This is a genomic window from Thermoclostridium stercorarium subsp. stercorarium DSM 8532 (assembly GCF_000331995.1).
Taxonomy (GTDB): Bacteria; Bacillota; Clostridia; order DSM-8532; family DSM-8532; genus Thermoclostridium; species Thermoclostridium stercorarium.
Genome location: NC_020134.1, coordinates 978,549 through 1,093,891, shown reverse-complemented (window position 1 = coordinate 1,093,891; position 115,343 = coordinate 978,549). Strand labels below are relative to the sequence as shown.

97 protein-coding genes (1 of these 97 only partly in view) are annotated in these 115,343 nt (G+C 43.1%); 26 read left to right on the top strand and 71 right to left on the bottom strand.

Going from position 1 to position 115,343, the window contains the following annotated elements:
- Positions 1–67: 67 nt before the first annotated feature.
- A complete protein-coding gene (locus CST_RS04785; RefSeq protein WP_015358705.1) occupies positions 68–310 on the bottom strand; it encodes a CD3324 family protein in 243 nt (80 codons plus the stop codon).
- Between the two features lie 567 nt (positions 311–877).
- Here CST_RS04785 and CST_RS04780 point away from each other — a divergent pair.
- Positions 878–2,020 (top strand): aldo/keto reductase, encoded by a 1,143-nt coding sequence (locus CST_RS04780; protein WP_015358704.1) that lies wholly within the window; start codon positions 878–880, stop codon positions 2,018–2,020.
- A gap of 93 nt (positions 2,021–2,113) precedes the next feature.
- Here the strand turns inward: CST_RS04780 and zupT are convergent, their stop codons facing one another.
- Complete coding sequence (gene zupT, locus CST_RS04775; RefSeq protein ID WP_015358703.1) at positions 2,114–2,923, bottom strand: zinc transporter ZupT; 810 nt, start codon at positions 2,921–2,923, stop codon at positions 2,114–2,116.
- Positions 2,924–3,181: 258 nt separating this feature from the next.
- On the opposite strand from zupT, the gene CST_RS04770 reads away from it, so the two are divergent.
- Positions 3,182–5,449 (top strand): helix-turn-helix domain-containing protein, encoded by a 2,268-nt coding sequence (locus CST_RS04770; protein ID WP_015358702.1) that lies wholly within the window; start codon positions 3,182–3,184, stop codon positions 5,447–5,449.
- Positions 5,450–5,496: 47 nt separating this feature from the next.
- On the opposite strand, the gene CST_RS04765 is transcribed toward CST_RS04770, so the two are convergent.
- The 5 genes from CST_RS04765 to CST_RS04745 form a co-directional block, all read right to left on the bottom strand.
- The gene (locus CST_RS04765) at positions 5,497–7,239 is read right to left on the bottom strand and encodes an extracellular solute-binding protein (RefSeq protein ID WP_015358701.1); all 1,743 of its coding nucleotides are present in this window, start codon (positions 7,237–7,239) and stop codon (positions 5,497–5,499) included.
- Positions 7,240–7,317: 78 nt separating this feature from the next.
- Entirely contained in the window at positions 7,318–8,241 is a 924-nt protein-coding gene (locus tag CST_RS04760; RefSeq protein ID WP_015358700.1) for a carbohydrate ABC transporter permease, read from the bottom strand.
- A gap of 14 nt (positions 8,242–8,255) precedes the next feature.
- Entirely contained in the window at positions 8,256–9,236 is a 981-nt protein-coding gene (locus tag CST_RS04755; protein ID WP_015358699.1) for an ABC transporter permease, read from the bottom strand.
- 398 nt (positions 9,237–9,634) lie between these two features.
- The gene (locus tag CST_RS04750; protein ID WP_015358698.1) at positions 9,635–11,446 is read right to left on the bottom strand and encodes a phosphoenolpyruvate carboxykinase (GTP); all 1,812 of its coding nucleotides are present in this window, start codon (positions 11,444–11,446) and stop codon (positions 9,635–9,637) included.
- Positions 11,447–11,642: 196 nt separating this feature from the next.
- A complete protein-coding gene (locus tag CST_RS04745) occupies positions 11,643–12,527 on the bottom strand; it encodes a LysR family transcriptional regulator (protein WP_015358697.1) in 885 nt (294 codons plus the stop codon).
- Positions 12,528–12,667: 140 nt separating this feature from the next.
- Between CST_RS04745 and CST_RS04740 the strand changes: the two genes are divergently transcribed.
- Both CST_RS04740 and CST_RS04735 read left to right on the top strand, forming a co-directional pair.
- On the top strand, positions 12,668–13,858 hold the full coding sequence (locus CST_RS04740; protein WP_015358696.1) for a coenzyme F420-0:L-glutamate ligase: 1,191 nt from the start codon (positions 12,668–12,670) through the stop codon (positions 13,856–13,858).
- A gap of 213 nt (positions 13,859–14,071) precedes the next feature.
- Positions 14,072–15,637: an FAD-dependent oxidoreductase gene (locus CST_RS04735; RefSeq protein ID WP_015358694.1), complete on the top strand. Its 1,566-nt coding sequence runs from the start codon at positions 14,072–14,074 to the stop codon at positions 15,635–15,637.
- 7 nt (positions 15,638–15,644) lie between these two features.
- On the opposite strand, the gene CST_RS04730 is transcribed toward CST_RS04735, so the two are convergent.
- Positions 15,645–16,457: a TIGR00266 family protein gene (locus CST_RS04730; RefSeq protein ID WP_015358693.1), complete on the bottom strand. Its 813-nt coding sequence runs from the start codon at positions 16,455–16,457 to the stop codon at positions 15,645–15,647.
- Positions 16,458–16,664: 207 nt separating this feature from the next.
- Between CST_RS04730 and CST_RS04725 the strand changes: the two genes are divergently transcribed.
- From CST_RS04725 to CST_RS04695, 7 genes are all read left to right on the top strand, one after another.
- Positions 16,665–18,731, top strand: a complete 2,067-nt coding sequence (locus tag CST_RS04725; protein WP_015358692.1) for a sodium-translocating pyrophosphatase — start codon at positions 16,665–16,667, stop codon at positions 18,729–18,731.
- A 223-nt stretch (positions 18,732–18,954) separates the two neighbouring features.
- Positions 18,955–20,109 carry an ABC transporter substrate-binding protein gene (locus CST_RS04720; protein WP_015358691.1) on the top strand — a complete coding sequence of 385 codons (1,155 nt, stop codon included), beginning with the start codon at positions 18,955–18,957 and terminating at the stop codon, positions 20,107–20,109.
- Positions 20,110–20,328: 219 nt separating this feature from the next.
- Entirely contained in the window at positions 20,329–21,213 is an 885-nt protein-coding gene (locus CST_RS04715; protein WP_015358690.1) for a branched-chain amino acid ABC transporter permease, read from the top strand.
- 3 nt (positions 21,214–21,216) lie between these two features.
- The gene (locus tag CST_RS04710; RefSeq protein ID WP_015358689.1) at positions 21,217–22,218 is read left to right on the top strand and encodes a branched-chain amino acid ABC transporter permease; all 1,002 of its coding nucleotides are present in this window, start codon (positions 21,217–21,219) and stop codon (positions 22,216–22,218) included.
- The gene (locus tag CST_RS04705; RefSeq protein WP_015358688.1) at positions 22,218–23,003 is read left to right on the top strand and encodes an ABC transporter ATP-binding protein; all 786 of its coding nucleotides are present in this window, start codon (positions 22,218–22,220) and stop codon (positions 23,001–23,003) included. The genes CST_RS04710 and CST_RS04705 overlap by 1 nt, the downstream gene beginning before the upstream one ends.
- On the top strand, positions 22,996–23,700 hold the full coding sequence (locus CST_RS04700; protein ID WP_015358687.1) for an ABC transporter ATP-binding protein: 705 nt from the start codon (positions 22,996–22,998) through the stop codon (positions 23,698–23,700). Before CST_RS04705 ends, CST_RS04700 begins: the two co-directional genes overlap by 8 nt.
- A gap of 5 nt (positions 23,701–23,705) precedes the next feature.
- The gene (locus CST_RS04695) at positions 23,706–24,347 is read left to right on the top strand and encodes a CBS and ACT domain-containing protein (protein WP_015358686.1); all 642 of its coding nucleotides are present in this window, start codon (positions 23,706–23,708) and stop codon (positions 24,345–24,347) included.
- 42 nt (positions 24,348–24,389) lie between these two features.
- Here the strand turns inward: CST_RS04695 and CST_RS04690 are convergent, their stop codons facing one another.
- The 4 genes from CST_RS04690 to CST_RS04675 all read right to left on the bottom strand — a co-directional run bounded on the left by CST_RS04690 (position 24,390) and on the right by CST_RS04675 (position 28,319).
- Positions 24,390–25,151 carry an amino acid ABC transporter ATP-binding protein gene (locus CST_RS04690; protein ID WP_015358685.1) on the bottom strand — a complete coding sequence of 254 codons (762 nt, stop codon included), beginning with the start codon at positions 25,149–25,151 and terminating at the stop codon, positions 24,390–24,392.
- 29 nt (positions 25,152–25,180) lie between these two features.
- A complete protein-coding gene (locus CST_RS04685) occupies positions 25,181–25,834 on the bottom strand; it encodes an amino acid ABC transporter permease (protein WP_015358684.1) in 654 nt (217 codons plus the stop codon).
- Between the two features lie 181 nt (positions 25,835–26,015).
- The gene (locus CST_RS04680; protein WP_015358683.1) at positions 26,016–26,795 is read right to left on the bottom strand and encodes an amino acid ABC transporter substrate-binding protein; all 780 of its coding nucleotides are present in this window, start codon (positions 26,793–26,795) and stop codon (positions 26,016–26,018) included.
- A gap of 141 nt (positions 26,796–26,936) precedes the next feature.
- Positions 26,937–28,319 carry a uracil-xanthine permease family protein gene (locus tag CST_RS04675; protein ID WP_015358682.1) on the bottom strand — a complete coding sequence of 461 codons (1,383 nt, stop codon included), beginning with the start codon at positions 28,317–28,319 and terminating at the stop codon, positions 26,937–26,939.
- Between the two features lie 260 nt (positions 28,320–28,579).
- On the opposite strand from CST_RS04675, the gene CST_RS04670 reads away from it, so the two are divergent.
- On the top strand, positions 28,580–28,999 hold the full coding sequence (locus CST_RS04670) for an Hsp20/alpha crystallin family protein (RefSeq protein WP_015358681.1): 420 nt from the start codon (positions 28,580–28,582) through the stop codon (positions 28,997–28,999).
- Between the two features lie 237 nt (positions 29,000–29,236).
- On the opposite strand, the gene CST_RS04665 is transcribed toward CST_RS04670, so the two are convergent.
- Together CST_RS04665 and CST_RS04660 are read right to left on the bottom strand one after the other, a co-directional pair.
- A complete protein-coding gene (locus CST_RS04665) occupies positions 29,237–30,505 on the bottom strand; it encodes a Glu/Leu/Phe/Val family dehydrogenase (RefSeq protein WP_015358680.1) in 1,269 nt (422 codons plus the stop codon).
- A gap of 333 nt (positions 30,506–30,838) precedes the next feature.
- Positions 30,839–31,219 carry a hypothetical protein gene (locus CST_RS04660; RefSeq protein WP_015358679.1) on the bottom strand — a complete coding sequence of 127 codons (381 nt, stop codon included), beginning with the start codon at positions 31,217–31,219 and terminating at the stop codon, positions 30,839–30,841.
- A 270-nt stretch (positions 31,220–31,489) separates the two neighbouring features.
- Between CST_RS04660 and CST_RS04655 the strand changes: the two genes are divergently transcribed.
- The 3 genes from CST_RS04655 to wsfD all read left to right on the top strand — a co-directional run bounded on the left by CST_RS04655 (position 31,490) and on the right by wsfD (position 34,944).
- A complete protein-coding gene (locus CST_RS04655; RefSeq protein WP_015358678.1) occupies positions 31,490–31,840 on the top strand; it encodes a demethoxyubiquinone hydroxylase family protein in 351 nt (116 codons plus the stop codon).
- A 54-nt stretch (positions 31,841–31,894) separates the two neighbouring features.
- The gene (locus CST_RS04650) at positions 31,895–32,707 is read left to right on the top strand and encodes a family 1 encapsulin nanocompartment shell protein (protein ID WP_015358677.1); all 813 of its coding nucleotides are present in this window, start codon (positions 31,895–31,897) and stop codon (positions 32,705–32,707) included.
- A gap of 116 nt (positions 32,708–32,823) precedes the next feature.
- Positions 32,824–34,944 carry a glycan biosynthesis hexose transferase WsfD gene (gene wsfD, locus CST_RS04645; RefSeq protein WP_015358676.1) on the top strand — a complete coding sequence of 707 codons (2,121 nt, stop codon included), beginning with the start codon at positions 32,824–32,826 and terminating at the stop codon, positions 34,942–34,944.
- 3 nt (positions 34,945–34,947) lie between these two features.
- On the opposite strand, the gene gcvPB is transcribed toward wsfD, so the two are convergent.
- From gcvPB to CST_RS04620, 5 genes are all read right to left on the bottom strand, one after another.
- Positions 34,948–36,411: an aminomethyl-transferring glycine dehydrogenase subunit GcvPB gene (gene gcvPB / locus CST_RS04640; RefSeq protein ID WP_335743710.1), complete on the bottom strand. Its 1,464-nt coding sequence runs from the start codon at positions 36,409–36,411 to the stop codon at positions 34,948–34,950.
- Positions 36,408–37,748 carry an aminomethyl-transferring glycine dehydrogenase subunit GcvPA gene (gcvPA, locus tag CST_RS04635; protein ID WP_015358674.1) on the bottom strand — a complete coding sequence of 447 codons (1,341 nt, stop codon included), beginning with the start codon at positions 37,746–37,748 and terminating at the stop codon, positions 36,408–36,410. The genes gcvPB and gcvPA overlap by 4 nt, the downstream gene beginning before the upstream one ends.
- A gap of 1 nt (position 37,749) precedes the next feature.
- Entirely contained in the window at positions 37,750–38,133 is a 384-nt protein-coding gene (gene gcvH / locus CST_RS04630) for a glycine cleavage system protein GcvH (RefSeq protein ID WP_015358673.1), read from the bottom strand.
- 54 nt (positions 38,134–38,187) lie between these two features.
- Positions 38,188–39,285 carry a glycine cleavage system aminomethyltransferase GcvT gene (gcvT, locus tag CST_RS04625; RefSeq protein WP_015358672.1) on the bottom strand — a complete coding sequence of 366 codons (1,098 nt, stop codon included), beginning with the start codon at positions 39,283–39,285 and terminating at the stop codon, positions 38,188–38,190.
- A gap of 80 nt (positions 39,286–39,365) precedes the next feature.
- On the bottom strand, positions 39,366–42,815 hold the full coding sequence (locus tag CST_RS04620; RefSeq protein WP_237266374.1) for a glycoside hydrolase family 2 TIM barrel-domain containing protein: 3,450 nt from the start codon (positions 42,813–42,815) through the stop codon (positions 39,366–39,368).
- Positions 42,816–43,061: 246 nt separating this feature from the next.
- On the opposite strand from CST_RS04620, the gene CST_RS04615 reads away from it, so the two are divergent.
- The gene (locus CST_RS04615; RefSeq protein ID WP_015358670.1) at positions 43,062–43,400 is read left to right on the top strand and encodes a cupin domain-containing protein; all 339 of its coding nucleotides are present in this window, start codon (positions 43,062–43,064) and stop codon (positions 43,398–43,400) included.
- Positions 43,401–43,538: 138 nt separating this feature from the next.
- Here the strand turns inward: CST_RS04615 and CST_RS04610 are convergent, their stop codons facing one another.
- The 7 genes from CST_RS04610 to CST_RS04580 all read right to left on the bottom strand — a co-directional run bounded on the left by CST_RS04610 (position 43,539) and on the right by CST_RS04580 (position 53,794).
- Positions 43,539–44,294 carry an acyl-[acyl-carrier-protein] thioesterase gene (locus CST_RS04610; protein ID WP_015358669.1) on the bottom strand — a complete coding sequence of 252 codons (756 nt, stop codon included), beginning with the start codon at positions 44,292–44,294 and terminating at the stop codon, positions 43,539–43,541.
- A gap of 137 nt (positions 44,295–44,431) precedes the next feature.
- Complete coding sequence (locus tag CST_RS04605; protein WP_015358668.1) at positions 44,432–46,339, bottom strand: alpha amylase N-terminal ig-like domain-containing protein; 1,908 nt, start codon at positions 46,337–46,339, stop codon at positions 44,432–44,434.
- Positions 46,340–46,386: 47 nt separating this feature from the next.
- Positions 46,387–48,021: an alpha-glucan family phosphorylase gene (gene glgP, locus CST_RS04600; RefSeq protein WP_015358667.1), complete on the bottom strand. Its 1,635-nt coding sequence runs from the start codon at positions 48,019–48,021 to the stop codon at positions 46,387–46,389.
- A gap of 17 nt (positions 48,022–48,038) precedes the next feature.
- Positions 48,039–50,048, bottom strand: coding sequence for an alpha-amylase family glycosyl hydrolase (locus CST_RS04595; RefSeq protein ID WP_015358666.1), 2,010 nt, complete (start codon positions 50,046–50,048; stop codon positions 48,039–48,041).
- Between the two features lie 163 nt (positions 50,049–50,211).
- Positions 50,212–51,054, bottom strand: a complete 843-nt coding sequence (locus CST_RS04590) for a sugar ABC transporter permease (RefSeq protein ID WP_015358665.1) — start codon at positions 51,052–51,054, stop codon at positions 50,212–50,214.
- Entirely contained in the window at positions 51,051–52,355 is a 1,305-nt protein-coding gene (locus CST_RS04585) for an ABC transporter permease subunit (RefSeq protein ID WP_015358664.1), read from the bottom strand. The genes CST_RS04590 and CST_RS04585 overlap by 4 nt, the downstream gene beginning before the upstream one ends.
- Positions 52,356–52,453: 98 nt before the next feature.
- The gene (locus tag CST_RS04580; protein WP_015358663.1) at positions 52,454–53,794 is read right to left on the bottom strand and encodes a sugar ABC transporter substrate-binding protein; all 1,341 of its coding nucleotides are present in this window, start codon (positions 53,792–53,794) and stop codon (positions 52,454–52,456) included.
- Between the two features lie 437 nt (positions 53,795–54,231).
- Between CST_RS04580 and CST_RS04575 the strand changes: the two genes are divergently transcribed.
- Positions 54,232–55,302 carry an IS30-like element ISCth3 family transposase gene (locus CST_RS04575; RefSeq protein WP_003511744.1) on the top strand — a complete coding sequence of 357 codons (1,071 nt, stop codon included), beginning with the start codon at positions 54,232–54,234 and terminating at the stop codon, positions 55,300–55,302.
- A 224-nt stretch (positions 55,303–55,526) separates the two neighbouring features.
- On the opposite strand, the gene CST_RS04570 is transcribed toward CST_RS04575, so the two are convergent.
- From CST_RS04570 to CST_RS04515, 11 genes are all read right to left on the bottom strand, one after another.
- Complete coding sequence (locus tag CST_RS04570) at positions 55,527–56,549, bottom strand: LacI family DNA-binding transcriptional regulator (protein WP_015358662.1); 1,023 nt, start codon at positions 56,547–56,549, stop codon at positions 55,527–55,529.
- 168 nt (positions 56,550–56,717) lie between these two features.
- A complete protein-coding gene (locus CST_RS04565) occupies positions 56,718–58,640 on the bottom strand; it encodes a sensor histidine kinase (RefSeq protein WP_015358661.1) in 1,923 nt (640 codons plus the stop codon).
- Complete coding sequence (locus tag CST_RS04560; protein WP_015358660.1) at positions 58,637–59,335, bottom strand: response regulator transcription factor; 699 nt, start codon at positions 59,333–59,335, stop codon at positions 58,637–58,639. The genes CST_RS04565 and CST_RS04560 overlap by 4 nt, the downstream gene beginning before the upstream one ends.
- 29 nt (positions 59,336–59,364) lie before the next feature.
- Positions 59,365–60,435 carry a lysylphosphatidylglycerol synthase transmembrane domain-containing protein gene (locus tag CST_RS04555; RefSeq protein WP_015358659.1) on the bottom strand — a complete coding sequence of 357 codons (1,071 nt, stop codon included), beginning with the start codon at positions 60,433–60,435 and terminating at the stop codon, positions 59,365–59,367.
- A gap of 281 nt (positions 60,436–60,716) precedes the next feature.
- Entirely contained in the window at positions 60,717–62,777 is a 2,061-nt protein-coding gene (locus CST_RS04550) for a glycosyl hydrolase 115 family protein (protein WP_015358658.1), read from the bottom strand.
- Between the two features lie 213 nt (positions 62,778–62,990).
- On the bottom strand, positions 62,991–63,932 hold the full coding sequence (fba, locus tag CST_RS04545) for a class II fructose-1,6-bisphosphate aldolase (RefSeq protein ID WP_015358657.1): 942 nt from the start codon (positions 63,930–63,932) through the stop codon (positions 62,991–62,993).
- 441 nt (positions 63,933–64,373) lie between these two features.
- Positions 64,374–64,955: a lytic transglycosylase domain-containing protein gene (locus tag CST_RS04535; RefSeq protein WP_015358655.1), complete on the bottom strand. Its 582-nt coding sequence runs from the start codon at positions 64,953–64,955 to the stop codon at positions 64,374–64,376.
- Positions 64,936–65,535 carry a dephospho-CoA kinase gene (gene coaE / locus CST_RS04530; protein ID WP_015358654.1) on the bottom strand — a complete coding sequence of 200 codons (600 nt, stop codon included), beginning with the start codon at positions 65,533–65,535 and terminating at the stop codon, positions 64,936–64,938. Before coaE ends, CST_RS04535 begins: the two co-directional genes overlap by 20 nt.
- Positions 65,536–65,582: 47 nt before the next feature.
- Positions 65,583–68,279, bottom strand: a complete 2,697-nt coding sequence (gene polA, locus CST_RS04525) for a DNA polymerase I (protein ID WP_015358653.1) — start codon at positions 68,277–68,279, stop codon at positions 65,583–65,585.
- Positions 68,280–68,397: 118 nt separating this feature from the next.
- Entirely contained in the window at positions 68,398–69,345 is a 948-nt protein-coding gene (locus tag CST_RS04520) for an anti-sigma factor family protein (RefSeq protein WP_015358652.1), read from the bottom strand.
- Positions 69,342–69,962 (bottom strand): RNA polymerase sigma factor, encoded by a 621-nt coding sequence (locus CST_RS04515; protein WP_015358651.1) that lies wholly within the window; start codon positions 69,960–69,962, stop codon positions 69,342–69,344. Before CST_RS04515 ends, CST_RS04520 begins: the two co-directional genes overlap by 4 nt.
- Before the next feature lie 318 nt (positions 69,963–70,280).
- Here CST_RS04515 and CST_RS04510 point away from each other — a divergent pair, with 318 nt between their 5' ends.
- On the top strand, positions 70,281–71,684 hold the full coding sequence (locus CST_RS04510; protein WP_479694034.1) for a MurT ligase domain-containing protein: 1,404 nt from the start codon (positions 70,281–70,283) through the stop codon (positions 71,682–71,684).
- 13 nt (positions 71,685–71,697) lie between these two features.
- On the top strand, positions 71,698–72,444 hold the full coding sequence (locus CST_RS04505) for a type 1 glutamine amidotransferase (protein ID WP_015358649.1): 747 nt from the start codon (positions 71,698–71,700) through the stop codon (positions 72,442–72,444).
- A 34-nt stretch (positions 72,445–72,478) separates the two neighbouring features.
- Here CST_RS04505 and CST_RS04500 read toward each other — a convergent pair whose 3' ends face one another.
- The 5 genes from CST_RS04500 to pdxR all read right to left on the bottom strand — a co-directional run bounded on the left by CST_RS04500 (position 72,479) and on the right by pdxR (position 78,929).
- Entirely contained in the window at positions 72,479–73,714 is a 1,236-nt protein-coding gene (locus CST_RS04500; RefSeq protein ID WP_015358648.1) for an LL-diaminopimelate aminotransferase, read from the bottom strand.
- A 64-nt stretch (positions 73,715–73,778) separates the two neighbouring features.
- The gene (gene dapF / locus CST_RS04495) at positions 73,779–74,615 is read right to left on the bottom strand and encodes a diaminopimelate epimerase (protein ID WP_015358647.1); all 837 of its coding nucleotides are present in this window, start codon (positions 74,613–74,615) and stop codon (positions 73,779–73,781) included.
- Between the two features lie 17 nt (positions 74,616–74,632).
- Complete coding sequence (gene asnS, locus CST_RS04490) at positions 74,633–76,024, bottom strand: asparagine--tRNA ligase (RefSeq protein WP_015358646.1); 1,392 nt, start codon at positions 76,022–76,024, stop codon at positions 74,633–74,635.
- A gap of 112 nt (positions 76,025–76,136) precedes the next feature.
- Positions 76,137–77,366, bottom strand: coding sequence for a KamA family radical SAM protein (locus CST_RS04485; RefSeq protein ID WP_015358645.1), 1,230 nt, complete (start codon positions 77,364–77,366; stop codon positions 76,137–76,139).
- A 228-nt stretch (positions 77,367–77,594) separates the two neighbouring features.
- Positions 77,595–78,929, bottom strand: coding sequence for a MocR-like pyridoxine biosynthesis transcription factor PdxR (gene pdxR, locus CST_RS04480; RefSeq protein WP_015358644.1), 1,335 nt, complete (start codon positions 78,927–78,929; stop codon positions 77,595–77,597).
- Between the two features lie 105 nt (positions 78,930–79,034).
- Between pdxR and CST_RS04475 the strand changes: the two genes are divergently transcribed.
- Complete coding sequence (locus tag CST_RS04475; protein ID WP_242823593.1) at positions 79,035–79,859, top strand: ECF transporter S component; 825 nt, start codon at positions 79,035–79,037, stop codon at positions 79,857–79,859.
- Here the strand turns inward: CST_RS04475 and CST_RS04470 are convergent.
- The 7 genes from CST_RS04470 to CST_RS04440 all read right to left on the bottom strand — a co-directional run bounded on the left by CST_RS04470 (position 79,828) and on the right by CST_RS04440 (position 89,040).
- Positions 79,828–80,748, bottom strand: a complete 921-nt coding sequence (locus tag CST_RS04470) for an AEC family transporter (protein ID WP_015358642.1) — start codon at positions 80,746–80,748, stop codon at positions 79,828–79,830. The two genes, CST_RS04475 and CST_RS04470, sit on opposite strands and share 32 nt — an antisense overlap.
- A 266-nt stretch (positions 80,749–81,014) precedes the next feature.
- Entirely contained in the window at positions 81,015–81,224 is a 210-nt protein-coding gene (locus tag CST_RS04465) for a heavy-metal-associated domain-containing protein (RefSeq protein ID WP_015358640.1), read from the bottom strand.
- A 67-nt stretch (positions 81,225–81,291) separates the two neighbouring features.
- A complete protein-coding gene (locus tag CST_RS04460) occupies positions 81,292–83,790 on the bottom strand; it encodes a heavy metal translocating P-type ATPase (protein ID WP_015358639.1) in 2,499 nt (832 codons plus the stop codon).
- 363 nt (positions 83,791–84,153) lie between these two features.
- Positions 84,154–85,446, bottom strand: coding sequence for a glycoside hydrolase family 28 protein (locus CST_RS04455; RefSeq protein ID WP_015358638.1), 1,293 nt, complete (start codon positions 85,444–85,446; stop codon positions 84,154–84,156).
- Positions 85,447–85,491: 45 nt separating this feature from the next.
- The gene (locus tag CST_RS04450; RefSeq protein WP_015358637.1) at positions 85,492–86,586 is read right to left on the bottom strand and encodes a glycoside hydrolase family 88/105 protein; all 1,095 of its coding nucleotides are present in this window, start codon (positions 86,584–86,586) and stop codon (positions 85,492–85,494) included.
- A gap of 22 nt (positions 86,587–86,608) precedes the next feature.
- On the bottom strand, positions 86,609–88,186 hold the full coding sequence (locus tag CST_RS04445) for a glycoside hydrolase family 43 protein (RefSeq protein ID WP_015358636.1): 1,578 nt from the start codon (positions 88,184–88,186) through the stop codon (positions 86,609–86,611).
- A 23-nt stretch (positions 88,187–88,209) separates the two neighbouring features.
- Complete coding sequence (locus CST_RS04440) at positions 88,210–89,040, bottom strand: sugar phosphate isomerase/epimerase family protein (protein ID WP_015358635.1); 831 nt, start codon at positions 89,038–89,040, stop codon at positions 88,210–88,212.
- A gap of 232 nt (positions 89,041–89,272) precedes the next feature.
- On the opposite strand from CST_RS04440, the gene CST_RS04435 reads away from it, so the two are divergent.
- Positions 89,273–89,914, top strand: a complete 642-nt coding sequence (locus CST_RS04435) for a 50S ribosomal protein L25 (RefSeq protein WP_015358634.1) — start codon at positions 89,273–89,275, stop codon at positions 89,912–89,914.
- 118 nt (positions 89,915–90,032) lie between these two features.
- Here the strand turns inward: CST_RS04435 and CST_RS04430 are convergent, their stop codons facing one another.
- The 10 genes from CST_RS04430 to CST_RS04385 all read right to left on the bottom strand — a co-directional run bounded on the left by CST_RS04430 (position 90,033) and on the right by CST_RS04385 (position 100,870).
- Entirely contained in the window at positions 90,033–91,796 is a 1,764-nt protein-coding gene (locus CST_RS04430) for an NADH-dependent [FeFe] hydrogenase, group A6 (RefSeq protein WP_015358633.1), read from the bottom strand.
- Positions 91,797–91,814: 18 nt separating this feature from the next.
- Positions 91,815–93,608 (bottom strand): NADH-quinone oxidoreductase subunit NuoF, encoded by a 1,794-nt coding sequence (gene nuoF / locus CST_RS04425; protein ID WP_015358632.1) that lies wholly within the window; start codon positions 93,606–93,608, stop codon positions 91,815–91,817.
- Positions 93,609–93,654: 46 nt separating this feature from the next.
- Entirely contained in the window at positions 93,655–94,020 is a 366-nt protein-coding gene (locus CST_RS04420; RefSeq protein ID WP_015358631.1) for a (2Fe-2S) ferredoxin domain-containing protein, read from the bottom strand.
- On the bottom strand, positions 94,004–94,564 hold the full coding sequence (locus CST_RS04415; RefSeq protein WP_015358630.1) for a sensor histidine kinase: 561 nt from the start codon (positions 94,562–94,564) through the stop codon (positions 94,004–94,006). Before CST_RS04415 ends, CST_RS04420 begins: the two co-directional genes overlap by 17 nt.
- A complete protein-coding gene (locus CST_RS04410) occupies positions 94,561–95,058 on the bottom strand; it encodes an NADH-quinone oxidoreductase subunit NuoE family protein (protein WP_015358629.1) in 498 nt (165 codons plus the stop codon). The genes CST_RS04415 and CST_RS04410 overlap by 4 nt, the downstream gene beginning before the upstream one ends.
- A 254-nt stretch (positions 95,059–95,312) precedes the next feature.
- The gene (locus tag CST_RS04405; RefSeq protein WP_015358628.1) at positions 95,313–96,815 is read right to left on the bottom strand and encodes a DUF4340 domain-containing protein; all 1,503 of its coding nucleotides are present in this window, start codon (positions 96,813–96,815) and stop codon (positions 95,313–95,315) included.
- A complete protein-coding gene (locus tag CST_RS04400) occupies positions 96,812–98,287 on the bottom strand; it encodes a GldG family protein (RefSeq protein WP_015358627.1) in 1,476 nt (491 codons plus the stop codon). The genes CST_RS04405 and CST_RS04400 overlap by 4 nt, the downstream gene beginning before the upstream one ends.
- 6 nt (positions 98,288–98,293) lie before the next feature.
- The gene (locus tag CST_RS04395) at positions 98,294–99,004 is read right to left on the bottom strand and encodes an ABC transporter permease (protein WP_015358626.1); all 711 of its coding nucleotides are present in this window, start codon (positions 99,002–99,004) and stop codon (positions 98,294–98,296) included.
- 1 nt (position 99,005) lies between these two features.
- Positions 99,006–99,953: an ABC transporter ATP-binding protein gene (locus CST_RS04390; RefSeq protein ID WP_015358625.1), complete on the bottom strand. Its 948-nt coding sequence runs from the start codon at positions 99,951–99,953 to the stop codon at positions 99,006–99,008.
- A gap of 149 nt (positions 99,954–100,102) precedes the next feature.
- Positions 100,103–100,870 (bottom strand): enoyl-ACP reductase FabI, encoded by a 768-nt coding sequence (locus tag CST_RS04385; RefSeq protein ID WP_015358624.1) that lies wholly within the window; start codon positions 100,868–100,870, stop codon positions 100,103–100,105.
- Between the two features lie 350 nt (positions 100,871–101,220).
- Here CST_RS04385 and CST_RS13215 point away from each other — a divergent pair, with 350 nt between their 5' ends.
- On the top strand, positions 101,221–101,364 hold the full coding sequence (locus tag CST_RS13215) for a Spo0E family sporulation regulatory protein-aspartic acid phosphatase (RefSeq protein WP_015484939.1): 144 nt from the start codon (positions 101,221–101,223) through the stop codon (positions 101,362–101,364).
- A 66-nt stretch (positions 101,365–101,430) separates the two neighbouring features.
- Here CST_RS13215 and CST_RS04380 read toward each other — a convergent pair whose 3' ends face one another.
- The 3 genes from CST_RS04380 to CST_RS04370 are packed head-to-tail and all read right to left on the bottom strand — an operon-like array spanning position 101,431 to position 103,643.
- A complete protein-coding gene (locus CST_RS04380; RefSeq protein WP_015358621.1) occupies positions 101,431–102,597 on the bottom strand; it encodes a pyridoxal phosphate-dependent aminotransferase in 1,167 nt (388 codons plus the stop codon).
- Complete coding sequence (locus CST_RS04375) at positions 102,594–103,076, bottom strand: Lrp/AsnC family transcriptional regulator (protein ID WP_015358620.1); 483 nt, start codon at positions 103,074–103,076, stop codon at positions 102,594–102,596. The genes CST_RS04380 and CST_RS04375 overlap by 4 nt, the downstream gene beginning before the upstream one ends.
- Before the next feature lie 21 nt (positions 103,077–103,097).
- Positions 103,098–103,643 carry a DivIVA domain-containing protein gene (locus CST_RS04370; protein ID WP_015358619.1) on the bottom strand — a complete coding sequence of 182 codons (546 nt, stop codon included), beginning with the start codon at positions 103,641–103,643 and terminating at the stop codon, positions 103,098–103,100.
- A 244-nt stretch (positions 103,644–103,887) separates the two neighbouring features.
- On the opposite strand from CST_RS04370, the gene glgP (CST_RS04365) reads away from it, so the two are divergent.
- The gene (glgP, locus tag CST_RS04365) at positions 103,888–106,452 is read left to right on the top strand and encodes an alpha-glucan family phosphorylase (protein ID WP_015358617.1); all 2,565 of its coding nucleotides are present in this window, start codon (positions 103,888–103,890) and stop codon (positions 106,450–106,452) included.
- 72 nt (positions 106,453–106,524) lie between these two features.
- On the opposite strand, the gene CST_RS04360 is transcribed toward glgP (CST_RS04365), so the two are convergent.
- Together CST_RS04360 and CST_RS04355 are read right to left on the bottom strand one after the other, a co-directional pair.
- Positions 106,525–106,962 carry a GNAT family N-acetyltransferase gene (locus CST_RS04360; protein ID WP_422821871.1) on the bottom strand — a complete coding sequence of 146 codons (438 nt, stop codon included), beginning with the start codon at positions 106,960–106,962 and terminating at the stop codon, positions 106,525–106,527.
- Positions 106,940–107,611 carry a cyclase family protein gene (locus CST_RS04355; RefSeq protein WP_015358615.1) on the bottom strand — a complete coding sequence of 224 codons (672 nt, stop codon included), beginning with the start codon at positions 107,609–107,611 and terminating at the stop codon, positions 106,940–106,942. Before CST_RS04355 ends, CST_RS04360 begins: the two co-directional genes overlap by 23 nt.
- A gap of 181 nt (positions 107,612–107,792) precedes the next feature.
- Between CST_RS04355 and CST_RS04350 the strand changes: the two genes are divergently transcribed.
- Both CST_RS04350 and CST_RS04345 read left to right on the top strand, forming a co-directional pair.
- A complete protein-coding gene (locus CST_RS04350; RefSeq protein WP_015358614.1) occupies positions 107,793–108,236 on the top strand; it encodes a cell wall hydrolase in 444 nt (147 codons plus the stop codon).
- 42 nt (positions 108,237–108,278) lie between these two features.
- On the top strand, positions 108,279–108,782 hold the full coding sequence (locus tag CST_RS04345; RefSeq protein ID WP_015358613.1) for a hypothetical protein: 504 nt from the start codon (positions 108,279–108,281) through the stop codon (positions 108,780–108,782).
- Positions 108,783–108,866: 84 nt separating this feature from the next.
- On the opposite strand, the gene deoC is transcribed toward CST_RS04345, so the two are convergent.
- Positions 108,867–109,538: a deoxyribose-phosphate aldolase gene (gene deoC, locus CST_RS04340; protein ID WP_015484937.1), complete on the bottom strand. Its 672-nt coding sequence runs from the start codon at positions 109,536–109,538 to the stop codon at positions 108,867–108,869.
- An 89-nt stretch (positions 109,539–109,627) separates the two neighbouring features.
- Complete coding sequence (locus tag CST_RS13805; RefSeq protein ID WP_015358611.1) at positions 109,628–109,759, bottom strand: hypothetical protein; 132 nt, start codon at positions 109,757–109,759, stop codon at positions 109,628–109,630.
- A gap of 80 nt (positions 109,760–109,839) precedes the next feature.
- On the opposite strand from CST_RS13805, the gene sigK reads away from it, so the two are divergent.
- Positions 109,840–110,544 (top strand): RNA polymerase sporulation sigma factor SigK, encoded by a 705-nt coding sequence (gene sigK, locus CST_RS04335; RefSeq protein ID WP_015358610.1) that lies wholly within the window; start codon positions 109,840–109,842, stop codon positions 110,542–110,544.
- 17 nt (positions 110,545–110,561) lie between these two features.
- On the opposite strand, the gene ytvI is transcribed toward sigK, so the two are convergent.
- The 5 genes from ytvI to nifS all read right to left on the bottom strand — a co-directional run.
- Positions 110,562–111,722 (bottom strand): sporulation integral membrane protein YtvI, encoded by a 1,161-nt coding sequence (ytvI, locus tag CST_RS04330; protein WP_015358609.1) that lies wholly within the window; start codon positions 111,720–111,722, stop codon positions 110,562–110,564.
- Between the two features lie 421 nt (positions 111,723–112,143).
- A complete protein-coding gene (mnmA, locus tag CST_RS04325; RefSeq protein WP_015358607.1) occupies positions 112,144–113,232 on the bottom strand; it encodes a tRNA 2-thiouridine(34) synthase MnmA in 1,089 nt (362 codons plus the stop codon).
- A 13-nt stretch (positions 113,233–113,245) separates the two neighbouring features.
- Positions 113,246–113,797 (bottom strand): RNA 2',3'-cyclic phosphodiesterase, encoded by a 552-nt coding sequence (gene thpR / locus CST_RS04320; protein ID WP_015358606.1) that lies wholly within the window; start codon positions 113,795–113,797, stop codon positions 113,246–113,248.
- A gap of 136 nt (positions 113,798–113,933) precedes the next feature.
- A complete protein-coding gene (nifU, locus tag CST_RS04315; RefSeq protein ID WP_015358605.1) occupies positions 113,934–114,377 on the bottom strand; it encodes a Fe-S cluster assembly scaffold protein NifU in 444 nt (147 codons plus the stop codon).
- A 47-nt stretch (positions 114,378–114,424) separates the two neighbouring features.
- On the bottom strand, positions 114,425–115,343 hold the 3' portion of the coding sequence (gene nifS, locus CST_RS04310) for a cysteine desulfurase NifS (protein ID WP_015358604.1). 272 nt of this gene lie beyond the right edge of the window; 919 of the gene's 1,191 nt are visible here — the last part of the coding sequence; the start codon falls outside the window, past its right edge; its stop codon occupies positions 114,425–114,427.

Sequence of the window (115,343 nt, the reverse complement as noted above, 5' to 3'; positions counted from 1 at the left end):
TAATATTCGGAAAGTTGCTATGTTCAGCTTTTTTTATATAACTTTCTTCATATTGTTCAAAATCTTTTTAATACTGTATTCCGAAAGGCAGTACTGTTTCGATAAGTCCGATATACCGGTACCGTTCCTGTATTTTTTTTATTATTTCCATATTTCTCTTCATGTAAAATTTCCGTGTTCCGTTTGCTTCTCCCCATTTCAGCCTGACCGATTCTTTTTTTGGAATGTATAAAACTTCGCCCTGTACGTATACCTGTATCTGCTGTAATAACCATTCGGGCAACAGGTCTCTGGCATTGTTGTATTTCATTTTGCCACACTCCTTCTGAATTTTAACCCTTAACCTAAACTTATGCTAAACCTGAAAGATTAAATATTTCAGATTATAAAAAATCCGCAGAAAATAACCTTCTCTGCGGACATAAAAAAAGCACGATAACCATTTACCGCGCCTGATTTTACAATTCAACTATTCCGTTCCCGGACCGACTGTGTTCATTCAGCAAATACGGCAAAAGACACAGACTCGCCACCGTCCGTTCAGTGCAGGTGTAAGGGTTATTTTCCAAAACCAGAAGGCCGTCACACCTTCTGCATATATTAAGTTTTATACCTTAATCACCTCGGAAATAATAATGTTTATTGCTCTAAATCTAATTTTAATCATTATTTACACCCCTTTCCTGTTTTTTCAGTACGCCACTTCCATTATATTGTAATTTTAAAAAATTATCAATATAAAAACTGATTATAAAAATTTTTTCTCTGAATTTAAAATGAAAATTACACTAATGCCACGGCGTACCATTCCTATTAATCCAAAATCATGATATACTTGAATATATATAAATAAATATTTGAACCTCAGGAGGTAAAAATGGAATACCGTAAATTCAGTAAGTTTGAAAAACCTGTGTCTCTTTTCGGAATCGGATGCATGAGGTTACCAACGGTCACTAAGGAAAACAAAACCGTTATCGATGAAGATGAAGCCATCAGAATGATCAGATACGGTATAGACCAGGGCGTAAACTATATTGACACGGCCTACGGGTATCATGACGGTCAGAGTGAAATTGTGGTGGGTAAAGCCCTGGCGGATGGCTACAGGGAAAAGGTTTATCTTGCTACCAAACTGCCTGTCTGGCTTGCTAAGGAATATAGCGATTTTGAACGACTGTTAAACGAACAGCTCAAGAAATTGAATACAGACCATGTGGATTTTTATCTACTGCATGCATTGAACAAGGACAGATGGGAAACGGTTAATAAGCTTAACGTGTTTGATTTTCTTGAAAAAGCACGGGCTTCGGGCAAAATCAGGTATATATGCTTTTCATTCCATGACGACTACAATACCTTCCGTAAAATAATTGACGCCTATGACTGGGATATGTGCCAAATTCAGCTTAATATCATGGACATGCATGAACAGGCCACTGTCGAAGGCTTGAAATATGCAGGTTCTAAAGGTATACCCGTAGTTATCATGGAACCGCTTAAAGGCGGCAAGCTTGCTTCCAGTGTCACTCCGGATATCGAAGCAGTATGGAACAAGTCAACGGTTAAAAGGACACCGGTGGAATGGGCGTTCCGCTGGCTTTATAATTTCCCCGAAATAGCCGTAATCTTAAGCGGTGTCAGCAACATGGAACAGTTGAAGGATAATCTGCGCATCTTTTCCGACGCAAAAGCAAACAGCATGACTGAAGAAGAACTGGCACTTGTGGAAGAGGTCAGAAACCTTTATCTCAGTAAAACAAAAGTGCCATGCACCAACTGCAAATACTGCATGCCCTGTCCTCAAGGGGTATCAATCCCGCGCATTTTTAATATCGTTAACAACGCCGCAATGTATAATGAATGGAACGAAGGCCGCGGCGGCTACAGGGAGTTAATCGAAAAGAAAAACGATGCCACTCAGTGCATTGAATGCGGTCAGTGCGAATCAGCATGCCCGCAGAGTATTCCGGTTATTCAGAAACTTAAGGAAGCCCACCAGCTCCTTGTTAATGTATGAAATAATATTACTGACATTGGAAATCATAAAAAGCCGGATAGCAGACGCTGCTACCCGGCTTTGGGCCAGATTATTTCATTTCAAAACCAAACGCTAAATAAACAGGAGCAGACTTATTGCCATAACCATCATACCGGAGATAAGACCGTAAATTGACAAATGGGCCTCGCCATATTCCCTTGCCGACGGCAAAAGCTCATCCAGTGATATAAACATCATTATTCCCGCCACGGCGGCAAAAAGAATACCAAAAACAATGTCATTCATGAACGGCAGAAGAATTAAATAACCGATAACCGCACCGAGGGGTTCGGATAAACCCGACAGGAAGGACAGCCTGAAGGCCCTTCTTTTACTTCCGGTGGCATAGTAAACGGGTATTGAGACCGCTATTCCTTCGGGAATGTTGTGTATTGCAATTGCCACCGTAATGGCGATACCAAGGTTTGGATCCTTTAAAGCCGCAGTAAAGGTGGCTATACCCTCCGGGAAATTATGAATTGTAATTGCAAGCGCAGTTAAAAGGCCCATTCTCATTAAATTTGTCGAAATATTTGATTTTTCTTCGCCAACACTTTCAACCTTTTTAAAGTCATGGGGGTTTTCACCTGAAGGAATAACCTTGTCAATCAGGGCAATTATCAGCATTCCGCCAAAAAACGACGCAACGGTAACCCACGCGCCGTTTCTTTCCCCCAGAGCAGATGCCAGGGTTTCCTGTGCCGTTGCAAATATATCAACCATTGATACGTAAATCATCACACCTGCGGAAAATCCCAGCGCTACCGAAAGAAAACGTGTATTTGTCTTTTTGGCGAAAAACGCAATTAAGCTGCCGATGCCCGTGGACAACCCGGCAATGAGTGTTAAGAGAAGGGCGGTTAAAACCTGGTCGGTTCGCATATGTACCTCCAAGAATTTAAATATATTTGTCAATAATTAATTTTACCACACTGTTAATTGTGCTAACAACCAACGGCGAACCATAATATTTACCGTTGTGGCAAGCCTTTTGGGGAAATTTACCGACTTATTTCAATATTGAAAAAAAACATTAAACCCGCTAAACTAATATTACAGCAAGCGCATCAATATTATCCGGATTACCTTCAGTAACGGTAGACCGGCTATTTATTTTTTTTGTTTGGGGGATTATATTAAATGCTGAAAAAACGGAAGGGGTCTGAGGTTTTTAAAAATTTCATAGTCTCCTATATCGTCATACTGATGCTTCCCATGTTTATTATGTCATTCATAGTGCTTTTTCATTTTGTAAACGTACTTAAGGAAGAAGTGGAGATTAATTTAAGAACTCCTTTCATAAAAAGCGTTGATAATTTTGAAGCCCAGATTAACCAGCTTACAAGGACAACTCTCCAGCTTGAGCTTAACGATATTATTAGAAACGTCAATATTCAAAAAATGCCTTATGAGGCAATGAAAGTAAAAAACGAACTTATTAAGTACAGTACAAATTCTTTTGTTGATGATATTTTCTTTTACAATTACAGTGACGATTACGTATCTTCATTTAATTTTCTGTGTTCTGTCGAAACATTTAATAATTTCGTACTTGACAGGAATTTGACCGATTTTGACCTGATTGCCTTTAAGGAATCCGACAAACAGTCGGATATGTATTTCTTCCCTGCCAACTCGGTTTTTTCTGCAAATAACCAGAAACATCTTATGTATTTAAACAAAATCCCGATAAACAGCAAAAAAAAATGCGGGATAATAATGTTTATGATACCGGAAGATTCGTTGAGAAATATTCTGGCTCCGGCATTAAGCGAAAACAACTATATATTTATTGTGGATCCTGAAACAAGGGAAATATTGTTCGCCTTTTCCGAAAAACCCGATGATGAACTTACCGAATTTTTCAGAAAAGAAATAAAAAAACATGCCTCCGTTGAAGAAATAAAAGAGATTAAAGTAAGAAACGAAAGGTTTTCAGCCTATGTTAAAGAAGCCTTCGGTCCTTTCCTTTTTGTTCAGCTTATGCCCAATAATTTGCTGTCGTCAAGGATAAATGACATAAGAATTATTTACCTTATAAGCATGGCAGTTATTTTCGTCATCGGCGGTTTCCTGATTGCCGTTTTGATGCGAATTAACTATCACCCCATAAAGAAACTCAACAAACTGATTGAAGAAAGCGTTATTTCCCGCAGTACGCCGAATGATAAACTTAATGAACTGGAACTGCTTGAATACGCCCTTATGCAGTTCAACAGGGAAAACATAAATCTGAAGGAGTTTGCCGCTGCAAACAAAAATGTTATCAGAAACTATTTAATTGACTGCTTTCTCGCCGGCCAGGCAAAAGAAATTGATAACATTCTTAAAACCTGCAGAAGCGTTGAATTGGAATTCCGCATGAAATATTACTGCGTAATTTTAATTAAAGGAAACAATATTCAAAACATTCCCGATACAGACATAACCGAAATATTTTCTTTGACCAATACTGGTATAAATTACCAGATAATTATTCATCGCGACATACATTTAAATAACGTGGTTGTTATTTACGGCAGCCCCGCAAATAACGAACAGCGCAGCCTGATAATAGCCCGGGAAATACAGAAACACCTCAATGAAAAATACAACGGCGATATAAGAATCGGAATAGGTAATTTCTATGACAGTATATTCAGCATAAACACATCATATGAAGAAGCTCTAAGAGCACTGGAATACAACAGCCTCTTCTCAAAATCAAACATAATATCCTTTAATGAAATTATGCAGAAAAGCGATCAGACCGTGAACTATCCGTTTTCTTTGCTGGAAAAGCTGGAAGAATCGGTTCGAAGCGGTGACATATTCGGTATCCGTGATACCATAGATCAACTGGTTGATCATATGAAAACCGAAAACCTAAGCCTTTTCTGGATTAAAAATATTTGCTATGACACCGTAAACACAATATCAAAGGAATTACTGAGAAAATTCAAACATTTCCCGTTACTTAACAAACCATACATGGAAAAAATTTACGGATCGGATATTAATACCTTTGAAGACATAGTCAGTATTATGAAAGAAATATCCGAAGATGTTACCAATTACTTAAGTGTTGACAGGGAATCATATGAACTGAGACTGTTGCAGAAAATAATCCGTTACATACGCGAAAATTACCAGGATCCTGATTTCAGCCTGCAAAGCATTGCAGACTCACTGCAGATGTCCCCTGCGTATTTAAGCCAGTATTTTAAAAAGAACACTGAACAAACCATTTCGGAATATGTAACCAGACTGAGAATGGAAAAGGCAAAGGAATTGTTATTAACTACCGATATGGGCGTCAATGAAATTGCCTATGAAGTCGGGTATTACAGCGTACCCAGCTTTATAAGAAAATTTCGTGAAAAGGAAAAGGTTACACCCGGCCAGTTCAAGAAAATACACTCATGCTAAAACATTAAAAAGCCGTCCCTTTTGCGGGACGGCTTTCTGATTTCGGCTTATTTTTTTTCAACTCTTTCAAAGGCGGCCCTGTACAGTTCCACATATCTGTCAAGTCCCAGATTTTTCAGATGAGCGACATACGCATCCCATTCATTTTCAATACCGCCCTGGGTTATCCATCTGCTGTGTGTCTGAATTACATACTGAACTATGTCGGTCTGCAGCAGCGTCAGCTCTTCAAGTTCTTCTGGGCTGAACTTGAACGCGTAGTTATACGGCCATTTTGAAAGATACGGTCTGTAAACGGCGCAAGCCTCGGATTTTGCAACGCTGGAAGCTTTCTCCGCAACATATTTTTCCATTGTTTCTCTCGTAAGTAATGTACATCCCTGTGCTATCGGAGCAGACATTGGCCATTCTGTCGGATCCACATCTGCCGGGCGTAAATCGCTGTTAACTTCATACTTACCGGGCTCTGCCGAGGAAGGAACAAGCGCTTCGGACTGATTCCATCCTTCAGGCTTAAACATTCCGAATGCCATCTGTACGGAGTTTTCCTCACTGTTGCAGTAATCTATAAACCTGATAAGTACTTCAGGGTTTTTCGCGTTTTTCGTTATACCGAACGCACCTTCAGAGAAAGACTGAGCTCTTGCCCAAATCTGTTTGCCAGAGGGGGATTTAAGTGCAGGCATGAAAGTATATTTGCCCTGATCCTCTTCAAGTAACATTGACAGGTCTTTCCTGTAATCAAAATAAACCCCGACGTTTTTCTGACTTCTTAACTTATTTGTTAGTAATGTTCTGTCCATTGTGAACACTTCAGGGTCAATTAATCCTTCCTGATAAAGTTTTGCCATGTAAGCGGTAGCCTGCTTCCACTCTTCGGTGGTGGCAGTGAATACAACCTCATCGTTATCGTTAATCCAGATATAGAAAGGAGTGTCTACAACACCGAACGCATAATAAATGGGCCTGAAATCACGCTTAACTTCCCTGTTAAGATCATTACCTTCCTGATAAAGGAAGCTCATTGGGATTTCATCCTGCTTACCGTTACGGTTCGGGTCCTTCTCCTTAAAAGCTTTAAGTACGGTGTATAATTCATCGGTGGTAGTAGGAATTTCAAGTCCAAGGTTATCAAGCCATTCCTTGTTGATTATTGAGGAAATATGGCTGTCAAATCCTTCGTCAGTAAAACTTGCCAGCTGATAAATCTTTCCGTCCATGCTTCTTATGAAGCCGTCATACAGAGGATATTCCTCTCTTATCTTTTTAATATTCGGAGCATACTTGTCAAGCAGCGGTTCAAGATCAATCAGAATACCGTCCGCTCCCAATTTCTGCACTTCGTCTTGGGACAGGCTCTTGGGACCGTAGAAGAAATCGGGATACTCACCGCTGGCTATTTTCAGGTTCTTTGTTTCTGTCCACGATGCTTGCGGAATTAAATCCCATTCAATATACACGTTGGTTTCTTCCATAATCTTCTTGAACAATTCGGTCTCATCCAGGTTACCGGGTCTGGTATTGTTCATCTGCAGACCCATGGCATAATACTGAACCGGCTCTTTTACAATAGGTAGACCGGTTACATACATGTTACCGATCATTTCACGCCCGCTTTCATCCGTCGTCGTTTCCGCGCCGGCGCCCTGTCCATTGTCTGCCGACGTTGCAGGCGTGTTTGCCGGTTTGTTTCCGGAATCAGCTGTCTTTCCACACCCGGCAAGCGCCAGAACAAGCACGCAGCAAAGCAGTATTGAAACAAATTTTGCAGTCCTTCCTTTTCCCTGCATTGAAATACCTCCTTTAATTATTTATCCTGACCCTTATAAGGGGGATAACAGACTGTTATTATTTTCTCAAAATCTTTATCAGCCTTTTACTGAACCCATTGTAATACCCTGTACGAAATAATTCTGCATTATAAGATATATAATCATCATCGGGAGAGTGGCAATAACAATAACCCCGTATTTAATCTGTTCAGAAGCCCTCAGCATCTCGTTCAGAGCTTCCTGGTTTTCCATTAAATCATATATCGCTGATGAAACCTGGGATGATGCCAGCAGGTCCTTTAAAACAATCTGCAATGGCTGATAATCGGGTTTGTCAAGATAGATCATCGCCCTGAAGAAATCATTCCACTGCCATACTCCATAGAACAAAAGCATTGTTATGACTATCGGTTTTGAAATCGGCAAAAGTATTTTGAAAAAATATCCGAAGTGGGAACAACCGTCTATTTCCGCCGCCTCACTCAGGCTATCAATACGGTTTGTTCTGAAATATGAGCTGGTAACCAGCAAGTTCCACACCTGAATTCCGTTAACTATAAGCAGCACATAGGGTGTATTGCGGAGCCCAAGTTTGTTAACCACAATGTAGAGAGGTATCATTCCGCCCTGGAAAAACATTGTGATCAGCAGAAATATCGTAAACGGTTTACGCCCCGAAAAATCATCTTTTGACAGCGGATAAGCGGCAAACAGGGTTAATGTCGCGCTTAGCGTCCCGCCCACTATAGCATAGAAAAATGAATTCTTATATCCATTGATGAGATTTTCAAACTTGATAATTTTTCTGTATCCCGAAAAAGTAACATCCCTCGGGAAAAGCCACAGTTTCCCCGCCAGCACATAATCAGGATTGCTTATAGATGCAATAACTATAAAGTAAAGCGGATACAGTACTATCAGGCACGCCAGTACCAGTACTATCCTTGTCACTATTTCAAAAATCACGTCTTCCCTGGAATTTTTTATTTTTCTGCTTTGATTCTGAATGGCCGACTTCATAATAATCCCACCCTTTACCACAAGCTTTCGTCGGTAAGTTTCCTGCTTATCTGGTTCGTAACAATCAGCAAGGTAAGGTTTATAAGCGTTTTAAACAGATCTATCGCCGTCGAATAACTGAACTGAGTGTTAATTAACCCCACCTTGTATACGTAAGTACCGAAAATTTCCGATGTTACCAGATTTGTAGGCGCTTGCATAAGCAGCGTTCTCTGAGTATCGACATTCAGTATTTTCCCGACAGCCAGAAGCAGCATTGTAACAACAGTCGGAGTAATTGACGGCAAGTCAATATACCAGATTTTCTGTAATCTCGTGGCACCGTCAATTGTAGCAGCTTCATATAATTCGGGATCAACAGAAGTTAATGCAGCAAAATATATAATAGCCTGATATCCGGTTCTCTGCCATACATTTGAGAACACGTAAACATGCCTGAACCACTGAGGCTCTGCCATAAAATATACTGGTTCTATGCCAAATGCTCCAAGCATTTTATTTACCAGTCCGGTGGTTGGTGAAAGAAAAAGATTCAGCATTCCGACCAAAACAACCATCGATATAAAATACGGAGCAAAAGTTACTGTCTGCGTAAATTTTACAAGCTTTTTGCTCTGTGTCTGGTTAAGGACAACTGCAAATATCACCGGGAAAGGAAAACCGATAAACAAATCATAAAAACTTAATATAAGAGTATTTCTAAACAACTGCGGAAACATCGGAGAATTCAAAAATCGCTCGAAATACTGAAAACCAACCCACTTTGCCGCCGAAAGGGGCTTTGTAATGCTGTAATTACGGAAAGCAATCTGTATTCCGTACATAGGTATGTAATGGAATATAATAAAATATATCACCGTAGGTAAAATCAGCAGATACAACTGCCACTCGCCTCTGGTAACAAGCCTGCGTCTGAGTCTCTGAAGAAAAGTGGGCTGCGTTTTTGATTTTTCAATATTCGTATTTGCTGCGACAACGGATTCTTTTGACTGCAAAAAGGTTCCCCCCTAATCGATGTTAAAAATTTCAGATTTGATGGGTAAACAATAATTACGATAATTTAACCGCCAGTACCATCGGTCGTACGGCAATTCTATTTTATGCCCCGCTGTCCGCAGTGTAAATATTTCATAATTTAAACGCCCGGTAACCTTATTTATCCCGGGCATTTAACACATAAATTATCCGGAATTAACAATCGCGGACAGGTATTTTTCTTTGTTTTGAAAACAGTTTTTTGGAAATATTCAGAATATAATATCCCGAAATGCCTTCTATTACTGCATTTGAAGTAAAAATAATCAATTTTTAATCTGTTTTATCCGGTTTCTGGTTTATGAAAAAAACCGGTTACAATCTGAATAATTGTAACCGGTTTTTATTTGTCACTGAATTAATAATTCCTTAAACGTTCTTCAAGGGCCTGCAACTGATTTTTCAGTTCCTGCGGAAGCTTGGGTTCGTATTTCTTATAATGCTCTTTAATTGATTCAACTTCCTTCAGCCATTCTTCCTTATCAACTTTCAGCAATTCCTTCATAGCATCTTCACTGATATTCAGCCCTTCTGTATCTATTGCATCCACAGTGGGCATATAGCCGATTGGTGTCTTCACAGCTTTACCCGTACCTGTGACTCTTTCGAAAATCCATTTCAGCACGCGGCTGTTTTCGCCAAATCCGGGCCACAGGAACTTTCCGTCCTTATCCTTACGGAACCAGTTAACATAGAAAATCTTCGGCAGTTTGTCAGGATCGGTCATTTTTCCTATATCAAGCCAGTGCTGCAGATAATCGCCGACATGGTATCCCATAAAGGGCAGCATAGCGAACGGGTCACGGCGTACCTGACCAATCTTGTCTGAAATTGCTGCGGCGGTAATTTCCGATCCCATTATAGAACCAAGGAATACACCATGGTTCCAGTCAAAACTTTCATGAACAAGAGGTACCGTAGTAGGACGACGTCCGCCGACAAGTATTGCCGAAATGGGCACTCCGTTTGGATCCTCCCATTCAGGCGCGATAGACGGGCATTGTCTTGCCGGGGCTGTAAAGCGTGCATTAGGATGTGCGGCAGGTGTATTTGAATCGGGTGTCCAGTCCTGACCTCTCCAGTCAATTAAATGATTGGGGGTTTCCTTGCCAATTCCTTCCCACCATACGTCTCCGTCATCGGTTAATGCAACGTTGGTAAAAATGGTATTTTTACTGATGGTTTTCATCGCATTCGGGTTGGACTGCATTGACGTACCCGGAGCAACGCCAAAGAAACCGGCTTCAGGATTAATAGCGTAGAGGCGTCCGTCCTTTCCGAATTTCATCCATGCAATATCGTCGCCGATTGTTTCAACCTTCCATCCGGGAATTGTGGGAACAAGCATAGCAAGATTTGTTTTTCCGCAAGCGCTTGGGAAAGCACCTGTAATATAAATGGATTTGCCTTCAGGATTTGTGATCTTCAGGATTAACATGTGCTCGGCCATCCAGCCTTCATCCCTTGCCATAACCGAAGCGATACGCAGGGACAGGCATTTCTTACCCAACAGAGCATTTCCGCCGTAACCCGAACCATATGACCATATGGCTCTTTCTTCAGGGAAATGGCTTATATACTTTTTCTCCATCGGGGCACACGGCCATGATGTGTCTTTTTCGCCTTCCTTAAGCGGCTTGCCTACAGAATGCAGACATGGTATGAACTCTCCGTCTTCGCCGAGGGCTTCAAGAACTTCCTTGCCCATTCTTGTCATAATTCTCATGTTTACAACAACATATGCGCTGTCCGTTATTTCAACGCCAATCTTGGAAATCGGCGAACCTATCGGCCCCATTGAAAAGGGTATGACATACATTGTTCTGCCCTTCATGCACCCTGTGTATAACTCGGTCATTGTCTTCTTCAGTTCAACGGGGTCAATCCAGTTGTTTGTAGGACCTGCATCTTCCTGTTTCTTGGACGCGATAAAAGTACGATCCTCAACGCGGGCCACGTCGGACGGATCACTGCGGAAAAGATAGCATCCGGGGAGTTTTTCCTGATTTAGCTTGATTCCAAGACCGGATTCTACCAGCTCATTCAACAAGCGCTGATTCTCTTCCTCAGAGCCGTCGCATATATAGATGTCATCCGGCTGGCACATCTTGGCAACTTCTTCAATCCATGCCTGCAATTTTTTGTGTTTTAAATTCAGGTTATAATTCATGCCATAATCTCCTCCCACTAATTTATTGTCAATACTTGCTTAAAGTATATATTAACAAAAAGCCTCAAGTCAAAACAAAAATAAGCGACTGAATATTTTTTTGTTAATTTTTTCACTTTTATCTTAACACAAAGGTATCTTTTATTCAATAAAATAAATGAAGTTTCATATTCTAAATCCTGCATAAATTATATTTCTATCTTTCCAGCGTTATACTGACAAATTTACGCGCAGCGGCGGACAGCGACACGCTCTTTAAAAAGCAAAACCCGATGGCCCGTGCCGGTATTTCTTCAAGCAGCCTTATTTTATATACCGACCTGTTGCTTAGGTATTCCTGTGCAAACTCTTCAATAACGCAGGAAATTCCGAAATTAAATTTCGCAAACTCCAGGAGAAGATCATGGGACCCAAGTTCAATTTCAGGCTGAATTTTTATTCCCTTTGCAAGAAAATATTTCTCCACGTACTGTCTTGAATTAGATTTGCTTTCAAGGAATATAACCGGAAACTGCAGAATCTCTTCAATGCTTCTGGGTTTTATGGCCAGGTACCTGTATTTTTCCCCGCATACGAATACATCGTGAATATCAATGCATTTAAGCACCTCAATTGCCGGATCCTTTACAGGGAGATTGCACACCGCTATATCTATTTCCCCTGACTTGAGCATTGCGCACAGTTCCAGTGTGGTACGGTTTATAATCTTTAACTTGACATTTGGAAAATCACTGTGGAATTTCTCAAGATAAGGCAGCAGATAATATTTTGAAATAGTGTCCCCCACTCCCAGTTTCATTTCTCCGACCATCAGATTTTTGGATTCCGAAATTTTTCTTTCGCCCATTTCAATCAGGTTCAACGCGGAGCTTATGTACTCGTAAAGAAGCTGTCCGTCATTTGTCAGCACTACGCCTTTTGAAGTTCTTGTAAAAAGCCTTGTCCCCAGTTCCTCCTCCAGATTCATTATTGTCTGGCTTACTGCGGGCTGAGTCATATACAAAGCCTTTGCGGCCCTTGAAAAGCTTTTCTGTTTTGCCACCTCATTAAATACGCGGTAAGCGTCAAGTTTGGATGTCATAATTTCACCTTATATCTATTATTTAATGTATTTATTTTACTTATATCATTTTATACTGTATAATACAACCGTAAAATAAAAAACGCGTTTAAAGGGAATAATTATGTGCTATTCAAAATTTCATTAAGAGGAGATAAATTATGGAAAAGATTGTGGGAGTTATAGCAAGAGGCTTGAGGGCGCCAATCATCAAGGAAGGCGACAACATCAGGGACATAGTGATAGAAACTGTTCTGAAAGCCTCCCAGGCTGAAGGTTTTAAAATTCAGGACAGGGATATAATCGGAATAACCGAATCGGTTGTCGCCCGCGCCCAGGGGAATTACGCCGATATCAATGCCATTGCCGAGGATGTCAGAAACAAGTTCGGAGGCGGCACAATAGGAGTAATATTTCCGATATTAAGCAGGAACCGTTTTGCAATCTGTCTGAAGGGAATTGCCAGAGGTGCCGACAAAATCGTTCTAATGCTTAACTACCCTTCCGACGAGGTCGGAAACCATCTGATAGATATTGACCTGCTCGATGAGAAGGGCATAAACCCCTATACCGACGTCCTTACCGAAGAACAGTTCAGAAACTGTTTTGGTTATCACAAACACACTTTTACCGGTGTTGATTATATCGAATATTACAAGTCAATCGTCAATGAAGCCGGAATACCGTGTGAAATTATCTTTTCCAACAATCCCAAAACCATCCTCCGTTATACTGAAAACGTGCTCGCATGTGACATTCATACCCGGAACAGGACAAAGAGAATCCTCAAGGAAAACGGAGCAAAAAAGGTTTTCGGCCTTGATGACATTCTCACTTCGCCTGTGAACGGTAGTGGCTATAATGAAAAATACGGTCTTTTGGGTTCGAACAAGGCCTCCGAAACCGTCGTGAAACTCTTTCCCAGAAACTGTCAGGAACTTGTTGAAAGCATACAGAAGGAACTGAAGGAAAAAACGGGCAAAACCGTTGAAGTGATGGTCTATGGTGACGGAGCATTCAAGGATCCGGTGGGAAAAATATGGGAACTGGCTGATCCTGTTGTATCACCGGGTTATACAAAAGGGCTCGAAGGCACTCCCCATGAAGTCAAATTAAAATACCTGGCGGATAATGAATTTTCCGGTTTAAAAGGTGATGAACTGAAAAAGGCAATAACCGATTATATCAGGAACAAGCACTCAAAACCCGCTGACGATATGGTTTCCCAGGGCACAACGCCAAGACGGCTTACCGATTTGATTGGATCGCTCTGTGATCTGACATCTGGAAGCGGTGATAAGGGAACGCCTATTATTTATATTCAGAATTATTTCAACAGTTATGCCGAATAAGTTATTCTCTTTCAGTGTAGAAGAAACCGGAAGCAGAGGGCGAAAACCTCCGCTTCCGGTTTTTGTTTTCGTTAATACATTGTTAAATCCGGATTTTTATGTAACAGCTAATGATTTTCCGGATATTTTGGCCGATTTTTGCAGAAATTAATTAATGTCCGGAAATCAATTATAATTTTCATTCTGCGGTAACATTATGCTGGAGGAGTGCAAATGAATAACGTATTATATAAAACTTTTGAGAAACCGCCCCAGTCATACTGGCTCGCTTCTACAACTTCTACCGGCTATCCCTCGCTTGACGGGAATGTATCGGTGGATATTGCGATAGTAGGTGCGGGTATAACGGGAATACTGTGTGCCTACCTTCTTCATAAAGAAAACTTGAGCATAGCCGTAATTGACGCCGGAAAAATTTTAAACGGCACAACCGGTCATACTACGGCAAAAATAACATCCCAGCACGGGCTTATATATGACAAGCTGAAAAATCAGATGGGGGCCGAACTGGCGAAACAATATGCCGACGCAAACGAAGAAGCGATAAAACAGATAAAGGATATAATAGACCTTCATAAAATCGATTGCGATTATTCCCCTCAACCGGCGTATATTTATACCGAAAACGAAGAAACAGTTCAAAAAATCGAAGACGAACTTAGAACCGCATCCGGGCTTGGCATCAAGGCATCATACACCGAAGAAATCCCGTTTCCGCTGAAAATAAAAGCCGGCATAAAGTTTGACGGTCAGGCACAGTTTCATCCACGCAGGTTTCTTTTGCCTGTTGCAGAGATTATAAGCAATGCGGGTGTAAAGATTTACGAAAATACCAGAATAGTGGATTTGGAAGAAGGTAAAAGGATAACCCTTACAACCTTGCAGGGACAAAAAATAACCGCCGAAAAGGTTATAATAGCCTCCCATTATCCTTTCTACAATAAGCCCGGCATGTATTTTTCACGGCTTTATACCGAAAGGGCTTATATCATTGCCGTCCGTGCAAAGGAAAAATATCCAGGCGGGATGTATATAAACGCTGAAGAGCCCTCAAGATCATTAAGAGGGCTTGATACCGGGGAAGGAAATTTAATCCTTGTAGCAGGTGAAAACCACAAAACCGGTCAGGGTACCGATATGGCCAGACATTATTACAAGCTCGCAGATTTCGCAGCAAAACTGTTTACCGTCGAAGACATCCCATATCGCTGGTCAACCCAGGACTGCATGACACTGGACGGTATTCCCTATGTGGGATATTACAAGCAGGATTCCCGGAATATCCTTGTAGCCACGGGTTTTCAGAAATGGGGCATGACCAACGGCATGGCTGCTGCGAATATTCTCAGGGATTTGATTGTGAAAGGTTCAAGCCCATGGCAGGATGTATACAGCCCGCTGCGCAAAAACATACTGGGTTCGGCAAAAACCTTCGTGGTTGAAAACCTGGACGTGGCCAAACACCTGATATCCGGCAAAATCTCCCCCGTCCCCGAAAACGTGGAAATCAAACGCGGTGAGGCAAAGGTTTTTGAACATAACGGTGAGAGGGTTGGCGCATACCGCGATGAGAACGGAAAGCTTTTCGTCGTCAATACCACATGCACTCATATGGGATGCGAACTGAACTGGAATTCAGCTGAAAAATCGTGGGACTGCCCCTGCCATGGATCAAGATTCAGTTATACCGGCGACATAATTGACGGTCCCGCCGTAATGCCGTTATCCCCGGAAAATGACGTCAATACCATTGAAAAAATCATAAAAGATGAATTTTGAAAAATCGTCACCGGGATGTGGGCAGATACGGAATAATGCTTTTTGCAAACTCGGGCATGCTCATTGTCTGAAGCCATACCTTTCCGGGTCCCGTTAACGTTGTCAGGAACAGGCCCTCTCCCCCGAACAGTATGTTTTTAAAACCTTTAACCATTTCGGCCTGGTACTGCACCGTTTCCTCAAAAGCGGCGACGTTCCCGGTATCCACCTTAATGGTTTCTCCCGGTGCGAGGGTACGTTCAACAAGGCTTCCGTCTATTTCAATAAAAGCAATCCCGCTGCCCGACAGTCGCTGCAGGACAAAGCCCTCACCGCCGAAAAGACCCGCTTTTAGCCCTCTTGCCACGTAAATGCTCAGATTGACGGTGGTCTGTGCGCATAAGAAAGCGCTTTTCTGGGCTATAATCGGACAGCGTCCCACATCGATATCCAGAATACACCCCGGGAAACTGCTTGCTATAACAATCTCCTGATTTGGAGCATGGGATGTGTACGTCACCATAAACAGCGACTCGCCCGACAGCATACGCCCAAAACCTTTCATTAACCCGCCCTGCATATTCGTTTCCATTGTTATGCCTGCATCCATCCACGTCATTCCGCCGGCCTGGGTATAAATACTCTCATTGGTATTTAACCGGATGGAAACTGCAGGAAAACTGCCGCCAAAGATTTTGTAGTTAAGCTTTCCCGGATTGGCCGACGTGCTTTGCGAAAAATCCCGGCCGCCTGTGTTTACATTCGCGCCAACCGGGCTTCCGCAGTATCTGCAGAAATTGCTTCCTTCATTTATTTCCGCATTGCAATTTTGGCATATCATACAACTTCCCTCCTTTTTTTGAATTATATCAAGTATTTTTTTCCATATCAATCTCAGGCTGGAAATTCGCTGAAAGTTTTATCAGCCGGCTGAAAACCGAAACAAGCCATATTTCCGATAAGTAAGCGCTTACATATTGAATTCAATATTATAACATGATATTATTGATTTGTTCGCCTAATTTTTTGTAGGAGAAGAGGTGTTTTTATGAATCAGACGACTTTTGAGCTCTTTTCGGTCGTCATCGCGGTCGCAGCCTTTGCATTTGCGGCATGGCTGTATCAATGGGTAAAGAAACAGCCGTCTTCAAACAAGAAGATTGCAGAGGTTGGCGGCTTAATCCGCAGCGGAGCTGCAACATTCCTGAAAAAGGAATATACCGTTCTTGCTCGTTTCGCCTGTGTTGTTGCAATTCTAATCCTTCTGTTCCTTCCACACCCAATCTGGCAGGGCAATGCCGCTGAAAACATAACAATGGCGGTTGCATATCTTGCAGGTACGGCACTTTCGGCTCTTGCAGGAAAAATCGGCATAGAAGTTGCCACAATAGCCAATGTTAAATCTGCCGAAGCTGCCAAAAAAGGCATAAAACCTGCATTCCTGACCGGTTTCCGCGGAGGCGCGGTTATGGGTATGGCAGTTGTAGGTGCCAGCCTTTTAGGCGTTTCACTGGTAATGCTTATAACGGGCAATGCATCGGCGGTTTTAGGCTTCAGCTTTGGCGCAAGCTCGTTGGCCCTGTTTGCCAAAGCCGGTGGCGGAATATTTACCAAAACCGCAGATATAAGCGCCGATCTGGTTGGCAAGGTTGAACTTGGAATTCCCGAAGACGACCCGAGAAACCCTGCCGTTATTGCAGACAATGTGGGCGATAATGTCGGTGACGTAGCAGGAATGGGCGCTGACCTTTTTGACTCCCATGTTGCTTCATTGGCCGCAGCACTTGTTATGGCAGCCTCTCTCGGCGGATCGAACGTAAACATGGTTCTGTGTTATGCTGCGTTAGGACTTTTGGCGTCAATTATAGGTGTGGCAATGGCCAGAATGGGTAAAAACGGAGATCCGTCCGGAGCTTTGAATAACAGTACTTACACCACCACTTTTGTATATATAATCCTTACCGCAATTGCAACGGCGGTATTCAACTTTGTGTGGAGAATTTGGTTCGCATGCATAGTTGGACTCCTTGTCGGAGTTATTATAGGTATCGCTACTGACTATTTCACCAATGACACGAAGAATCCGGTTCGTTTTGTTGCTAAGGCTTCGAAATCGGGCCCGGCTTTTACAATTCTGTCAGGCATGTCCTATGGTATGTTAAGTATTTTTCCTGCGATGGTGGGTATCGCGGTTGCATCGCTTTTGGCATATAAGATTTCCGAACCTTTGGGTCCCGGTTATGCAATGTTCGGCATTTCAATGTCCGCAGTCGGAATGCTTTCAATAGTGGGAATGATTATTTCAAATGACGCATACGGCCCCATCGTTGACAATGCAAGGGGTCTTGCCGAAATGGGAGAACTGGGCGACGACGTTCTTTCCATAACGGACGATCTTGACAGCGCAGGAAACACCGTAAAAGCAATTACAAAAGGATTCTCAATAGCCGCTGCAGGTCTTACCGTAATAGCATTGCTGGGAGCATTCATGAGTGAAGTCAATTCCGCTGCAGCCGAACTCGGAAAAACCGGTATTGAAGGTTTCGATATAATCAATCCTCTTGTATTCTTTGGTCTGATAATTGGTGCTGCAATTCCTGCCATTTTCTCGGCAATGCTTATGCTGGGCGTGGACAGGAACGCTCAGAGGATGGTAGCCGAGATCCACAGGCAGTTTAATGAGATTGAAGGGTTAAAGGAAGGAAAACCCGGCGTTAAACCCGAATATGACAAATGTATAGAAATAGCTACGACAGGCGCTATCAGAGAGCTTATCCCTGCAGGTCTGATGGCCATACTGGCAACGATAGCCGTCGGAATTATCGGCGGAGTTAAGGCAATCGGCGGTTTCCTCGGCGGAAATATCATCAGCGGACTTATTTTCGCATTGTTCATGTCCAATTCAGGCGGCCTGTGGGATAATGCAAAGAAATACGTTGAAGCCGGAAATGAGGGAGGAAAAGGTTCTGACGCCCACAAAGCCGCAGTAGTAGGCGACACCGTAGGTGACCCGTTCAAGGATACGGCAGGTCCTTCGATTAATACACAGATTACCGTCGTATCACTGGTTGCCTCCCTTATGTCTGCTTTGTTCCTCACCATTTCCATTTTCTGATACGCAAAACAGTAATAAACGACAACGGTCCGGAGATTTTTACATAAATTTCCGGACCGTTTTTTCATAAAACCTTTTTTAATAAAAAATATTTTTATACATTTTAACAAAATGTAAAATCGCCGCTAAACTTAGCTATAATAAGCACTTGACATGATTATATAAAAATAATACAATAACCTAAATTATATTTATGCATGGAATAAACAAGGAGGGATAAATAATGAAAAAAGTATTGGTATGCTTACTTGTATGTGTTATGGCATTAACGCTGTTTACCGCCTGCTCCGCCGGTTCATCATCGGACGTAATCAAGATAGGAATAAATTATGAATTGTCCGGCGGTAGTGCTACATACGGCCAGTCTTCGGTAGAAGGAATTGAAATGGCCATCGACGAGATTAATCAGGCCGGCGGAATAAACGGCAAAAAAATAGTAACAGTGAAGTATGATAACGAATCCAAGGAATCCGAAGCTGCAACACTTGCCAATAAGCTGGTTTCCCAGGACAAGGTTGTGGCTATATTGGGTCCTGCCACAACAGGTTGCTTCACGTCCCAAATACCTGTGGCAAACAAAAACAAAGTCCCCATCATTACAGGTTCTGCTACCGGCGACAATTTAACACTGGCTGCCGACGGCTCGGTACATGAATATGTGTTCCGAATCTGCTTCAACGACTCTTTCCAGGGAAGAGTAATGGCAAATTTTGCAGTCAATAATCTTTCTGCGAAAAAAGCCGTTATAATCATGGACAGCTCCAGTGATTACAGCAAGGGACTTGCAAACAACTTCAAGGATACCTTTACTGCGGCAGGCGGTACAATTGTTGCTGAGGAAGCTTATGTTGAAGGCGATACCGACTTTAACGCCATTATAACAAAGATAAAAGGGTTGGACTTTGACATCATTTACTTACCCGGTTACTATAATGAAGCAGGCCTTATTATAAAACAGGCACGCACTCAGGGAATTGACAAGCCAATCCTCGGCGGAGATGGTTTTGACTCCCCCGTTCTGCTTGAACTTGCAGGAGCCGAAGCGCTGAATAACGTATATTTCACAAACCATTATTCTGAAATTGACGAAGATCCTACCGTTTTGAAGTTCATATCCGATTTTGAGGCAAGATACGGTAAAAAACCCAACGCTTTCAACGCTCTTGGCTATGACCTGGCGAAATTTGTTGCAGACGCAATCAGCCGTGCCGAAAATCTCAGCGGTGAAGCTATAAAGAATGCCCTTGCAGACACCGAAAACTTTGCAGGTGTAACCGGTACATTAAGCGTTGACGAAAAACACAACCCTGTAAAATCCATATTCGTCATCGAATTAAAAGACGGGGTACAGCATTCCAGTGTAAAAGTCAACCCGTAATATGACATTCCGACATGAGGGCGAAAAACTGCCCTCATGTTTTTTAGGTACTGCCATGGCGAAGATAAAATAATATTAACGTTTTTGTAAAAATCGCAGCACGTTTTGTTTCACTTAGGCTGCGATATGCTGTTTTTATGATATAATATTTCTATATATCAATTGGGGTTTTAACAAAATGTAGAAATAACACACTGCAATATGAAAGAGGGGGACAAATTGGAACGGTTTTTACAGCAGTTAATAAACGGTATATCGTTAGGCAGCATCTACGCACTTATTGCCCTCGGTTATACCATGGTATACGGCATCATCAATCTTATTAATTTCGCCCATGGCGATGTGTATATGATAGGAGCCTATGTGGGTTATTTCTGTATGACCACCCTTAAACTTGGCTTCTTCCCTTCCCTGTTAATTTCAATGCTTGTCTGTGCCGTACTGGGTGTAACCATTGAGAAAATAGCCTATAAGCCATTGCGTGATGCCACAAGAATTGCAGTATTAATTACTGCGATAGGAGTTTCACTGTTTATTGAATATGCAACAATGTTTTTTGTTAAGCCTGATTCCCGGTCATATCCGCCTTTGACAGGCTTTCTGACCAAAAACTATTACATAGGCAATCTGTTTTTCTCGGCCAAACAGATTCTGATTATATGCATTACGGTTGTTTTAATGGCACTTTTGCAGTTCATAGTAAAAAAGACCCGTATTGGAAAAGCAATGAGGGCTGTTTCTCTTGACAGGGATGCAGCGCAGTTAATGGGAATCAGTGTGGACAGAACAATATCCTTCACTTTTCTTATAGGTTCAGCCCTTGCCGGAGCTGCAGGAATCCTGGTAGGTATATACTACAATTCAATAAACCCTCTTATGGGCGTTATGCCCGGTTTAAAAGCATTTGTAGCTGCCGTTTTCGGAGGGATTGGAACCATACCGGGTGCAATGATCGGCGGCTATTTTATCGGGCTCGTCGAGGTAATGGTATCGGGGTACCTGGATTCAATGTACAGAGATGCCGTGGTTTTCGCGATATTGATTATAATTCTGATCGTCAAGCCATCGGGTTTACTGGGCAAAGAGATGAGAGAGAAGGTGTAGCCGATGAAGAAGCTGTCTCAAGATGCATCAAAAAACAATAAGTGGATAATAACGGTCAGGAAATGGATAATACTGGTTCTGTTTTATGCTATAGTTCAGATTCTGATCATGACCAATGTCATAAACGACTATATTTTTTCAACCCTCGTCACCGTCTGTATAAATGTCATTCTTGCCGTGAGCCTTAATCTGATAACCGGATTTACCGGGCAGTTTTCGCTTGGGCATGCGGGGTTTATGTCAATAGGCGCATATACGTGCGCATTAATTACATTAAGATACCCCACTGTCTGGGGTTTTCTCGGAGGCCTCCTTTTAGGCGCGGTTTTGGCCGCAATTGTGGGAATTTTCGTCGGATTGCCAACTCTGAGGCTTAAAGGCGACTATCTTGCAATCGCCACCCTTGGCATGGCGGAAATAATAAAAATATTTTTCAGGAACGTGCTGGAAGATCTTACAAACGGAGCCGCGGGCTTAAGCGGAATTCCGCAGTTCGTGAACTGGACATGGCTTTTTGTGTTTACGGCGGGTACTGTGGCATTAATCAGCAATTTTATCAATTCTTCCCACGGAAGAGCCTGCATTTCGGTCCGGGAGGATGAAATCGCCGCAGAGGCGATGGGGATAAATTCCACGAAGTATAAAGTAATCGCATTTGTTACAGGTGCATTTTTCGCAGGTATTGCCGGGGCAATTTACTCTTCGTATTTTTATTTCATAAGCCCTGATATGTTTGACTTCCAGAAATCCATTGATATCCTTGTAGTAGTCGTTTTAGGCGGTATGGGAAGCATATCGGGTTCGGTAATCGCATCGATAGTTCTGGCTCTGATATCGACATTGCTTCAGTCATTTTCCGAAGTCAGAATGGTAATATACGGAGTGCTGCTGATTGTAATAATGCTGTTCAGACCACAGGGAATCATGGGGTCGAAGGAACTGTCCTTTTCAGTTGTAAAAAAATGGGCTCAGGGACTCAGGCAAAAGAATGGGGGTATAGCATAATGCCCATACTGACAGTAAACAAGCTTACAAAGTCGTTCGGCGGTCTTATGGCCGTTACAAACGTAAGCATGGAACTTGAACAAGGCGAACTCGTAGGCCTGATTGGACCTAACGGTGCAGGGAAAACAACGGTATTTAACCTGTTAACCGGTATATATGCTCCTACATCCGGTACAATCACCCTTTACCGTAATAACAAAAAAGAACAGATACAGGGTTTTAAACCATATGTTATCTGCAAAAAAGGCATTGCCAGAACATTTCAAAACATCAGGCTTTTTAAGGATTTAACCGTTCTGGACAATGTCCGTATTGCCATGCGCAAGGATATAAATTACGGGCTTTTTTCGGGATTTTTTCATACGAAATCTTATTTCAGTAGCGAAAAGGAAGTTCTTGAAAAAAGTATTGAGCTTTTGAGAATTCTGAAACTTGATCATAAAAAGGACGAACTTGCCAAAAACCTCCCATATGGTGAGCAGCGGCAACTGGAAATAGTAAGGGCTCTTGCAACCGATCCGTGCATTCTTCTCCTTGACGAACCGGCGGCAGGCATGAATCCAGCAGAAACCGCGCAGCTGACCGAAATGATCGGATGGATACGAGAAAACTTCAACCTTACCATATTGCTTATAGAGCATGATATGTCCCTCGTAATGAAGATTTGTGAAAGAATATACGTTTTGGATTACGGGATGATTATTGCAGAAGGCACCCCTGATGAAATAAAATCAAATCAACGTGTAATTGAAGCATATTTGGGGGAGGAAATGGGAAATGCTTGAAATTAAGAATCTGCATGTACATTTTGGCGTTATCCATGCGATAAAAGGAATATCCCTTACCGTTAATGACGGTGAAATAGTTACACTTATAGGAGCCAACGGCGCCGGAAAAACCACCACTCTCAGGACAATATCGGGGCTGAAAAAACCCACCGAAGGTGCTATTATTTTTGACGGAAAAGACATTACAAACCTAACCGCTCAGGAAAGGGTGGCATTAGGCATTTCCCATGTTCCGGAAGGCCGAAGGGTTTTCAGCTCAATGACAGTTCTTGAAAACCTTGAGCTGGGGGCATATCTCAGAAAAGACAAGGATGGAATAGCCCGGGATTTGGAAATGGTATTTGAACGCTTTCCCATTCTTGCGAAGAGAAAAAAACAGGCTGCCGGTACGTTATCGGGCGGAGAACAGCAGATGCTCGCAATGGGCAGAGCTCTTATGAGCCGTCCCAAACTTCTGTGCCTTGACGAACCGTCAATGGGGCTTGCTCCCTTACTTGTTCAGGAGATTTTTGATATAATAAAAGATATAAACGAAAAAGGCACAACGGTGCTTCTTGTGGAACAAAACGCTAATATGGCTCTTCAGATAGCTCACCGGGCTTACGTCATGGAAACAGGCAAAATAACCCTTTCAGGGACCGGTAAGGAATTATTGCAGAGCGACGAAGTCAAAAAAGCATATCTGGGAGGTTAAATTTTATGTTTGTTAAAGACAAAATGACAACCAACATTATCACTATTTCCCCCGATGCAACCATTCCCGACGCCCATGAAATCATGACCAAAAATAATATCCGTAGGCTTCCCGTGGTAAAGGACGGGAAACTGGTGGGCGTTGTTTCAAACCTTGACATAACCCGCGCAACACCGTCACCGGCAACAAGCCTTAGCATAAATGAACTTACCTATATTCTTGCGAAAACAAAAATCAGCAAAGTTATGACGAAAAACCCCATTACCATTTCGCCTAACGCTTTGCTGGAAGAAGCCGCGATTTTAATGCGCGACAACGGTGTCAGCTTTCTCCCCGTTGTTGACAGCGGAAAGCTTGTCGGAATTATCACCGAAAGCGATATTTTTGATTCCTTTATCGAACTTTTGGGATTCAGGGAGAAAGGCACGAGGCTTACAATAGAAGTAAATGATGAACCGGGAATTATGTCCCATCTGGCCGGAATATTCGCCATTCATGGGGCAAACATAACCAACGTGGCCGTTTACCGCGGCTCTGAAGGGAAAAGCGCCATTGTAATCGGCATAAGCAGTTATGATACCGAAAAAATTGAAAAGGAAATTGAATCCCATGGCTATAAAATTATATATAAACTTCAGAACAGGTAATTAAGACGGAGGTTTTCCCTCCGTCTTTTTTAGTGTTACGTTTTATCCTGCGAGTTTTCCAAGGAACTGTTTTAAACGTTCATTTTTCGGGTTGTCCATTATTTCAGCGGGAGTCCCTTCCTCAGCTATTGCTCCGCCGTCCATAAAAATTATACGATCGGCCACATCTCTTGCAAAACTCATCTCATGAGTTACTATTACCATTGTCATATGCTCTTTGGCCAGTTCCCTCAACACTTTCAGAATCTCTCCCGTAAGCTCGGGATCAAGGGCCGATGTAGGTTCGTCGAAAAACAGGATTTTGGGATTTAAAGCCAGCGCGCGGGCAATTGACACCCTTTGCTGCTGACCTCCGGACAATTGATACGGATATGCGTCTTCCTTTCCTTCAAGCCCCATTTTCCGGAGCAGCGAACGGCCGATTTCATAAGCCTCTTCCCTTCTCATTTTTTTTACCGAAATGAGGGGATCGGTTATGTTTTTGATCACCGAAAAATGCGGGAACAGATTAAAATTCTGAAAAACAAGACCGAAATAGCTTTGTATCCTTTTAAGGGTGTTTTGTGGGGCATAAACTGTCCTGCCGTTTTCATCGGTTTTTGCAGCATACTCTCCGAGGTAGATTATATCGCCCCGGTCAATCCTTTCAAGCATTGTGGCACACCTGAGCAACGTGGATTTTCCCGAACCCGACGGCCCGATTATTGCAACCACCTGTCCCTGCTCCACACTCAATGAAATACTTTTTATTACTTCAGCGTTATTGAAACATTTCTTCAGGTTTCTTATTTCAAACAGTTTCATTTTCATCTCTCCGGAATAATTTTAAACTTTTAAATCCTGTAATAACTCAATTTTTTCTCTATCCAGCCCATTATGCGTTCCACCAGAAAGTTAAATACATAATAGAATACTCCCGCGGCAATGAAGGGTACCACTGACGCCTGGGCCGAAGCAAACGCCTTGGCCGTCGTAAACATTTCCTGAACCGAAATGGCAAACGCCAGCGAAGTATCCTTTATAAGAGTTATGGCCTCGTTTGTTACAGGAGGCAGAATACGCTTAATAACCTGCGGCAAAATTATTCTGAAAAAAGTCTGATATTTGCTGTACCCCAATACCTTTGCCGCTTCATACTGCCCTATGGGGATTGATTCGATACCGCTTCTGTAAATTTCTGCGAAATAAGCCGCGTAGTTCAGCACAAACCCTATGATAACGGCTGTAAACCTGTAATTTCTCGGCATCTGAATTCCCAGTATAAAAAACGGCCCGAAATATACAACCATCAATTGCAAAATAAGCGGAGTTCCTCTTAATATCGATATGTAAACCTTAAAAAACAGACTTACAAGTTTATTCTTCGACATCCGTCCCAAAGCGACCAAAAGCCCGAGCGGAAGGGAAAATAACAACGTAAGAGTAAAAATGGCCATAGAAGTCAGCATTCCGCCGGTTAATTCAATTATCAATACTTTTAAATTCAAGCCCTGCCTTCCCCCATTCCGGTAAAAACACCCGCCCACTTACGCGGTTAATACTGATAAACTTTTTATCCTTTATTAAAATTGCTTTTGGAATTCCCGGTATGACGCCGTTCCCGGCAAACCGCCCCGTAAAATTCCCTTGCCTCTTTCTCCTCGAATAGCTATAAAATCATTGTCAAATTTATTTTCCTATTATCGTAACATCCTTTCCAAACCACTTAACCGAAATTTCGGACAATGTGCCGTCCGCTGCCATTTCTTCGAGTACCTTTTGTACCGTATCCCTCAGTTCTTCATTTCCCAGACGGAAACCCACGCCGTACATTTCCTCAGCCAATGTTTCTTCGAGGATGGAAAATTTCAAGCCCCTTTTTTCTATCTGATACATAGCAACTGTTTCATCCATTGCCACTGCATCCACGGCTCCTGCTTCCAAATCCATCATAGCCGTATTGTAATCTGCGGTCTTTATGTATTCGCCGAAACTTTCAAGCAGATCGGGCCTGTCATTCAGCGCAGCCTCGGCACTGGAATCCAACTGCACAGCCACCGTTTTCCCCTTCAAATCGTCAAGGGTTTTAATACCTGAATCGGCTCTTACGACAAAAACCTGTCTGTTGGCCATATAAGGATCGGTCCACGTATAATCGTCCTCACGGCCGTTTATTGTAAACCCGTTCCATATACAGTCAATATTGCCCGCCGAAAGTTCCATGTCTTTGGCTTCCCAGGATATCGGCTGGAGCTTCAGTTCCCAACCCAGCCTTTTTGCCACCTCTGCGGCCACTTCCAGGTCAAAACCGGTGTAGTTGCCGTTTTCGTCTACAAAACCGAAGGGTGGGAAATCCTTATCAAAACCTACGGTAAATGTTCTTTTACCGGTGTCGGCGCTGTCTTTGCACGCCGTTACTGCAAGCATCGTTATACAGGCAAGCATAAGTATCGCTATTTTTCTTCTCATTCAAATTCCTCCTGACGAACTTTCAAATGTAATTACCAATTCATCGCATTATTATTTTATTACATTATCGTACTAAAGTAAATAAAAATATGGAGTGAAATTTGTACGAAAATCCACTCCATATTACAGGCGTATTTGGCGTTATTTATTCTCTTTTCTGCCGCCAATGCTGAGAATAATGTTCAGTAAAATTCCGAATATGGCAGCACCTGCAACACAGGGAACCTCAATTCCGAAGAACGGTATATTTCCGCCGTAAGCATACTGGCCGCCGAGGCCTATTATCATAATCGTCGCAATTAATGCTATGTTTTTTGAACTGAAAAGGTCAACCTTCTTTTCAACCATAATTGCGATACCCTGAGCCGCTATTGCACCGAACAGGTAAATTTCCAGACCGCCTATAACCGCAGCCGGTATGGAATATATAAGATTAATCAGCGGTGTAAAGCAGGATATAACCATGGCTATTACCGAAGCGGCAATCAGTACCGGGACCGAGAAAACCTTAGTAATCGCCATTGCGCTGATATTTTCGCCGTAGTTCGTTCCCGCAGGACCTCCTATTAATCCTGCCACAATATCCCCTATGCCGTCTCCGATCAGATTAAGGCCGAGTTTATCAGCAATATTGTATTTTTTGCCTACTCCCTTTTTCTTCGCCAGATCATTGACATATATGTCCAGCTGATACACGTGGGCGGTCGATTCAGGAATTGTTGCAATGGCTATCGGCATTATGGCCGCGACAGCCATCCATGTGGGCTTCGGTAACGTAAAAATCGGCAGCGCAAACAATTTGTCGCTTGCGGTTTCGGGCAGTACCTTAAACAGGTTAATTCCAGTAGCAGCCTTGATAATGTAAGCCGTAATACATCCAACCGCCGGGCCGAGAATCAACGGCAACTGCCCCATAAATCCTTTTAAATATACCGAAAACAGTATGGTTGAGATCAACGTCACAAGAGAAATAACCCATGCCATGTTTTTTGCAAGTTCAGCCTGGTCGGGTGTAACGGATACGGTGCCGTAGTTGTCAATCACAATTGAAGAGGCGTCACTTAAAGCCGTGCCGGCAAGAGTAAGCCCGATTACCATTGCAATCGGGCCCGTAATAGAAGCTGGAAGAACTTTTTCAATTGACTCCTGACCAAACCGGTTGACAATTAATCCTGCTATGATTGAAACAAAACCCGACATAACAATTCCAAACTGCGCAACCGCAATTTTTTCATTCAACGAATACGAAGCCAGTGCATCAGAAGCCATTAAACTGCCTATTGCAGCAATGTATGAAAAACTTGAACCATAATATAATGGTATTTGTCCTTTTGTGACGAGAATGAAACAGAGAGTGGCGAACCCGCTTGCAAAAATTGTAGTTGAAATGTGGAACCCTGTGATTAGTGCGACGGCTACAGTCGCCGGAAACATTACGATTACCTGCTGGATAGCATAGAGAAGAAGTTTCCATATTGGCGGTCGCTCGTCCGGCAGGTATCCGATTGATGAATTAATGCCCATAAAAAAACATCCTCCTTGGGTTTTTAAATATTTTATTATACTTCCTCAAAAAACACCTGTTATATTGTAACCATAGGATCGATAATTGTCAAAACTAATTTTTATATTTTATAAAATTTTTTTATTGGGTTTATATTTATCAGACTGAAGAAAAAAAACACGGTACAAAAAACGGAATTACAGGAAAAAAGAATAAATTTACAACGACAGGAAAATATAAATCGTGAAATTAAAAATTCCGCTGTCGAGGAGGGTAAATAATGAGGCTGGTTTCCTGGAATCCTTTCAGGGATATTGATCGTGATGTGGCCAGATTTTTCGAGAACGCGCCGTTAAGTTTTTTCGGGAAAAACATATCTCCGAGGGTGGATGTATACGACACTGAAGACAAAATTGTTGTCAAAGCCGAAATTCCGGGCGTTTCAAAAGAAGATCTGAATATTTATGTGGATGAAAATACCGTAAGGATTTCGGGGCAGACAAAAAGAGAAAACGAATTTAACGACGAAAATTTATATCACTCCGAAAGGTATTACGGAAGTTTCTCAAGGACCATTCCGTTACCGGTACAGGTTAAATCCGATGAAGCCGAAGCGTCATACAGGGACGGGCTCCTTTCAATAACCCTGCCAAAAGCCGAACCTGCAAAAAACAGAGGCAGGAAAATAGAAATTCAGTAAAACGGCAGCCTCCCGCCTCAATGACTTCAGACACGGGTTTAAACAAAAGGTTTGTGACAATACGTATACCGGAGCAGGAGAACCTCTCCCCTGCTTCCTTTTTTACATTTATTTCCCTGCGACGCCCGCTTTCAGAAAGGAAATACGGTAAACCGCGGTCACGATACAGCAAAAACGGGTAACTGCAAATACATAATAAAAAGGGACAGGTGTATACCCTGTCCCCCGACAAAACTTTTATACCCAACCGCGTCTTTTTACCGCATCGGCCACCCGTTTTATTGCTATAACATATGCAGCGTCTCGCATGTACAGCTTTCTTTCCTGTGAGAGTTCATACACGGCATTAAAAGCCGAAGTCATTTTATAATCAAGTTTCGTCAGAACTTCGTCTTTATCCCAGTAATAGTTCATATTGCTCTGTATCTGCTCAAAGTAGCTGCATGTTACACCGCCTGCATTTGCAAGGAAATCAGGGATCATGAAAATACCCCTCTTTTCGATAACGGCATCGGCGTCAGGAGTTGTGGGGCCATTGGCGCCTTCAACTATAACCTTTACCTGATTGCTGATTTTATGTACATTCTCGCCTGTTATCTGATTTTCTATTGCTGCGGGCACCAGTATATCCACATCCTGCTCAAGCCATGCCTCCCTCGGCAGAACTTCACATCCGTAATCCCTTGCCTTTTCCTTGTCCAGCTCTCCTTTTTCATCCACTATTGCGGCCAGTGTTTTTTCATCAAATCCGTCCTTCTTGCGCAGCGTAAAGCTTGACCTTGAAATTGCTATTACCTTTCCTCCCAGTTTCTGATACAATTCCACCGCATAGCGGGAAACATTGCCATATCCCTGGAAACTTGCAGTGGTGTTTTTAATGTCAATTCCAAGCCGTTTCAAGGCTTCACGCAAAACATAAACCACACCGTATCCCGTTGCTTCCGTTCTTCCGAGGGAACCGCCCATTCCCACCGGTTTTCCGGTAATAAACCCGGGATACCTTCCACCCACAATGGTCTCATATTCATCCAGCATCCAGAGCATATGCTTGGAATTGGTCATTACGTCCGGTGCCGGTACATCGGTGAACGGGCCGACATTCTTGGCCAGCTGCCTTACATAACCGCGGCACAGGCGCTCCTGTTCACCTTCCGAAAGGGTTCTCGGATCACAGACGACACCGCCTTTTCCTCCGCCTAACGGAATATCCACAACTGCTGTCTTCCATGTCATCCACATTGCCAGCGCACGGACGGTATCAATGGTTTCCTCGGGATGGAAACGTATACCGCCCTTTGCAGGCCCTCTTGCATCGTTGTGCTGAACGCGGAAGCCTTTAAAAACCTTAACACTGCCGTCATCCATGCGAACGGGAATTAAGAAATGGTATTCCCGCAAAGGCTGACGCAGAAGCTCGCGGGTAGAACCGTCAAGCCCAATCATATCCGCGACTTTGTCAAACTGCTGCTGTGCGACTTCAAAAGGATTATAAGATGCAGAACTCATTTACCAGACCTCCAATAACTCAAAATATGTTCAAACAGGTTTACCCCCTATTTGATTGCCGCCATTTCTGAAAGATAGATTATCAGAACTTGCATTTAAAAAATTATTTTTTTGGTTCAGAACTTTGTCCTGCTAAATTCGACATTACTTGAAATATACCCCATTATACCAATTAATTCTGTTAGTTGTCAACGACAGAATATCTTAGGTTTTTTTGGTTGAAAATGAAATTTAAATTTACGAAAATGTCATTTCAGTATAAAACAACCCATTGTAATAAAAAACGGATACCTTTCTGGTATCCGCCGCATATAAGAAACCGCTTATTGAAAATTACATGGCGTAATGAACGGCGTATATAACAATTCCGGCAAAAGAAGCTATAAGCGAGATTATAAAAGATTTGCGAATGTAATCGGTTCTTCTTTTCAGTCTCCTTGTGTTAAGTATAAGGGAAATAAGGCTGAAAACAAAAAGGAACACGAGGAGACAAAATGCGATATTTAACAATGAATAGTCCATCGTTTTTCTGACTTCCACTCCAAATAACCGATCAAAAAAGTTCTCCTCCCTTGGCCGGGCAAAATGCACCAGTGCAAGAACCGATAATATCAAAAGCCATACGACAGCCACAGCGGCATCAAGGAAACGGCATATTATATCAGGCTTTTTTCGGCGTTCCGGTATGTACTTAATTGGTTCATTGCTGTACATATAGTTCATTCCTCGGAAATGACGAAAAATTTAATTAAATTCTACAATTTTTCCAATTTTAATTTACCACAGTTGTTTAAAATGTCAATCCAAACAGTAAAATTTTATTTTTCACCAACATATGGAACATTAAATACTCTTTGGCGCAAAAATATGATAAAATATGATTACAGAGTACATTAGAGGGTAAAATTTATTCAGTTAATTATTTTACCCTGATATGTTTGATTTCATGAACAATAAATAACCGAATGAAGGGAGTTGTGTATCATGGCTGTTTTTGGGAATCCGTTTACTGCAAATGTTGAACGCAAATTAACAAAAGAGGAACTTATTCAGGCAATACGTCTTGACATTGCAGGGGAGCTGGAAGCAATTTATCTCTATGATGCCCACATTCAGGCAACCGATGACGAATTTACAAAAAAAGTCCTCGCAGATATCAGAGACGAAGAAAGAGCGCATGTCGGTGAACTTATGACTCTTCTAAGGCACCTGGATCCGACGGAAGCAGCACATTTCGAAGAAGGCGTACAGGAAGTCAAGGAAATGATGGAAGAAGCAGGCATTAAAAGCAACTCAGCAAACTCTCAGTCAACGGTGGGCAGCCTGCTGAAATAATTCAAGACCTCTTGTGCAAACACCTGAAAAGGTCAATACAAAGGAGGGAAAAGCATGAATTTTCTCGCACGCGATACCGTATCCTTTTCGGATGATTTCTGGGCTAATATAGATAATACGGTGGTAAATACCGTAAGAACCCATATAATCGGGCGCCGCTTCTTATCCTTATACGGCCCTCTTGGAGCCGGAGTCAGAAGCATAAACATAGACAGCGTAAATACTGCTGAAGAAGCCGAAAATGGCTTTGTAAAAACGACGGGAAGAAAATTTGTTGAACTTCCCCAAATTTATGAAGACTTTACCCTTAACTGGAGAGATATCGAACACAGTGATTCCACAGGCATTCCTCTGGATTTGTCAAAGGTAAGGCAGGCCGCTCAGAACATTGCCCTGAAGGAAGATTCCCTTATTTTCTTCGGAAATGAATTTCTGGGAATGGAGGGATTATTGACGGCAGAAGGCGCTGCTAAAATACAAAAGAGCGATTGGACTGTCGGCGATAATGCCTTCAGGGATGTGGCAGCGGGCTTGGCACAGTTCCGCAGCAAATTCCTGATTGGCCGGTACGCTCTCGTATTAAGCCCTGACCTGTATGTACAGCTGCAGCGTTTGAATCCCGGTATGGGTATCATGGAAGAGGAAAGAATCAGCAAAATGCTGAACGGTCATCTCTACAACGCACCTGTCCTTGGCAGCAATAAAGCGGTATTGGTATGTGCCGAACCCCAATACATGGATCTCGCCGTGGGCAAGGATATAGAAACTGCGTATCTGGAGTCGAAGGATCTCAATCATGTATTCAGAATAGTTGAAACAGTTGCACTTCGCATTAAGAACAAGGAAGCAATTATTATATTTGAATAATAATTGACTTTATGTTATAATTTTCTATGACAGTTATTAAAAGGGTAAAATTACCCCGGAGACTTTGCCGGGGTAATTTTGTACCGAAAAATAAAAGGCGGAATTTTTTTCCGGGGATGATAAACTTGAGTCCGCGGCACAGATATATTATACTGGCTGTTATTCTCTTTTTTGCTGGCGTAATATTATTATACGTTCCTAACGTCGTGGGGATTGCAGACAATACCGACTTTATAAGAATAAGCCGTCCGTCCGGATTTCTTCTGGACAATAATCTTAAGTTTTTTTATTTCCAGCGCAGATTTGAATATATCAAGTCCTTTGACAACCTGTATGATTTTGCAGGGTTTGTATTGAATCCCGAAACTAAAGATGAAATCGGATTAAAATCGACCATGTTTTTGTTCGTGAAAGCTGCCCAACTGGCGGACGGTACCGTGTCGTATTTGAGATATGGGAAAATAGAGCATTTCGATATTGCGGCCCTTTCGACGGTATTTCTTTTGCTGCACGCCGTTTCGGTCACTCTTATTTATAAAGCGCTTAAGACCGGTAAAACAGCATATGATCTGTTTATTTTGCTTTTTCTGCTGACAGTTTTTTATAACATGGGCTATATCCTTTATTACAATTCTCTTTTCGGGGAATCGGCGACTTTAGCAGGCTTTCTGATGTGGTTTTCGGTTTTGCTTAATATGGTTCACAATAATGAAGTAAAGTACCCGGCTCTTATTCTGTATTTTACAAGCGGCATAATTTTTGCTGGTGCGAAAGTGGCCAATATTCCGTTAGGCTTTCTTATCGCCGTTTTCTCAATATATTTCCTTTTCATTGCAAAAACTCCCGGAAAGAGAATCTTTGTTCTTCTGGGCATTTGCCTTACCGTTTCAGCCTCGGCCAGCTTTTACCGGGAAATCCCCGAATGGATGGCAAAGCCAAACAATTACCATTCGATATTTTACGGAATTCTGAAAGGTTCAGACACCCCGGAAGAAGAGCTGCAAAAGCTTGGAATAGATACAAAATACGCTGTTCTCGCCAACACGACTGTTTATGACGATCTTGACGGCTTTGACGTCTTCGGCGAAGAGTTTCAGAAGGAGGTCCATGACAAAGTCGGGCCACTGGAGGTTTCGCTGTATTATCTGAGAAATCCCGGAAGAATGTTTGAAAAGCTTAAACTGAGCGCTGAATCAAGCGTTTTTATCCGGCCCCCGTACCTTGGAAATTACAGCATTGAAGACGATACCGAGATTGTAAAGTTTGTAAAACGCAATTCCATATGGGAGTGGATACGTAAGCAGTTCAACGGATATGCCTTTGGCGCTGTGACCTCAGTATTTTTACTGTATTTTTCGGTTACGCTTTACCAGTTTTATTTGTTAAAAAAGAAAAAAGTTAACAGGTCTGCCGGTTTTATTCTGATGAAATTCACGCTTATGATTTTCGCGGGAAGCCAGTGGATATTTCCGGTTATAGGTAACGGGGAAGCCGACCTTATCAAGCACATGTTTTTATTCAACCTGCTTTTGGACACAATGATTGTCCTGCTTGTAGGCGATATTCTCAAACTTATGACGGAAAATATGCTGAACAGGCAGATTGTCTTGTCTTTCCTGGCTTTTTTCGTGGTTTTCTTTGTTCTGATATCCGCAGACGGCAGAATATCGGGAAACAAAGTACTGTTATTCGGAAGATACAAGGGACAGCCCCTTGAATGGGAAGTACTGGAAGAAACCGACGGGTATTATTTCGTCGTGGCGAAAAACATCGTGGAATTTCGGCCGTTTTCCGGCAATACCAATTATTGGCCGGAATCGGACATTAAAGCGTGGCTTAACGACGATTCCGAAAAAGGTTTTCTGTACGAATTTTCCGAGAATGAAAAAAACAGAATTCTGCCGATGAAAAGAAGAACGGTAATCCCGCCTGCTTTCGCTGACAGAAAGGAATATGGTTCCCGTCCCCTCTACTGGTTTTGTATTCCCGGTTACGCGTCGCAGAATTATGACAGCGCATACCAGGTTGAAAATACCGAAAAAGTTTTCCTGCTAAGCATAAAGGAATGGGAAAACCATGATTTTAAAAAAATTAAAGGTGTTCCGTACTGGCTCAGAACACCTTATACAATAGGCACAACGGTAAGAATTGTAGGCGAAGACGGCTATGTTTACCACAAAAAAGCCGACACTGAAAACATCGGTGTGCTTCCGGCGATGATAATTAAAAAACAATAATTGTCATTCTGTTTTTCTTTCATACTTCAAAACCGGTTTACGTGCCGCCGTCGCCTCGTCAAGCCTCTGAACGGGGGTATTCACCGGCGCATTTCTTAACTTTTCGGGTTCGTCCTTTGCTTCATTGGCTATTTCAATCATCGCATTTATAAACTCGTCAAGGGTTTCCTTGCTTTCTGTCTCGGTAGGTTCGATCATTAAAGCCTCCCTTACAATAAGGGGAAAATAAATGGTCGGTGGATGATACCCGTAATCCAGAAGTCTCTTGGCAATATCAAGCGTCGAAACACCGTACTGCTTCTGCCACTGCCCTGAGAAAACCACTTCGTGCATGCAGGTGCGGTCATATGGCAGATGGTAATACTTTTTAAGTTTTTCCTTTATATAATTTGCATTCAGTACAGCGGCTTCGGATACTTTCCGCAGGCCCTCAGCGCCAAGGGCCCGGATATAGGCGTAAGCCTTAACGACCACAAGGAAATTCCCGTAAAAAGACTTAATTTTGCCTATGGAAAGCGGCCGGTCATAGTCCAGATGATATTTTCCGCCACTGTATTCCACCACTGGCTTTGGAAGGAAAGGCGCCAGTTCCTTTTTTACACCTACAGGGCCTGAACCGGGGCCGCCTCCGCCATGCGGCGTACCAAAGGTTTTATGCAGGTTCAGGTGTACAACGTCAAACCCCATATCCCCGGGCCTTGAAACACCAATAATCGCATTTGCATTTGCGCCGTCGTAATACAATAATCCTCCTGCGTTATGGACAATTTCGGCAATCAAATCAATATTTTCATCAAAAAGCCCGAGGGTGTTCGGGTTGGTAAGCATGAGCCCCGCAACTTCATCACTCATCAGTTCTCTCAAGGCATCAATGTCAATTCCGCCCCGGTCGTTGGATTTTACTTCAACAACGTCAAAACCCACGGCTGCTGCCGAAGCAGGATTGGTACCATGGGCCGAATCAGGAACTATAATCTTTGTGCGTTTATAATCGCCGTTTTTTTGATGAAAAGCTTTGATTATCATAAGCCCGGTCATCTCGCCGTGGGCTCCTGCAGCCGGTTGCAGAGAAAACCTGTCCATACCCGTAATTTCGGAAAGAAAACGCTCGGTCTGATATAAAAGTTGCAGACACCCCTGCACCGTTTCCTCAGGCTGATAAGGGTGAACTTTCATAAACCCCGGGAGTTTCGAAACTTCTTCGTTTATTTTCGGGTTATACTTCATCGTACATGAACCCAAAGGATAGAATCCCGAGTCCACGCCGTAATTTTTCTGTGACAGGTGGGTAAAATGCCTTACCACGTCCACTTCATTCACTTCAGGGAGATCAATCTCTTCATTACGTAAATATTCCTCGGGGATAAGATTTTTGATCTCAACTTTCTCTACGTCACATTCGGGCAACAGGTTTGTGCCTTTTCCCGGCACGCTAAGTTCAAATATTAGTTTTTCCTCCTTTTTCAGCATGCCGAAACCACCTCCGATACAAACCTGTCAATGTCGTCCTTTGTTCTTTTTTCGGTAACTGCAACAAGATATCCGCCTTTAAACTCGGGGTAAAATCTTTCCACGGCAAATCCGCCTATTATCCTTTTTTCAAGCAGACAATTATTCAATCTTTCCACATCCCCGCTGTAAATGAGCATAAATTCCTTAAAGAAAGGCCCGTTGAATGCAGGTGCAAAGAGACCTGTCTCAATCAGTTTCCTGTACGCATAATGGGCCTTCTGAAGGCAAAGTTCCGCCACTTTTCTGAGGCCCTTTTTTCCCATAACCGAAAGGTATATTGTCGCGGCAAGGGCATTAAGAGCCTGATTGGAACAGATATTTGACGTTGCCTTTTCCCTTCGTATATGCTGTTCTCGGGTCTGCAGCGTTAAAACGTAACCTCTTCTGCCAATCCTGTCAACCGTCTCCCCGACAATTCTGCCGGGCATTCTCCTTGTGAATTCCCTTCTGGCGGCAATGAAACCCAAATACGGTCCTCCGAAAGCAAGCTGGTTTCCCAGCGCCTGTCCTTCACCTACAACAATATCAGCTCCCAAATCCCCGGGAGCCTTCAGAAGCGCAAGGGATATCGGATCACAGCTCACCACAAGCAGGGATTTATTGGCGTGTGTCATTTCTGCAATTTCTTTTATATTCTCTATAACTCCAAAAAAATTAGGGCTTTGGACCAGCACCGCAGCGGTATTTTCATTAAGCAGCTCCTCCAGTTGCCGTAAATCGGTCGTCCCGTCCTTTATCCCACATTCGGTTAGAGCCATCCCTTTAAATTTTGTGTATGTGTCCAAGACCTCCCTGCTTTCAGGATGTACGCTCCTTGTTATTATTATCTCGTTTCTCCTGGTTATATCGCAGGCCATTGAAGCAGCTTCTGCGAGAGCAGTTGCGCCGTCATACAGGGATGCGTTTGAAACGTCCATCCCTGTAAGACTGCATATCATTGTCTGGTATTCAAATATCGCCTGCAGCGTTCCCTGGCTTATCTCGGGCTGATACGGAGTATAAGCGGTATAAAATTCCTGTCTCGACAAAAGGTTTGTAACAACACTCGGAATGTAGTGATCATAAGCTCCCGCGCCAAGAAAACACGTATATTCATCGACGTTTATATTCATCCCGGCCAGCTTCCGCATATGGGCTTCCAGCTCAAGCTCAGACATGGCTTCGGGAATGTTAAGCCTGTTTTTTAATTTAACGCTTTCAGGTATATCGGAGAACAACTCATCAATGCTTTTTACTCCTATTTCCTCAAGCATTTTCTGCTGTTGTTCATCCGTAGTCGGAATATATGACATACTATTCCTCCTCTTTGCAGAACCGTTCATAATCGTCCGGTTCCATAAGAGTATCTATTTCGGACGGATTGCTTATTTCAATAGCCGCAATCCAGCAACCATAAGGGTCTTCGTTTATTTTTTCCGGGCTGTCGCCAAGGGATTGGTTTACTTCCACTATTTTCCCCGACACGGGAGTATACACGTCCGATGCAGCCTTTACCGACTCCACAACGCTTAATACGTCTCCGCTGTTAAGCTGTTTTCCCACCTCGGGAATTTCCACAAAAACTATGTCTCCCAGTGAATGCTGAGCATAATCGGTAATCCCGATATAAGCTTTGTTTCCTTCAATTTTAACCCATTCATGATCCTTTGAATATTTTAATCCCTGCATTACTTTCATTTGTGATAACCTCCAGTACTTTTCAGTATTTAATAATAAATATTATATCGAAGCTTATCCTTTTACATATCTTTTAGAATAAAAGGGCAGCACCACAATCCTTGCCTTTAATTCTTTGTTTCTTATAACTACGCTCACTTCCTGGCCGACTTCGGAATAAGCTGAATCAACCAGCGCCATACCAAGATTCTTCCCGAGTGTGGGCGAAAAATTCCCTGAAGTGACATATCCTATTTTAACACCGTCGGCCGTAACATCATAGCCCGTTCTCGGAATTCCTCTGTCCACCATTTCCAAACCCGCTATTCTCCGCTTCACTCCCGTGGATTTTTGTTTCAAAAGCGCGGCCTTTCCTATGAAATCATCCTTATCCAGTTTGACAAAACGGCCAAGCCCAGCTTCAAGCGGAGTAATCTCCTCTGACAGTTCCTGTCCGTATAACGGGAGAGCTGCTTCAAACCTAAGCGTGTCTCTTGCCCCGAGCCCCGCGGGTACAAGCCCGCAGTCTTTTCCGGCGTCCAGCAGACTGTCCCATATTACCGGTGCGAATTCACTCTTTACATATATCTCAAATCCGTCTTCGCCCGTATACCCGGTTCTTGAAATGATTGCCTTACGACCGCATATTTCGGCCTCAGGCACGAAGTTATAAAATTTCAGCTCTTCCAGCCTGATATTCACAAGCTTCTGAAGTATTTTCCCGGCTTCGGGTCCCTGAACGGCAATTTGGGCATATTCTTCCGACAGATTTTTCACCTCAACCCTTCCCCGAAAGTTTTCCATGATCCACTGATAATCCTTATCGGTATTCGACGCATTTACAACAAGAAGATAAAAATCGGACGAAAATTTGTACACAAGGATATCATCCACAACCCCTCCGTCAGGATTGCACATTGGCGAATAAACAATGCGGAAATCCTTTGTCCTGCTTATATCGTTGGTTATAATTCTCTGGACAAACTCGGTGGCATCAGGACCTTCAACGGCTATCTCGCCCATATGGGAAACATCAAAGAGACCTGCGGCATTTCTCACCTTTCTGTGCTCTTCAATAATCCCGGAATACTGTAACGGTAAAGCCCAACCGTGAAAATCCACTATTTTTGCGCCCAGTTCACAATGTCTGTCATATAGCGGTGTTCTCTTCATAAATTCCTCCTGAAAATCCGTACACCGTAATTTTCCGGTGCTACGGGCTGTTATTTTATTTTATCATATACAATTCTTCTTCATTTCTCAAACTTAAACCATCCGAAATCAAAATTGGAGCCGGGTAAAAACAGGAAAGTCACCTTTTGTCTGCCCGAAACTTTTTCCAGCTCGAATACCTTTACGGTATATTCATCTGATTTTTTGAATTCAACCAGCCGGCTGTCTTGCCCCTGTTCGTTTTCAAACCTTATATGTATTGTATTATCAATGGGTGCCCTTCCTGAAATTATGACTTTTGATACACCCTCCTCACCGAAATCCATATTGTCGAATTCTAGTGACACGTTGTTTCCTATTCTTTCAACAAAATCACCCCTGATTTCATAATTATCACCGTAAATTTTGTCACACCACGCGGCCATATTCCTTTCATAAGCCCTGTTCTTTCTTTCAAATACAAATCCTTTCATATGTACCTTTCGGTTGAAGACAAAATATACTGAGGTAATGCCGCGTAGAGTTTTCGAAAGCTTATATATTTCTTCCTGATACACATTATATATGCTTTCTTTCTGATAAACCGCATCAGCAAGCAGCGTGCTTCCCTCTTTGTAAGGCACCCCTTCCCATATCTGGAAATAGTGTGGTTCGCTTGTCAGTGCAAAAATAGGTATTGTAACGGTATCTGAACCATCCGGTCCAAAATCAAGATTTTCAAAACCTACCTGGGATTCTCCTTCCCTTCCCGTTGCTATACCCTTTTCGTTGCCACTGGAAATCTCGCCTTTGCTGTAATCATAAAGGCCTGCATACACGAATTCATACGGGTTTTTGTAAACAACACCAAGTCCTTCGGCTTTAAATTCCAGCTGGGAAATAAGCCTGGTTTTGTCCGTTCCGTTCCTGCTGGTGCAGCGAATCCTGAATTCACCGTCGCCAAGAGCGGTTATTTTGGCTTTCAGCCCCATAGGTTCAACCTTGACAATATTTGATTTTATTCCCGCATCATTAACCGCACTCCACTCAACCTCACGGTATGAAGCGTTTTCGGGGTATAGTTTCGCTTCAATGATTATTTCCCGGTTTGAAGGATTGAGCATCCTGTCCGCAGGCGCAACAAGCTCTATTTTCCGAACGGGTATTTCGTCGAAGTTGCCTGTAACGCACGGCAATTCACTGTTCCGCATATTGGCGGAAACCCCTTCGATTACGCCTCCTTCAGGCGGAATTGACTGGAGCTCCAGTCTGCATCCCTCCAATCCCTTCGACGTTACCTCGACGGTAATACTTCCCGGTTCCAGGGTTGCTGCAACTATCGCCATTAATTTGCCGTTAAAGAGTCTCCTGCTTAATCCCTTATACTGGTCAAAATCAGTACTGTCACCGTTATCAAGCCCCACCAGCCTTCCCGCTCCTGTTACGTTAACAAAAACGCGATTGCTGGCATTCTCCACCTCGATCCCGTTTTCATCAACAACGGTGATTTCCACGAATATCAAATCCCTGCCGTCGGCAACAAGCACTTCCCTGTCAGGTTTGAGACAAATCCTTCTGGCGTCCTTGAAGGATCTTTTTACATCGGTGGCAATAACATTTCCGTTTTCGTCATAAGCTATTGCTTTAAGTTCTCCTTCCCGGTACGGTATTTTCCACCAGCCCACAAGCTGTTTTCCGTGTTTGAAGTCAATATCATGGGTTCCGATGGTAACTCCGTTCAGCTGGAGTTCTATACGGGGAGCATTTGAACATACCCTTACATCAATAATCTGCCCTTCATTGAAATCCCAGTACGGGAAAATATGCACCATCGGATTTGTTTTGTAATCGGTCCAGGCAGCCTGAAAAATATAAAAAGAATCCTTCTTAAACGTTGCTGTATCCAGCTGACCGAAATATGAATTCTTTGTATGGTAAGGCGTGGGTTCGCCTATATAGTCAAACCCTGTCCAGATGAACTGTCCGAGGGAAAAAGGCGTATCCCGCTCGGCTATGATACATGCTTCGACTGATTTTGCCCCCCAGCTTACCGTACTGTTTCCAAGAGCCGAACACTGCTCGTCTTCATCTGAAAGAATGGCCTGCTCGAACGGGAAATGATAAACTCCCCTGCTTTGCACCACCGATGATGTTTCACTGCCGAATATTACCCAGTCGGGATGCTCTTTATGATGCTTATAGTATAAATGTTCAGCATAATTATAACCGGCAATTTTCAGTATGTCCGCGCATTTCTGGGCGTTCTCCCAGGCCATGTAATTTGAAGCTATCGTAATTTGTGCATTGCCTTTCGGATCAAACTCCCGTACGTAATTCATAAGCATCCGGGTTATTTCCTGTCCTCTTTCGTCGGCATGGGTGTCGTAAATCTCGTTGCCTATGCTCCACATAAGCAGGCTGGGGTGATTTCTGTCCCTTTTAACCCAGCTTTTAACGTCCCTATACGCCCATTCGCCGAAAAAACGTGCATAATCGTAAGTTGTTTTTGGTCTTTCCCACATGTCAAAAGCCTCGGACAAAACAAGGAAGCCCATTTCATCGGCCAAATCCATAAGCTCGGGCGCAGGCATGTTATGAGCGGTCCTTATTGCGTTTACCCCCATCTCCTTCAGCAGTTTAAACCTTCTTATCAAGGCGGCTTTATTAAAAGCCGCACCGAGGGCACCAAGATCGTGATGCTCGCATACGCCGTTAAGTTTAATTTTTTTTCCGTTCAGAATAAGACCCTGATCTGGATCCAAAATTATTGTCCTGAACCCGATATTCTGAGTTACACATTCAATGCATTCAACGGTTTTCCTTCCGTTTTCATCGGTCTTTACCAGTTCCATCTGTGTAACGAGTTTATACAAATTGGGTTCATCACAGCTCCACAGAAGAGGTTTTTCCACATACAGCTTCTGAGTGTTTACGCCGCTGTTTCCTCCGGCCTTCACAAAATCCTTTGACGATGCTATTATTTTGTCGCCGCGGATTATCTTATGGGAGATTTGAACGTCGTCGGTTATTTCATATTCTGTATCAACTTCCACTTCCCATATTTCGCCTTTGCACCGGGTTGTTATGTAAATCCCGTCGGTAACAATATGATTTTTGCTTCTTGTTTTAAGCCATACGTTGCGGTAAATCCCCGCACCTGAATACCACCTGCTGTTAGGGCTTTGATGCACGACTTTCATAATTATTTCATTATTTCCTTCTTTCACAAAATCAGTTATATCATGCTCGAACGAAGAATAACCGTATTTCCATTCACCGGCAAACTGTCCGTTCACATAAAGAGTTGAATCCATGTAAACGCCGTCAAAATAAAGAAGCATCTGATCGGGCTTTTTTTCAACCGTAAATTTTTTGCGGTACCATCCTATGCTGTTCTCATAGAGATCCAGAGTATTAAAGATAAGCCAGTCATGGGGGATATCGACAGGTTCAAACTTCAACGACCCGATGTTACCAAGTTCAAAACCCAATGCGGTTTTTGCAAATTCCCACCCGTCATTGAACAACACTTTCCTGTTCACGTCCACCATCTCCCATTAATGTTTTTGCCGTACTTTTCCGTAAAATAGCGTTTTATCTTTATTAAAATGGCAAAAATTAAAAATTCATTCTAAGATATTCTACCATAAAACAAAATAAAAAACAGCCACCTCAAGCCAGCAATGAAATGATTTGCTAAATTTCGTTTAGAAAATGTTGCCTCGGATACGGCAAAAGGAAAGCGGAGATGATATTATATCCGTATAAGCAACAATAATATGTGGGAGGGCTGTGTCATGGACAAACTTATTAAAAACATTGAATTTTCAAAAGTTTTAAATATGGAGAATCTGGTTTCATACCAGGAAGGACAGGTAGTAAGCAGAACCCTTGCCCAGGGCAAAAATGTAAGCTTAACACTGTTTTCCTTTGACAAGGGCGAAGAAATCAGTTCCCATTCGTCAGGAGGTGACGCCCTTGTCTATATACTTGACGGTGAAGCAGAAATAACCATCGGTGGGGAGGTATTTAACCTAAAAAAAGGTGAAACCATAGTAATGCCGGCAGGTATTCCCCATGCGCTGCTGGCCAGAGAACGGTTTAAAATGCTGTTGGTTGTGGTCTTTAACCCTTAACCGTCCGGAATTTTTCATGAGCGGGCTGCTCCGGATAAAAAACATTCGGGGCAGCCTTTTTGCTTAACCAGTAATCATACATAAGGCTGCCTCGTTTTAAAGGCAGCCGTTTTCCGCCTGGGCCTGTTAAAAACCCCGCTAATCAAACTTAAGTTCTGCGCTGAAGGCGGGTTTTTGATCGGCTTCGTTTATGCCTTCTATATATACCTGATTTGAACCTGCGCCGGATACATCCCGGTAAAGAATTAACGTGTCCCCGGGAAACACTTCCTTTAGGTAATTGACCTGAATTGACCTCACGCTGTGTTTTTTGTGTTCTTCTATTGAAAAACAGTCCATAATGAAATCTATGTATTTTGCATTGTTTATATGTCCGTTGGCATCGGTATCACTGTAGCCAAGGACCCTTTTATAGACAACCTCGGGCTCACCGGCGGGTCTAAGCTTGCGGAGTCTGCCCTCCAGTGCGCGTTCGTCCGTAAATTCCAGTGGCGGATAATCACCGGAAATAATCTCGCTTTTTCTGATTTCCCTTGTCTTCAGGTCCAGCAATACCCAGTTGGAGATTGCCGCAGCAATGATATTCCCGTTATCATCACGTACCCTGAAATCCCTGTCAAATTCAAACTTTTTCGGTCTGTGCGGCCAGGTTTCAACCGTTATTTTTTCATTCCATTTAGGTATTCTGTTTATTTCCACAAGAATTTTTGTAAGCACCCACGAAACCGAGTATTTCTCGGATAATGTATTCACACCTATACCCAGTTTTTCGACATTCATGATTGCAGTGTCCTGAAAATAACCAAACAGGGAACTGAGCCTCAGATCATTGTTAAAGTCCACGTCCCGGTAACCTACAATGTAACTGTTTCTGTAAACCAGTTCAGGTATCAACAGGAATCGCCCCTATTCTGTTTTTAAATATAACCAAAACACCCACCTTGAATAAAGGTGGGGTTTTTTAATAATATTATGTATTAAAGAAAATTTTATTTCAATCCTCTTTTTTTTAATCATTTCCATATTATTCTTTAAAATATAACCTCATACAGCAAACATTCGTAAGGCTGCAGTTCCACTTTCAGAATTCCGTTTTGGACGCAAGTATTCCTGAACCGTCCGAAAACTTCGGTTATTTTTGAACTGTCGGTCACTCCTATATAGACTGCGGGAATATCCACATTTACAGCTTTGTCCTCCTGGGAACAAACAACTATATATGCCTTCGTGTCGGTAAAGCGGGCGTATGAAATTACATAACCTTTCGCATACAATATCTTAAATCCGCCTGACTGAAGGGCCTTTTCCCTTTGCTTCAGCTGGCATAATACTTTATGGAACTCAAGGCAATTTTTATCATGCAATTCTTCATCCCATACCATCGGGTATCTGCATCCTTCAACCGACTGAGTGGTACCGTTTATCGAAATCTCATCGCCATAATATATCGCCGGCGCTCCGGGGAAGGTAAACTGCATTATGATTACGCCTCTTCTTGTTTCATAAGATATGCCCGAATGATTATGTAATCGTGATATATCATGGCTGTCATACATATTATACTGCACAAGTGCCATTTGGTACGGGAGCCTTGCAAGATTCTGCATAAACATATTTGCCAGTCTTTCAGCTGTGCATCTGGAAGCCTTAAGCCCGAAAGCCTTCACCCTCTGGTCAAAATGACTGTTTTCTCCGGCAAACCAGCGTACAGGGAAACCAAACCCGAAATAATTCATACATGCATCCCACATGTCACCGCGTAAGAATTCCATACTGTCGGTCATGTGCTCTCCAACGATATATGCCCGGGGATTTACTTCCTTAATGCTTTTCCTTATCTCCCGCCATACCTCTTGATGCATCTGATATTCATCCATCCGGGCCATGCAAAATCCGACGTCAAACCTCCAGCCGTCAATATTGTACGGCGGTTTCAGCCATTTTCTGACAACCGAATTTTCCGCTCGGTAAATTATATCACGAAGTTTCTGTGACCGGTAATTCAGCGTTGGAAGTGTTTTAACCCCAAACCATGCATGGTAATTGTTTTTATTGTCAAAATAGTAAAACTCTCTCTCCTCACTGTCGGGATTATTGTATGCACCGACCGTTTTCGGGAAAAATTCTCCGTCTTTGTTAAACCACTTATGCGCTGTACCGGTATGGTTTATGGATACATCAAGTATGATTTTCATGCCATTACGGTGAAGTTCTTCCGACAAACTTACCAGAGCTTCATTTCCCCCGAAATGGGGATCCACGTTAAAATAGTCAATGCAGTCGTATTTATGGTTCGTAGCAGCCCGGAAAATGGGGTTTATATACAGTGCGTTAACCCCCAGTTCTTTCAGGTATGGTATCTTTTCCCTTATTCCTTCAAGATCGCCGCCGAAAAAGTCAAGGCAAAAACCTTCTTCATATTCGCACGGTTTTTCATTCCATTTCTTCTTAATCGTCGGATGGCCGTCAAAGAAATACTCATTGTCCTTAACGTCGTTTTCAGGATTGCCGTTATGGAAGCGATCGGGGAAAATGTGATAGAATACTGATTTTTTAACCCATTCAGGGCATTCATAATCCGCGATAATCCTGAAATCATACTCCTCGGCGGGGGAGTAATCGGTCAGGCCAAGCTGTGTATAGTAATATGTTTCGCTGTCGGTGCCTATCAGGAAGTGGTAATGGATTTCAGGCTGTGAAACCTTAATTTCACAGCCGTAATATTTAAAAATACCCTTTTCCTCAATTTCTTCCATTTTTATATGCATATCCCCGCCGTTTTTTATATACCTTAGCACAACCGCCTTTACCGGAGCCCACTTAAAGACTCTCAGCTTTATAAGCACATTTTCGCCAAGCGCCGGGTTGGGATTGCTGACAAAATATTCCGACCCGTCAGAGTAAATACTCTCCTTCCAGTCATGAATCTTCATATCCATTTAAAATCACCCCGTAATCCGCATTTTGCCCGGTTGCCCCGCCCATTTCATTCTTTTGCGGCCGCCGCCAAATCCGAAACTTCAGGTTCATACATCAGACTGTAATAATCCCGCAGCATTCTTCTGGCCGAAAAATTTTCGGTGGACATTCTTATGCTTTCCCTCATCATTTCCAGCCATTTCTTTCTGTTTTCATAATATGTCGGCATAACTTCTTCAAAAAGTACTTTGTAAAGCGATTTTGCATCATTTATGTCGCAGTCTTCCCCTTCATAGCCGTCCCCTATCTGCCATCCGTTCACACCGTGGATGCAGAACTCCGGCCACCATCCGTCAAGTATGCTCAGGTTCAGAACGCCGTTCATTGCGGCTTTCATACCCGACGTACCGCTTGCCTCCATAGGCCTTATGGGGTTGTTAAGCCATACGTCGCAGCCTCTTGTGAGCATTTTGCCTATTTTCATGTCATAGTTCTGAAGGAAAACAACGCTTTCGGGATAAAGTTTTGTCATTTTGTACAGTTCTTCGACTATCTTCTTACCGGTAAGATCATTCGGGTGCGCCTTGCCTGAAAAAATAAGCTGCAGTTTCCCTTCCTTAAGAACAGGTTCAATCATTTTTCTGTCGGTGAATATCAGATTGCTTCTTTTATACGGGGCAAACCTTCTGGCAAAACCGATTGTAAGAACGTCCTCCTTAAGCCTTATGCCGTTTCTTTTATATATCTCTTCAATCATTTCCCGCTTTGCCTGCATGTGCAATTCCCATAAATTGCTGCCGTTGTATCCGTCTGCAATTCTCCTGTCCTGCCATGTGCCGTTATGAACCCCGTTTGTTATTGCAATTATTTCCGAGGAGTTATCCACACCCTTCCACATTCTTTTTGCCGTCTGTCCGTGAAGTTGTGATACCGCATTGGCCTTTTTTGAAAGCCTCAGTCCCGCCACAGTCATGCTGAACGGTTTGCCGCCAATCCTGGCCATTTGTTCCCCGGTAAGGCCGTTAAAAGCTCCCATATACTCTAATAATTCGAATGAATGAACTTCATTCCCGGCCTCCACGGGAGTATGGGTGGTAAATACTATTTGCTTTCGTGTTTCCTCCCATGCTTTTTCAAACGGCATACCCTGTTCCATTCTCTCCCTGATCAGTTCAATTCCGGCAAGTATCGGATGGCTGTCGTTAAAATGGTAAATATCCACGTCTATCCCCAGCTTTTTAAGAGCTCTCACACCACCTATACCCAAAATCATTTCCTGCGCCACTCTTTCCTCGTCAAACCAGCCGTACAGCTGTCCGGTGATTAGCCTGTCAGGGTTGCCGGGAATATTCGTATCCAGAAGATACAGAGGATTATTCTCAAAACAGTCGCAAAGCCATACCTTTGCAGCCACGTCCCTGCCTCTTATTTTCACCTTTACGGTTACATTTGTATCCTTAAGGAAATCATATACGTATTCGGGATAGCAGTCACACGGCCTTCCGTTTTCGTCTATCACCTGTTTTGTATATCCCTGTCTCCACAGAATTCCCACACCGACAATCGGATATCCTTCATCCTTTGCCGCTTTTAAAATATCTCCGGCAAGTATTCCGAGCCCTCCGGAATAAATATTGAAATTCTCGTTCAGCCCGAACTCCATACAGAAATAAGCAACTTTCGGCAGATTACCGTTTTTCATATTCAAGCCCTCCAATCTCACTGAATGCTTATTATTAAGAACTCACACGGTCCAAGACATGTTTTTTGGCTTAAAAAGGTGGGTTCTCCCGCAGACCGGTTGCCGGCATAAACAACCTCCAGCTTCTTTTTTCCTATATGCGCAGGAACAAATTTTTCAATATCTATTTCAACTTTCTCCTGTTTATCTCTGTTTGCGACGAAAATAACCCCTCTACCGGCGTCATTGTCGTAATAACACAGAGACGTAATTTTTGTGTGTTTCAGCATTTTAGGAAATATGATGAAATTTTCTTTTTTCGTTAATATATCACTAAAGGACTTTCTGATTTTTCCGGCATGGGAAAGAATGTCTCCGATGCAGTCCGTATTTTTCCAATGAATACAGTAAGCATCGAAAAAAGCAAGTTTTCCGTACATCGGATCGGTTCTGTCCAGGACAAACCTTCCCGCTTCGGTATTGCCAAGCCCCAGATTCATCGGCTGTATCTCCATTACCTCCATGCCGTTGTTTATAAACGGTACTGCGTTTGGTATGAAATAATTCAGAAATACGAGCATGGACAAAATTCTTTTATCCTGATACCTAAGCGCCGCCCTCGGAGTATCAGGTGTTTCAAGGGCCGCTATCACGGGGAGTCCGGATTTCAGCAAATTATCGGTAATAAGCGCACTGTTGAAACCGGGCTCGTCAATGCCATTGTATATTTCCCATGTGGTACCGGTTATAAAATGATAACCGTATTTCTTTGCGTTCTCAGCCTTTACCGGATCAAATTCCTCGGACCAGAGTATGAAATTCTCATTTATTGCCTTTGCTCTTTTTATTATCTCTGTGTTCAGATCGGGGGAAAGGGCATGGGCCATGTCAATTCTGGCGCCGTCTATGCCGTATGTTTTTTGATAATACGGTATAACACCGGTGATATAATCAATGAGCTCTCTGTTTTCAAGCCTGCCTCTGAACACACTCAGCCGTACACCGTCCTGCATGATGTAAGGCGGCGTGTTTTCACCTACGTATTTTTTCGCTTCTTCGTGCAAATCAAAATAAAATTTAAGGAATGTTACATCGGTCCATGGCGGCTGATTGTCGTTAACCACGTCGGAAAAACCCGGTACCGTTGTTATTTTAAATTCAGACTCAATTAAACCGAGAATATTCTCTCCCGTCTTTTTATGCCTTTCCACCAGCTTTGCCCATTTTTCGGGATCTATTTTGTCGGGGGAATAAGTGAACTGAGCTATGTACTTGCTTATACCCTCTGACCTGTAAAGAATCCCGATGGAATCCCTGTCCACAGCAAAGGGCTCTTTCTCCCCGGTAACAGGCGCCGAAAAACAGTCCGCATATTCCAAATCAATCCAGTAAAACCAGTCGGGATGCTCGACGAGCAGATCGTTATCCCTTGAAACAGTTCTGAACACAAAATCAACCATTACCTTTATTCCGAGAATATGGCATGCTTCAACGAAAGCTTTAAACTCGGTCTCAATGAGCGGCTCGGCAAATTCACCCAAAAGGGGATCATGAAGGTTTTTGTCCAGCTTATAAATGTTCTTTATGGCATATGGACTTCCCAAATCGCCTTTCTTATACTTCGTGCCGTATTCAAAGACGGGCAGCAGATATATTATGTCAACATTCATATTTTTTAAATAAGGCAACAAACAAATGGTTTTTAGGAAAGTCCCCGGTGATAAAACACCTTCGGTGTGATACCATGCCGTAAACGCCCTTACAAGTATGCTGTATATTATCTTTCCTTTAAGTTCCTGTATTAAGTCCCGATCTCTTTCGCCGGAAAATTCATTATAACAGCCGTTTTGGCCGGCATAACGCAGTATATGGTTTTCTATGACGCAGGCATAGTATTCATACGGGTTTATGCATATTTCACCGTCTTTTTCATATAATATTCCTTCATGGCATCCCGCCGTGTTCCATGCCTTTGGGATAAAGTAATCCCTCTTAAAGGTGTCCTTTTTATTTTTAAGAATTTCCAATACAAATTTCAGATTCTCCATAAGTCCACCCTATACTTCAATAATTCTTGTCCTCTATTCAAGTTTAGCCATCAACGGAAGATAAAAGATTTTCAGAATTTAAGAAATATAAACCCCATGAACTTACAAATCCCCCCTCTCTGATTTATCTTTCATGAAAAGACTTCCAATCACAAACGAATGATCAAATTTTCGAAGCGCCTTCCGATATACCCTGGATTAAATATTTCTGAAGGCTCAGGTAAAGTATTGTTATCGGAAGCGCCACAAGTATCGCTCCTGCTGCAAACATGGTGAATTCGGTATTCTGTCTTCCTGTAACCATTTCGAAAAGCCCTATCGCCAATGTTTTCTTGCTCGGCGTGCGCAGTACAAGACGGGCGAAAATATAATCCATCCACGGTCCTATAAAACTTGACACTGCGACAAAAGTTATAATGGGATAAGACATTGGCAGCATAATCTTTGTAAATACCGTAGCGTTCCCCGCTCCGTCAATTTTGGCCGCCTCGGGAATGGAGCGCGGAATTCCGTCGAAATATCCTTTGACGAGCCATGTAGACCCTGCTATATTACCTCCTGCATACACCAGAATTAAGCCCAGATGGGTATCCAGCAAACCTACCTGAAGAAGAAGTATGTATATCGCGATCATGCTCATAAAGCCGGGAAACATCGTCATAACAAGCATAAACATTAGTCCTGTTTTCCGTCCCTTAAAACGGAACTGGGAAAATGTATATGCAGTGATTATCACAAGGACCACAGTCAAAATCATTGATGCAAAGGATATTTTCAAGGTATTCCAGTACCACAGCGCATAATCCTTTTCGACAAACAAATCATGGTAATGCTTCGTGGTTAACTTCTCCGGAAACATTTGGGTTGAAAACAGTGAGTTTCCGGGGTTAAACGAGGCTATAACCACAAAATACAACGGCAAAATGGTGGTTATGGTTATGCATACTAAAATGAAATATATAAAACCCCTAATAATTCTCTGTTTTAAGGTAGGCTTCCTTTTCACTGTATCATATCCTCCTCTTTAAAAGACCTTGTTCTCCTGAAGTTAAATATGGAGATGGTGGCAATAATTATGAATATGATTATTGAAACCGCACATGCTTTGTTGAACTGGTTTTGCTCCAGCGTGAGTTTATAAATCCATGACAGCAGAATATCGGTGTGCCCTGCGTATTTATAGCTTGTATTAACCGGACCACCGCTGTTAAGGAAATGTATCAGATTAAAATTATTGAAATTGTACGCAAAACTCATAATCAACATCGGTGCGGTGGAAAACAGAACCAGCGGCAGTGTTATTTTAAAGAATTTCTGTATTGTGTTTGCGCCTTCGACCTCAGCAGCCTCATACAGATCCTTCGGAATCCCGGTTAAAACTCCGCTCATCAGCGCCAGAAAATACGGAAAACCAAGCCACAGGTTTACCGCCAAACATACAATTTTCACCCATGTGGGATCTCCGAACCACTGGATTCTTTCAAAACCCAACGAAACAAGCCACTTGTTCAGCGGGCCGAACTGCGCGTTAAAAATATTCCGAAATACAAGAATTGAAATATAGCCCGGAACTGCCCACGGCAGAATAAAAATCGTTCTCCAGAATTTCTTTAATTTTATTCCGTTGGAATTTATAATAACGGCAAAAATCAAACCACTGAAATAGGTTGTAACAGTGGAAAGTATCGCCCATACGACAGTCCACCGGAAAACGCCGAAAAACGTTTCCTTATACCCCGCCAGTGTGAACAGTTCCTTAAATGTCTGGAAGCCTACCCAGTCCACCAGTTTTCTCGGGGGTATATGATTTGGGGCGGAGTAATTTGTAAATGCGACCAAAACGCCGAAAATAAGCGGAACAACGGTTATAAAAAGAGTAAAAAACGCTGCCGGAGTAAGCATAAGGTACGGGAAACCCTTTTCGCCTACAAGCTTTAGCGACTGGATGAATTTGTTGGGCTGAATGTGATTGTCCCTCAGTTCTCCCACCTTATACGCATCCTGGCAGTTCAGATAATATAAAAGGGCAAAAACCAAAATCAGAACAATGGAAATGATTCCGTAAACCATCAGGAAAATTGAATGATCTCCCTGAACAATCTTGCCGTCAACAAAAGCCTGAGGTGTTTCCCCCAGCGTGTAAATTCCCCATAAACCATAACGGATGAACGGAAGCAGGCGGAATATAAATATAATTTCAATGAGCGCGAATAAAATTCCCTTAATAAACTGTCTGTTATAAATCTGACCAAGCCCCATGAACAAAATGGACAGCAGACATGCCCTCGAAGCATGGGATTTCATCATAACTCCCCCTTCAAATTAAACCCTCGTAGGTTACCGATGTGGCAACACACAACAGGCAGCAGTGAAACACTGCTACCTGTCATTAATAGTTTTTATATTTAATTATTTTTGTAAAAATCAGTTTCCATAATGTTATTCACAGCCCTGTCCAGCTCTGTTTTAATATCCGCATCAGGGTTATTCCATATTTCGGTTAATGCAATCTCCATATTGCTCCATACGGCCTGCATATGCGGTATTGAGGGCATGGGCTGGGAATGGACTGCCTGTTCAAGGAAACCGCTGTTTACCGGATTCTCCTTGATTTCGGGCTCTGAAAGCAGATCATTGCGTGTAGGAAGCTGGTTTGTCAATTCATAGCGTCTTAACAGCGCTTCCTTGCTTGTAAGGAACTGTGCCAGAAGTTTTGCGGCATTCGGGTAATCGGTATATGTATTGACGCAATATGTTCTGACTCCTGAAAAGGTTATAGGTCTTTGACCGTTGGGAAGCAACGGAAGAGGTGCGACTCCTACATCAATTCCTGCGTCCTTGTACGCCTTTATAGCCCATGGACCGTTAAAATCAAATAACAATTTGCCTTCTATGAATAACCCCGACTTGATATCGTAAGAAATGTCCTCTCTTTGAAGTGGAATTATTTCCTTAAGTGTTCTGTAAAATTCAAGAGCCTTTATCGACGCTTCGGAATTAAGACCTATATCATAGGGATCGGTGCCGTTGTTTCCGAAAACATAACCGCCATATCCACTCATAAAGGCATATACGTAATAGAAATTCCATACTTCCATCATAAAGCCGTATTTATTATTCTTCTTGTCAAGGAATTGCCTGCTGATTTCAATGAGTTCATCAAAGGTTTTAGGGGGTTCTTTTACAAAACTTTTGTTATATATCAATGCAGGTGTTTCAATTGCTGCGGGGAATCCGTACAATTGCCCGTCTATGGAACATGCCTCAACGGCGCTTTCAAAAAATTCGGACTTGTCAGACACATCATTGGGATAAATAAAACCTTGCTGATACATTTCGCCTAAATGGTCACTTGCGAGTATGAATACATCAGCCGCCAGTTTTGCAGGACCGTCGGTTTGAAGTTTTCCCGGAGCATCGGTATGGGAAACAGTGTCGAACGTAACTTCTATTCCATACTTTTCCTGAAATTTCTCAATCATCTCCAAAGCCCATTCTTTAACCCCTTCATCGTCCGAATCCCAGAGCCTCAGTTTCGCCCCCGGTTCAGGAACCAGTTCGCCTGTATCGGTATTGTTGCTTTCATTCGTCGCCGCAGGTGTATTTTGCTCATTTTTTGTTTCCTGAACCGCCGTCTGTTCCTGTTTGTTTGAAGTGTTTGAGCATGCCGTCCCGAGAAGTGCCACAGATAAAACAAGCATCATTACCAAAATTCTCTTTAGCCCACTAATCTTTTTTACATACATTTTAACATCCCCCTTTTAATTATTAACAAAGGTCAGTGACCTTATTATACACAACTTTTATGCATACGCTTTCCCACAAAATTAAGCCACAACAATTCCTCACGTTACCGTCTTTTCCCTGAATCATGTATTCCTGCAATCGGCTGTTTGGCTTAATTTCATTGCCTAATCATTTTCAGGCACATGTATATAAACATAAAAGCCGGGATGTTATAAATCAGTTTCAGTTTTAAATTTGTGCAATCGTTTGTACTAAATTAATATTACCATTAATTACATGCAGTGTCAATATTAAAAATTTGGGAAGGGGAAAAAGGGAAAAAAGGTTCGTTGTAAAATTAAATGCAACAGTAAAATGAAATAAAAAATTGACAACCATAGTGAGAAATCATGTATGATTTAGGTGTCCAATCCAAACATACAGGAGGTTCTCAACTATGGCTGTACAATATAAGTCTACCACAACTGAGCATAAGTTTAAACACTTAAGTGTTTATGAAAGAGGGCAGATTGCAGCTCTTTTAAAAGAAGGAAAGAGTCAACGTTATATTGCTAATAAACTAGGTCGCTCGCCAAGTACAATTAGCCGTGAAATTAAAAGAGGGACAACAATGCAGATGAGAACTGATTTATCGACATACAAAGTATATTTTCCTGAAACAGGGCAGGCAGTTTATGAGAAAAATCGTATGAATTGCGGAGCAAAGCGTAAATTGGCTCAAGTTGAAGATTTTCTTAAGTTTGCAGAAGATAAGATACTACGCGAAAAATGGTCTCCAGATGCAGTTGTTGGTTTATGTAGGAGAGACCCCAAGTGGCAAAATTCTACTATTGTATGTACCAAAACACTGTATAATTATATAGACCTGGGACTCATAAAAGTACGAAATATAGATTTAAATCTTAAACTACGTTTAAAATCTAAAATAAAAAGGATACGTCAAAACAAACGGGTTGTAGGGAAAAGCATTGATCAAAGGCCGGAAGAAGTACAATCACGTCAAACCTTTGGGCATTGGGAAATTGATACGGTAACAGGCAAAAAGTCTAACGATTCAGTAATTTTAACCTTAACTGAACGAAAAACCCGCTACGAGTTATTGTTTCTTTTGGACGCAAAAGACAGTAATACTGTTAACGAGGCACTTTCAGAACTTAAGAATTGTTATGGTAAGGATGTTTCAAATGTATTTCGCACTATAACGGCAGACAATGGTTCTGAATTTAGTAGACTATCCGAAATGTTACAAGGGCTAGGAATTGAAGCTTATTTCACTCATCCTTATTCCTCATGGGAGAGAGGAACTAATGAACGTCATAATGGACTTATTAGGCGTTTTATTCCTAAAGGAAAGGCTATAAAAGATTTTTCTGAAGAAACGATAAAACGGATACAACAATGGTTAAACAGCCTTCCACGAAGGATATTAGGTTACAAAACACCTGAAGAATGTTTTAATGAAGAGATACATAACCTGGTAAACAAAAATATATCAGCAATAGCCTGAGCCCTTCATCCAAGATATTTTAAAGCTCATTTGAGGGTAGTCAAGGGTAAAGACTTTGTCTTATCTATCGATAACCCTTGACTACCCTCTGCACTCGCTCAAGATAGTAGTTAAGAAGGGCTAAAAGATGATGTTGTACTTTAACACCTAAAATTATGGATGATTTCCACTATAGGTGTTGCATTTAATATTGCAATTTACAAAAAGGGAAAAAAGAAAAGGAATTACGATCCTTTTTTCATCGTAGACTCGCGTACTATCAACTGAAAAGGAATAATTGCCCTGTTAAAACTTTTAACCTCACTTTTTATGCTGTTCAGCAAAAGCTCAAATCCTTTCGCCCCAAGACTGAAAGCATTGATATCAACAGAAGTCAGGGGAGGTGTGAAATAACTTGACAGCGGTACATTGTTAAAACCTGCCACCGCCACATCCTCCGGAACCCTTAACCCTTTTTCGTTAAGGCATTTAATAGCGCCGAAGGCCAGCAAATCATCACAGGCAATAACACCTGAAGGTACTATGCCGCGATCCAGAAGTTTTTTCATCAGATCATATCCCGTGTCGTCAACAAACTTTCCCTCAACGATCAAATCTTCATTCAGCGGAATATTATTTTCCTTGAGAGCCATTTTATATCCCTTCAGTCTGTCGAGGGTGACCATGAATTTTTTATCCACTCCGAGAAAAGCTATATCAGTGCACCCCACTTCTATTAAGTGCCGGGTCATCTGATACCCTATTGAAACATTGTCATTATCAACCCAGTTAACTTCGTTTTCGTTATCAGGCCTTCCGACAATAACGAAGGGGAACTGAATTTCCTTGAGATAAGGGATTGTAGGATCATTTACTCCCGATGACAGTATAAGAAGCCCTTCAGTTATACCGCTTTGGGTCAAATCATTCACGATTTTTCTCTGTTCATCCATGTCGGTTACACTGGAAATGAGTATTTTATACTCATTTTTATACGCCACCGAAGCGACCCCTCTTAATATCTCAGGAAAAAACGGATGCTGAAAGGCTTTTTCAGTTGTTCCCATCACCAGAACACCGATAATGTTCGTCGACTTCCTGGCCAGGGAACGGGCTATTACATTGGGGTAATAATTCATCTCCTCCATTATTTTGAATATCTTTCTTTTTGTTGCCTTGCTTATCCTCGGACTGTCCGCAAGGGCACGGGATACGGTAGAAGGAGATACATTCGCGGCTTTTGCAATATCGTTAATTGTTACCCTCATATACAACCCACTTCCATTGATGCAACCGTTTGCTCACTTAAGTATATTATTTATTCAATTTATTGTCAATAGTTCAAAGTCAAAACAAGGAAAAACGGCCAAATCTGTTTTTGTGAACTATGATCAAAAAGTTTTAAAGTATGTATCTTATGACAAATAAAGCATTAATTAACTCACCGTGTCAAATTTCAGAATTACTTTAAACAAGTCTCCGTCTATATATAATTCCAGTTTTCCTTTCTGCAGTTCGGTAAGGCTTTTCGCTATCGAAAGCCCAAGGCCGCTGCCTTCGGTATTCCTTGATCTGTCGCCCTGCACAAACCTCTCCAAAAGCTCGTCGCTGGATATATTCAGCGGATATTTTGATATGTTTCTGAAGGTTATCACCGCCTGCCCGTTTATTTTTTCCAGGCTGATATATACCCTTGTTCCGGACATGGAATATTTGCATATATTGCTCAGCAGATTGTCAAAAACCCTCCACAGATGCCTCCCGTCGGCCAGTATATATATTTCCTCCTCAGGCTTATTCAAAACAAGCTCAAGTCCTGCATTTTTTATTCTTTCCTCATATTCCCCCACCGCCTGGGTGAACAGAACCCCTATTTCGGTCATGGACAGATTTACCGGCAAATTTCCCGTTGACGCTTTCGATGCTTCAATTAAATCCTCCGAAAGCTTTTTCAGCCTCATTGACTGGCGATCTAAAACATCTATATATTCTTTCAGTTTTTCATTTTCAATTTTCTCCTTTTTTATTAAATCCACATAGTTAATAATGGAGGTAAGGGGTGTTTTTATATCATGGGACACATTGGTTATAAGCTCGGTCTTGAAACGTTCACTTTTAAGTCTTTCTTCAACGGCTTTCGCCATGCCTTCTCCGATGCGGTTCAAATTTTCGCCGTGTTGCTTGAAGTCCCAGAACATATACTTCGTGTCTATCTGGTAATTCAAATCCCCTGCAGCTATTTTCTGGCCGCCCTTCTTAAGCTTCTGAAGGTTTATTGACACAAGAATTATCAAAGGAATAAGTATGATTTTCTCCAGAATCCAGAACATAATCAAAAAATCTGTGTTGTAAATTCCTATATACAGTCCGATGAACTCCAAAAACACAATACCTGACAGTACAAAAAGGGTTTTCACGGCAACGGGCAAATTTTGAAAGAAATATTTCATGAAATTTAAAAACATCTTGAAAAACCTTATAATAATGCTTATAACTCGGTAAATTAACGTGTTTTTCCACCATTTCCCCATTTTATACCTTGTGGCAAAGCTCATGCATACAAGTAAAAACAGCAGAACGTCAACAATGGCAAACAGTACGAAAAATATTATAAAACCGATGGTGTCCAGATAAGACACATAATTAAAAAACAAAGCAGCTTCCGCAACCACAACAATTAATACAGTCGTCAGCAGCAAGTCAAAGGGAATTTTATCAATCCCGTTTGGTACAACACCGTCTTTGCCCTTCCTTCTGCCTGCGCTGCACATCAGAAAAATAAACAGAATAATTGACAAAACAAGGGACAAGAGGATAACAGGAATCAATGCGTACCTTATCTTATATGCAAAATTCACCAGGCGATCGACGGTGTAATATAAGTCATCGGAATCAAGAGGATTTTTCACAAAACATTCCATTGCATAATTTTCATAAATTTCGTCAACATCAGAATTGCCTGATACATCGCTTATGTACCTTATATTACTGAAATTAAACATCCATGCGTACTGATATTCCTGACCGGAATAATTGCTGAGAAGAATGTCACCGTCCGAATTCTTAAGTATAAAGAAAAAATTCGTGCTGCGTACGGGAATGTCCTTTATATGATTATTTAACCTTTCCGGGTTATCTTTATTGGGAATAAAATAACGATAGTACACCGAACTGGCATATTCCCTTGTAATGTTTTCAAATATCTCTTCCTTTATACTTTCCACATTGGTTTCATAAAATCCATACTGGTATAGCACAATTACGCCTATAACTCCGCCGATAAACACCATGACCTGCATTACAAAAAGGAAAATGGCGACAACTTTGCCGGCCAGACTGTATGTGAGTTTGTTCATCATCCACCACTCCGCTCCATTTTATAGCCCTGTCCCCATACAACTTTCAAATACCTTGGTTCGGCAGGGTTTATTTCAAGCTTCTCGCGTAAATGCCTAATATGTACCGCCACGGTGTTTTCCGAACCAAAAGGGTTGTCATTCCATACCCGCCTGTAAATCTCTCTCGGCGAAAACACCTGTCCTGGGTTCTCCATTAAAAGTTTCAGAATTTCGAATTCCTTTGGCGTCAGGTTAACAGGTTCACCGTCAACCGTAACCGTTTTGGCCCTGTCGTCCAGTTCAATATTCCCGATCACTATGGTTGACGGTTTGACATTGGCACCTCCGAGCTGCATATAACGCCTTAGCTGCGATCTTACCCTTGCAATCACCTCAACGGGATTGAACGGTTTTGTTATGTAGTCATCGGCTCCCAGGTTAAGCCCCAATACCTTGTCTGTGTCTTCACTTTTTGCAGTAAGCAGAATTACAGGGATATTATATTTCTCCCTTATTTTCAGCATCGTAGTAATTCCGTCCATTTCAGGCATCATAATGTCCAGCAGCACAAGATGAATGTCATTGTTCTCTATAATTCTCAAGGCTTCTTTTCCCGTATAGGCTTCAAAGGTTTTATAATTTTCGGAAGACAAATAAATTTTCAAAGCCGAAACAATGTCCTTTTCGTCATCGCAGATCAATACGTTGTACGCCATATCATCCGTCCTCCGGCATAACTTCTGATCTAAGCCGCTTTCCCCGACCTGATCTGTTTTATTTCGGATTTAAAATTGCGCTCCCTTATAACCATAAGGTATACGCCTGAGAAAACAATGTTGAAGTAATAGGTCAAAAGTCTCCATATAAGTATCACCGATACTACAGGAGTTTTTGTAAAAAAATTCATGAAGAAGAAATAACTTATCCCCTCGGTTCCGCCCGCGCCGCCCGGAGAAGGTATATAAGCGGTTATCTGGCGGAGTATCGCCTGCGAAGTTACCATATCAAAGAAAGCGTCATACTTCCCTTCCAGGGAAACGAGCAGGAAATACGGAACCACGTAGCCCAAAAGCAAATTCACGAACTGGAAAACAAAAGCTACTGTAATGGCGCCTGCATCATTAAAAATCATTCTGCTTGCCCTGGCAAAATGCTCAATCTCTTCCTCCTTCTTTTTGCCGTATTTTTCAGGTTCCTTAATTATATGGCATTTCCCCAGAAGCTTAAAGACAAGATTGACGGTTTTTTTTGCGGCTGTTTTGTTAACCAGAAACAGCCCGTAAAATAATATTACTATTATATTTACCGAAATTCCGGCAATGAAAAACAAGTCAAACCTTTCCACCAGCCGGTACAAAGCATCGGCATTAAAAACATAGGAAAAAACGCTGAAAAGAAATACCGATGCCTGAAAAATGGTAGACTTAACCATTATGATATTGGCACAGCTTCCCATTGGTATACCGTCATCCATTAAATAACTCACCTGGAACGGCTCCCCGCCGCAGGCAAAAGGGGTAACCGAATTGAAATATACACCCGCCATAGTAACACGGAAAGATGTACGCCATGACGCCTTTCCATGTATTTTTCTCGTGATCACATAAAAACACGCCATTTCACACAGGTATGATAGCAAAACACATCCGACTGCCGCGAGCAGCCATTTTGCCTTCAGACTCATTAACAGTTCCTGAATTTCATCCATACTGTGGTGCCTGAACAGTATGAGCAGCATTATAACAAGCATTGACAAAATAAAAGCCAAGCTCACCGATGATCTCCGGCGAATACGCCTCTCTCCTGTATTTTGCATTCCAAAACGCCTCCAAAACGTGCTTTCCGATGTTTTTCCTCGCTGTCTGAACAATGCCATAAAAAACTGCGTAAATTACTACGTATTTTTTATGGGTAAGTATGGCAATTTATTCGGAAATTTCTGTGTTAAACAATCCATATCAATTATGTGCTTTTTTCTATTAAATTTAAATAGGCAAAATTCTTAATTATTTTTTAAGAAACCTTAAAAATCAGTAAAAAAAGGATATACGGCTTTCATCGTATATCCCGGAACTTATAAAAAGTTTTTAATTTTACTTATCCGAGCAGCTTTTCCTTCAGTTTCACCGCCAGTTCATCGTCGGATAACGGCTTCCGGTGCGTATTTTCGAGAAAAACTTTCTCGGTCATGATATATTCCCTGTACCAGATAAAGAAATCGGGACTGTCGCCATGCATCCGCAAATATTTCCTTAAAGTATCAAGGCTGTAGAGCGTGCTCTTTACATTGGTAAGCCAGTCAGCCCGATAGAAGTTTTTCCATTTGCCGTGTTCGCTTTCAGCCATTACATTCAGGCTTTCACCGTATTCCCACATGGACTGGGAAGCATATACGAAAGCCAGCGGATAATTGCCCTTTTCAAATTCAAAGAAGGATTTGCACAGCGAAATGAAACCCTTGCACCCCGAAAGAAGGAACCGTACCTGAAACAGAATATTGTCCTTAAAGAATACCGCTTCTTCCCGACGCAAACTGTTACAGGTGTCCACACATTTCTCTTTCAGTTTCTCAAAATTTTCGACTGCATTGATCATTTTTTCATAGAAGAATCTTACCTGCTCGGGGAAATCCAGCTCGCCTGTTGCCCACAACAAATCCTTTGCGGTTTCTTTTGTTTCACCTCTTACCCAGTGGCCTATAATCATTCGCGCGGGATGGTGATAGTATTCGTCACCGGCCGCATCGGACGGATTTTCCCCATAACGTATTGCATATCTGAAATAATCCCTGTAACAGCTTAAAGCTTTTTCCCAGGCAGCTGAGAAATATTTTTTACAGAAATTTTCCATGTGAACGCCGGTGTCAATGTCACCGTCGCTCCAGATTTTGCTTACCAGGTCAAGAAAATAAACATGCATCCTTATATTTCCGCAGTTAAGCAGGAGGTAATAATCTGCTCCCGCGTTAAAGGCCTTAACCAGCTCATTTTTTATAAATTCAGGCTGGCTTGGCATCATTACCAGATGATTGGACGCCTGCAGATCATGGAAGGTTATGTGGTAATACAGGCCGTGAGGGCCTACATCCTTATTTGTCGGAAGGGACGGTACTCTCGGATTATGGTTTCCCTGTCTTCTTGATACCATCTCACCGTACCCGTTGTCCGACCATATCTTTATCACCCCGTCAGGAAAATTAATTAATCCCTGCCTGTACAGTTCGGTTATTTCTCCGTAAAGATAGACGGCACATGGAGGATTATTTACGTACTTGCAAAGGATCTCGTACTGTCTGTGAATAACACGGCTGATTAGCTCTCCGCGTTTTTCAGGGGTGTCGTATTCCGGAGAGTTTTCCCAGAAAGGACAGTCTCCCTGGCCTCTGAACCCAAGCACCCAAATAACCTTTTCATCTTTTCGCTTCTTAATCGCATCTTCCCACAAAGCTTCATACAGGTCTTTGCTTTCGTCGTAACTTGGAGACTTATCGGGATATGCCCTGAGGAACATCTCGGCTCCAAGGGGTTCGGCGTGGTGATGTGTTATATAAAGTCCCATTTCTAAAGCAAGGTCCCAATGTACTCCTGTTCTTGGCAGATCGGTGCCCGGAATTACCATGTTTCCACCGCACCTGAGCAAAGTTTCAAAAACCGGCATCCATACCTCTTTTGGCGGCGGATAAACATCTGTCCATCCAATCAGGCATACCTCATCGTTTACAAACCATCCTCTGTACCTTACTTTTGGGCTTGGGGAAATGTAAACCCCCGGAGGTATTTCAATTCTTTCCCTCTTTTCAGGCTCTTTTTCCGTCCAAAACCAGAACCGATCCACTCCCAGATATTTTTCGCTGACATAAAGCAGTGCATAAATGATTCCCAAATCATCGCTTCCCGTTATATCCATTCTACAGGAATCATCTTTTTCATTTTTAAAAACCGATATTCTGAAGCATTCGGGCCTGCCTGCGATTTCATCACCCTGTCCGGCATAACGCACCACAACAGATGCATTCCCGTCGCTGTCGGTTGTCTCAGGACTTTTCCCGAAAACTTTCCGGAAATCCCTGAACAGGATCTCAGCCGCATGTTCCACCGGCTTCGTCATTGGTTTTGGAAGACAAAATGAAGTGTTTACATCCAGCACAAAACAATTCATAGACATTACCCCTTCAATCCGGTTGTGGCAATACCTTCCACAAGGTATTTTGGAATATTACCATATAATATTGTAACAGGAAGAAGAGAAACAGACATGATAAAAAATTTCAGCAACATTCTTTTCGCCTTCGGAATACAAGAAACAAACAGCCTCATAAGTGGGGATAAATAATTTAACGGCGCAGCCTTGAATGCCGCGCCGTTAATCTTATTATAATATCTCAGATGCCTTTCCTGCGCAACCGAGAACGTTAATCAGCTTATGTTTGACAAGTTTCTTGATTTCTTCCCTGGCCGGACCGAGATATTTTCTCGGGTCAAATTCGCCGGGATTTTCAGCAAAGAACTTGCGAATTGTAGCTGTCATTGCAAGACGGAGGTCGGAATCGATGTTAATTTTGCAAACAGCCATTGAAGCCGCTTTTCTAAGCATGTCTTCAGGAACTCCTTTTGCGCCGGGCATCTGTCCGCCGTATTTATTAATCATTTCCACATATTCAGGTATAACGGAGGATGCGCCGTGCAGAACTATCGGGAATCCGGGCAGTCTTCTCTGAATTTCTTCCAGAATGTCAAAACGGAGTTTCGGCTCGCCTTTGAACTTGTAGGCGCCATGGCTGGTCCCTATGGCAATGGCGAGGGAGTCTACGCCTGTACGTTCCACAAATTCCTCAACTTCATTGGGATCGGTATAAATCGCCTCATGCTCGGCTACCTTAACATCGTCCTCAACACCTGACAGACGCCCCAGCTCTGCTTCCACAACCACGCCTTTTGAATGGGCATAGTCGACAACCTGCTTGGTTATTCTTATGTTTTCTTCAAAAGGCAGGTGCGAAGCGTCTATCATCACCGATGTAAACCCGCCGTCAATACATGATTTGCACAGCTCGAAAGAATCGCCATGGTCGAGGTGCAGGGCTATCGGAAGACCTGTTTCTTCAATTGCGGCTTCGACCAGCTTCACAAGATAGGTATGCTTTGCATACTTGCGTGCTCCGGCGGACACCTGCAGAATCAAAGGCGCGTTAACTTCTTTGGCGGCTTCTGTAATACCCTGGATGATTTCCATATTGTTCACGTTGAAGGCGCCGATGGCGTAACCGCCTTCATAAGCTTTTTTAAACATTTCCTTTGTTGTAACTAACGGCAATTCTATTCACTCCTATCTATTTCAAAATATAAAAATTACACCCTTTGGTTAAGTTTGTTACAAAATTATCATTTTAATTTTATCAGACCATATAATAAAATCAAGTATGAATTTACTAAAAATAACATATTACTTGTTAAATTTAATTATTAAATGGGCATTATGTATAACTGCTTTTTAAGCGGAATATAGCCTGCTGAAACGTATTACAGTAAAAATCACTCCTGCCAACGCAGTGCCTTTCTTTTCCCCACTGCCTTGCGCGTCCTTTATGCTTTTTCCATTCTCAATGATAAGCGCTTTTGCTGATGTTTCAGCATCTCTCCCGCCGGTTTGCTCCCGTTCTTGTTCTTCAAAAAAACAAATTGGCAGAATAACAAGCACAGTCCGCCAAACGTGCAGCAAAAAACCGAAATGCAGGCCTTCCCGACGGCCTGTAATCTACCACGAATCCAGTTCGGGATACAGGGTTTTATATACAAAATATATTCTGTTCACGCGGACAAGATATTTTTCGGTTTCCTTATAAGGCAGGTATTTGATTTTTGAATTCTCCCAGCCGATATTGCCGGAATCAAGCCACCTGCTCACCGTTCCCTCTCCTGCGTTGTAAGCCGCAAGCGCCAGTTCACTGTTCCCGTTAAAGCGCTTTAACAAATAAGCCAGGTACCAGCATCCAAACCTGATGTTCAGTTCAGGATCGGCCAGTTGGTCAGCGGAAAACTCGTTTATTCCCAGCTCGGACGCTATCCACCTGCCCGTCGATTCGGTGATCTGCATAAGCCCGATTGCACCTTTGGGCGATACCGCTCTGGTTTTAAAGCCGCTTTCCGCCTTCATTACCGCGTAAACCATGGTTATTTTTATCTGATTGTCCCTCGCATATTTTTCAATAATTTCCAGGTGAGGAGTGGGAAACAAGCTCCTTAAAATCCTCGGGGCATGTATAAAAACCAAAATAAAAAAAAGAAGTATTGAACATATATATGAAAGCCTTTTTCTGTTACGGGCTATTCTTTTCATCTGACAGCAAACCCCAAACCTTTTCCTCCAGTTCTTTTAACGTACCATCATTATATATTATTTTATCGGCTATGGATATATACATTTCGTCCGGCATCTGGGACTGAATTCTCTTTTTGGCTTCTTCATACGTTAAGCCGCTTCTTTTCATTACCCTGTCAATTCTCACCGATTCTTCCGCCAAAACCACCCAGACGGTGTCCACGACGTCAAGGAATCCGTGTTCGATAGGAACAATGGCTTCAACTACAACAAGCTCTCTGCCTGAATCTCTGTATTCATCAACAAGCTTTATGATTACTTCGGCCACAATGGAATGGGTTATCTCATTAAGGCGCAGCAGTTCATCCTTATTTGAAAAAACAATATCTGCAAGCTTTTTTCTGTTGATTTTTTTATCCTCTCCGACTATATCGGCGCCAAAATGTTCTATAATTTTGTCATATGCCGGCATACCAGGTTCTGTTATCTGCTTTGCCACATCATCGGCAAAAATAATTTCGGCACCGTATTTCTGAAGTATCCGGGCAACAGTGCTTTTGCCTGAGCCAATTCCTCCGGTAAGACCTATCGTAAGCATTTTTTCACCCGTTTCTGCCAGTAAATTCTTCCAAGTATGCCACCATATCAGGAGGCTTCATACCAGTTTTTCCCGATTGAAACGTCGACAACAAGCGGCACACTCAATTCAACGGCCTCTTCCATGCACTTTTTGACAAGTTCCTTGACAGTCTCCAGTTCGTCTTCAAAAGTCTCAATAACAAGTTCGTCATGGACCTGGAGGATAAGCCTGGATTTAAGGCCGGATTCTTTCAAAGCCTTGTATACCTTCACCATCGCAATTTTAATAATATCGGCTGCAGTGCCCTGTATGGGCGTATTCATTGCAACCCTTTTTCCGAAAGAACGCTGGTGAAAATTTTTAGATGCAAGCTCGGGAAGGTATCTTCTTCTGTGGAACAGAGTTTCCACATACCCCTGTTCCTGGCCGACCCGCACAATTTCATCCACATAGGTTTTTACTTTGGGGTATTTGGCAAAATAGTCGTCTATATACCGCTTTGCTTCCTTCCGGGTAATTCCCAAATCCCGTGCCAGCCCGTAATCACTGATCCCGTACACTATGCCGAAATTTACGGCTTTTGCCTTTCTGCGCAGTTCCGGCGTCACATCTTCGGGAGCTACGTCAAATACCAGCGACGCCGTGGCCGTATGAATATCTTCCCCCTTAACGAAAGCATTTATCAGGGCTTCATCGCCTGTTATATGGGCAAGCACGCGAAGCTCTATCTGTGAATAATCGGCATCAACAAAAACAGCGTTTTCCGACGACGGAATAAAAGCTTTCCGTATTTCCCTTCCCATTTCGTGTCTGACTGGGATATTCTGTAAATTTGGTTCGGTACTGCTGATGCGGCCTGTAGCCGTAACCGTCTGGTTAAAACTTGAATGAATTTTACCGGTTACAGGATTTATCACTTTTTCAAGACCTTCGGCGTAGGTGGTGTAAAGTTTTGTAAGCTGGCGGTATTCTATTATGCATGGTATTATATCATGCTTGTAATAAAGCTCTTCAAGAACCTCGACGTCGGTGGAGTATCCGGTCTTTGTACTTTTTACAACGGGAAGCTTCAGTTTTTCGAATAATATGGTACCAAGCTGCTTCGTTGAATTGATGTTGAATTCTTCACCGGCCAGCATGTAAATTACCTTTTCCAGGTCTTTTATGCGTGACAGAAGAACTTCGCCGTATTCGTGAAGTTTTGCGGCGTCAACTTTGAAACCGTGGTATTCCATACTGGCAAGTACGGTTATAAGAGGAAGCTCTATGTCATTAAAAAGCTCCTCCTGCCGGTTTTCCTGAAGAACTTTTTTCTGCATCGGCCATATGTCAAAAATGGCTTTGACGTTATAAGCGCTGTAATCTTTCAGCCTTTCGGGCGGAATTTCAGAGTACTTTTTTGCTCCCTTTCCCTTGCCCAAAAGTTCGTCCAGCGACGGAACGCTGCGATTCAGGTATTTGTGAGAAAGGCTTGCTATAGGATAGCCGTTTCTTATGGAATCTATCAGGTATTCGGCAATCATAGTGTCGAAATAAAGGCCGTTCAGTTCAACATCGTGTTTCAGCAGCCAGGTTATAAATTCTTTTATATTGTGTCCGATTTTGTGAATATTTTCATTCTGCCACAGTTCTTTCAGCTCTGTTGCAATCAAATTCTCGGGGAGTGCAGTCCCGGTCTCGATATAAAAAACCTCATCCCCGGTGCACAAAGCCAGCCCTGAAAGACGGGAACTGTATGAATCCTCCCGGTCAATCAGTTGAAGGACGGAAATGTTTTTCTGGTTAAGCAGGTAAGCAATCCATTTCTTAAGATCCTCTGCCGCTGAAATATGGGTTATTTTAAGCTCTTCCGGCGCGGGAGGTAATTCTGTCACCTCAGCGGAAGCAAGATTCATTTTTGATATGATACTTTCAAATTCGAGTTTTCTGAAAACATTCAAAAGCTCTTTGCGGTTTATTTCTTTTCTTTTCAGATCCTCCAGCGAAGCACACAGCTCCAGATTTCTTACAATAGTACCCAGCTTACGGCTTAAAAACGCCTGATCCTTATATTCAATCAGCGATGCTTTCAGCTTAGGCTGTTTTATTTCATCAATATGCTCGTAAACACCTTCCAGTGTACCGTAGGCTGAAATAAGGCTTAACGCCGTTTTCTCACCCACTCCCGGAACGCCGGGTATATTATCTGACGAATCTCCCATTAAGCCTTTAACGTCAATAAGCTGATGGGGTAAAACTCCGTATTTGTCAATGATGGCCTGTTTATCATATACGTTGGTCTCTGTTTTTCCGGCTTTCGTCGAAGGCAGGATAACTTTCACCCTGTCGCTGATCAGCTGGAAAGAATCCCTGTCCCCCGTAAGGATTATTACGTCAAAATTCTCTTTTTCGGCCTTTAACGAAAGGCTGCCGATTATATCGTCGGCTTCATAACCTTCATGCTCTATTATGGCAATATTCATCGCCCTCAGTACTTCCTTCGCGAGGGGTATCTGCATTGCAAGTTCATCGGGCATGCCTTTCCGCTGCGCTTTGTATCCCTCATATAGACCGTGCCGGAAAGTTTTTGCCCTAAGATCGAAAGCAACGGCAATATAATCAGGGTTTTCCTCTTCGATATATTTGTTCAATATATTTACAAAAGCGAAAACCGCATTGGTATACAGACCTGTGGACGTAGTCAGCATGGATCGCCCCGACAGGGCATAAAAACCGCGGTTTAAAATACTGTTTCCGTCTATAAGGATTATTTTTGGATTCATTTGCCCCTCCCGGTGTATTTCAGGGTGAAACAGTCCCTGAGCATAAACCGAACTCCTCCGAAGGGAGGAGTTATCATAACAATAATACACTATTTTAATCACGGTGGAAAGGGATTATCTACTTTTTCTTTTCTATTATGATTTTTATACATTCGGTTTCGTCTTTCGCTTTACTGTCGGGAGGGGCTGATTCCACCTGAATGTCGGAGAAGGTCGACTTCATCTCTTCCACAAAACTTCTCTGCGCTTCTTCACTGCTGTAAACCAGTTTCAGCTCAACATAGCCGTTCGGTCTGTTTCCCCTGCATGCGTTGATTGAATCCATCAGATAAGCCGAATTATTTTCACGGGACATGCCAATTTTCTCATCTATTTCCATTATTGATTTTATTGCCTTGTCTATATCATCCACAACTATGACAATCTCGGTATCATAATCGTATTCCTCGGTTTTAGGTTTTACTACACTTTCGTTAAACTGCAGGGCGACTTTACCGTCTTTCGGCTCCTGATCCCCTTCAGCAGCATCGTTCTGCACTTTCATGCTTTTGTTATAAGCGAAATCTTGCTTTTTTGCACTGTCGCTTCCCGTTTTTTCGGCACTGTTTACGCCGACGCTAACCGACGTATCTTCAGAACTTTCGGGAACCAAAAACTCTACACTCGTAGGCCCCGCAGCCATAGGTGCTATTTCGGACTCCGTATTTTGCTCCGGCATCGACTTGTCGCTGAAAAACCCAAAACGCACCGCGACCCCAAGGGTAATTACTATAAGAAAACCGGCCGCAATCTGAGAAAACAGTTTTACTTTCACTTTTTTATCTCTTTCAGCCAGTATTTCCTTACGTGCTTCTTCAAGCCGTACACGCAGGGAGGAATCAAATCCGTCGGGTAATTCTTCTTCCAGTTCACCACATGCAGTCACAATCGCCCTTAATATCTCCAGCTCACGGGAACATGATGCGCATTCCCTGTGATGTTCTTCCAGGTTATTCCTTTCGTTCTCCGGCATTTCGCCGTCGAGATAGGCCGACAGATTTTCCTTGCAATATTCACACCTGTTCATGAAATTCCCCCCTTCCTATCATATTTGACGACATAATCCTTAAAAAGTTCCGATCTTTGCATTACAATCTTTTTCAGCCCGGCCCTTGCACGGTTAATTCTTGATTTTATTGTTCCCTCATTCACTTTAAGGGTATTCGCAATCTCCTTATATGACAGGTTCAATATATCCCTGAGTATCAAAACCTGCCTGTGTTCCTCAGACAGCGCATCCATTGCATCCCTCACCAGTTTCTTCAGCTGCTTTTTTTCAGCCAGTCCATCAGGGCCTGGGGATTCTTCCTCAATCTGCAGCCCCTGCTGATTATCATTGGAAGCAGCCCCCTGTTCCATGGAAATCAGCGTGACTTTGTTCCTTTTTCTTAAAAAATCGGTACAGATGTTTATGGTTATTCTGTATAACCATGTGGAGAAGCTGGAATCACCTCTGAATTTCCCGATTGAAGTAAATGCCCGCACAATGGCCTCTTGAGCAAGTTCCTGAGCATCTTCCGGATTTCCCGTCATTCTTAGCGCTATATTATAAACCTTTTTCTGATGGGACTGAATCAGAGTTTCAAAAGCTTCAACATCTCCGCCGACTGATAATTCTATCAGCTTTTTTTCCGCTGTGTCCAATTCTTAACCCCCTCTGCACGTGATGTCCCATGCCTACGGTCAGCAACCCCTAATCTTTCAATATCATCGGCACCCGATTGCAGGCAAAACAACACGCTGTCCGGCAAATTACCTTATATTGTATACCATTTATGACTATTGTATAATAAAAATATTGTGATTTCCACAATAAAATCCGTTTGACAATTTCGCAAAAATGAAGTTTAATATTCGCGTTCGGTATTTTAAGCCTGAATACTGTTTTATGGAAAAATTTTCAGGTTAAACTTATATATAATCGTGTAACGCCGATTACGTTATTAAGGAGCATGTATGTTAATGAACAGATTAATAAACAAAATACTGTTTTATTTGGCACTTTTCATCGGTAAAGCCGCAATACACCTGCTGCGTATTACCGGCCGGGGCGGTACAAGCCTTCCGGGCAAGCTTGCAATGGCCGTTTGCCCTGAAATTCTCAGAATTCTCGGCTCAAAATACAGAATAATCATGGTTACCGGTACAAACGGAAAAACCACCACTTCCAGAATTATAGAACAGATTTTGACTGAAAACCAGATTAAATATGTTTCAAACAAATCCGGGGCCAATCTGTTAAGCGGCCTTGTAACAACTCTTATTTCGGATGTCAGGCTCAACGGTTTGCCTACGTCGGCCACTGCCCTGCTGGAAGTGGATGAAGCCGCTTTTCGTGCGGCTTCGAAATATGTACATCCTGCCGTACTGGTGGTTACAAATTTTTTCAGGGATCAGCTTGACAGGTACGGTGAACTGTACACTACCGTGGAAAGAGTCAGGGAAGGCATATTAAACAGCCCTGAGACAACGTTGATACTGAACGGCGATGATTCACTTTGTGCGTCGCTGGGCAGAAATGTCAATAATCCGGTCATTTATTACGGTATGGATAAGCCGGAGGAAACCGGCGAAGAAAAAGGCGCATACGAAAATAACGATGCTTCATTCTGTTTATACTGCAAGACCAGATATGAATACCTGTATCATATTTACAGCCACCTGGGGCATTTCAAATGTCCGGGATGTGGATATGAACGTCCTGAGCCGCTGGTGCACGTTGTAAGGGTACCCGCAATGACCGGCGAGTTTTCGGTGGCGGTTATCGGTACTCCTTCGGGAAATTTCGAGGCCCATATAAACCTGCCCGGCCTGTACAATATTTACAATGCCCTTGCCGCCGTTACCTTTGCCGAAGTGCTTGGGTTCTCCCATGAAAAAACAATAAAGGCGCTCGCTCATTTCGAAAGCGGCTTCGGGCGCATGGAATCTATCCCGTTGGGGGACAAGAACATACAGGTCATTTTAATTAAAAATCCCACCGGCTTAAGCCAGGTATTGAAATATCTTGCAACGGTTGAGAAAAAATCGGTGATCTGCTTTATGATTAACGACAGGCTTGCGGACGGAACAGATATTTCTTGGCTTTACGACGTGGATTTCGAGCCGCTGAGGGAAATTCAAAACCGCGTGTCGAGAATTTTCGTATCGGGCACACGGGCCGAGGATATGGCTGTGTGCCTCAAATATGCGGGTATTTTCACCGACAGTATAACGATTGAGAAAAATAACCGCATAATGCTTGACTCAGCCCTTAACATGCTTAATGCGGGCGAAACCCTTTATATACTTCCGACGTATACTGCGTTGCTGGATATAAGGAAACTGCTGAAAAAAAGATTTAAACTGAAGAATTTCTGGCAGTGAAAGAGGAATTTTTATGTATGAAATCAGCATTTGCCATCTATATCCCGATCTTCTGAATTTGTACGGTGATTACGGAAATATTCAGGCTCTGGTCAGAAGACTTGAATGGCGTGGAATTAATGTGCAGGTTCACCCTGTTTCAATCGGCGACCCGTTTGAGCCGGAAAAATATGACATTGTTTTTATCGGCGGTGGTCAGGACTTTGAACAGGATATTCTGCACAAGGACCTTCTGACTGTTAAAAAGAAACCGCTCATTGAAGCAGTGGAATGCGGAACGGTTTTTCTGTGCATTTGCGGCGGTTATCAGTTGATGGGGCAATATTATAAACTCAGCAACGGTACCGAAATCGAATGCCTCGGTGCCATGAATCACTGGACGATAGGTCATGAAAAGCGCCTTACAGGGAACCTGGTATTCAGGATTGACGGCCTGAATCAACAGCCCGACAGTCTGGTTGTGGGTTTTGAAAACCATTCGGGAAAAACTTATCTTGGCGACGGGGTAACGCCTCTCGGAAAAGTGGTCTACGGCTATGGCAATAACGGTGAAGACGGATACGAAGGCGCAAGGTATAAAAACGTTTTCTGTTCATACAGCCATGGAAGCCTGTTGCCGAAGAACCCTGGGCTTACCGATGAACTGATCACCATCGCCCTTAAACGAAAATACAGGGACTTCGTATCGCTTCAGCCGCTTAACGACCGAATAGAAATGCTGGCACGGGAAAGCATGATAAAAAGATTGCTGAAAAAATAAAACAAACGGGCTGCAACATTGCAGCCCGTTATTTTCAGAACCTGACACTTTTTATCCTTTCAATTGCTTTTACCGTGTTTTCACGACTGCCAAATGCGGTGAGCCTGAAATACCCCTCTCCGCTCGGTCCGAAACCCACGCCAGGAGTTCCTACCACATGGGCGTTATTCAGAAGTTTGTCAAAGAATTGCCACGAATCATAGCCTTCGGGTGTTTTCAGCCAGATATACGGTGAATTTACACCGCCGAACACCTTAAGCCCCGAAGACGCCAGACCTTCACGGATTATTCTTGCATTCTCCATGTAGTACGCTATTACTTCACGAATCTGTCTCTGCCCTTCTTCACTGTAAACCGCCTCTGCGCCCCGCTGAACAATATAGGCCACTCCGTTGAATTTCGTTGAGTGTCTTCTGTTCCACAGGGCATTAAGTTCAACGGCCTCTCCCGATTTGGTATAACCCTTTACGGATTTAGGCACCACTGTATAAGCGCATCTCGTACCCGTAAATCCCGCATTTTTCGAAAAACTTCTGAACTCAATGGCAACTTCCTTCGCACCTTCTATTTCATAAATGCTGTGCGGTATTTCGGGCTGGGTGATGTACGCCTCGTATGCGGCGTCAAACAAAATTACCGCTTTGTTTTCCCTTGCATAATCCACCCATTCTTTTAACTGTTCTTTCGTAAGAGTGGTCCCTGTAGGGTTATTCGGATAGCATAAATAAATCATGTCCACCTTTTTATCCGGCAGAGCGGGAATAAAATTATTCTCGGCAGTACATGGCAAATATACAAGATTGGTCCATTTTCCCGTTTTGCTGTCGTAATCGCCCAGCCTTCCCGCCATTGCGTTGCTGTCCACATAAACAGGATATACCGGGTCTGTTACAGCGACAACATTATCAGGCCCGAAAATTTCCTGCATGTTTGCAGTATCGCTTTTCGCACCGTCGCTGATGAACACCTCGTCCTTTGATAACTCAATTCCTCTTGAATTATAATCATGCCTGATGATTTTCTCTATCAGAAAATCATAACCCTGTTCAGGGCTGTACCCTCTGAAGGTTTCAGCTTTTGCCATTTCATCGGTGGCTCTGTGAATTGCTTCTATTACCGCCGGCACCAACGGAAGCGTCACATCGCCAATACCAAGGCGTATTATGTCAGCATCTGGATGTTCCTGTTTAAATGCATTCACTTTCCTCGCTATATTGGCAAAGAGATAACTGCCGGGCAGTTTCAGGTAATTCTCATTTACATATGCCATAGCTGTTTCCTCCAAATCTTAAACAACCAAAAAATATTGCCGCGTTAAAGTCAAATATCTGGTTTTATATATCAAGAAAACCTGTAAACACATGGGTTGCCGGACCGGTTTTGTACACGTGGTTATTATTCTCGTCCCATTCTATTGTTAAATTGCCTCCGAGCAGTTCAACCGTTGCCTTTCTGTCGGCAATACCGTTGAGATACGCGGCCACAAGCACGGCGCATGCACCTGTACCGCATGCCATGGTTTCGCCCGCTCCGCGTTCCCAAACCCTCATTCTCAGGTAACTTCTGTTTATCACTTCAACAAACTCAGCATTAACTCTGTTCGGGAACAGGGAATGGTTTTCCATCTGCGGACCTATTTTTTCAAGCGGAAAATCCTTTACGTTCCCGACAAAGGTCACCGCATGGGGATTTCCCATTGAAACGCATGTAACGTGATATACTTCGCCACCGATTTTTACAGGTTCATTTATAAACTTTTCCTTGCCGCTGTCCACAGGGATGTCCCGGGGGTTAAGCATGGGTTCGCCCATATCCACTTTGACGGACTCCACTTTTCCGTCCTTGCCGGTGAAAAGTTCCAGAACCTTTATTCCCGCAAGGGTTTCCACCGTTACAGTTTTTTTGTCGGTCATCCGGTTGTCATATACGTATTTACCAACACAACGGATGGCATTACCGCACATTTCGGCCTCTGAACCGTCGGAATTGAACATCCGCATTCTGAAATCGGCTTTTTCGGAGGGCAGGATTAAGACCAGGCCGTCAGAGCCTACTCCGAAATGCCGATTGCTTACAAACCTCGCCAGTTCAGACGGGTTTTCAACCCTTTCCTCAAAACAGTTTACATATACATAGTCATTTCCAATGCCATGCATTTTCGCAAACTTCATATTCAGTCTCCCATAAATTAAAACTCGGCATGGTTGACCGTTCTTGGGAACGGTATTACGTCCCGGATATTTTGCATTCCCGTTATATACATCAGCGCTCGTTCAAAGCCCAGGCCGAAACCTGCATGTTTAACGGTACCGTACTTTCTCAGCTCAAGATACCACCAGTAATCCTCCATTTTCATTCCCAATTCCTTAATCCTTCGCTCAAGATAATCATATCTTTCTTCGCGCTGGCTTCCGCCGATGATTTCGCCCACACCCGGAACAAGCAAATCCATTGCTGCAACCGTCTTTCCGTCATCGTTCAGCCTCATGTAAAATGCCTTAATGTCTTTCGGATAATCGGTGACAAAAACAGGTTTCTTAAAATACTTCTCGGTCAGGTATCTCTCATGCTCTGTCTGCAAATCGCATCCCCAGTAAACAGGGTACTGGAAATCCTGATCGGCCTTTTCAAGGATTTTTATGGCGTCGGTATAGGTTACATGCTCAAACTGTGAATCTTTCACAAGAGTTAGCCTTTCAATAAGGCCGTTGTCAATAAAGTTATTGAAAAATTCCATTTCTTTCGGAGCGTTTTCCATTACATAGTTAATGACGTATTTCAGCATGGCTTCGGCCAGTTCCATATCGTCCTTCAAATCTGCGAAGGCAATCTCAGGCTCAACCATCCAGAACTCGGCAGCGTGCCGGACAGTATTGCTGTTTTCGGCCCTGAACGTGGGTCCGAAGGTGTAAACCTTTGAAAAAGCCATGCAGTAGGTTTCCACCGAAAGCTGGCCGCTTACCGTCAGATAGGTTGACTTGCCGAAAAAGTCTTCCGAGAAGTCCACCGCTCCGTCATTGTTCCTTGGCAGGTTATCCAGATCGAGGGTGGTAACCCTGAACATTTCGCCCGCACCCTCACAGTCACTGCTGGTGATAATGGGAGTGTGGACATAAACAAACCCGTTTTCCTGGAAAAACTTGTGAATGGCATACGCCAGCAGCGAACGCACCCTGAACACCGCCGAAAAAGTGTTGGTTCTTGGTCTCAGGTGTGCTATTGTTCTTAAAAATTCAAAAGAATGCCTTTTCTTCTGCAGCGGGTATTCGGGAGTTGACGTTCCTTCAACCGTAACCGAAGTTGCCTTTATCTCAAAAGGTTGTTTTGCCTGTGGTGTCAGCACCAGATTGCCTTTTACCACAAGACTACTTCCCACGTTAAGCTTTGAGACTTCCATAAAGTTCGGAAGCTGATCATCAAATACGATCTGTAGGTTCTGCAGACATGAACCGTCGTTTAATTCAATAAACCCGAAAGTTTTGGAAAGGCGGATGGTGCGAACCCAGCCGCAAACCGTCTGTTCACTTACAGTGTAGCGGGACGGGTCTTCATACAGTTTCCTTATTTCAGTTCTCTCCATTGTTTCATCTCCTGTCAAAGGCTTAATTTCTACATATTATACCACTTATAAAACAAAAAACCGATATATCATAATAATATATTCTAAATTGTAAAAACTCAACATTTTTTATTCAGCCGCCGGAACTGTAATTTTCAACTTCGAAAAATTCCCCCTGCCAGTTTCTGAAGGCTGCTTTGTCCTTACCAAGGTATAATATGTAATTCGGCATTATCGGTGTTTTCCCAAGACCTTTCGGGCCGTTTATAATATACGTGGGAATCGCAAGCCCGGAGGTTCTTCCGCGCAGGCTTTCCATGATTTCCAGCCCTTCCTCTATTTTAACCCAGAAATGACTTGTGCCTTTAACGGTTTTGGGATGAAAAATATAATATGGTTTTACTCTGATTGTAAGAAGCTGCTGATTCAGTTTTCTTACAACAAACTTATCATTATTAACCCCGTTCAGCAGAACCATCTGATTTCCCAGCGGAATTCCGGCATCAGCAAGCATCTCACATGCTTTTTTGGCTTCAGGGGTTATTTCTCTCGGGTGGTTGAAATGGGTATTTACAAAAACGGGATGATACTTTTTAAGAATATCGACAAGATTCTTCGTGATTCTTTGAGGAAGTGTTACAGGTGTTCTCGAACCAAAGCGGATTATCTCCACGTGGGGTATTGCTCTTAATTCCTTAAGCATCCACTCTATCAGTTCATCGGATACCATGAAAGCATCTCCGCCGGTTATCAGCACATCCCGTATCTCCCTGTTTTCCCGCACATATTCAATCGCGGTCTGTATTTTTGATCTCGGAACAATTTTATCGGTTTCGCCTATCAGTCGCCGCCTTTGACAGAACCTGCAGAACATGCCGCAGACATTTGTAACTTTAATGATTAAACGATCGGGATACCTTCTTGTTATGATTTCATGAACCGCCGTTCCCTTTTCATCCATCGGATCCAGTTCGCCCATGTCATTAAGCTCTTCCGCCGACGGAATGGCCTGTTTTTTTATCGGACAGGCTGGATTTTCCGGGTCTATCAATGACAGATAGTAGGGTGATACCGCAAAACGGTATTTTGAAGCCACGGCATTTATATATCCGATATCTTTGTCGGGGAGATTAATAATTTCGGAAAGGCCTTTGGAGGAAGTAAAACGGTTTTTCATCTGCCAGCGGTAGTCATTATAGTCTTCTTCGGTGGCGTTCAGGTACTTAAGAATTTTCTTTTTCTGATACGCTATTTTTTCGTAGTCCTCAATACCCGTAAGTATAGTGCCTTTAATGCTCTCGTAGTCGGCAATCTCCTTCCTGAGTCTTTCAAACCGTTCATTTACCCCTTTTGAATACTCCATTCCTCAACCTCGCTTTCCTTGAAAATAAATATTGCACTGCCACTTATCTTTTTAGCAGAATGAAAACAGAAAAAACAAAGCCCTAAATCATGAAGTGAATTTTAAAGTCTTGACACAGCAGGAAATAAAAGCGTTCATCCCGAAAGAAAATGACTGATTAAGGTTATTATACCAGAAAAAATCACATTTCTCAAATTTAAATTTATATTCCCGCGCTTAATGAAAAAATTAAATTAAAAGGCCTAAAATTTCTTTATATTTTTCGGGCCTGACTGCCGCATAATTGAACACGTAAAATCCGTCCCAAAGCCCGGTCAAATATTCACTGAAAGCTTCAATATCAACGCTTTTTCTCATTCCGGGTGTTTCAACCAGCACAAACGTGCCCGTATCCGACGGATGAATTTTAAGAAGACCCTTAAATTCCCCAGCGGCATGGTATAAAAGTTTCAGTTTTTCCGAACACTTTTTTCTCATTCTGCGAAGATGCCTTGCATATAACCCTTTAACTATGTATTCGGCCAGAACGAGCTGCTCTGCGGTGGACACCGTTGATCTGTATCCTTTTGCCATATCTTTGTATCTTTCGTTCAGACAATCGGGCAGAATCATGTAGCTTATACGCAATGAAGGCGCAATCACCGTTGAAAAGGAGCCTATGTAAACCACTCGTCCGCTGCTGTCAAGGCTGTACAGGGACGGAACAGGTCTTCCGAAAAGCCTTAATTCACTGTCGTAATCATCTTCAAGAATAAACCCGCCTGAACCGTCGGCCCATTTAATAAGCTCCATTCTTTTCTGAACCGGCATTACAAGGCCGGTGGGATACTGGTGAGAAGGACTGGTGTAACACACCGCCGCGTTTGATTCAACCAGCGATCTGATATTTATTCCGTCTTTGTCAAGGCTTATCGGATGCAGCTTATAGCCCCTTTTCAGGAACACAGGACGGACATCGACAAACCCGGGTTCTTCAAACGCAACCTCAGGTCTCACCATTCCTGCGGCAATATCACAGAACACATGCAGCAGACTCTGTACTCCCGAGCCGATAATTATCTGATCCGGACTGCAAACAACCCCCCTTGCTTTGTATGTATAATCGGCCAGAGCCTGTCTGAGCTCAAATTCCCCCCTCGGGTCTCCTTCAGTGAGAAGTCTTGGCCTGAAATCCCGAATTATGACGTTGTAAATTTTTCTCCATTCATTGAAATTAAATATTTCGGTATCAAGAAAATCATCCTTCAGCCTTATATCCTCATGACGTTCTTCTTTTTTAACGGTGAAACCGTCAACGTTAATGAACGAAGGATCGAGGCTCGCGGCAAAATAGCCCTTCTGGGGTACGCTGTATATATATCCCTCCACCATAAGCTGGTTATAGGCGTTTTCAACAGTTGTTGAACTTAACCCCAGTTCCTTTGATACCTGGCGTATCGAAGGCAGTTTGCTGCCCGGCTTCATGTTTCCTCTCTCTATTTCTCTGCGGATGCAATAATAAAGTTTTACGTACTTGGGCATGCTTGTATCCCTGTATTCATACCAGGCCGATTCAAAAACCATAAACTGTCCCCTTTAATTTTTTAAAAACTGTCACTTTCATAGTGGTCAGTTATATGTTATATTCTATCACAATAAAAAATGACGGCAATATACTGAAATTACAAAATGAAGGAGATGATACGAATGAACGGGAACAACGGCAATCTGAGAAAAATTATCCTGACAGGATTGATGACGGCTCTTGTGTATTTGTTCACCAGCATCATAAAAATTCCCACGGTCAATGGTTATATTCATCTCGGCGACGGGTTTATATTCCTTTCAACCCTTATACTGGGACCGTTTTACGGGGCATTTGCATCGGGGGTGGGTTCAATGCTTTCCGATGTTCTTTCCCAGTACGCCCAATGGGCAATACCCACACTTATTATCAAATCATCAATGGCATTGGTTATGGGACTGGTGCTAAGGCACAGAAACAGGAAAGAGATTGTAATTTCAGCGGCAACAACCGTTACCGTATGGGTTGCTTTCTTTGTCGTTATAAAAAACGCCCTTGCCAGGGCCGTGGTTTATTCGGTGGACAGCCTGGCTTCCGCTCTTGAAGATACTCCTGAAAACGTTATTAACGCAGCTTCGGATACACAGTGGAAATTAACGGCGGCGATTGCGGCAGTTATAATCATAATGTTCGCCATTATACTGTATATGGTAAGAAAAAAGAACATAGAAGGAATCGGCGTCGGCGTTATTCTTGGAATGCTGAGTTCGGGAGCGGTAATGGTGATAGGATATTATATTGCCGATTTTATCCTCTACGGTAATCCCATCTCTCCGGTCTTCAGCGTTCCGATGAATTTAATTCAGCTGTTAATCGGGATTGTTATAACCGTTGCAATTGCCCCTGCGCTTTTAAAAGCAAAAGCGTTCTATTTCGGTGATAAAGACAGGTCTGATTCTACAACAGAGCCACAATCACCGGAGCGGTAATGACAGACAGTATTGTTGAAACCATCACCGCCTTGGATGCAAACACCGCATCCTTGTCAAACAGGTCGGCAAAGATCGTAGTGGTCGCAGCCACCGGCATTGCAAGAGCGGTAACAATAATTGAAACTATTTGTTCCGGAACCCCGAGTAAATATAAAATTCCGTATGCAAGCAACGGCATCAAAATTAACCTTACCGCCGACACATAATATACCCTGGCGTCATTTACCAGCTCCTTTATTTTCGCGGTACTGATGAGTGCGCCGATGATAAGCATTGACAAAGGCATGGTCATATCGCCTATGTAATTCACCGCGCTTTTAACCGACTCTGGTACCGGTATGCGTAAAACAAAAATGATAACGCCTACATAAACGGCAATAACCGACGGATTAAGAAGCGCCTTTTTCATCAGGCTCTTAATACCGTCGCCTTTTTTGGCTTCTCCGTACATGGTATAGCCAAAAGTCCAGACAAAAAGGTTAAAAGCCACGATGTAAAAAGAACCTAAAAACACTCCGTCCTGCCCGTATAACGCCTTCATCATCGGAAGCCCTATGAAACCCGCATTGGAAAATACCGACGAAAAGCGCATTATCGGCTTGATTTTCTCATCAAAACCCTTGAACAGTATGCTTGACAGAAAAATGCTGAAAAAATAAAAAACCGTCGCAATTAGAAACACCATTAAGCCGTTAATGAATTTTTCAGCCGAATATTCAAAGAAAAATGAACCAAGCACAAGCATTGGACTTGTCACATACAGTAAAAGCTCGGAAAACTTCTTTGATGCGCCGTCCGCTATAATGCCCGCCTTGCCCGCAATGACACCTGCAACCATAATAATGAGCAGAATTAAAACCTGGTCAAAAACAATATCAAAATTCATTTTGTACCCCCTGATGCCTTCTGCTGAATAACATGCCTTTAATTTTAGCACAATAAAGCCGAATAATAAACAGGCAAATTTAATCCTGGCGGTTTTACGGCGTGTTATCCCCTGTTGCCAAAAACACCCGAACCGCCCGCTTTCCAACCTGCCGCGGGCAATGTTTCGGGTGTTTGGTCCGTCATGCTGTTAACGCCGCCTGAACTTACGCCTTATGTCCGGTTAAAATAATTATCTTGCGTTTTCAAATCCCGGGCCGCACGGCTTCATTCAATTCCTGTCACTTCATATCCGGCTTCTTCCACCGCTTTTTTTATCAATTTATCATCAACCTCATGGGTCAGTTCTATTTCTGCACACTTTTTTTCAAGGCTCACCTGCGCATCCTGTACCCCGTCAATCTGAATAAGCGCCTCATGTACATGTCTTACGCAGTTGTTGCACGACATTCCTTCGATATAAACCTTCTTTTTCATTTTATTCATACCTCCTGAAAATGTTTGTATGTACCTATCAAAGTATAAAATATTTCAGAACATTTTTCTATGCCGTATGCTCCCCTGCCGGTTTGAACCTTTTCAGCCTGAGGGCATTGGATACAACCGAAACCGAGCTGAACGCCATTGCAGCCGCCGCAATCATCGGATTCAGAAGCGGCCCGCCGAAAACATGAAGAAGTCCTGCAGCAATCGGAATTCCGGCGGTATTGTAGGCAAAAGCCCAGAACAAATTCTGCTTTATATTTCTCAGCGTTTTTCTGCTTAGCTGGATTGCGGTGGGTACGTCCATTAAGTCACTTCTCATAAGTACAATATCAGCCGATTCCATCGCCACGTCGGTGCCCGAGCCGATCGCTATCCCGATATCGGCCTGCGCCAGCGCCGGTGCATCGTTTATGCCGTCCCCCACCATTGCCACCTTAAATCCTTCCCTCTGAAGCCTCAAAACCTCGTTTGCCTTATCCTGGGGGAGCACTTCGGCAAGAACCATGTCAATTCCCACCTGCGATGCAATCGCATTTGCGGTTCTTTTATTGTCCCCCGTTATCATGGCGGTTTTTATACCCATTCTGTGCAATACTTCTATAGCTTTTCGGCTGTTTGGTTTAATAACATCGGCAACGGCTATGATACCTGCCTCTTTACCGTCGATTGCGACAAGCATCGGTGTCTTCCCTTCTCCCGCAAGCCTTTCAAGTTCTTCGCCCAGAGTTACCGGTATATTTTTGTTCTCCATAAGTTTTCTGTTTCCGATAAGAACTTTTCTTTGCCCAACCGTCGCCTCAATGCCTTCACCCGGGATGGCCTCAAATTTTTCAGACGGCAGCAGACTCAAATTCCTTTCTGCGGCACTGTTAACAATCGCTTCACCCAACGGGTGTTCCGAGCCCTTTTCGGCAGAGGCCGAAATCAGAAGAAGCTCTTCTTCGCCGATGCTGTTAACCGGAATAATGTCGGTTACTGTTGGTTTGCCTTCGGTTATTGTGCCGGTTTTGTCAAACACTATCATGTTAATCCTATGAGCCGTCTCAAGAGCTTCACCGCTTTTAATCAGCACGCCGTATTCCGCGCCCTTCCCCGTTCCCACCATTATCGCCGTGGGCGTTGCAAGCCCAAGGGCGCACGGACATGCTATAACAAGAACCGAAACCAGGATTGTGAGCGCAAAAGTCACCGACTCTCCCGCTGTCAGCCATGCAGCCGCCGATATTACTGCTATAGTCATAACGGCAGGTACAAAATAACCCGCGATTATATCCGCCGTTTTCGCAATCGGGGCCTTTGAACCCTGGGCCTCTTCCACAAGTTTTATAATGTTCGCAAGAACGGTGTCCTTTCCCACTCGCTCTGCCTTAAATTTAATGGTTCCGTTTTTGTTTATGGTGGCGCCCACCACTTTACTGCCTTCGGTTTTTTCAACAGGTATGCTCTCACCGGTAAGCATGGATTCATCAACCGATGTCCTTCCTTCTATTACCGTGCCGTCAACCGGTATGCGTTCCCCGGGTTTAACGACAATTATGTCTCCCACTTCAACTTCTTCCACCGGTATTTCGGTCTCCTTACCGTCAATCACAACCGTAGCCGTCTTGGGCGTAAGGCCCATCAGCTTTTTTATTGCCTCGGAAGTTTTCCCTTTTGTTACCGCTTCAAGGTATTTTCCGAGCATAATCAATGTTATTATCACGCCTATTGATTCAAAATAAAGTTCATGGGCATATTCGGCATTCCCGTTTATTATCCTGTAAACGGCGTACAGTCCGTAAACAAACGCCGCACTTGTGCCTATCGCAATAAGGGAATCCATATTCGGCTCAAACCTGAAAAGCCTGGAAAAACCAACGGTGTAGAACCTGTAACCTGCTATCATTACAGGTATCACAAGAGCAAGCTGAACCAGACCGAAGTTCAGAGAATGCATGTCGGGATCCAGAAATCCGGGCACAGGCAACCCTATCATATGCCCCATTGAAATATAGAAAAGGGGGATGGTGAATACTGCTGAAACAATCAGTTTTGTAAGCAATGTTTTTCTTTCCTTTTCCCTGAGATCCTTTTCATAATCGGTTTTTACGCCGGTATCAGCCTCAAGGGGCTTATAACCCGCCTTTTCAATGGCATGCCTTATCTCTGAAAGCCGTGTCTGCGAAGGATCATATACGACTTTTGCCTTTTCCGTGGCTAAATTTACGCTGACCTCAAGTATCCCGGGAAGCTTATTTATGACTCTCTCCACACTTTTTACACAGGCGGCGCACGTCATGCCCATTACGGGTATGACAACCTCCCTTTTTTTTTGTATTTCCCGGATACCGTATCCCGCCTTTTTCACAGCTTCATATATATCTGAAATGCCGGCGGCGGTTTCGTCGTATTCCACCGTAAGCCTTTCGGTGGCAAGGTTGACGTTGGCCGATACAACCCCCGGCACTTTATTCACGTGTCTTTCCACGGCTTTGGCGCATGCCGCGCATGTCATCCCCGTAACCTCTAATGTTTCTTTTTTCAAGATATCACCTCGGCTTTTCTGACAGAAATCCATATTGTTCCTTAACAAATTGCAATCCATGTATTCCAGGAAGAAATGACAAACACTATATATAGATTACCCTGTTTTTTTATCTTGTACCAGAAAATTAGGTTTTTCGATCATGCGGGGAATTGCCAGGTTCGCACCGGTTCATGCGTTTTCACCTTTGCCGGCCGTATAAGAAGAATGTATTTTTATGATCAGTTAAGATCAGTGAAAAATTTTTCAACGAATTGGTCTGCAATTAGGAAAGACGATTATTAAGGCATATTTGTCCATGGCTTGTCTGACAGAGGCAAAAAGGGGCGATAAGCGGGAAAATACCGCGTTCACAAAAGAACCGGCAACTGTTGCCGGTTCTTTTGCTTCTGCCGTTTACTCAGTGCAGTCGGTTAATCTGATATTTTCACAATTTTCTATCGTAAATGCCTTTCCTTCATGATTTGTAATTTTCACATTGCTGAATACCGCATTCTTTACGTTGTTCATGTATATTCCCTTTTTCTGCATTGGTTCAAGATCGTCCATCATTGCGGGCCTGTCGGGTTTTGCATCATCGGCCATATGAATGTATACATCATGGAAACTGATATCCTCGATTGGCATTTCGGGCAGGCCGTAGAAGAAACCCGCACATGCCCCTGCTTCCCTTGCTGATATATTGCTCAGATGAACCCTTCTGAAAACAGGCGTCCCTTCATTTACAGGATGAGGATTCTTATCCTTTACAATGGGTTCCTTTCCGCCTTTTCCGCAGAAATAATACATATTCATTACCAGAGGGCACATTACCTTCTTCATAATGATATTGCTTACACGGATGTCTTCTACCACTCCGCCGCGACCGCGTCTGGTTTTTATGCGGATTCCCCTGTCGGTTCCCTCGAATACGCAGTTGGAAATGGTAATATTACGCACACAGCCGCTCATTTCGCTTCCGATTACAACTCCGCCGTGACCGTCCAACATCGTGCAGTTGGTTATGGTTATGTTTTCACACGGAATTCTGTATTTGCTGTATTCCACTCCTGATTTAATCGCTACACAGTCATCGCCTACACTGATATAGCAGTTTGTAATGCGCACGTTTCTGCACGAATCGGGGTTTATACCGTCGGTGTTCGGAGAATCGGCAGGGTTCTTGATTGTAATTCCGTCAATCACAACGTTGTTGCATCTTACAGGGTTTATTGTCCATGCGGGTGAATTAATAATCTTAATTCCCTGTATCAGTACACGTTCACTTTCCTGGAAACATATGAATCTCGGCCGCGGATATTTAAGCTGCTTCTCTCTCTGCAGCCTCCACCAGGGCTCGCCCTGGCCGTCCAGCGTCCCGTGGCCTGTGATTGAAACGTTCTCCACTTTGTCGCCGTAAATCAGAGGAGAGTAAACCTCCGCTTCCTCCCCCTCCCAGCGGGAATAAACCAGAGGATAGTCTTCAATATTCTGGCTGAACAGCAGAACCGCGCCTGCATCAATATGAAGGTTTGTGTTGCTGACCAGGTGTATGGGACCTGTCAGGAACTTTCCGGCAGGTACATATATTGTTCCGCCGCCCGCTTCTTCACATTTTTTTACTGCTTTTTTGAACGCTTCGGTGCACAGGGTTTTTCCGTCTGGGACCGCACCAAAATCAGTTATGTTAAAAACCGTAGTATAGCTCATATTTTTCACTCCCGTATGAATTTATTATTTTTTTATTTATATTTTTTATTTTTCCATTTCAGAGCATGCAAGGATAAAGGCTCCGACTCCCTTAAAGTCGTTGGCCACTCTGGGTTCGCTGATATAGTATTCGTAAGATCCGTCACGATACGGATTGTTTCCAAGGCCTGCGACCTGGCAGGTGTCGATATAGTCCAGACAACCGTCCTCGTTCTCCTTTACAAAGCGGCGGATAATGCCTTCATACCCTTTTTCACAGTATACGGAATAACTCTCGTCCAGTATGCCGAGGCGTATACCTTTTGCAATGGAATATACAAACATTGCCGAACAGGACGATTCAAGGTAGTTTCCTTCCCTTCCGCCCATGTCGAGGATCTGCCACCAGAGACCGGTTTCTTCATCCTGGACCTTTATGACGGCATCAATTACATTTTTGAATATTTCGCAAATTCTATCACGTTTCTCATGATTTTCGGGGAAATTGTCCAGAACGTCAACTATGGCCATTGTGTACCAGCCCACTGCTCTTCCCCAGAAATGCGGCGAACATCCGGTTTTATCATCGGCCCATTTCATTCCCCTTGATTCATCATAACCATGGTACAAAAGCCCGGTTTTGGGATCCTTCGCCTTTTCATACATTAAAATTATCTGATGCGCCACATCGTCAAAAATGTCGGGCTCATTGAACAGCTTTCCGTACTCGCAGTAGAACGGCTGTCCCATATAAAGCCCGTCCAGCCACATCTGATAAGGATATATCATTTTGTGCCAGAAGCCTCCCTCTTTCGTACGGGGATGGCGTCTCAACTGCTCGCGTATCAAACTTGCCGCAAGCTTGTATTTTTTCTCACCGGTATTTCTGTAGAGCATCAGAATGGTCCTGCCGTTTTTTACATTATCTATGTTATATTCATGGGGCTGATAATGGCCTATATATCCGTGGGAATCCACGTAAATATCCATATTGTCCTTAATGTACCTGAAATATTTTTCATCGCCTGTTTTAAGCCAGATTTTTTCCATACCCTCAAATACTACTCCGTAGTCATATGACCATTTAACCGGAAGCAGTCTGTGCCTTTTTATAACCGAATCACACATTCTTACGCCGTAATTATTGTCGTATTTCTTCATAATATCACCTCTCGAAACAATATTATCCTCTGCCGGTACTACCGGGCTTTCCTACAATCACCCAGTCGAAATCAGCGAAACCTTTACTGTCGGAATATGTATTCATCGCAAATATACCCAGTTTCGCACCCACCCAGCTGCCTGCGGTTGCGTTAAAATCCCTGCCTGCGTTAACAAAATTTTCACCGTCATAACTGAAGCTGAATGAGCATACCGCCCCATTCCGTACATCAACCCGGAATATTACCGTGGTACTTTCAGCAGTACGGGATTCCAAAACCTCTTCTCTGTAGCCGTTTTCGGAGGGTGAACCATAAATGCAGGCAACTTTGTTGCCTTCTTCCGTTTTTTCTATCGTCAGATACATGTATTCATCCCCGAGTATCACCAAACCGGCTTTGTCTCCGGTTTGTGCAGGTGAAAATTCAAGCTTTGCGGAAGCGGTGAACTCCGGTGCCTGAAACAGCTGGGTCAGTATATTAGGAGCATGGTACAGAAGTCCGCTTTCATTGGAATTATTCAGTGCATAAAGGCGTAAAAAGCCATCTCTTTCGGTCAGTGAGTACCATTTTTCCTGAGGGTTGGCATTCCACTGCCACTGAAGGCCAAGCTTATTTTTGTCAAAATCATCGGAGGTCTCAGGAACCTGAACAGGAAATACTCCTCCCACGTCAGGCTTTTTATATACGTCCACGGGTTCACCCGTACCGCAGTTTTCGGTGTCCTTACCTATAACCGGCCAGTCGTCAACCCATACCATAGGCTGCAGATGCACAATCCTTCCGTAAGGCCCTCTGTCCTGAAAATGTATGAACCAGTGTTCTCCTGTTTGAGTTTCAACCCAACCGCCTTGGTGAGGGCCGTTTACATTGGTTTTTCCCTGATGCATTACTATTCTGTCCTCATACGGTCCGTATATATTTTTGGAGCGTAAAACCGTCTGCCATCCTGTTTTTACCCCTCCTGCAGGAGCAAAAATGTAATAATAGCCGTTTCTTTTATACATTTTTGGCCCTTCAATGGTGTGATGGTTCAGATTGCCGTCAAATATATGAACTCCCTCATCGAGAAGACAGGTACCGTCAGGACTCATCCGGGACAGATGCAGGATGCTCTTGAACCCAATCCTGCTTTTTGCGAAAGCGCTTACAAGATACGCATTCCCGTCGTCATCCCAGAACGGGCATGGATCAATCCAACCTCTTGTCTTTTTGACATGGGTCAGAGGTGCCCAGCCTTTATACGGATCGGTGGTAGTTGACATAAAAATTCCTTCGTCAGGCGTGGCAAAGAACACCCAGAATTTGCCGTCATGAAAACGTATGCTTGGCGCCCAAACACCTTTTCCGTATTCAGGTTTATCATAATTCGGGAACGGAAGCCTTTCAACCACATAACTGATTACTTTCCAGTTCACCAAATCCTTTGAATGAAGCACGGGTAACCCGGGCATGTAGTTAAAACTTGAAGCCACCATGTAATAATCGTCGCCTACGCGGATTACGTCAGGGTCTGAGTAATCACCGAACAGAATCGGATTCCTGTAATAACCGTTTTCAAGATCTCCCTGCCATACTGGTTCTGAAGAGTTATTTTTCAAGGTAAATACCTCCCTCTTTATTTTTATTCTTCCAGCAGACGTTCAATAAAACTCCTGCTGTATTCCATTGCCTCTGGTTTCAGATCTTCAATGAGTATGTCGATTCCGGGCTTTCGCGCTTTAATATGCTTAAAAAGGAACTGGAAATCCAAAAGCCCCTTTCCTACCGGAACGGTCCTTTTGACGTTGTTTTCAATAATAAGGTCTTTCGCGTGAATAACAAGAATCCTGTCGCCGAATAATTCGAAGGCTTCACTTATCATTTCCCTCTGATTGTCTATATTATTCGCGTCCAGTAAATTGACAGGATCAAAAAGAACCTGCAGATTATTGGATTTAATTTCATCCAGCACCTTTTTCATTATTTTGGGGCTTGATACGGTATGGGTCGTAACTCCTTCAATGCATACAATAACTCCGAACTTCTCGGCTTCCTCAACCAGCTCCGCAACACTATTAACAATCATCTCAAAAGCTTTTGGTGAACTGTTTTCAGGAGTATACGAAAAATCAGCGTTCAATGAACCGGTTTCAGTCGCAACAATGCTGCAACCAAAATCACGGGCAAAACGAATGTGTTCCTTAAACCGCTCAAGCTGTTCCCTTCTTATTTTCTCATCCGGATGCACGGGATTAATATAACAGCCAAGAACAGAAATGTATACATTTTCCTTATAAAATGCTTCCCTTATTTCCCTTGCCATACCGGGATTCAATTTCCCAAGAGAAAAATCGTAATCGGTAATGGCTTTATGAAGGGCCAAATGTGTACATCGGAATCCTCTTCGCGCAATTTCCCTTGCAAGATCCCTTACCGGCATTTTCCCGACATCGTGCGCACGAATGCCTATCATTTTAGCTATCACCGCCTTTGCTGTTTATGTAAAAAACCCTTAATATATACATATCATAATAACCTCAATAATTCAATTATTTAAAAACGTATTCAAACACAAAGAACCCCATTTCCCGTCCCGGCCGATTAAAACTCACCATATCCGGATATAATTTCAGATATAATTTAACATTTTAATTTCAGAAATATTATTTAATTTTTTTGACAAATTTAAAATAAGGAGGTCTGAAATGAATAATATAAATCTTAACGTACAGGTGAGAAACACCATAGGAAACGGCAGCGCAAACAGACTGAGAAACAGCGGATACATTCCCGGGATAGTTTACGGCAAAGACATGGAGCCTACCCCTATTCAGATCAAAAATACCGACCTATTCCACACTCTGAAAAATTACGGCCAGAGCACCGTGTACAGTATAACACTAAACGAGCAAAACATCCCGGCCGTAATCCAGGACATTCAGGTTGACCCGATAAAGAGGGAATTTCTGCACGTGGATTTGCACCGTGTTTCGCTGGATGAGGAACGCGAAGCCGAAGTACCTGTAAAAATTGTCGGGAAATCCAAGCATGAACGCAACGGCGCAGTATTTAACCAGCAGCTCAGCCATATCACGGTAAAAGGTCTGCCGCAGGACATTCCTGAATATATTCAGGTGAACATTTCGGACATGGAAATCGGAGAGTGCCTGAAAATAGGCGATCTTGTGCTTCCGGACAATCTTGAGATAATAAATGATTCCAATGAAATAATCGGCTCCTTAACCCCGTCAAAACCCATAACAGAAGACTTGAACCTGAAGGACGACACACCGGCGAATGCGGTACCGATAATCGGCAACGACGAAAGAGAAACCAACGCAACATGAAAGCCTGTTTCGAAGTACCGCATGAGTTTGCGATTCAACACAAATAAGCGGGATATAAAGCAAAGGAGGCCGAAACTTCAGCCTCCTGCATATTTTCCCATATTTCTTTATTACCGTCTTATATTCTGCTGCACTCTTCGGGGTAATTTTCACGGGCATAATAATGAGTGTGCAGCAGCTCGTGAGCCTTATGGCTTCCGGGTTCGCCGAGGAATTCTTCGTATATCTTCTGGATTCTCGGGTTCTTATGAGACTTTCGTATAGTCATTGCTTCGTCTTCGCTGTATAAGCCTTTTGCCCTTTCAGTCCTGATATCAATGGTATTTCTTACCCTTGCCGGCTGAATAGGCTGGCCTCCTCCGTTTACACAGCCGCCCGGGCAAGCCATTATTTCAATGAAGTGATACTGAGCCTCTCCGTTTCGCACCTGATCCAGCAGTTTTCTTGCGTTGCCAAGGCCATGGGCAACGGCCGCGCGTATTGTCATTCCGTCGGGTAATGTAACCTCTGCGACTTTAATGCCTTCTTCTCCGCGCACTTCCTTGTATTCAATGTTGTCATTATCCCTGCCTGTGAGCTTGTCAACAACGGTTCTCAATGCCGCTTCCATAACACCGCCGGTTGCCCCGAATATAACTCCTGCACCTGAAGCTTCGCCCATAGGATCATCAAATTCTTCATCCGGGAGGTTTACAAAGTCTATTCCCGCTTCTTTAATCATACGGGCAAGCTCGCGGGTGGTAATGGATACGTCTACATCAGGATATCCGGTTGACGCAAGCTCAGGACGCTGAATTTCAAACTTTTTCGCGGTACACGGCATTACCGATACTACGAATATTTTTGAAGGATCAATTCCCATCTTTTCGGCGTAGTAGGATTTCAGCAATGCACCGAACATATTCTGCGGTGACTTGCAGGTTGAAAGATTGTCCAGCAAATCAGGATAATTGTGTTCGCAGAATTTAATCCATCCGGGGCTGCATGAAGTTATCATCGGAAGTTTTCCGCCGTTCTTAATTCTCTGAATGAGCTCGTTTCCTTCTTCCATTATTGTCAAATCCGCTCCAGTGTCGGTATCAAATACCTTGTCAAAACCGAGCCTTTTCAGTGCAGCCACCATTTTCCCGGTACAGCGTGTTCCGATGGGCAGCCCGAATTCTTCGCCGATTGCCACACGTACTGCCGGAGCTGTCTGAACCACAACATGTAAATCGGGATTTGCCAGGGCGTCCCATACTTTTTCTATACTGCTCTTTTCACGAAGCGCTCCGACAGGGCAAACATTTATGCACTGTCCGCAGTTTACACACGGTGTGTCTTTAAGAGCCATATTGAACGGAGAAGCAATAACGGTCTTAAATCCTCTTTCTGCAGTTCCAATGGCGGCAACGCTCTGAACGTTATTACATACGCTTATGCATCTGCGGCACAGTACGCATTTGTTGGGATCTCTTACAACCGACGGCGACAAGTCGTCTACCGGCAAATCGGTTCTTTCACCGTCAAAGCGTATCTCTCCCACGTTAAGCTCATTTGCCAGCTGCTGCAGTTCGCAGTTTCCGCTGCGTACGCATGTCAGGCATGTCCTCTCATGATTTGAAAGAATCAGTTCAAGTGTTACCTTTCTTGCCTCTCTTACTTTTGGTGAATTTGTTACAACCTTCAGGCCTTCTGAAACCGGATACACGCATGCGGCCTGGAGGCTCCTCGCACCCACGTCAACGACGCATATACGGCATGCGCCGATTTCATTAATTCCCTTTAAATAGCACAGAGTGGGTATTCTTATTCCTGCCAGTTTTGCTGCCTCAAGGACGGTAGAACCGGCAGGCGCCTTAACTTCCACACCATCTATAGTCAATGTTACCATTTCACTCATTGCCCTCGCTCCTTTCCATTAAGCCGTCTTGTTTATCGCGCCAAACTTGCATGTTTCCATACATACGCCGCACTTGATACATTTATCAGGATCAATGTGATAAGGTTTCTTGACCTCTCCTGATATTGCACCAACAGGGCATTTTCTGGCACATAAGCTGCAGCCCTTGCACTTGTCCTCGTCAATAACATATTGTAACAGAGCCTTGCATACACCGGCCGGGCATCTCTTTTCATAAATGTGGGCTTCATATTCGTCACGGAAATATCTCAGCGTACTCAGAATGGGATTGGGTGCTGTCTGGCCGAGACCGCACAGTGCCGAAGCCTTAATGTTTTCAGCCAGCAGTTCAAGTTTTTCTATATCCCCCGGCTGTCCCTGGCCTTTTGTTATCCTGTCGAGGATTTCATACATCCTTTTCGTTCCTATGCGGCAGGGTGCGCACTTTCCGCAGGATTCATCAACGGTGAATTCGAGGAAGAACTTGGCTATATCCACCATACATGTGTCTTCGTCCATTACTATGAATCCGCCTGATCCCATCATTGAGCCAAGCTGCGTCAGGGTATCATAATCAATCGGAGTGTCTATCAGGCTTGCAGGTATGCATCCGCCCGAAGGACCACCGGTCTGAACCGCCTTAAATTTCTTGCCGTTGGGAATTCCACCGCCTATATCGTAAATCATTGTACGGATTGTGGTTCCCATGGGTATTTCAACCAGACCTGTATTGTTGATTTTTCCGCCAACGGCAAATACCTTCGTTCCCTTGCTCTTTTCCGTTCCTATGCTGGCGAACCATTCAGGTCCCTTCAGGAAAATCACCGGGATATTCGCATAGGTTTCAACGTTGTTAAGCAGTGTGGGTTTCTGCCACAATCCTTTGTTAGCCGGGAACGGCGGACGAGGCCTCGGTTCGCCGCGGTGCCCTTCAATTGAAGTCATCAGTGCTGTTTCCTCACCGCATACAAACGCACCTGCGCCAAGGCGTATATCTATGTCAAACGAAAAATCGGTACCGAAAATATTCTTGCCCAGCAAGCCATACTCCCTTGCCTGATCAATGGCAATTCTCAGACGTTTAACGGCAATCGGGTACTCGGCGCGTACATAGATGTACCCCTGATTTGCACCAATCGCATATCCTGCAATGGCCATAGCTTCCAGCACGGAATGGGGATCGCCTTCAAGAATGCTTCTGTCCATAAATGCACCGGGGTCACCTTCATCGGCATTGCAGCATACAAATTTCTGATCGCCTTTTGCCTTTGCCGCAAATTCCCATTTCAGCCCCGTCGGGAAACCGGCTCCTCCTCTTCCGCGCAGTCCGGATTTCTTAACTGTTTCAATTACCTCTTCGGGCGTCATTTCGGTCAATACTTTGCCCAACGCGCGGTATCCGTCTCTTGCTATATATTCCTCTATATTTTCAGGATTGATTATACCGCAGTTTCTCAGCGCAACGCGAACCTGATGCTTGAAGAAGCCAATGTCCTCAAGCGCCTTGGATACATCCTCGGCCTCCTTGTCTCCAAGCAGAAGTCTTTTAACAATCCTTCCCTTTACAAGATGTTCTTCAACAATTTCCTTGACATCGTCAAGAGTAACCCTTGAATAGGTTGCACCTTCCGGATAAACTACAACAATCGGACCTCTTTCGCATAATCCGAAGCATCCTGTGTGTACAACCTTAACCTCATTGTCAATATTGTATTCACGAAGCAGTTTATTCATAAGATCGATAATTTCCATACTTTTGGATGATGTACATCCGGTACCGCCACAAACCAGCACATGTGACCTGTATATCATTTTTGACCCTCCAATCTGTAATACCATTAACACCGGTTAAAGTCCGTTATTCAACTTCATCAATTGTGTATTCCTTTACAGGACGACCGTTTATCAAGTGTTCTACGACAATTCTTCTTGCCTTTTCAGGATCCAGCTTCACATAGGTCGTCTTCTTACCGTCCGGTGTTATAACTTCAGCGATGGGTTCCAGTCGGCAAACACCTATACATCCGGTCATTGTCACATTAACGTTTTGCACATTCCTCTTGTGCAGTTCTTCTATAAATGCATTCATAACAGGTCTCGCCCCTGCTGCAATACCACAGGTTGCCATGCCGACAACAACCCTTATCTTTCCTGTATTTTCGCGAAGGCTCATTTCCTTTAACGCTCTTTCGCGGATAGCCTCCAATTCAGCCAGAGATTTCATTCAGAACACCTCCAAAAACCACTTTCAATCCATCTCGTATTTTCCCGGCAATCCAGTCAATGACTTCAAAATTATCTATAGGAACACCGTTCAGATATTTTTTTATTTCTTCGGTCTTCAGCTCAAAAGAAGATTTTTCACTCTGAAATTTTATTTCAAAATCTATTTCCGGATTGGCCATTATCAGCGTCTTTAATGTTTCATCCACATTTCCCAGGGGAATTCTGTCAATGCTGTCAATAACAAAACGTGCTTCGGTACTTGTGCCTTCCCCTTTACGGGATTCTATTTTAAAACTCCCTCCGGTCATTTCTGCCGATAGTTTCAGCAACGGAATCCCCATTCCCACTTTTCTTGTTTCTCGTGTTGTCGTAAAAGGATCGGTTACCGTCTTCAGTAACTCCTCATCCATTCCGTTGCCGTTGTCCGATAGTCTGAATACCAGAAAACCGTCACAGCAGATAAGGGAAACTTTTATCAGAGTTGCGCCCGCCGTGATCGAATTCTGGGCAATGTCCATGACATGCAACGATAAATCCTTCATCCCATATCACGATATTTTTTGATGATCTTCGGAACGTCGTCGGGTACAAGCCTTCCGTATACTTCGCCGTTGATCATTATAACCGGTGCCAAGCCGCAGGCTCCTATACAACGGCATGACTGAAGCGAAAACAAACCGTCCTCGGTGACACCATCGCCTTTCAGACCAAGTTCCTGCTTAAATCGTTCATATATTAATCCTGCGCCTTTTACATAACATGCCGTACCTAAACACAACTGAATTTGATATTTGCCTTTCGGATAAAGCGAGAACTGACTGTAGAAAGTAACCACTCCATATACTTCAGAAAGAGGTACGCCAAGCCCGTCAGCAATGGCTTTCTGAACATGCATTGGAAGATATCCGTATAAATCCTGAGCCTCGTGTAAAACCGGAATAAGAGCACCTTTCACGTTTTTGTACTTTTCTATTATTTTTTCAAGCTCCTGCGCTTTCGGATCGGCAACGCAGGTGTTTGAGCAGTTGCAGCTCATAGTATAACCCCCAGTCTCAGAATGATAAATTTCAATTGTTACAATATTAACAAGACACTTTGTTAATAGTATAACAAATATTATTATATAAATCAACTCACAATCCAAAATTTTTTAAATTCCGTAAATCCTTGATTTAAAACACTTTGAGGAAATTTTAATTAAAATTTTTCGGGTATTTTGTATACAAAAAATTTTACCGGCCGCAGCCGGCCGGCAAAATTTTACATAACCAGTTTAAACATTTTTTCAGCTCACTGAGACTTTGATTCCTTGGCTTTTAAAGCCTCTTCCCTTTCTTTTAGGGCTTCCACCAGTTTCGGATACATCACCCTCAGACCGTTTTTGTTTTCATCCTCCAGCTGTCTTCTGCGTACCATCATACCGGTGTATTTGTCATTTTTAAAAGCATAGTAGTATACTCCTTCGGAATCGGGCACCAAATCGACCTTAATCTTCTCACCGGATTTCAGGGTGTATTCTATCGTAACTTCGGGATTTTCGAGTACGGGCTGGACGTCAAGATTCAGTTTGTCCATTGTAATGCCTATTGCGCCCTGATAGTATTTCTTGAACGTCCTTATATAATCTTCATCATCTTCGCCTGTGAGCAATGTTCCGTTAAATTCATAAGTGCTCTTGTCATCGTCTTCGGTATCCACATTAATTCTGGATACGTCCACTCTGCCGTCCATTGTTATTCTCATTTCACTTACTTCATTGATGTTTTGCAGGTGCACAAATGAACTCACAAGTTCCTCGACCGGTTTGTCAAGGAATGTAAAAGCGCTCGATGATATGGTAAATACAAGGTTTCCGTCGTTTAAAACTGCATAATAGGCATTGCCGTCGGGATTTAATTTTCCAAGGGACAGTTTATACTCCTTACCGTCCACCGTGTATTCGAAAATGTACGACGGCGATGCAAGTCCGTACTTCCCGAGATCATCCACGTTTTCATCGACATATTTGGAAACACTTACTCCCGCAAGAGCTTCAAGAATTTTATATATATTCTCGTACCGGGCTTCTGCTTCTATCGGGTAGGAAAGCAGCCACTTCGTCCCATCCTCACCCGCTTTTGCATCGAAAAGAAGACTGCCGTTTCTTGTAAACTTTAAGGCCGTAAAGTCCGTTGTCTCATAATCCTTGTCATAAATATCGGTTTCCATCAGGTCGAATTTGGTCTGGATAAACTTTTCGGCTTCATAATCCCCTATGGTATAAACGGTAGGTTCGTCTCCCTTTTTTGCATAGTAAGCGCCGCCTGTCGGTGTTTCATTCCCGACATACAGAACATACTTTGTGCCGTCATTCATTACAAAGGTAAGTTTAACAGGGTCATCCAGACCGTACACCGAAAGATCAGAAGGATTTTCCTCTATGATTTTATAAGCCTTAAGGGTATTTGCATTCCAGGCAATACTGTCAACGGCGCTGGAACGTACGTTCATTCCTTCCGGTTCAACTGCAACCCAGACATTCCTATCCACCGTTTTCTTCTCTGTCGTTCCGTCATCCTTCGTGGTTTCCTGCTCCACCTGAATGGTTGTATATTTGAAGTGCATAACCTCCCCTTTGTTCTCCATTATAATTTCAGCCAGATCGTTTTTTTCAAAATTGAATATCTCAATTTTATCCTGGCTGCTTGAATCTTCCTCATCCTTATTTTCAGGTAGGTTACTGACAACCAAATACACACCTACAAGCAATACCAGCACAATTGCGGGAATGATAAGTTTTTTGAAATTGCTCATAGATGCCTCCTCCTTAACCAGACGAATACGCCTGCTCCCATAATGATTAAAGGAACCACAATAATCAGCCCTATGAACAGGATTGTAAGAGTCTGCTGCGTAACTTTCGTGAGTCTCGGAGTGGTGTATTCCTTTACGGGAATATAGATGTCGGCGTCACTGTCCTGCATCCAGTTAATGGCGTTAACAAGGAATTTCTTTCCGGTATCGTATACACTCATTCCATCATCCGAAACAAAGTAGGCGTTTCCGATTACGATAGTCTTGCTTGTGTCGTTATAGCCGTTGTTTTCACCGGCGACACCTACATAGAAAGGCCCGTTTTTATCTTCAACCCCTTCAAACAACGATTTTCCCACCGCTTCGGAAGAAGTGGAAAGAAGAGGTGTTACGGTAATCCAGTCCTTTTCGTTTTTAAGAACCTGAATGCTTTGGGCATAAGCCAGCGGCATTGTAAATTTATCGGGTTCAAGAACCGAGTTTATCGAATTGCTCTCAACCGTCGGAATGAAACGGTAAGGTTGTCCGTAAAACGCCTTATTTGCCGCCATTTCAAAAATCACGTCATATCCGAGAGATACGTTATATCTTGAAAGGAATTCCTCGAAATTGGCAAGTTTGGTGTTGGCAGGTGAAAAAAGAAATACGGTATTCCCGCCGTTTTCCATATAGTATAACAGCTTATCCAGCTCCGCATCCGAAAGGTCTCTCTGCGGGTTCACAAAAAGTATAATGGAAGCGTCGTCGGGAATTTTATCAACTGATGCCAGGTTTATTTTTTCCACCCTGTATCCGTTTAATTCCAGACTGGAAACCAGTTCGGAGTAGTCATCCTTCACATCGTCCTCCCCGTGCCCTTCAGTATAGTAAATGACGGGGATATTATCTGAAGTAACATATCTTATCGCCCCTGTAAACGCGTATTCTGCATTCAGGCCGGTAACCTGGTACGAGTATGTCGATGAGCTGAACGACACATCAAAAATATCATATGTGGACAGAACCTTCGAGCGTTTCGAACTTCTTACTACAAAATCGTATTTTTCAACACCGAGAATCCCTTCGGGATCAAGTTCGTTTTGTATATACCCCGGATTTTTGTCGGGATCCACGTATTTCACATCTATATAATCGCTGTTTGTCTCATACTGTTTTACAAACTCAATCACCTGGGCATACTGTGAATCGCCCATCTTGCTCTCATCAAACAGACCTATAATTTCTACCTTCTCGTTAAGTGATTTCAATACTTCAAGAGTTTTGTCGGTTATACTGTACAATTTGTTGCTGGTTAAATCTATTTTAAGCTTTTCTCTTATTTTTGTAGCTCCCACTATCGCATTAAGAATTATTGCACTTGCAATTACAATTACCGTCAGAACAAAAGAATATGAGCCAAAACGCAGGCTTCTTTTATTAATTGAAAACTTTCGGTTTTTTTTCTTCCCGTTATTTCTATCTTTCATGTCCATGTCAAATCACCCCTGACTCCAACGCCTTTTATCAATGACTCTTGTCGTGAGGAACAGAAAAACCGCAGTAAAGCTCAGGTAGTAAATAATCGAAGTAATGTCGAATATGCCGTTGTTGAGATCCTCATATCTTGACAACAGCGAGAACATGTCAAGCACCTTCGCCGTAAATCCTCCGACAAATGACGCAATGGGATCTATAATGTTAATAAGCAGCAAGATGGCAAAACTTATAATAGCAGCCACTATCTGGTTTTCGGTCAGTGAAGACGCAAATACGCCGATTGCCACATAGCATGCCCCTACCAGCAGAAAGCCCACATACCCTCCGATCAACCTCGGAATTTCAGGCTTTCCACCGAGAATATACACAATCGCCAGGTAGATGAATGTTGACGCAAACATTACCAGGAATACGGTGAAAGCCGCAAGGAATTTTCCAAGCACTATCTGGTAAACATCCACCGGGGAAGTAACCAGTAAAACTTCGGTACCATTCTTTCTGTCTTCGGTCAGAATACGCATTGTAAGAATAGGGCACACAAAGGTGAGAATAAATATTATACTGGAAAAAAGAACGTTCAGCTGTGCATACTGGGATGCAACCATGCCAAAAGTAAAATATATTGACGAAATCAGAAAGAATAATCCAATCACGATATAAGCAATAGGCTGATAAAAATATGCCTGTACTTCCCGTTTCCAAATCGCCAGCATATCAGTTGACCTCCTTTTCCTCGGTTGTTAACTGCAGGAATATTTCCTCGAGGGACAATCCCAACGATCTCAGTTCAAGAATCGGGTACCCTGCCTGGGCCAGTTTATAGAATATAGGCTTTCTTACGTCCACTTCCTTGTCGGCTTCAATTATATAACTGAACTCGTCTTCCTTGCCCGTACTTTGCACTTCAAGGTATTTAACCCCGTAAACCTGTTGAATCAGTTCCTTAACTTTCTTGTCAGGACCCGAAACGGTCAGTCTGAATTTTGTAAAATCGGCCAGATTTTTTGACAGATTCTCCGGGGTATCCACTGCCACAATCTTCCCCTTATTTATGATAACAACCCTTTCGCAAACTGCGCTTACTTCCGGTAAGATGTGTGAGCTTAAAATAATTGTATGGTTCTTTCCCAAAGCCTTTATGAGTTTACGAATCTCTATAATCTGCTTTGGATCAAGCCCTACGGTAGGTTCGTCCAGTATCAGAACCTCTGGGGCTCCGACAAGGGCCTGCGCAAGACCTACTCTCTGCTTGTACCCTTTTGAAAGGTTCCTGATCAGCCTGTGCCGTACGTGGGTTATTTTGACCAGCTCCATTATATCTTCCTTCTGGCTTTTCCATACTTTTTTGTCCACTTCCTTCAGCCTTGCACAGAAGTCAAGAAAATCTGTCACCGTCATATCCAGGTACAGCGGAGGCAATTCGGGCAAATAACCAATTCTTTTTTTAACTTCCTTGGGATTATCCATGATATCATAACCGTCAACAGTCACCGTTCCCGACGTCGACGGTATGTATCCCGTAATAATGTTCATTGTGGTGGATTTGCCCGCTCCGTTCGGTCCCAGGAAACCGAGGATCTCGCCCTTGTTCACCGAAAAGGTCACGTCTTCTATTGCCGTTATTTCACCGTAACGTTTGGTGAGATTTTGAATTTCAATCATAATGCTCCTCCAATCTCCCTAAGATTTTCCACAACACTCGGCATTCCTTAAATACAGATATAGCCTACTTTATTATGAAGTATTCATTTGAACAAAATATGAACAAATTGTAAAATAAGGACGAAAAAAAAGGGAAGCCGTTGCTTCCGCTACATGCCCATTATACTGAATCCTGAGTCAACATAAATTATCTGGCCGGTCGTGCCGGCGGTATATTCACTTAACAGGCAGACTGCAGTATCACCTATTTCCTTCTGCGTTACATTTCTTTTAAGTGGTGCTCTCTGCTCCACAACTTCCAAAACACTGCCGAAATTCTGTATTCCCATTGCCGATACGGTTTTCACCGGGCCTGCGGATATTGCATTGACACGGATATTCTGTGGCCCTAAATCAGCTGCAAGATACCTCACGCATGACTCCAGCGCCGCCTTTGCCACGCCCATGACATTGTAGCCCGGAACCACCCTGTTTGCCCCATTATAGGTCAGCGTAACAATGCTTCCGCCTTCCTTCATGAGTTCCCTTGCAAATCTTGAAACAGCCACGAGTGAATATGCGCTGATATTCATGGCCAGAAGAAATCCTTCCCTGGAGGTATCAATAAAAGCACCTCTCAGATCCTCGGTGTTGGCAAAGGCAACTGAATGCACAAGCCCATGGAGAATGCCGTAATCTTTGGCCACCTGATCAAAAAGCGCCTTTATTTCATCATCAGACGAAACATCGCATGGATATATCCTGATTTTTGAGGCATAGTCTCCTTCTATAAGCTTCTCAATGGCTTCCTTTTCCCTTTCGCCGCGATATGTAAGTATAACGTTGGCATCCTGCTCAAGACATGACATGGTTATTCCCCAGGCAATGCTCCATTTGTTACGTACGCCCATAATCAGAATGTTCTTGTTCCTTAACATACCTTTCAACTCCTGTTTCAAAATTTTAACCCGTAATTTTCTTTTTTATATAAATGATAACCAGAATAGACCTGAATTTCAATTTATTATTAGCAAATTTTTCACCCGTTCGCAGAAACTCGTTATATAATACCTGCTCTTGCATCAAAAAGCAGAAACTTCGGAAATATTTCCGGCCCCGCTTGCCCTTCAAAGGCGGGCGCTGTATGGGTTCAAGCCTTCTTTAACCTTTAATACAATTTATTCGACATATTGACATATATATCCACGTAAATTATTATATTAACAACAACATACATTTACCGCCAATTTTTTACATTCATCGGTACCGGAGGGGGGAAATACAAAAGATGTCCGAGCTTGAAGAACTACGGATGAGGCTTCATGAAGCAATTGAAACAGGTCCATGGGAACTCATCATCGAAGTCAGTCGTGAACTGGACAGAATAATTTTAAAGCATATGCACAGCCAGCTGAGCGAAAGCCATTTATGACTGACAAATCCCGATTTGGAAAGTAAAAAGTAAAAGTGCGAGAAAAGATATCCGCACTTTTGCTTTTTATATAAATTGGGATACAAATCTTCCTATTCGTTTTATTGCTTCAATGAGCTTTTCGGTGGAAGTGGCGTATGTGGCTCTGACAAAACCCTCGCCGCATTCACCGAAAGCATTTCCCGGAACCATCAGAACTTTTTCCTCTCTTAGTAGCCTTTCGCAGAATTCGTCGGAGGAAAGTCCGGTTTTTCTGATATCGGGGAAAACGTAAAAAGCCCCTTGCGGCTCAAAACATTCCAGTCCTATTTTTCTGAATCCGTCGAGGACCAGTCTTCTTCTGCGGTTGTATTCATCAACCATTGCCTTGACTTCTTCTTCTCCGTTCCTGAGCGCTTCTATCGCCGCATACTGGGCGGTGGTAGGTGCACACATAATGGCATACTGGTGCACTTTTTTCATTTGCTCAATGACATACCTGTTGCCGCAGGCAAATCCAATTCTCCAGCCGGTCATTGCAAAAGCCTTTGACATGCCGTTTACAACAACGGTCCTTTCCTTCATTTCTTCAAAATTTGCAATTGACACGTGTTTGCCCGTATATGTAAGCTCGGCGTAAAGCTCGTCGGAAATTATCATTATTTCCTTGTCTTTAAGAAAATCCACAATCTCGGTGTAATCATCATATTCCATTATCGCACCGGTGGGATTGTTCGGATAGGCTATAACAAGAACTTTTGTTTTATCGGTGACCACTTTTTCCAGATCTTCACGTTTAAGGCGAAACCTGTTTTCGGCTTTAAGTTCAACCGGCACCGGCACCGCACCGGCAAAAAGCGTACAGCCTTTGTACGCTACAAATGACGGTTCGGGGATAATTACCTCATCGCCGGGCGAAACCAGCGTACGAATAGCCAGGTCAATAGCTTCACTTCCGCCCACCGTCACAAGAACTTCGGTTTCAGGCTCGTATTCCAGACTAAAACGCCTTTTCATGTAATTTGCGATTTCACGCCTGAGCTCTATAAAACCGGCGTTGGAAGAATAGTTGGTATAGCCTTTTTCCAGGGAATAAACCCCCGCCTCACGTATGGAATAAGGCGTAACAAAATCGGGCTCCCCTATTCCCAGAGAAATGGCATCCTTCATCTCATTAATCAGGTCAAAATATTTCCTTATGCCCGAAGGAGGTACTGCGGCAATATGGGGGGCTATCATTTTCTGTATGTTCATAAAACCACTGCCTCTCTGACGTCTTTACGGTTTTGGTTGAAAATGACGCCCTTGTCCTTATATTTCTTCAGAACGAAATGGGTAGATGTACTGAGAACCGAATCAATTGTCGCAAGCTTTTCGGCCACAAACAGCGCCACGTCCTTCATTGATTTTCCTTCCACTACCACGAAAAGATCAAAGCTCCCTGACATCAGGCTGCATGACTTGACCTGGGAAAACTGATATATTTTTTCTGCCACATCATCAAAACCTTTGTCCCGCTGCGGTGTCACCTTCACTTCAATATATGCGGTAACAATGTCATTGTCGGTTTTTTCCCAGTCAATCAGTGCCGGGTAACCCAGTATAATGTTTTTTTCCTCCATTTCCTTTATGGCTCTCGCAACTTCCTCCTCGGTTTTCCCAAGCATCACCGCTATCTGTTCATTTGTCAGGCGGCTGTTTTTTGAAAGAATCTGCAGAATTTCATTATACATAAAATTACCTCCGAATATAAATTATCCTGCGCATTCCCCTTGTTCTTTTATATATTCATACTCATCATTTTTTTTGGGATTAAATTCGGCTTCCTGCCCGGTATGATCATAATTTTTTTCACAGTTTTCAATATCGGTAATTACTTCTTCCATTTGCTTTTCATACCTTGAAAGAATATCGGTGATATGGCCCTTGAGCTGTTTTAATTGAAGTTTTATATCCACAATTTTTTCCTTTTCTGCTTCAAGCATTTGGTCAAGCTTCATTTTTTCCTTAAAAGCCCTGTCGTGGGCCTCCTTTATGATCATCTCGGCTTTCTCCTGCGCCTGAAGCAGCGCACCTGCTATTTTTTCCTTTTCCTTCATAAGAGAATCGGCTTCATTGAATAATTTGTCATATTTCTCTTTTAATTCGCCGAGTTCCGCCTTTAGCCTGGCATTCTCCTCCTCTTTTTCCTTAAGCCTCTGATCAAATTCTCTTATTACACGTTCAAGGTAAGCATTCACATCAGACTTTTTAAAACCGAACAGCGATATTCCGAACTTCTTTGCACCTGAACCTGCCACACCGATACCCCTTTCCTTCTTTGATAACCTCAGTACATTCGTTTAATATTCAGAGCAGAAACACTTACATTTACAGGTGGAATTATTAACCTTTTCAAATTGTTATTAGTATAAAGCAAAAACGGTCTTTTTTCAATATGGTTCTGAAGCCAACCGGTTTAATTTGCGGCGTTTTACGAATAATAATGTATATTATGCTGGATTTAGCAAATATGCTTAATTTTTCGGAAAGGGTGGAAATTTTATGCATATACTGGGAAAAATAAAGGTAACGGCGAAACTGCCGGAAGAAATTTCAAAACTTAAGGATCTGGCCTATAACCTGTGGTGGACATGGAATCATGAAGCCTGTGAACTTTTCAGGGAAATTGATCCAGAGTTATGGGAACAGACCGATAAGAATCCTGTTCACATGCTTCAGGTGATTCATCCCGAAAAACTTTCCGAAAAAACATCTGACAGTCGTTTCATGGAAAAATACGCCGATGTCATAAACCGGTTTGAAAGGTACATGGCCCGGAAAGACACATGGTTTGCACTCAATTTCCCCGACAGAATGTCGGAACGGATAATATATTTCTCCGCCGAATACGGCTTCCACGAAATACTTCCGATATATTCGGGAGGTTTGGGCATCTTATCCGGGGATCACTGCAAAACGGCAAGCGATTTGGGCCTCCCTTTAACCGCAATAGGACTCCTGTACAAGCAGGGATATTTCAATCAGCGCATAAACCGTGACGGATGGCAGGAAACCGAATTTGCCGAACTGGATCCATCACGGCTTCCAATCCTTCCTGTAACGAAAAGCGACGGCAAACCGCTGTTAATAAGCGTCGAAATGCCTAACAGGATTGTTTATGCAAGAGTTTGGAAAATGGCGGTCGGACGTGTTGATTTATATCTTATGGACACGGATATACCTGAAAACAACCGGTTTGACAGGACAATAACCTACAGACTGTACGGCGGAGACAGGGAAACGCGAATACAGCAGGAAATTCTTCTTGGCATTGGAGGAATCAGACTGCTGGACGAATTAAACATCCACGGAACGGTTTATCACATGAATGAGGGGCATTCGGCATTTATAGGGTTTGAACTTTGCAGAAAACTCATTGAAGAATCCAATCTTTCCTTTGACGAGGCAAGAGAAATGGTTGCCTCTTCAACGGTATTCACAACGCATACTCCTGTCCCCGCCGGAAGCGATGTTTTTTCCCTTGACATGATTGACCGGTATTTCAGCAATTATTACAGCCAGCTGCGCGTAAGCCGTGACGAATTCATTTCCCTTGGGCTCAAACCCGGCGATCCTTATAATTTCAATATGACGGTGCTGGCTTTGAAAATGTCGGGAAAGCGAAACGGAGTAAGTGCGCTTCACGGCGCGGTATCCAGAAATATTTACAGCAGTTTGTGGCCGGATATTCCTGAAAATGAAATTCCCATTCAGCACGTAACGAACGGAGTTCATATAAAAACATGGTTAGCCTATGAATTTCAGCGGCTTCTGGACAAATATTTCCCCGAAAACTGGTATGACAGAATTCATGAGCCAAAAATATGGGAAGCAATGGACCAAATACCCGACAGGGAAATATGGGAAATACACCTCCAACTGAAAAGAAAAATGATCGATTATGTGAAAAACAAACTGAAAAAACAGTTGATATCCAATGGGATACCCGTTCCGGAAGCAGAACGGCATGCCTCGGAAATTAAGACGGATGCCTTTACGATAGGATTTGCCAGGCGTTTTGCCACATATAAGCGGGCTTCCCTTATATTCAGGGACATGGCAAGGATCGAACGAATACTTAACAACCATGAAATGCCGGTACAGGTAATTTTCGCCGGAAAGGCACATCCTGCCGACAGGCCCGCCCATGAAATAATAAAACAGATACATGACATAGCCAGACACGAAGGTTTTAACGGCAAGATTTTTCTTATAGAAAACTACAATATGGCTCTCGCAAGATACCTCGTGCAGGGTGTAGACCTGTGGCTTAACAACCCCCGGCGTCCCCTTGAGGCCAGCGGCACAAGCGGCCAGAAAGCAGGTATTAACGGCATACCGAATTTAAGCATCGCCGACGGCTGGTGGTGCGAAGGCTACAACGGCAAAAACGGCTGGGTTATAAGTGACGGCATGCAGTATGAAAATGAAGAACAGCAGGATGACGCGGACAGTAAATCCCTTTACTGGCTGCTTGAAAACAAAATAATTCCCCTGTATTTCAAAAGAAATGAAGACGGCGTTCCGACCGAATGGGTTAAAATCATGAAGGAATCAATTAAGTCCGTCGCCCCAATGTTCAGTACCCACCGCATGCTGTCGGATTATACACGCGCATATTACATTCCGTGCATTGACAGGGTGGAAAGAATAAAACAGTCAAATTACAATTTTATAAGGAACCTTTCAGTGTTCAAGCACAATATAAGAAAATTCTGGCATGATATCAGAATAACGTCGGAAAACCGCGCTGACTTTCCGGTTGAGCACAGTATAAGGTCAGGTGAAACCGTTACCCTCAATGCAACGGTTTATTTGGGGAATTTGTCTCCGGACGATGTCGCAGTCGAAGTGTACTACGGCCCGTTGGAGAATAATCAAATCCAAAACGGCATGACCACCGAAATGGATTTCATGAAACGGTCGGAATCTTCAGCCTGTCATTATTCGGTGAATCTCAAAATTACCGAAGGCGGAGAATACGGGTATACTTTTCGGGTAATTCCGAAACACAGCGAACTGTTCAACAAACATGATATACCGTTTATAAAATGGGCCGACAAATAAACGGCTGAAGAAAGGGCAGAAGATTTCTTCTGCCCTTTATACCGTTTTTTACCGGAAATCCCACATCCGCATTTACTCAAAAACCGCTTCCATCCGGACATGTTCAATTCCCGCCTCGATAAAGACATCACTTTTCACTGCAAAACCCAGTTTCTGATAAAAACCTATCGCCTGTACCTGTGCGTCAAGAACGAACTTTTTCGCACCTTTCTCCTTTCCTATCCTGATAAGTTCCTCACAGATAAGCCTTCCGGTGCCTTTTTTTCTCTCCTTTTTCAAAACCGCAACACGACCGATTCTCGCATAATCGCCTTCCATAAACACCCTGCCGCATCCTACCGGCTCGTCGTCACGGTAAGCAACAACATGTACGGCAGTTTTGTCAAATTCATCCAGTTCTATTTCCTCCGGAACGTTCTGTTCCTTCACAAATACCTCAACGCGGATTTTATATGCCTGCTCAAATTCCGAACTGTTTTCCACCCTTTTAATGGTCAGCAAAAATATCACCTTCCCTTTCACTATTTAACCCGTCCTGGATAAGTACAACCCGTGCCGGAGCGCCGTCTGAATCCTTAATCAGTGCCGGCATACAAATATATTTGTACTTTCCTGGAATCACATCTTTAAGGCATAAGCCCTCCACTATCAAAACCTCGTTACGCAAAAGGGTTTTATGCACGGTAAAATCATTGGTATCATATTTTTCAACCGACAGAGTGTCAATACCGACAACTTTAACCCCCAACCCTACAAGGTATTCGGCCGCATCGGGCTCAACAGCCGTATAGTTCGCGTCAAATGGCTCATCTAATGAGAGCCCGCTGTAAGACGTTTTAAAAAAAACCGCCTTGCAGCCTTTTATACTGAAGAGCTTCAGGAATTTTTCAGTAATATGTTTTTCATTTCCGGCGTCAATGACCAGCACGGTACCGGTGAACAGGCTTATATCCAGCCTGTCGACGCTTTTACCGTCGGGAATAAAATGCAGCGGGGCGTCCACATGAGTACCCGAATGGACACATGCATGAATGTTTGATATGTTTGCCTTGTTTCCATTCAGAATACTGCTTACCCGTTCTATTAAAACACTGTCATCCCCCGGCCATACCGTCATGTTTGTAAAAATCGGGCGCGTTACATCAATCATTCTTGCCATACGGTCCAACTCTCCTTTAAACTTTCCGCAGGTACTCCGGACAGAATTGTTAAATTATTGATTAATAATAACATAAAATTTTTTAACCAACCACATAATTCTGCATAGGATAATATTAGCAAAAACGCTCTTCATACTGTCGGATTACTTACACAATATTTCAGCGACGGCAGGTGATGATATGCCACTTTCGGCGAGGGAGTTGTTTGCACGGATGATAAGATGCGAAGCCGAAGGCGAAGGCGAAAGCGGCATGAAGGCAGTGGCAACTGTAATAATGAACAGAGTCCATGTCCCATACGGTGAATACATGAGGGTCTGCCAGGGAGATTTAAGAAAGGTTTTACTGCAGCCGTATCAGTTTACATGCGCAATGGAAACGGTATACGGGCAGTACAATCCCCAAAACATATACAATATACCGGCCAGGCAGGTGGACTACGATATAGCCGACTGGGCCCTTTCAGGCAACAAACACCCCGGCGTCGGGGAATGCCTGTGGTACTATAACCCGTTCTCAGAAAGCTGCAGTACATATTTTCCTGCAACTGGAACGGGTGTACTGTATAACCGTATCGGACAGCATTGTTTTTATTCGCCTACCCCCAGGTACGCAGAAACATAAATAAGCATGAATATGAAACTGATTATTTTGGAGGTTTAAAAAATGAACGGCGAAAACTTGTCAAATGTTCCCAAACCGATACACCAGCCGGCCTATGACAAGGACGGCAAACAAATTCCCGCGGGAACGGAACAGGCAGAACTGTTTCAGCCGGCAATGCAGCAAAGAGGATTTTATCAGACCTGCTCCTCCCCGCAGGAAGGAATGCTGCAACAGCCAGCACAACCCGCAAGCATTTTCCAGCAGCAACAAATACAGCCGGCCGCACCCATGAACGGAACAGCCCAGCGAACAACCATCATGTCCAGTGGCCGCGGCGTAAGAAACAGTGTTCTGAGCGACATCAATTTCACCCAGGGTTTTTTGCAGACCCAAATCGGCAGATATGTCAAAGTAGAGTTCCTTATTGGCACCAATATGTTCGTTGACCGTGAAGGAACACTGATCAGGGTAGGAACAGATTACATAATAATCCAGGAACCCGAAACCGATGACTATCTGCTCTGCGACATTTATTCAATCAAATTCATCAGGTTTTATTACTGACAGTTTTCTTCGCCGGTTCGGCCGAAGCATCAGGACAGTGATACCACACCCGGAAGCATGGCGCGGGTGTGGTATTTGTTTTGTTTACAGTGCCATCCCGCCGCAAATGACAGGGGTTGATGAAAAACCGTTTCCGATACGGCTCACGCCCATGTCCAGAAACATCCTTGCCTGTTCGGCAGTACGGATTCCCCCCGAAGCTTTTACTCCGATCCTTCCTGCTGCAGCCTTCAGCATTACCTCAACGGCTTTGACCGTGGCGCCTTCCCCGTAAAAACCGGTGGATGTTTTTACAAAATCGGCTCCTGCATTGACAGCGCACTCGGTAGCCCTTACTATCTCTTCCTCATTAAGCTGGGAGGTTTCAAGTATTACCTTCAGTAGAACATTTGCTGGTTTTGTAATTTCCGATACCGCCCTTATATCCTCTTCAACCCTGTTCCAGAGTCTGGATCTGATATAACCGTAATTTACAACCATATCAATTTCGTCAACGCCCCTTGCCACATACAGTTCGGCTTCCGCCCTTTTAATTTCCGGCGGAACCGTTCCGTGAGGAAAGGCAAGCACACAGCATACTCCTGTTTCCGTACCCCTGCACATATCAACAGCCAGGTCAATATCGCATGGCCGCACGCATACGGTTTTTACCTTATAATCAATTCCAAGCTGTATTGCATTGCGTACTTCTTCCTGAGTTAATTCGGGTTTCAGCACGGCGTGATCGATATACCTGTTAAACTCATATTTTTTCAACGTACAGCACTCCTTTTTCCACTTTTTTTGTTTCAAACCTTTTGCCCTCATTTTTTTATACGACGGCCTCCAAAGCCTTTTTCATAACATCATGCTTTGTCATTGCCAAAATCCATTTTGATTTTATCATAACATTGGTACGACAGCAGCTTTTTAATTTTCGTTTTCAAAAGCATCCGCCCTGTATTTTTGCCGGTTCCGCTGCACAAAAAAATCTTCATTAAACATGGACAGTCACCAAAAAGATATTCGCCGCATAAAATATAAAGCCTGAGTATAACGGCAGGGTGGTGAAAAAGACGTGCTGTCAAACATTTTTCTTAAAATATTGAATGAAATCCTCAACGCGGTATTTTTCACGGGATATATCGTCAATACCCAGTCCTTTCCCCAGCCGCTTACAGTGGAGGAGGAGAAAAAATATCTTGAGCTTTTCAGACAGGGAGACGAAGAGGCAAGGAATATTCTTGTGGAAAGAAATTTAAGACTCGTTGCCCATATCGCAAAAAAATATAATACCGGAAATACCGACAATGACGATATGATATCAATCGGAACCATAGGTCTCATTAAAGCCATTACAAGTTATGATCCCGACAAGGGAATCCGTCTTGCGACCTATGCCGCAAGATGCATTGAAAACGAAATACTGATGTATTTGCGCGCAACCAAAAAATTACAGAACGAAGTATCGCTGCAGGAGCCCATCGGCACCGACAAAGAAGGCAACGAAATCAGTCTGATGGACGTAATCGGAAATGAGGAAAGCATTGATGAAAAAGTCGCTCTGAAATTCCAGGTTAAAAAACTTTACAAAAAAATAGCCGAGGTTCTTAAAGGCAGGGAAAAAACAATCATAGAGCTGAGATACGGGCTTACAAACGGTTCGAACAAAACTCAGCGGGAAATTGCCAAAATGCTCGGAATATCCCGTTCATACGTTTCAAGAATAGAGAAGAAAGCCATTAACAAGCTGAATAAGGAACTTCAAAATTTAATCCCCTGATTTTTTCAGGGGATTTTTTAATCTTCCTTCCTTATAACCGTTACTTCCCTCACCGTGGCTTCCTTTACCGTTTCTTTTCTCGGCACGGGCCTCATGTAATAATCAAAGGTTTTATGAAGCCATCTTTTTATCTCATCGGTATTAAATATCGTGCCGAAAACCGTTTTTAAAATGACCATCAGTACCGGCCCCAGTATCATGCCCAGGATTCCGAACAATTGCAGCCCCAAATACATTGAAAACAGCGTCACGAGGGGATGCACCCCTATCTGCTGGCCGATGATTTTCGGCTCAATAAGTTGCCTTACCACAAGCACTATAATATAAAGAAGCAGCAGTGAAACTCCGCGCTGATAATTGCCCGAAATAAGCTCAACGATTCCCCATGGGATTAATACCGTTCCGACGCCGAAGACGGGAAGCGCGTCAACAATTGCGATTATCAGTGCAAGCAAAAGCCCGTTCTGAATTCTTAAAATCACAAAAGCTATCGTCAGTTCGGTAAAAGTTACTGTCATTAAAATCAGTTGTGCCCTCATCCATCCGAACAGGGCAAAAAACAGCCGGTTTATCACAATACGGGTTTTTTCCATCCACTGAACCGGAAACTGCTTGTCAAGGAAAGAATTAATATTGTTTTTGTCACTGGTCATAAAATAGGTCGCCAAAATGGTAACCACAAGGAAAACCAAAGCCTGAGGCAGACTGAGGGTAAAACTGGTGATCTTTTCAATCAAGGGTTTCAAAATCTCTTTCGCACTGTTTGCCGCCTCGGCAAAATACTGATCCACTGTGTCACTGATGGTTTTGGGCAACGATATATATACACGGTTAACCCGTTCTATTATCACCTCGGAAAACTGCTGCATGCTTCCGAAAATCACGTTTATCTGTTCATAAACGTTGATTATTTCCTTTACAAGTCTCGTAATTATAAGCCCGAGTATGGTTCCGAGAATTGTAAGCACCAGCAGTATTGAAAAAACAGCCCCCACTTTTCTCGGGATCTTTATTTTCTTCTCGAGAAAACTTACCAATGGTTCAATAAGGCTTGAAAGAATAAAAGCGATTATAAACGGAATGCAGTATACGCTTAGACGCAAAAGCAGAAAAACGCATAAAACAATCAATAGTATTATCAGTATCCTGATTGTCCTTCTCCTGTTAAACCCCGCCATCAGTTAACACCTTTGTCATCCGGTTTTGCAAATCAACGGTAATCAGTAAAAAACTGACTTTCCCGTGCTTTGTTAGTAACATATTAATAAAAATTATTATCTCAGTCAATAATCAAGCGTTATCCTGAATAAGCCGACAGTCGACCGAAATATCATCTAATAATACGGAACAATAAGTCCGTTGTCTGCTTCCAGTACCTAAAATAAACGATATTTTTAAATTCCGCCTGACTTTTTAAAACCGCATCCATTTCCTTAACCATTTCATCCATAAACATGCAGCGGTAGTTCCGATACCTGCCATAACACTACGGCAGGTTAAACGGATCTGTCCGCTGCAGCTTTTTTCAGCGCAGCGGCCTTAACTGTCGCCTGAGTAATAACAACCTGCCAGAACGTATTACCGGATTAACGCCGATTATTAATTATTTATCTGTTCTTCTATTATTCCACCGCCAAGTACTATGTCGCCGTCATAGAATACAACCGCCTGGCCGGGGGTTACGGCCCGCTGCGGGTAAGTAAATTCAACCTTAACCTTATTGTTGTCCAGCGGGGTTATAACCGCCTCGCTTTCCTTTGCCGAATAACGTATCTTTGCCATTGCCCTTATCGGGCTTTCAAGCTTTTCGAAAGCTATCCAGTTCAGGTCTGAAGCAATAAGACCCGCCGAATATTCCTTTCCGGCTTCACCGAGCACCACTGTGTTGTTCTTCGCATCAATTCTCACAACATACATCGGCTTGCCGAGGGATATTCCCAGCCCCTTTCTCTGACCGACAGTATAATTATAAATTCCCTTATGCATTCCAAGGATATTTCCCTCGGTGTCGACAAAATATCCTGGTTCCGGGGATTTTTTCAGTCTGGAACTTATAAAACCCGCATAATCATTATCGGTAACGAAACAGATTTCCTGGCTGTCGGGCTTGTCTGCCACTATAAACCCGAGTTCTTCCGCGATTTTCCTTACCGTTTCCTTAGTGTAATTCCCAATCGGGAACAAAGTCCTTTCCAGCTGATACTGCTTCATGTTATACAACACGTATGTCTGGTCCTTTTTGTCAGTCACCGACCGTTTTAAAAGATAGCGGCCCCTTGAGGCATCATATTCTATCCTCGCATAATGTCCCGTTGCTATATAATCTATTCCCATTGAGACGGCTTTTTTCAGCATTGCATCAAACTTCACATAACGGTTGCATGCAATACAGGGATTAGGTGTTCTTCCCTTTGTATATTCATGAACAAAATAATCTATAACACTTTTTTCAAAAATATCCTGAAAATTCAACACATAGTATGGAATATCCAGCTGAAATGCGACCATCCGGGCATCTTCCACCGCGGAAAGGGAGCAGCACCCTCCCTCGGGCTTTGGGCCAGGTAAATCATCCGGCCAAATCTGAAGGGTTACCCCTATTACTTCATAGCCTTCCTTTTTCAGCAGCGCCGCGGCGACAGAGCTGTCCACACCGCCGCTCATGCCTACCATTACCTTTTTCTTCATTCCACCCAACCTTTCATTTTTCCTTTGAAATATCGGTCCTGTACGTGCACAGGTATGTCAGTTTCCCGTTTATTCGAGTGCTTTCCATAAGAGAAATGCTCTTCACGTCAAACTTATGATTTAATAATCCCATTTCTCTTATTATTTTATCCAAATCACCGTCCGGAACAAATTCCCGCGCGAGGGTAATATGGGGTTTATATGGCCGGGTTTCAGGCTGAAAACCGCTTTTTGCAATTTCCCTCTCCAAATCCTGCTGAAGCTCAAAAAGCTCGCTGTTTCTCTTTATGCCGACCCATACAATACAGCTGTTTCCTCTTTCGAAAGTACCGATTTCGGCAAATTCCAGACTGAAAGGCCCGTGCCTTTTCGAGACCGCATCCTGTATACCCGTAAGCACGGGCAAATCCGACTGCGGCACTTCGCCCATGAAGCGCAGTGTAAGATGCAGGTTATCCCTCAACGAAAAATTCCCTTTAACCGCCTTTTCTCTTAACGCTTTCTGCTTTTCAGCCAAAACATCCTTCGTTTTTTCGTCAAACTCAATGGCATAGAAAAGTCTCATATTAAAACCTCACATTCAAAAAGGCGGCTGAAAAGCCGCCTCTGATAATCTACCGGGCAAATGTTCCCTAACTTCCTGCCGTAATATACCGCTGTTGCTGTCAGCCGGTAACGCGGTGACAGAAAACAGTCAACGGTTATTCTTCAGAATCTTCGGACTCTGTCTCGCATTTACAACAGCAGCCTTGGCATTCGCTGTTTTCAACATCCAGCCCGTGTCTTCTTTTATAGTCGGCAATAGCAGCGGCTATTGCTTCTTCAGCCAGTACCGAGCAGTGAAGTTTTGCCGGTGGCAGGCCGTCAAGAGCTTCAACGACCGCCTTGTTTGTCACCTTCAAGGCTTCATCGATGGTCTTGCCCTTAATTAATTCGGTAGCGATACTGCTTGTTGCAACTGCTGCACCGCAGCCAAAAGTTTTGAACTTGGCATCGACTATGACATTATTTTCTATTTTAAGATACATTTTCATTATATCTCCACATTTAGGATTTCCTACCTGGCCGACACCATCAGCATCTTCTATTTCACCCACATTTCTCGGGTGCATGAAATGATCCATTACTTTTTCACTGTACATCATATACAAATCACCCCCAGCATTGATACGCTGTAATCCTTTCCGTCAAATTAAGCTTTTTGTCCTTTTTTTACAAAATCCTCATATAGCGGAGACATCTGTCTCAGTCTCTCCACTATCTCCACGAGGTTGTCTACTATATAATCCACCTGTTCTTCGGTGTTATCCTCACCGAAAGTAATTCTCAATGAGCCGTGAGCTATTTCATGGGGTAAACCTATAGCCAGCAGCACGTGAGACGGATCCAGTGAACCCGACGTGCACGCGGAACCGCTTGAAGCCTGGATTCCCTTCATATCAAGCATTAACAGAAGGGATTCCCCTTCAATAAACTGGAAGGAAAAATTCACATTCCCGGGGAGCCTGTTTTCTCTGTCCCCGTTTAACCGAACATAAGGAATCCGTTCCATAACGCTGTCTATCAGCTTATTGCTGAGCTTGCGCAGGTGTTTGTTATATTCTTCAAGATTTTCATAGGCAAGTTTAAGGGCTGCAGCCATACCCACTATGCCGGGAACGTTTTCGGTGCCTGCACGCTTGTTTCTTTCCTGAGCCCCGCCATGAACAAAACTGTCGATACGTACCCCTTTTCTTACATACAGAGCTCCTACACCTTTCGGGCCATAAAATTTATGAGCCGACATCGACAGCAAATCCACATTCAAATCATTAACCTTAACATCCAGATTCCCCATTGCCTGCACGGCATCGGTATGGAAAATCACACCCTTTTCCTTTGCTATGGCGGCAAGCTCTTTTATGGGCTGTATGGTTCCGATTTCGTTATTTGCCATCATTATGCTTACAAGAGTGGTATCGGGTCTTATCGCTTCAGCAAGATCCTTCGGGTTTACAAACCCTCTTTCATCGACGGGGAGATAGGTAACTTCAAAGCCTTCTTTCTTCAAATAATCAAAGGCATGAAGCACCGCATGATGTTCTATTGCTGAAGTGATTAAATGTTTACCC

Excerpts from the sequence above, each read along its gene's own strand:
- gcvT (WP_015358672.1), bottom strand. The coding sequence starts at position 39,285 with ATGAAGAGAACACCGCTATATGACAGACATTGTGAACTGGGCGCAAAA.
- CST_RS04785 (WP_015358705.1), bottom strand. The coding sequence starts at position 310 with ATGAAATACAACAATGCCAGAGACCTGTTGCCCGAATGGTTATTACAG.
- CST_RS04665 (WP_015358680.1), bottom strand. The coding sequence starts at position 30,505 with ATGAGTTCTGCATCTTATAATCCTTTTGAAGTCGCACAGCAGCAGTTT.
- CST_RS04690 (WP_015358685.1), bottom strand. The coding sequence starts at position 25,151 with ATGAAACTGTTTGAAATAAGAAACCTGAAGAAATGTTTCAATAACGCT.
- CST_RS04570 (WP_015358662.1), bottom strand. The coding sequence starts at position 56,549 with ATGAGGGTAACAATTAACGATATTGCAAAAGCCGCGAATGTATCTCCT.
- ytvI (WP_015358609.1), bottom strand. The coding sequence starts at position 111,722 with ATGGCGGGGTTTAACAGGAGAAGGACAATCAGGATACTGATAATACTA.
- CST_RS04435 (WP_015358634.1), top strand. The coding sequence starts at position 89,273 with ATGAATAATATAAATCTTAACGTACAGGTGAGAAACACCATAGGAAAC.
- gcvPA (WP_015358674.1), bottom strand. The coding sequence starts at position 37,748 with ATGTCATATATTCCGACTACGGATGAACAACAGCAGAAAATGCTTGAG.
- CST_RS04420 (WP_015358631.1), bottom strand. The coding sequence starts at position 94,020 with ATGAAATCTCTGGCTGAATTGGAGGCTATCCGCGAAAGAGCGTTAAAG.
- CST_RS04770 (WP_015358702.1), top strand. The coding sequence starts at position 3,182 with ATGCTGAAAAAACGGAAGGGGTCTGAGGTTTTTAAAAATTTCATAGTC.
- CST_RS04415 (WP_015358630.1), bottom strand. The coding sequence starts at position 94,564 with ATGAAGGATTTATCGTTGCATGTCATGGACATTGCCCAGAATTCGATC.
- glgP (WP_015358617.1), top strand. The coding sequence starts at position 103,888 with ATGCATATACTGGGAAAAATAAAGGTAACGGCGAAACTGCCGGAAGAA.
- CST_RS04780 (WP_015358704.1), top strand. The coding sequence starts at position 878 with ATGGAATACCGTAAATTCAGTAAGTTTGAAAAACCTGTGTCTCTTTTC.
- CST_RS04500 (WP_015358648.1), bottom strand. The coding sequence starts at position 73,714 with ATGGCATATGTAAATGAGAATTACCTGAAACTGCCCGGCAGTTATCTC.
- CST_RS04680 (WP_015358683.1), bottom strand. The coding sequence starts at position 26,795 with ATGAGAAGAAAAATAGCGATACTTATGCTTGCCTGTATAACGATGCTT.
- CST_RS04505 (WP_015358649.1), top strand. The coding sequence starts at position 71,698 with ATGTATGAAATCAGCATTTGCCATCTATATCCCGATCTTCTGAATTTG.
- CST_RS04440 (WP_015358635.1), bottom strand. The coding sequence starts at position 89,040 with ATGATAGGCATTCGTGCGCACGATGTCGGGAAAATGCCGGTAAGGGAT.
- CST_RS04650 (WP_015358677.1), top strand. The coding sequence starts at position 31,895 with ATGAATTTTCTCGCACGCGATACCGTATCCTTTTCGGATGATTTCTGG.
- CST_RS04385 (WP_015358624.1), bottom strand. The coding sequence starts at position 100,870 with ATGTTAAGGAACAAGAACATTCTGATTATGGGCGTACGTAACAAATGG.
- CST_RS04470 (WP_015358642.1), bottom strand. The coding sequence starts at position 80,748 with ATGAATTTTGATATTGTTTTTGACCAGGTTTTAATTCTGCTCATTATT.
- polA (WP_015358653.1), bottom strand. The coding sequence starts at position 68,279 with ATGAATCCAAAAATAATCCTTATAGACGGAAACAGTATTTTAAACCGC.
- CST_RS04455 (WP_015358638.1), bottom strand. The coding sequence starts at position 85,446 with ATGAGCTATACTACGGTTTTTAACATAACTGATTTTGGTGCGGTCCCA.
- CST_RS04430 (WP_015358633.1), bottom strand. The coding sequence starts at position 91,796 with ATGAGTGAAATGGTAACATTGACTATAGATGGTGTGGAAGTTAAGGCG.
- CST_RS04580 (WP_015358663.1), bottom strand. The coding sequence starts at position 53,794 with ATGTATGTAAAAAAGATTAGTGGGCTAAAGAGAATTTTGGTAATGATG.
- CST_RS04520 (WP_015358652.1), bottom strand. The coding sequence starts at position 69,345 with ATGAACAGGTGTGAATATTGCAAGGAAAATCTGTCGGCCTATCTCGAC.
- CST_RS04375 (WP_015358620.1), bottom strand. The coding sequence starts at position 103,076 with ATGTATAATGAAATTCTGCAGATTCTTTCAAAAAACAGCCGCCTGACA.
- CST_RS04595 (WP_015358666.1), bottom strand. The coding sequence starts at position 50,048 with ATGGAGAATCTGAAATTTGTATTGGAAATTCTTAAAAATAAAAAGGAC.
- CST_RS04720 (WP_015358691.1), top strand. The coding sequence starts at position 18,955 with ATGAAAAAAGTATTGGTATGCTTACTTGTATGTGTTATGGCATTAACG.
- CST_RS04400 (WP_015358627.1), bottom strand. The coding sequence starts at position 98,287 with ATGGACATGAAAGATAGAAATAACGGGAAGAAAAAAAACCGAAAGTTT.
- CST_RS04725 (WP_015358692.1), top strand. The coding sequence starts at position 16,665 with ATGAATCAGACGACTTTTGAGCTCTTTTCGGTCGTCATCGCGGTCGCA.
- CST_RS04555 (WP_015358659.1), bottom strand. The coding sequence starts at position 60,435 with ATGCAAAATACAGGAGAGAGGCGTATTCGCCGGAGATCATCGGTGAGC.
- CST_RS04450 (WP_015358637.1), bottom strand. The coding sequence starts at position 86,586 with ATGAAGAAATACGACAATAATTACGGCGTAAGAATGTGTGATTCGGTT.
- asnS (WP_015358646.1), bottom strand. The coding sequence starts at position 76,024 with ATGGAGAGAACTGAAATAAGGAAACTGTATGAAGACCCGTCCCGCTAC.
- nuoF (WP_015358632.1), bottom strand. The coding sequence starts at position 93,608 with ATGATATACAGGTCACATGTGCTGGTTTGTGGCGGTACCGGATGTACA.
- CST_RS04535 (WP_015358655.1), bottom strand. The coding sequence starts at position 64,955 with ATGAAAAGAATAGCCCGTAACAGAAAAAGGCTTTCATATATATGTTCA.
- CST_RS04460 (WP_015358639.1), bottom strand. The coding sequence starts at position 83,790 with ATGGATTTCTGTCAGAAAAGCCGAGGTGATATCTTGAAAAAAGAAACA.
- glgP (WP_015358667.1), bottom strand. The coding sequence starts at position 48,021 with ATGAAAAACGGTAATCTGCCGAAAGTTGCTTATTTCTGTATGGAGTTC.
- CST_RS04705 (WP_015358688.1), top strand. The coding sequence starts at position 22,218 with ATGCCCATACTGACAGTAAACAAGCTTACAAAGTCGTTCGGCGGTCTT.
- CST_RS04670 (WP_015358681.1), top strand. The coding sequence starts at position 28,580 with ATGAGGCTGGTTTCCTGGAATCCTTTCAGGGATATTGATCGTGATGTG.
- CST_RS04735 (WP_015358694.1), top strand. The coding sequence starts at position 14,072 with ATGAATAACGTATTATATAAAACTTTTGAGAAACCGCCCCAGTCATAC.
- CST_RS13805 (WP_015358611.1), bottom strand. The coding sequence starts at position 109,759 with ATGAAGATTTTTTTGTGCAGCGGAACCGGCAAAAATACAGGGCGGATG.
- zupT (WP_015358703.1), bottom strand. The coding sequence starts at position 2,923 with ATGCGAACCGACCAGGTTTTAACCGCCCTTCTCTTAACACTCATTGCC.
- nifU (WP_015358605.1), bottom strand. The coding sequence starts at position 114,377 with ATGATGTACAGTGAAAAAGTAATGGATCATTTCATGCACCCGAGAAAT.
- CST_RS04750 (WP_015358698.1), bottom strand. The coding sequence starts at position 11,446 with ATGAATTATAACCTGAATTTAAAACACAAAAAATTGCAGGCATGGATT.
- CST_RS04410 (WP_015358629.1), bottom strand. The coding sequence starts at position 95,058 with ATGAGCTGCAACTGCTCAAACACCTGCGTTGCCGATCCGAAAGCGCAG.
- CST_RS04380 (WP_015358621.1), bottom strand. The coding sequence starts at position 102,597 with ATGAACATACAGAAAATGATAGCCCCCCATATTGCCGCAGTACCTCCT.
- CST_RS13215 (WP_015484939.1), top strand. The coding sequence starts at position 101,221 with ATGTCCGAGCTTGAAGAACTACGGATGAGGCTTCATGAAGCAATTGAA.
- CST_RS04740 (WP_015358696.1), top strand. The coding sequence starts at position 12,668 with ATGGAAAAGATTGTGGGAGTTATAGCAAGAGGCTTGAGGGCGCCAATC.
- thpR (WP_015358606.1), bottom strand. The coding sequence starts at position 113,797 with ATGAGACTTTTCTATGCCATTGAGTTTGACGAAAAAACGAAGGATGTT.
- CST_RS04355 (WP_015358615.1), bottom strand. The coding sequence starts at position 107,611 with ATGGCAAGAATGATTGATGTAACGCGCCCGATTTTTACAAACATGACG.
- CST_RS04605 (WP_015358668.1), bottom strand. The coding sequence starts at position 46,339 with ATGGATATGAAGATTCATGACTGGAAGGAGAGTATTTACTCTGACGGG.
- CST_RS04695 (WP_015358686.1), top strand. The coding sequence starts at position 23,706 with ATGTTTGTTAAAGACAAAATGACAACCAACATTATCACTATTTCCCCC.
- CST_RS04615 (WP_015358670.1), top strand. The coding sequence starts at position 43,062 with ATGGACAAACTTATTAAAAACATTGAATTTTCAAAAGTTTTAAATATG.
- CST_RS04465 (WP_015358640.1), bottom strand. The coding sequence starts at position 81,224 with ATGAAAAAGAAGGTTTATATCGAAGGAATGTCGTGCAACAACTGCGTA.
- CST_RS04485 (WP_015358645.1), bottom strand. The coding sequence starts at position 77,366 with ATGGAGTATTCAAAAGGGGTAAATGAACGGTTTGAAAGACTCAGGAAG.
- CST_RS04395 (WP_015358626.1), bottom strand. The coding sequence starts at position 99,004 with ATGCTGGCGATTTGGAAACGGGAAGTACAGGCATATTTTTATCAGCCT.
- CST_RS04765 (WP_015358701.1), bottom strand. The coding sequence starts at position 7,239 with ATGCAGGGAAAAGGAAGGACTGCAAAATTTGTTTCAATACTGCTTTGC.
- CST_RS04760 (WP_015358700.1), bottom strand. The coding sequence starts at position 8,241 with ATGAAGTCGGCCATTCAGAATCAAAGCAGAAAAATAAAAAATTCCAGG.
- CST_RS04585 (WP_015358664.1), bottom strand. The coding sequence starts at position 52,355 with ATGATGAAATCCCATGCTTCGAGGGCATGTCTGCTGTCCATTTTGTTC.
- CST_RS04660 (WP_015358679.1), bottom strand. The coding sequence starts at position 31,219 with ATGTACAGCAATGAACCAATTAAGTACATACCGGAACGCCGAAAAAAG.
- CST_RS04405 (WP_015358628.1), bottom strand. The coding sequence starts at position 96,815 with ATGAGCAATTTCAAAAAACTTATCATTCCCGCAATTGTGCTGGTATTG.
- CST_RS04710 (WP_015358689.1), top strand. The coding sequence starts at position 21,217 with ATGAAGAAGCTGTCTCAAGATGCATCAAAAAACAATAAGTGGATAATA.
- CST_RS04575 (WP_003511744.1), top strand. The coding sequence starts at position 54,232 with ATGGCTGTACAATATAAGTCTACCACAACTGAGCATAAGTTTAAACAC.
- CST_RS04655 (WP_015358678.1), top strand. The coding sequence starts at position 31,490 with ATGGCTGTTTTTGGGAATCCGTTTACTGCAAATGTTGAACGCAAATTA.
- CST_RS04675 (WP_015358682.1), bottom strand. The coding sequence starts at position 28,319 with ATGGGCATTAATTCATCAATCGGATACCTGCCGGACGAGCGACCGCCA.
- wsfD (WP_015358676.1), top strand. The coding sequence starts at position 32,824 with ATGATAAACTTGAGTCCGCGGCACAGATATATTATACTGGCTGTTATT.
- CST_RS04475 (WP_242823593.1), top strand. The coding sequence starts at position 79,035 with ATGAAGGAGATGATACGAATGAACGGGAACAACGGCAATCTGAGAAAA.
- CST_RS04745 (WP_015358697.1), bottom strand. The coding sequence starts at position 12,527 with ATGACATCCAAACTTGACGCTTACCGCGTATTTAATGAGGTGGCAAAA.
- CST_RS04730 (WP_015358693.1), bottom strand. The coding sequence starts at position 16,457 with ATGATATGCCAAAATTGCAATGCGGAAATAAATGAAGGAAGCAATTTC.
- CST_RS04350 (WP_015358614.1), top strand. The coding sequence starts at position 107,793 with ATGCCACTTTCGGCGAGGGAGTTGTTTGCACGGATGATAAGATGCGAA.
- CST_RS04565 (WP_015358661.1), bottom strand. The coding sequence starts at position 58,640 with ATGATGAACAAACTCACATACAGTCTGGCCGGCAAAGTTGTCGCCATT.
- CST_RS04560 (WP_015358660.1), bottom strand. The coding sequence starts at position 59,335 with ATGGCGTACAACGTATTGATCTGCGATGACGAAAAGGACATTGTTTCG.
- dapF (WP_015358647.1), bottom strand. The coding sequence starts at position 74,615 with ATGAAGTTTGCGAAAATGCATGGCATTGGAAATGACTATGTATATGTA.
- CST_RS04550 (WP_015358658.1), bottom strand. The coding sequence starts at position 62,777 with ATGAATTGTTTTGTGCTGGATGTAAACACTTCATTTTGTCTTCCAAAA.
- pdxR (WP_015358644.1), bottom strand. The coding sequence starts at position 78,929 with ATGGTTTTTGAATCGGCCTGGTATGAATACAGGGATACAAGCATGCCC.
- CST_RS04510 (WP_479694034.1), top strand. The coding sequence starts at position 70,281 with ATGAACAGATTAATAAACAAAATACTGTTTTATTTGGCACTTTTCATC.
- CST_RS04390 (WP_015358625.1), bottom strand. The coding sequence starts at position 99,953 with ATGATTGAAATTCAAAATCTCACCAAACGTTACGGTGAAATAACGGCA.
- CST_RS04345 (WP_015358613.1), top strand. The coding sequence starts at position 108,279 with ATGAACGGCGAAAACTTGTCAAATGTTCCCAAACCGATACACCAGCCG.
- mnmA (WP_015358607.1), bottom strand. The coding sequence starts at position 113,232 with ATGAAGAAAAAGGTAATGGTAGGCATGAGCGGCGGTGTGGACAGCTCT.
- gcvH (WP_015358673.1), bottom strand. The coding sequence starts at position 38,133 with ATGAAAGTAATGCAGGGATTAAAATATTCAAAGGATCATGAATGGGTT.
- CST_RS04620 (WP_237266374.1), bottom strand. The coding sequence starts at position 42,815 with ATGGTGGACGTGAACAGGAAAGTGTTGTTCAATGACGGGTGGGAATTT.
- CST_RS04700 (WP_015358687.1), top strand. The coding sequence starts at position 22,996 with ATGCTTGAAATTAAGAATCTGCATGTACATTTTGGCGTTATCCATGCG.
- coaE (WP_015358654.1), bottom strand. The coding sequence starts at position 65,535 with ATGCTTACGATAGGTCTTACCGGAGGAATTGGCTCAGGCAAAAGCACT.